Annotated in this window: 77 protein-coding genes, 1 tRNA gene and 2 pseudogenes; 55 read left to right on the top strand and 25 right to left on the bottom strand. The window is 70.2% G+C overall.

Going from position 1 to position 86,362, the window contains the following annotated elements; all coding sequences use genetic code 11:
* Nucleotides 1–1,032, bottom strand: a 1,032-nt coding sequence (locus JW592_RS28415; RefSeq protein ID WP_209268108.1) for a protein kinase domain-containing protein, incomplete at its 3' end; no start/stop codon positions are given.
* Between the two features lie 450 nt (nucleotides 1,033–1,482).
* Here JW592_RS28415 and JW592_RS28410 point away from each other — a divergent pair.
* Both JW592_RS28410 and JW592_RS28405 read left to right on the top strand, forming a co-directional pair.
* A complete protein-coding gene (locus tag JW592_RS28410) occupies nucleotides 1,483–3,117 on the top strand; it encodes a protein kinase domain-containing protein (RefSeq protein WP_209268107.1) in 1,635 nt (544 codons plus the stop codon).
* Nucleotides 3,118–3,263: 146 nt separating this feature from the next.
* Nucleotides 3,264–4,316: a phosphotransferase gene (locus JW592_RS28405; protein ID WP_307805578.1), complete on the top strand. Its 1,053-nt coding sequence runs from the start codon at nucleotides 3,264–3,266 to the stop codon at nucleotides 4,314–4,316.
* Between the two features lie 169 nt (nucleotides 4,317–4,485).
* On the opposite strand, the gene JW592_RS28400 is transcribed toward JW592_RS28405, so the two are convergent.
* Nucleotides 4,486–5,148: a response regulator gene (locus JW592_RS28400; protein WP_209268105.1), complete on the bottom strand. Its 663-nt coding sequence runs from the start codon at nucleotides 5,146–5,148 to the stop codon at nucleotides 4,486–4,488.
* 394 nt (nucleotides 5,149–5,542) lie between these two features.
* Here JW592_RS28400 and pdhA point away from each other — a divergent pair, with 394 nt between their 5' ends.
* The 5 genes from pdhA (at nucleotide 5,543) to JW592_RS28375 (ending at nucleotide 11,710) form a co-directional block, all read left to right on the top strand.
* On the top strand, nucleotides 5,543–7,066 hold the full coding sequence (gene pdhA, locus JW592_RS28395) for a pyruvate dehydrogenase (acetyl-transferring) E1 component subunit alpha (protein WP_209268104.1): 1,524 nt from the start codon (nucleotides 5,543–5,545) through the stop codon (nucleotides 7,064–7,066).
* Nucleotides 7,067–7,068: 2 nt separating this feature from the next.
* Nucleotides 7,069–8,049, top strand: a complete 981-nt coding sequence (locus JW592_RS28390) for an alpha-ketoacid dehydrogenase subunit beta (RefSeq protein ID WP_209268103.1) — start codon at nucleotides 7,069–7,071, stop codon at nucleotides 8,047–8,049.
* A gap of 15 nt (nucleotides 8,050–8,064) precedes the next feature.
* On the top strand, nucleotides 8,065–9,564 hold the full coding sequence (locus JW592_RS28385; protein WP_209268102.1) for a dihydrolipoamide acetyltransferase family protein: 1,500 nt from the start codon (nucleotides 8,065–8,067) through the stop codon (nucleotides 9,562–9,564).
* 110 nt (nucleotides 9,565–9,674) lie between these two features.
* Entirely contained in the window at nucleotides 9,675–10,382 is a 708-nt protein-coding gene (locus JW592_RS28380; RefSeq protein WP_209268101.1) for a GntR family transcriptional regulator, read from the top strand.
* Nucleotides 10,379–11,710, top strand: coding sequence for an MFS transporter (locus tag JW592_RS28375; protein WP_209268100.1), 1,332 nt, complete (start codon nucleotides 10,379–10,381; stop codon nucleotides 11,708–11,710). Before JW592_RS28380 ends, JW592_RS28375 begins: the two co-directional genes overlap by 4 nt.
* Before the next feature lie 119 nt (nucleotides 11,711–11,829).
* Here the strand turns inward: JW592_RS28375 and JW592_RS28370 are convergent, their stop codons facing one another.
* The gene (locus JW592_RS28370) at nucleotides 11,830–12,663 is read right to left on the bottom strand and encodes a maleylpyruvate isomerase family mycothiol-dependent enzyme (protein ID WP_209268099.1); all 834 of its coding nucleotides are present in this window, start codon (nucleotides 12,661–12,663) and stop codon (nucleotides 11,830–11,832) included.
* A gap of 155 nt (nucleotides 12,664–12,818) precedes the next feature.
* Here JW592_RS28370 and JW592_RS28365 point away from each other — a divergent pair, with 155 nt between their 5' ends.
* Together JW592_RS28365 and JW592_RS28360 are read left to right on the top strand one after the other, a co-directional pair.
* Complete coding sequence (locus JW592_RS28365; RefSeq protein ID WP_209268098.1) at nucleotides 12,819–13,616, top strand: carbon-nitrogen family hydrolase; 798 nt, start codon at nucleotides 12,819–12,821, stop codon at nucleotides 13,614–13,616.
* Between the two features lie 78 nt (nucleotides 13,617–13,694).
* On the top strand, nucleotides 13,695–15,557 hold the full coding sequence (locus JW592_RS28360) for an NHL domain-containing thioredoxin family protein (RefSeq protein WP_209268097.1): 1,863 nt from the start codon (nucleotides 13,695–13,697) through the stop codon (nucleotides 15,555–15,557).
* Nucleotides 15,558–15,595: 38 nt separating this feature from the next.
* Here the strand turns inward: JW592_RS28360 and JW592_RS28355 are convergent, their stop codons facing one another.
* The 3 genes from JW592_RS28355 to JW592_RS28345 form a co-directional block, all read right to left on the bottom strand.
* A complete protein-coding gene (locus JW592_RS28355; protein WP_209268096.1) occupies nucleotides 15,596–15,823 on the bottom strand; it encodes a hypothetical protein in 228 nt (75 codons plus the stop codon).
* Nucleotides 15,824–15,957: 134 nt separating this feature from the next.
* Nucleotides 15,958–17,250: a M18 family aminopeptidase gene (locus JW592_RS28350; protein WP_209268095.1), complete on the bottom strand. Its 1,293-nt coding sequence runs from the start codon at nucleotides 17,248–17,250 to the stop codon at nucleotides 15,958–15,960.
* A gap of 199 nt (nucleotides 17,251–17,449) precedes the next feature.
* The gene (locus JW592_RS28345) at nucleotides 17,450–19,276 is read right to left on the bottom strand and encodes an acyl-CoA dehydrogenase (protein ID WP_209268094.1); all 1,827 of its coding nucleotides are present in this window, start codon (nucleotides 19,274–19,276) and stop codon (nucleotides 17,450–17,452) included.
* A gap of 117 nt (nucleotides 19,277–19,393) precedes the next feature.
* On the opposite strand from JW592_RS28345, the gene JW592_RS28340 reads away from it, so the two are divergent.
* The gene (locus JW592_RS28340) at nucleotides 19,394–19,972 is read left to right on the top strand and encodes an SseB family protein (RefSeq protein WP_209268093.1); all 579 of its coding nucleotides are present in this window, start codon (nucleotides 19,394–19,396) and stop codon (nucleotides 19,970–19,972) included.
* 64 nt (nucleotides 19,973–20,036) lie between these two features.
* On the opposite strand, the gene JW592_RS28335 is transcribed toward JW592_RS28340, so the two are convergent.
* Entirely contained in the window at nucleotides 20,037–22,601 is a 2,565-nt protein-coding gene (locus JW592_RS28335) for an ATP-binding SpoIIE family protein phosphatase (protein WP_209268092.1), read from the bottom strand.
* A 118-nt stretch (nucleotides 22,602–22,719) separates the two neighbouring features.
* On the opposite strand from JW592_RS28335, the gene aspS reads away from it, so the two are divergent.
* Together aspS and JW592_RS28325 are read left to right on the top strand one after the other, a co-directional pair.
* Nucleotides 22,720–24,498 carry an aspartate--tRNA ligase gene (gene aspS / locus JW592_RS28330; protein WP_209268113.1) on the top strand — a complete coding sequence of 593 codons (1,779 nt, stop codon included), beginning with the start codon at nucleotides 22,720–22,722 and terminating at the stop codon, nucleotides 24,496–24,498.
* A gap of 126 nt (nucleotides 24,499–24,624) precedes the next feature.
* A complete protein-coding gene (locus JW592_RS28325; RefSeq protein ID WP_209268091.1) occupies nucleotides 24,625–25,212 on the top strand; it encodes a Uma2 family endonuclease in 588 nt (195 codons plus the stop codon).
* A gap of 57 nt (nucleotides 25,213–25,269) precedes the next feature.
* Here JW592_RS28325 and metG read toward each other — a convergent pair whose 3' ends face one another.
* Nucleotides 25,270–26,880, bottom strand: coding sequence for a methionine--tRNA ligase (gene metG / locus JW592_RS28320; RefSeq protein ID WP_209268090.1), 1,611 nt, complete (start codon nucleotides 26,878–26,880; stop codon nucleotides 25,270–25,272).
* Nucleotides 26,881–27,221: 341 nt separating this feature from the next.
* On the opposite strand from metG, the gene JW592_RS28315 reads away from it, so the two are divergent.
* The 8 genes from JW592_RS28315 (at nucleotide 27,222) to JW592_RS28280 (ending at nucleotide 36,916) form a co-directional block, all read left to right on the top strand.
* Nucleotides 27,222–27,443: a hypothetical protein gene (locus tag JW592_RS28315; protein ID WP_209268089.1), complete on the top strand. Its 222-nt coding sequence runs from the start codon at nucleotides 27,222–27,224 to the stop codon at nucleotides 27,441–27,443.
* 199 nt (nucleotides 27,444–27,642) lie between these two features.
* Nucleotides 27,643–29,727: a PhoX family protein gene (locus JW592_RS28310; RefSeq protein WP_209268088.1), complete on the top strand. Its 2,085-nt coding sequence runs from the start codon at nucleotides 27,643–27,645 to the stop codon at nucleotides 29,725–29,727.
* A gap of 136 nt (nucleotides 29,728–29,863) precedes the next feature.
* Nucleotides 29,864–31,204: an NAD(P)/FAD-dependent oxidoreductase gene (locus JW592_RS28305; RefSeq protein ID WP_209268087.1), complete on the top strand. Its 1,341-nt coding sequence runs from the start codon at nucleotides 29,864–29,866 to the stop codon at nucleotides 31,202–31,204.
* Nucleotides 31,205–31,302: 98 nt separating this feature from the next.
* Nucleotides 31,303–32,448, top strand: coding sequence for a magnesium and cobalt transport protein CorA (locus JW592_RS28300; RefSeq protein ID WP_209268086.1), 1,146 nt, complete (start codon nucleotides 31,303–31,305; stop codon nucleotides 32,446–32,448).
* A 259-nt stretch (nucleotides 32,449–32,707) separates the two neighbouring features.
* Nucleotides 32,708–33,499 (top strand): ABC transporter ATP-binding protein, encoded by a 792-nt coding sequence (locus tag JW592_RS28295; RefSeq protein WP_209268085.1) that lies wholly within the window; start codon nucleotides 32,708–32,710, stop codon nucleotides 33,497–33,499.
* A complete protein-coding gene (locus tag JW592_RS28290; protein ID WP_209268084.1) occupies nucleotides 33,496–34,812 on the top strand; it encodes an FtsX-like permease family protein in 1,317 nt (438 codons plus the stop codon). Before JW592_RS28295 ends, JW592_RS28290 begins: the two co-directional genes overlap by 4 nt.
* A gap of 44 nt (nucleotides 34,813–34,856) precedes the next feature.
* Nucleotides 34,857–36,215, top strand: coding sequence for a sensor histidine kinase (locus JW592_RS28285; RefSeq protein WP_209268083.1), 1,359 nt, complete (start codon nucleotides 34,857–34,859; stop codon nucleotides 36,213–36,215).
* Nucleotides 36,212–36,916, top strand: a complete 705-nt coding sequence (locus tag JW592_RS28280) for a response regulator transcription factor (protein ID WP_209268082.1) — start codon at nucleotides 36,212–36,214, stop codon at nucleotides 36,914–36,916. Before JW592_RS28285 ends, JW592_RS28280 begins: the two co-directional genes overlap by 4 nt.
* Nucleotides 36,917–36,955: 39 nt before the next feature.
* Here the strand turns inward: JW592_RS28280 and JW592_RS28275 are convergent, their stop codons facing one another.
* Together JW592_RS28275 and JW592_RS28270 are read right to left on the bottom strand one after the other, a co-directional pair.
* The gene (locus JW592_RS28275) at nucleotides 36,956–38,359 is read right to left on the bottom strand and encodes a GntT/GntP/DsdX family permease (RefSeq protein WP_209268081.1); all 1,404 of its coding nucleotides are present in this window, start codon (nucleotides 38,357–38,359) and stop codon (nucleotides 36,956–36,958) included.
* Nucleotides 38,360–38,414: 55 nt separating this feature from the next.
* Nucleotides 38,415–38,927, bottom strand: a complete 513-nt coding sequence (locus JW592_RS28270) for a gluconokinase (RefSeq protein WP_209268112.1) — start codon at nucleotides 38,925–38,927, stop codon at nucleotides 38,415–38,417.
* A gap of 232 nt (nucleotides 38,928–39,159) precedes the next feature.
* On the opposite strand from JW592_RS28270, the gene JW592_RS28265 reads away from it, so the two are divergent.
* Together JW592_RS28265 and JW592_RS28260 are read left to right on the top strand one after the other, a co-directional pair.
* Nucleotides 39,160–39,912 carry a FadR/GntR family transcriptional regulator gene (locus JW592_RS28265; RefSeq protein ID WP_229376995.1) on the top strand — a complete coding sequence of 251 codons (753 nt, stop codon included), beginning with the start codon at nucleotides 39,160–39,162 and terminating at the stop codon, nucleotides 39,910–39,912.
* 103 nt (nucleotides 39,913–40,015) lie between these two features.
* A complete protein-coding gene (locus JW592_RS28260; protein ID WP_209268080.1) occupies nucleotides 40,016–40,612 on the top strand; it encodes a potassium channel family protein in 597 nt (198 codons plus the stop codon).
* Between the two features lie 2 nt (nucleotides 40,613–40,614).
* On the opposite strand, the gene JW592_RS28255 is transcribed toward JW592_RS28260, so the two are convergent.
* Together JW592_RS28255 and JW592_RS28250 are read right to left on the bottom strand one after the other, a co-directional pair.
* Complete coding sequence (locus tag JW592_RS28255; RefSeq protein WP_209268079.1) at nucleotides 40,615–40,815, bottom strand: hypothetical protein; 201 nt, start codon at nucleotides 40,813–40,815, stop codon at nucleotides 40,615–40,617.
* Nucleotides 40,816–41,364: 549 nt separating this feature from the next.
* Entirely contained in the window at nucleotides 41,365–42,606 is a 1,242-nt protein-coding gene (locus JW592_RS28250; protein ID WP_209268078.1) for a helix-turn-helix domain-containing protein, read from the bottom strand.
* 158 nt (nucleotides 42,607–42,764) lie between these two features.
* Here JW592_RS28250 and JW592_RS28245 point away from each other — a divergent pair, with 158 nt between their 5' ends.
* The 6 genes from JW592_RS28245 to JW592_RS28220 all read left to right on the top strand — a co-directional run bounded on the left by JW592_RS28245 (nucleotide 42,765) and on the right by JW592_RS28220 (nucleotide 47,898).
* Complete coding sequence (locus JW592_RS28245) at nucleotides 42,765–43,214, top strand: hypothetical protein (RefSeq protein WP_209268077.1); 450 nt, start codon at nucleotides 42,765–42,767, stop codon at nucleotides 43,212–43,214.
* A gap of 96 nt (nucleotides 43,215–43,310) precedes the next feature.
* Complete coding sequence (locus JW592_RS28240; protein ID WP_209268076.1) at nucleotides 43,311–43,478, top strand: DUF5670 family protein; 168 nt, start codon at nucleotides 43,311–43,313, stop codon at nucleotides 43,476–43,478.
* A gap of 76 nt (nucleotides 43,479–43,554) precedes the next feature.
* The gene (locus JW592_RS28235) at nucleotides 43,555–44,064 is read left to right on the top strand and encodes a mycothiol transferase (protein WP_209268075.1); all 510 of its coding nucleotides are present in this window, start codon (nucleotides 43,555–43,557) and stop codon (nucleotides 44,062–44,064) included.
* A gap of 52 nt (nucleotides 44,065–44,116) precedes the next feature.
* The gene (locus tag JW592_RS28230; RefSeq protein ID WP_209268074.1) at nucleotides 44,117–44,713 is read left to right on the top strand and encodes a 2Fe-2S iron-sulfur cluster-binding protein; all 597 of its coding nucleotides are present in this window, start codon (nucleotides 44,117–44,119) and stop codon (nucleotides 44,711–44,713) included.
* Nucleotides 44,710–45,729: an FAD binding domain-containing protein gene (locus JW592_RS28225; protein ID WP_209268073.1), complete on the top strand. Its 1,020-nt coding sequence runs from the start codon at nucleotides 44,710–44,712 to the stop codon at nucleotides 45,727–45,729. The genes JW592_RS28230 and JW592_RS28225 overlap by 4 nt, the downstream gene beginning before the upstream one ends.
* A 60-nt stretch (nucleotides 45,730–45,789) precedes the next feature.
* On the top strand, nucleotides 45,790–47,898 hold the full coding sequence (locus tag JW592_RS28220; protein WP_209268072.1) for a xanthine dehydrogenase family protein molybdopterin-binding subunit: 2,109 nt from the start codon (nucleotides 45,790–45,792) through the stop codon (nucleotides 47,896–47,898).
* A 27-nt stretch (nucleotides 47,899–47,925) separates the two neighbouring features.
* Here JW592_RS28220 and JW592_RS28215 read toward each other — a convergent pair whose 3' ends face one another.
* From JW592_RS28215 to JW592_RS28195, 5 genes are all read right to left on the bottom strand, one after another.
* Nucleotides 47,926–50,286, bottom strand: a complete 2,361-nt coding sequence (locus JW592_RS28215; RefSeq protein WP_209268071.1) for a DUF6571 family protein — start codon at nucleotides 50,284–50,286, stop codon at nucleotides 47,926–47,928.
* Nucleotides 50,287–50,307: 21 nt separating this feature from the next.
* Nucleotides 50,308–50,793, bottom strand: coding sequence for a WXG100 family type VII secretion target (locus JW592_RS28210; protein ID WP_209268070.1), 486 nt, complete (start codon nucleotides 50,791–50,793; stop codon nucleotides 50,308–50,310).
* A 307-nt stretch (nucleotides 50,794–51,100) separates the two neighbouring features.
* A complete protein-coding gene (locus JW592_RS28205) occupies nucleotides 51,101–53,443 on the bottom strand; it encodes a PPE domain-containing protein (RefSeq protein ID WP_209268069.1) in 2,343 nt (780 codons plus the stop codon).
* Between the two features lie 11 nt (nucleotides 53,444–53,454).
* The gene (locus tag JW592_RS28200) at nucleotides 53,455–53,928 is read right to left on the bottom strand and encodes a WXG100 family type VII secretion target (protein ID WP_209268068.1); all 474 of its coding nucleotides are present in this window, start codon (nucleotides 53,926–53,928) and stop codon (nucleotides 53,455–53,457) included.
* 385 nt (nucleotides 53,929–54,313) lie between these two features.
* Complete coding sequence (locus JW592_RS28195; RefSeq protein ID WP_209268067.1) at nucleotides 54,314–55,522, bottom strand: NAD(P)-binding protein; 1,209 nt, start codon at nucleotides 55,520–55,522, stop codon at nucleotides 54,314–54,316.
* Between the two features lie 244 nt (nucleotides 55,523–55,766).
* On the opposite strand from JW592_RS28195, the gene JW592_RS28190 reads away from it, so the two are divergent.
* The 4 genes from JW592_RS28190 (at nucleotide 55,767) to JW592_RS28175 (ending at nucleotide 60,084) form a co-directional block, all read left to right on the top strand.
* Nucleotides 55,767–56,564, top strand: coding sequence for an Fpg/Nei family DNA glycosylase (locus JW592_RS28190; protein WP_209268066.1), 798 nt, complete (start codon nucleotides 55,767–55,769; stop codon nucleotides 56,562–56,564).
* Between the two features lie 245 nt (nucleotides 56,565–56,809).
* Nucleotides 56,810–57,907: a hypothetical protein gene (locus tag JW592_RS28185; protein WP_209268065.1), complete on the top strand. Its 1,098-nt coding sequence runs from the start codon at nucleotides 56,810–56,812 to the stop codon at nucleotides 57,905–57,907.
* Between the two features lie 140 nt (nucleotides 57,908–58,047).
* A complete protein-coding gene (locus JW592_RS28180; protein ID WP_209268064.1) occupies nucleotides 58,048–58,821 on the top strand; it encodes an FG-GAP repeat domain-containing protein in 774 nt (257 codons plus the stop codon).
* A gap of 186 nt (nucleotides 58,822–59,007) precedes the next feature.
* On the top strand, nucleotides 59,008–60,084 hold the full coding sequence (locus JW592_RS28175; RefSeq protein ID WP_209268063.1) for a type II toxin-antitoxin system prevent-host-death family antitoxin: 1,077 nt from the start codon (nucleotides 59,008–59,010) through the stop codon (nucleotides 60,082–60,084).
* Nucleotides 60,085–60,165: 81 nt separating this feature from the next.
* Here JW592_RS28175 and JW592_RS28170 read toward each other — a convergent pair whose 3' ends face one another.
* On the bottom strand, nucleotides 60,166–60,702 hold the full coding sequence (locus JW592_RS28170) for a DUF2231 domain-containing protein (RefSeq protein ID WP_209268062.1): 537 nt from the start codon (nucleotides 60,700–60,702) through the stop codon (nucleotides 60,166–60,168).
* A 581-nt stretch (nucleotides 60,703–61,283) separates the two neighbouring features.
* Between JW592_RS28170 and JW592_RS33010 the strand changes: the two genes are divergently transcribed.
* From JW592_RS33010 to JW592_RS28140, 5 genes are all read left to right on the top strand, one after another.
* Nucleotides 61,284–63,026, top strand: a complete 1,743-nt coding sequence (locus tag JW592_RS33010) for a xanthine dehydrogenase small subunit (protein ID WP_229376994.1) — start codon at nucleotides 61,284–61,286, stop codon at nucleotides 63,024–63,026.
* Nucleotides 63,023–65,413, top strand: coding sequence for a xanthine dehydrogenase molybdopterin binding subunit (xdhB, locus tag JW592_RS28155; protein ID WP_209268061.1), 2,391 nt, complete (start codon nucleotides 63,023–63,025; stop codon nucleotides 65,411–65,413). The genes JW592_RS33010 and xdhB overlap by 4 nt, the downstream gene beginning before the upstream one ends.
* Nucleotide 65,414: 1 nt before the next feature.
* Complete coding sequence (xdhC, locus tag JW592_RS28150; RefSeq protein ID WP_209268060.1) at nucleotides 65,415–66,224, top strand: xanthine dehydrogenase accessory protein XdhC; 810 nt, start codon at nucleotides 65,415–65,417, stop codon at nucleotides 66,222–66,224.
* 73 nt (nucleotides 66,225–66,297) lie between these two features.
* Nucleotides 66,298–66,801, top strand: a complete 504-nt coding sequence (locus JW592_RS28145) for a nucleoside deaminase (protein WP_209268059.1) — start codon at nucleotides 66,298–66,300, stop codon at nucleotides 66,799–66,801.
* Nucleotides 66,802–67,071: 270 nt separating this feature from the next.
* Nucleotides 67,072–67,557 carry an MSMEG_6728 family protein gene (locus JW592_RS28140; RefSeq protein ID WP_209268058.1) on the top strand — a complete coding sequence of 162 codons (486 nt, stop codon included), beginning with the start codon at nucleotides 67,072–67,074 and terminating at the stop codon, nucleotides 67,555–67,557.
* Nucleotides 67,558–67,709: 152 nt separating this feature from the next.
* Here the strand turns inward: JW592_RS28140 and JW592_RS28135 are convergent.
* Nucleotides 67,710–67,894 (bottom strand): annotated as a pseudogene (locus tag JW592_RS28135) (dihydrofolate reductase family protein); the annotation flags it as partial.
* Between the two features lie 440 nt (nucleotides 67,895–68,334).
* Nucleotides 68,335–69,273, bottom strand: a complete 939-nt coding sequence (locus JW592_RS28130; protein WP_209268057.1) for an AraC family transcriptional regulator — start codon at nucleotides 69,271–69,273, stop codon at nucleotides 68,335–68,337.
* An 81-nt stretch (nucleotides 69,274–69,354) separates the two neighbouring features.
* Here JW592_RS28130 and JW592_RS28125 point away from each other — a divergent pair, with 81 nt between their 5' ends.
* The 4 genes and pseudogenes from JW592_RS28125 to JW592_RS28110 all read left to right on the top strand — a co-directional run bounded on the left by JW592_RS28125 (nucleotide 69,355) and on the right by JW592_RS28110 (nucleotide 72,438).
* Nucleotides 69,355–70,194, top strand: coding sequence for an NAD(P)H-binding protein (locus JW592_RS28125; protein ID WP_307805576.1), 840 nt, complete (start codon nucleotides 69,355–69,357; stop codon nucleotides 70,192–70,194).
* A 782-nt stretch (nucleotides 70,195–70,976) separates the two neighbouring features.
* A pseudogene (locus tag JW592_RS28120) lies at nucleotides 70,977–71,344 on the top strand (type II toxin-antitoxin system RelE/ParE family toxin).
* Nucleotides 71,344–71,667, top strand: coding sequence for a helix-turn-helix domain-containing protein (locus JW592_RS28115; RefSeq protein ID WP_099882997.1), 324 nt, complete (start codon nucleotides 71,344–71,346; stop codon nucleotides 71,665–71,667). Before JW592_RS28120 ends, JW592_RS28115 begins: the two are co-directional and overlap by 1 nt.
* 417 nt (nucleotides 71,668–72,084) lie before the next feature.
* Nucleotides 72,085–72,438: a hypothetical protein gene (locus JW592_RS28110; RefSeq protein WP_209268056.1), complete on the top strand. Its 354-nt coding sequence runs from the start codon at nucleotides 72,085–72,087 to the stop codon at nucleotides 72,436–72,438.
* A 63-nt stretch (nucleotides 72,439–72,501) separates the two neighbouring features.
* Here the strand turns inward: JW592_RS28110 and JW592_RS28105 are convergent, their stop codons facing one another.
* Nucleotides 72,502–72,933: a hypothetical protein gene (locus tag JW592_RS28105; RefSeq protein WP_229376993.1), complete on the bottom strand. Its 432-nt coding sequence runs from the start codon at nucleotides 72,931–72,933 to the stop codon at nucleotides 72,502–72,504.
* A 352-nt stretch (nucleotides 72,934–73,285) separates the two neighbouring features.
* Between JW592_RS28105 and JW592_RS28100 the strand changes: the two genes are divergently transcribed.
* Nucleotides 73,286–73,789: a hypothetical protein gene (locus JW592_RS28100; RefSeq protein WP_209268054.1), complete on the top strand. Its 504-nt coding sequence runs from the start codon at nucleotides 73,286–73,288 to the stop codon at nucleotides 73,787–73,789.
* A gap of 389 nt (nucleotides 73,790–74,178) precedes the next feature.
* A complete protein-coding gene (locus JW592_RS28095; protein WP_209268053.1) occupies nucleotides 74,179–74,730 on the top strand; it encodes a hypothetical protein in 552 nt (183 codons plus the stop codon).
* Nucleotides 74,731–75,290: 560 nt separating this feature from the next.
* On the opposite strand, the gene JW592_RS28090 is transcribed toward JW592_RS28095, so the two are convergent.
* The 3 genes from JW592_RS28090 to JW592_RS28080 are packed head-to-tail and all read right to left on the bottom strand — an operon-like array spanning nucleotide 75,291 to nucleotide 76,561.
* On the bottom strand, nucleotides 75,291–75,611 hold the full coding sequence (locus tag JW592_RS28090) for a hypothetical protein (protein ID WP_209268052.1): 321 nt from the start codon (nucleotides 75,609–75,611) through the stop codon (nucleotides 75,291–75,293).
* The gene (locus JW592_RS28085) at nucleotides 75,608–76,081 is read right to left on the bottom strand and encodes an ATP-binding protein (RefSeq protein WP_209268051.1); all 474 of its coding nucleotides are present in this window, start codon (nucleotides 76,079–76,081) and stop codon (nucleotides 75,608–75,610) included. The genes JW592_RS28090 and JW592_RS28085 overlap by 4 nt, the downstream gene beginning before the upstream one ends.
* A 45-nt stretch (nucleotides 76,082–76,126) precedes the next feature.
* Complete coding sequence (locus JW592_RS28080; RefSeq protein ID WP_209268050.1) at nucleotides 76,127–76,561, bottom strand: NUDIX hydrolase; 435 nt, start codon at nucleotides 76,559–76,561, stop codon at nucleotides 76,127–76,129.
* A gap of 87 nt (nucleotides 76,562–76,648) precedes the next feature.
* Between JW592_RS28080 and JW592_RS28075 the strand changes: the two genes are divergently transcribed.
* The 10 genes from JW592_RS28075 (at nucleotide 76,649) to JW592_RS28030 (ending at nucleotide 83,612) form a co-directional block, all read left to right on the top strand.
* Nucleotides 76,649–77,437, top strand: coding sequence for a GntR family transcriptional regulator (locus JW592_RS28075; protein ID WP_209268049.1), 789 nt, complete (start codon nucleotides 76,649–76,651; stop codon nucleotides 77,435–77,437).
* Between the two features lie 204 nt (nucleotides 77,438–77,641).
* Nucleotides 77,642–77,992: an SCO3933 family regulatory protein gene (locus JW592_RS28070; protein ID WP_209268048.1), complete on the top strand. Its 351-nt coding sequence runs from the start codon at nucleotides 77,642–77,644 to the stop codon at nucleotides 77,990–77,992.
* Between the two features lie 3 nt (nucleotides 77,993–77,995).
* Entirely contained in the window at nucleotides 77,996–79,363 is a 1,368-nt protein-coding gene (locus tag JW592_RS28065) for an FtsK/SpoIIIE domain-containing protein (protein ID WP_209268047.1), read from the top strand.
* 87 nt (nucleotides 79,364–79,450) lie between these two features.
* Nucleotides 79,451–80,050: a DUF2637 domain-containing protein gene (locus JW592_RS28060; RefSeq protein WP_209268046.1), complete on the top strand. Its 600-nt coding sequence runs from the start codon at nucleotides 79,451–79,453 to the stop codon at nucleotides 80,048–80,050.
* Nucleotides 80,051–80,070: 20 nt separating this feature from the next.
* Nucleotides 80,071–80,262 carry a mobile element transfer protein gene (locus tag JW592_RS28055; RefSeq protein ID WP_209268045.1) on the top strand — a complete coding sequence of 64 codons (192 nt, stop codon included), beginning with the start codon at nucleotides 80,071–80,073 and terminating at the stop codon, nucleotides 80,260–80,262.
* A gap of 13 nt (nucleotides 80,263–80,275) precedes the next feature.
* Nucleotides 80,276–80,470, top strand: a complete 195-nt coding sequence (locus tag JW592_RS28050) for a hypothetical protein (protein ID WP_209268044.1) — start codon at nucleotides 80,276–80,278, stop codon at nucleotides 80,468–80,470.
* Nucleotides 80,471–80,484: 14 nt separating this feature from the next.
* Nucleotides 80,485–80,772, top strand: coding sequence for a hypothetical protein (locus JW592_RS28045; protein WP_209268043.1), 288 nt, complete (start codon nucleotides 80,485–80,487; stop codon nucleotides 80,770–80,772).
* Between the two features lie 157 nt (nucleotides 80,773–80,929).
* Nucleotides 80,930–82,234, top strand: a complete 1,305-nt coding sequence (locus JW592_RS28040) for a replication initiator (protein ID WP_209268109.1) — start codon at nucleotides 80,930–80,932, stop codon at nucleotides 82,232–82,234.
* Nucleotides 82,231–82,443, top strand: a complete 213-nt coding sequence (locus JW592_RS28035) for an excisionase family DNA-binding protein (protein ID WP_209268042.1) — start codon at nucleotides 82,231–82,233, stop codon at nucleotides 82,441–82,443. Before JW592_RS28040 ends, JW592_RS28035 begins: the two co-directional genes overlap by 4 nt.
* Entirely contained in the window at nucleotides 82,443–83,612 is a 1,170-nt protein-coding gene (locus JW592_RS28030) for a tyrosine-type recombinase/integrase (protein ID WP_209268041.1), read from the top strand. The genes JW592_RS28035 and JW592_RS28030 overlap by 1 nt, the downstream gene beginning before the upstream one ends.
* 51 nt (nucleotides 83,613–83,663) lie before the next feature.
* Here the strand turns inward: JW592_RS28030 and JW592_RS28025 are convergent.
* A tRNA-Gly gene (locus JW592_RS28025) sits at nucleotides 83,664–83,737 on the bottom strand.
* A gap of 492 nt (nucleotides 83,738–84,229) precedes the next feature.
* Here JW592_RS28025 and dcd point away from each other — a divergent pair.
* Together dcd and JW592_RS28015 are read left to right on the top strand one after the other, a co-directional pair.
* A complete protein-coding gene (gene dcd, locus JW592_RS28020; RefSeq protein WP_209268040.1) occupies nucleotides 84,230–84,805 on the top strand; it encodes a dCTP deaminase in 576 nt (191 codons plus the stop codon).
* A 44-nt stretch (nucleotides 84,806–84,849) separates the two neighbouring features.
* Nucleotides 84,850–85,359, top strand: a complete 510-nt coding sequence (locus JW592_RS28015) for a phosphoribosyltransferase (RefSeq protein ID WP_209268039.1) — start codon at nucleotides 84,850–84,852, stop codon at nucleotides 85,357–85,359.
* Nucleotides 85,360–86,362 lie beyond the last annotated feature (1,003 nt).

The raw sequence follows: 86,362 nt of genomic DNA, 5'->3' as shown, positions 1-86,362 counted from the left end.
CCCCTGCGGCTGGTACGGCGTCTGCACCCCGCCCTGCTGCGGCTGGGAGCCCGCGTCGACCGGCGGGAAGACGGCCTGGCCCACGCCGGCGCCGCTGTTGGCGGGCGGACCGCCGCTGATGATGATGGGCGAGGCCCCGGCCGCGACGCCGGAGCCGCCGATGCGGGTGCACTCGTCGTGCATCGCTTCGGCCGACGGGAAGCGCTCGTTGGGGTTCTTCTTCAGGGTGCGGGCGACCAGCGCGTCCACCGCCGGGGGGATGGACTGGTTGATGGAGGAGGGCGTGGGCGGCTCCTCCTGGACGTGCGCGTAGGCGATGGCCAGCGGGGAGTCGGCGTCGAACGGCAGCCGCCCGGTGAGCAGCTCGAAGAGCATGATGCCGACCGAGTACAGGTCGGAGCGGGCGTCCACGCCGCGGCCGAGGGCCTGTTCCGGCGAGAGGTACTGCGGGGTGCCGACGACCATGCCGGTCTGTGTCATGGATGTCACACCGGACTGCATGGCGCGCGCGATGCCGAAGTCCATGACCTTGACCACGCCACGCTTGGTGAGCATCACGTTTCCGGGCTTGATGTCCCGGTGCACGAGGCCCATCTCGTGGCTGACCTCGAGGGCCGCCAGCACATCGCCGGTGATCTTCAGCGCCTTGTCGGCCGGCATCGCGCCGTACTGGGCGATGTCCTCGTCCAGTACGGTGCGCAGCGGCTTGCCCTCGACGTACTCCATGACGATGTACGGCACCAGGGCGCCGTCGATCTCGTCCTCACCGGAGTCGAAGACGGAGACGATGTTGGTGTGCGTCAGCTTGGCGACGGACTGCGCCTCGCGGCGGAACCGCTCGCGGAAGGACTGTTCCCGGCCGAGTTCGGTGTGCAGCGTCTTGACCGCGACCTGCCGGTCGAGCACGGAGTCGTAGGCGAGATAGACGGAGGCCATCCCGCCGGCGCCGAGCAGTGAACGGAGCTGGAAACGCCCCCCGCCGACCATGCGGCCCAAGTAGTTGCCGGCCGCCTGTGCGCCGTCGTCGCTCATCTGACTGCTTCCCCCTCGGCGGCGCTGCCCCCGTGCAGGTACGTTGAGTGATCCTTGACCCTGATACTGGCCCAAGTTTGCCCGGGGGTTCGGTCACGTCAAGTTCGTTGCCCGTTCCGTGACCGAATGCGCATACGCCCTTCGCGAGCGGTGCCCCGGACGGTTCCACGAGCGTAGAGGGTGCCGCTCAGCGGCTGTGCTCAGGGTGCGCGCAGGGTGTGCGCGAGGGATGTCGCGGGGCTGCGGCGGAGAGGGCGCGGGGGCGGCCGTGAGGGGTTGTTGTGACGTTCTTGAGACCGACTTGCGGGGGCGCCTCTCAGCTTGTTGGATGACCACTCCTTGGCTTCGGTATTCCGTCCCACCCATTCCACCCCCCGCGTGCCTGTAGCCTCCTTGGGGGGAGTATCCACCGCGCGCAAGCCCGCGGATTCGAATCGACGGCGAGGACTGATGGCACAGACGCAAGCCGCCGGGGGCCCTTCGGACCCCGACGCGACGGGCGGCGGCTCCCTGCCCGATTCGCCGGAATTGTGGGGCAACAACGGCCTGGTAGGTGACGGCAGGTACCGCCTGACGCACCGCCTCGGCCGTGGTGGCATGGCCGAGGTGTTCGGCGCCGAGGACCTGCGCCTCGGTCGTACGGTCGCGGTCAAGCTGATGCGCTCGGACCTGGCCGAGGACCCCATCTCCAAGGCGCGCTTCACGCGCGAGGCGCAGTCCGTCGCGGGCCTCAACCACCACTCCGTCGTCGCGGTCTACGACTCCGGCGAGGAGTTCATCGGCGGCAACGTCACTCCGTACATGGTGATGGAGCTGGTCGAGGGCAGCACGATCCGCGATCTGCTGCTCAACGCCGACGCACCGCCGCCGGACCAGGCGCTGGTCATCGTCTCCGGGGTGCTGGACGCGCTGGCCTACAGCCACCAGCACGGCATCGTGCACCGCGACATCAAGCCCGCCAACGTGATCATCACGCGGGACGGCGCGGTCAAGGTGATGGACTTCGGCATCGCCCGCGCCATGCATGGCGCCTCCAACACCATGACGCAGACCGGCATGGTGATGGGCACCCCGCAGTACCTCTCCCCCGAGCAGGCGCTCGGCAAGACCGTCGACACCCGCTCCGATCTGTACGCCACCGGCTGTCTGCTGTACGAACTGCTGACCCGGCGTCCCCCGTTCACCGGAGAGACGCCGCTGTCGGTCGTCTACCAGCACGTCCAGGACGACCCGGTGCTGCCGTCCGAGGTCTCGGACGCGGTGCCGCCGGAGCTGGACGGCCTGGTGATGCGGGCGCTGGCCAAGGACCCGGACGACCGGTTCCAGTCGGCCGAGGAGATGCGCGGGCTGACGCAGTACGCGCTGCAGATGCTGCATGAGCAGGGAAGCCACACCGGCGGCCTGTGGAACACCGGTCCGGCGGCGCACACCGGGGGCTCGACACAGGTCATGGGCGTCGCGGGGGCGGGTGCGCGGCCGCACCCCTCGCACTCGGACACCTCGCAGATGGGCGCTCCGCTGCTGGCCGGCCCCCGGGACGACGACGGCGGCTTCGACGGCGGGCCCCGGCGCGGCGGCAGCGGCGGTCGCGGTCGCGGTGGCGGTGGCGGCAAGGGCGTACGGTACGCGCTGGTCGCCTTTCTCGCGGTGATCGCCATAGCGGGCGGCATCTTCTACGCGCTCAGCGCCAACAACGGCAAGGGCGACAAGCCCGACAACACCAAGCCGAGCACGTCCCAGTCGGAGAAGAACAAGCCCTCCAAGGAGCCGTCGGCCACTCCCACGGAGACCGAGCAGGAGCAACCGGGCACCTCGGACGGCACCGGCGACTGGACGCCGAGCGACCGGCCCTCGCAGTCGTATCCGAGCCAGACGCAGCCGAGCCAGACGCAGCCCTCGGAGACCGGCGACCCGAGCCAGACGGAGGGCGGCGGCAACGACGGCGGGTCGGGCGACGGCGGCGACGGCGGCAAGCCGACCAACAGCCAGTCGCCGCCTTCCGATGGCGACAACGCCGGGGGCGACAGCCAGGGCGGCAACGGCGGGTCGGGCGACACCGGCACCAACAGCGGTACCGAGGAGTAGGCCCCGCGCCCCCCCCGGAGGGCAGGCTCAGGCCCCCGCCCGGGGATCGGAGCCTGCCCCGCCGTGCGTCAGTCCGGGGTTGACGCGTTGTCCACATGGGGTTGACGAGGCGGCGCCGGGCCCTCGGAGGGCTCTACGATGCGGCCGTGCAGCCGTCTTCCCCCGCCCTCACGGAGCGCACGCTCCACTCCCTGTTGCGGCAGTACGACGGTGTCGGGGAGCCCCTCTCCTGTACGCCGGTCTCGCACGGACTGCTCAACCGCGGCTACCGCCTGACGACCACACACGGCTGCTACTTCCTCAAACACCACCTCGACGGCCCGGGCTCGCTCGGCCGCATCGAACGCCAGCACCGCGCCACAGCGCGGCTCGCAGCGCTGGGACTGCCCGTCGTGCCGGTGGTTCCGGTGGTGCGGGCGGCGGCGACGGGTGCCCGGGTCCGTACCGTCGCCGTCGCCGGCAGGCGCTGCTTCGCGCTGCACCCGTGGATCGAGGGCACGCACCGGCACGGCAGCGAGCTGACCGTGGCCCAGTCGCAGGTGCTGGGCGCGCTGCTGGGCCGGGTGCACGTCCGGCTGGCCCGCGCCCTGCCACGGGCGCCGCGCACCAGCCATGAGAGCGCCGATCCGGCGGCGACGTACGACGAGATCGGGGCGCTGCTGGAGCGGATCAGGGCCCGTGGCCGCCGGGACAGCTTCGACGAGCTGGCCGAGCACCGGCTCACCGAGCGCCGGGAGCTGCTGCGCCGCTACGCGGACCAGCGGCCCGCCGCCGTACCCGCCCGGTTCACCGGCTGGGTGCACGGGGACTTCCACCCGCTCAACCTGCTCTACGCGCCCACCGGACGCAACCCCCGGCCGGTGGCGATCCTGGACTGGGACCGGCTGGGGGTGCACCCCAGGGCCGAGGAGGCGGTGCGCGGCGCGGCGATCTTCTTCCTGCGCCCCGGCGGCACGCTCGACCTGCGCAAGGTGCGGGCCTTCGCGCGGGCCTACCGGGGCGGCGCGGGCGCTTCCCGCGAGGAGCTGGCCGCCGCCGTGCACCGGGTTTGGTGGGAGCGGCTGAACGACTTCTGGATGCTGCGCTGGCGCTACCAGTTGCGCGATGTACGCGCCGACCCGCAGTTCCCGGCGGCGGCAGCGCTGGTGGTGTGGTGGAGCGGCCACTACGAGGCGGTGCGGGCCGCGTTCTGCGACTGACGCACGGGCCGCGTTCTGCGACTGAGGTGCAGGCCGATGCCGGTTCCTCCGGGGGGCGACCCGAGTCGGCTTTCCGCGAGGCCGATCCGAGGCCGATCCGAGGCCGATCCGAGGCCGGCCCGACGCCGACCCGACGCCGACCGGACGCCGATCCGAGGCCGCGGCGGTGTCAGTGCCCGGAGGTGCGGATGCGGGCGATGTAGGCGGCGGCCTGGGAGCGGCGCTCCATACCGAGCTTGGCCAGCAGCCCTGAGACGTAGTTCTTGACGGTCTTCTCCGCGAGGTGGAGGCGCTCGCCGATGGCCCGGTTGGTCAGCCCTTCCCCGATCAGCTCCAGGATCGCGCGTTCCTGCGCGGTGAGCGCGGCCAGCCGGTCGTCCCGTCCCGCGGCGCTGCCCCCGCCGTGCAGCCGGTCCAGTACGCGCCGGGTGGCGCCCGGGTCCAGCAGCGAGGCGCCCGCTGCCACGGCGTGCACGGCTTGCACCAGCTCGCTGCCGCTCAGGCCCTTGAGCACATATCCGGAGGCGCCGGCCACCACCGAGGCCAGCAGCGCCTCGTCGTCCGCGTAGGAGGTGAGCATCAGACAGCGGATCGACTCGTCCCGGGAGCGCACCTCGCGGCAGACCTCGATGCCGCTGCCGTCCGGAAGCCGTACGTCCAGAATGGCGACATCGGGCCGTGCCTCGGCGATCCCGCTGAGCGCGTCGGCCGCCGTTCCCGCCTCGCCGGTGATCTCCACGCCGCTGTCGGCCGCGAGCATGTCGCGTACGCCCCGGCGGACGATCTCGTGATCGTCGACCAGGTATACCCGCGTTCGTCCGTTTTCGGGCACCTGTCCAGTCTCACATATTGATCCCCCCTTCACTCTTCCCGGGCTCCCGCGCCCCGGGTTACCGTGCGGATGTCCGCGGCTCGCGAGGCCGTGACCAGTGATGTCCCGACTTGGTGCACAACTGCTCGGACTTCCTCGTTCTTACTTGGATTTCCGAGCAAAGTTGCAGGTCAGGGCCGCCTCGTGCGTCTATGGAGATGCCAGCCATGGCTGGGGCGTCCCGACCGGGGTCGGGACAGCGGGCCGCGACCGGGACAGCAGTCACCACCCGGTGCCGACCGCGACGCTCCCACCCCGTGCGCCGCACGGGACCGGGCGAGCCTCCCCCCGCCAGTGGGCGGGGGAGCCCCAGGTCACCGGCAATCCCGGGGGCCGGACAGACGGAGGAGCACACGTGACCGTGGAGAGCACTGCCGCGCGGAGCGCCGCGCGCCGCAGCGGCACCGGAGGAAAGCGCGCCACCCAGGCCGCCACGGGCGGCAAGGCAGCCGAGAACGGCGGCGCCGAGACCCCCGAGGGCGCGTCCGCGCAGGGAAAGCCCCGTAAGTCCGCTGCGAAGTCCGAGGGGAAGGCCCCGGCCAAGACCCCCGCCAAGGGCGCCCGGAAGCCCGCAGCCAAAAGCGCAGCGAAGCCCGCAGCCAAGAGCACGGCGAAGGCCGCCTCGAAGGCCCCGGCGAAGAGCGGGAGCGCAGCCAAAGCCCCGGCGAAGAGCGGGAGCGCAGCCAAGGCCCCGGCCGGAACGGCGGCCAGGACCCGTACGCGGGCGGCCGGCACCGAGTCCAAGGCGTCCGCGACGGCTGGTGCCAACGGCTCAGGAAGCGCCGAGCCCGAGCTGGTCCAGCTGCTGACGCCCGAGGGCGAGCGCGTCACCCATCCGGAGTACGACGTCGACCTGAGCGCCGAGGAGATCCAGGGGCTCTACCGCGACATGGTGCTGACCCGGCGCTTCGACGCCGAGGCCACCGCGCTCCAGCGCCAGGGAGAGCTGGGTCTGTGGGCGTCGCTGCTCGGCCAGGAGGCGGCGCAGATCGGTTCGGGCCGCGCGCTGCACCCGGACGACTACGTCTTCCCCACCTACCGCGAGCACGGTGTCGCCTGGTGCCGCGATGTGGACCCCACGATGCTGCTGGGCATGTTCCGCGGGGTGAACAACGGCGGCTGGGACCCCAACAGCAACAACTTCCACCTCTACACGATCGTCATCGGCTCCCAGGTGCTGCACGCCACCGGGTACGCGATGGGCGTGGCCAAGGACGGCGCCGACTCGGCGGTGATCGCCTACTTCGGTGACGGCGCCTCCAGCCAGGGCGACGTCGCCGAGGCGTTCACGTTCTCGGCCGTCTACAACGCGCCGGTCGTCTTCTTCTGCCAGAACAACCAGTGGGCCATCTCCGAGCCCACCGAGCGCCAGTCCCGGGTGCCGATCTACCAGCGCGCCCAGGGCTTCGGCTTCCCCGGCGTCCGGGTGGACGGCAACGACGTGCTGGCCTGCCTCGCGGTGACCAAGGCCGCGGTCGAGCGGGCCCGCTCGGGCGAGGGCCCCATGCTGATCGAGGCGTTCACCTACCGGATGGGTGCCCACACCACCTCCGACGACCCCACGCGCTACCGCACCGACGAGGAGCGCGCCGCGTGGGAGGCCAAGGACCCGATCCAGCGGCTGCGCAGCTATCTGGAGAACGAGGAGCTGGCCGACGACGCGTTCTTCGCCCGCATCGAGGAGGAGAGCGAGGCGATGGGCCGGCACGTGCGCGAGGCGATCCGTACGATGCCCGACCCCGACACCATGGCGATCTTCGAGAACGCCTACGCGGACGGGCACGCGCTGGTGGACGAGGAGCGCGCCCAGTTCGCCGAGTACCAGGCGTCGTTCGCGACCGAGTCCGACAGCGGCTCCGCCGCGGTGGAGGTCAACTGATCATGGCTGTCCAGAAGCTTCCGGTCGCCAAGGCGATCAACCTCTCGCTGCGCACGGCGATGGAGAACGACCCCAAGGTCCTGGTCATGGGCGAGGACGTGGGCAAGCTCGGCGGCGTCTTCCGGGTCACCGACGGGCTGCAGAAGGACTTCGGCGAGGACCGGGTCATCGATACCCCGCTGGCCGAGTCCGGCATCGTCGGTACGGCGATCGGGCTGGCGCTGCGCGGCTACCGGCCCGTGGTCGAGATCCAGTTCGACGGCTTCGTCTTCCCCGCCTACGACCAGATCGTCACCCAGCTCGCCAAGATGCACGCGCGTGCGCTGGGCAAGATCAAGCTCCCGGTCGTCATCCGGATTCCCTACGGTGGCGGCATCGGCGCCGTCGAACACCACAGCGAGTCCCCGGAGGCGCTGTTCGCGCACGTCGCCGGGCTCAAGTGCGTCTCACCGTCGAACGCGGCCGACGCCTACTGGATGATGCAGCAGGCCATCGAGAGCGACGACCCGGTGATCTTCTTCGAGCCGAAGCGGCGCTACTGGGACAAGGGCGAGGTCGATCCTTCCGCCATCCCGGCCCCGCTGCACTCCGCGAAGATCGCCCGCCAGGGCAGCGGGCTGACGCTCGCCGCGTACGGGCCGATGGTGAAGGTCTGCCTGGAGGCGGCTGCCGCCGCCGAGGAGGAGGGCAACTCGCTGGAGGTCGTGGACGTGCGGTCGATGTCCCCGATCGACTTCGACACCCTGCAGCGCTCCGTCGAGAAGACCCGCCGCCTGGTGCTCGTCCACGAGGCCCCGGTCTTTCTCGGCACCGGAGCCGAGATCGCGGCGCGCATCACCGAGCGGTGCTTCTACCATCTGGAAGCACCGGTGCTGCGTGTCGGCGGTTTCCACGCGCCGTACCCACCGGCCCGGCTGGAGGACGAGTACCTGCCGAACCTGGACCGGGTGCTCGATGCCGTCGACCGCGCGCTGGCGTACTGAGGGAGAGCCGTGACGATGACCAACAGCGGACAGACTTCACCGACGGCCGCAGGTATCCGTGAGTTCAAGATGCCCGACGTCGGCGAGGGACTGACGGAAGCCGAGATCCTCAAGTGGTACGTACAGCCAGGTGACACCGTCACCGACGGGCAGGTCGTCTGCGAGGTGGAGACGGCCAAGGCCGCCGTCGAGCTGCCCATCCCCTTCACCGGTGTGGTGAGCGAACTGCGCTTCGACGAGGGCACGACGGTCGATGTCGGCACCCCGATCATCACCGTGGACACCGGCGGGCCTGCCTCCGGTACCGGCGCCGGTGACGCCTCGGCGGCCCAGCCCGCGATGGAGACCGGTGCCTCCGCCGCGGCCGAGGTCGCCGGGGAGGCGGCCACACAGGGAGAGGCCGAGGCCGAGGCCGAGCCGGAGGGGCGGCAGCCCGTGCTGGTCGGCTACGGCGTCGGCACCAGCTCCACCAAGCGGCGCCCGCGCAAGCCGGTGCCGGCCGCAGCCGCGGGGCCTGCCGCCACCGAGGCGCCGGCTCCCGCTCCCGCCGCGGAGCCCGTCGCTCCGGAGCCGGGCAGCAACGGCCATGGCGCGGCGCGCCCGCTGGCCAAGCCGCCGGTGCGTAAGCTCGCCAAGGACCTCGGGGTCGATCTGACCGCCGTCACCCCCACCGGTCCTGACGGGATCATCACCCGCGAGGACGTGCACGCGGCGGCGGCACCCACCTCCCGGCCGACGCCGGAGACCGCGGCCGCCGCTGCCGAACCGGCGGCCGCGCCTCAGGAACCGTCGGCACAGCCCGCCGCGCCCGGTGCCCGGGAGACCCGTGTCCCCATCAAGGGTGTCCGCAAGGCCACGGCGCAGGCGATGGTGAACAGCGCGTTCACCGCGCCGCATGTCACCGAGTTCGTGACCGTGGACGTCACCCGGACGATGAAGCTCGTCCAGGAACTCAAGCAGGACCCGGACATGGCGGGGGTGCGGGTCAACCCGCTGCTGTTCGTCGCCAAGGCGTTCCTGCTGGCCATCCGGCGCAACCCGGAGGTCAACGCCTCCTGGGACGAGGAGCGCCAGGAGATCGTGCGCAAGCACTACGTCAACCTGGGCATCGCGGCCGCCACTCCGCGCGGGCTGATCGTTCCGAACATCAAGGACGCGCAGGACAAGACCCTGCCCGAACTGGCGTCCGCTCTCGGTGAGCTGGTCGCCACGGCGCGCGAGGGGAAGACCAGTCCGGCAGCGATGGCCGGGGGCACGGTGACGATCACCAACGTCGGCGTCTTCGGTGTGGACACCGGCACGCCGCTCCTGAACCCCGGCGAGTCCGCGATTCTGGCCTTCGGGCAGATCCGTGAACAGCCCTGGGTGCACAAGGGCAAGGTCAAGCCGCGGCACGTCACCACGCTGGCGCTCTCCTTCGACCACCGCCTGGTCGACGGCGAACTCGGCTCCAAGGTGCTGGCCGACATCGCGGCCGTACTGGAGCGCCCCAAGCGCCTGATGACCTGGGGCTGAGACCCTGAGGGGTGCGGGATGTCCCCCCCGCACCCCTCACCAGCAACGCCGCCCCGTCCACATCGCGGAAGCCGTCCATCGCGCATACGTGTTGTATCTATGCTGTGCGCATGACTTCTCCCGCGTCGGCCAGGCCCGCACAAAAGGAAAGCCGGCAGCCGCCCGCCGCGGAGCGCGTGTACGCGCACGTCAAGCAGGCGGTGCTGGAGCGGCGGTACGAAGGCGGCCTGCTCCTGACCGAAGGTGAGCTCGCCGAGGCGGTGGGCGTCTCGCGCACCCCCGTGCGTGAGGGGCTGCTCCGGCTGGAGGTCGAGGGCCTGATCAGGCTGTACCCGAAGAAGGGCGCCCTGGTGCTGCCGGTCTCCGCGCAGGAGATCGAGGACGTCGTGGAGACCCGGCTGCTGGTCGAGCAGCACGCGGTCCGCCGCGCGGTCCCCGTGACGCAGGCGCTGGTCGACCGGCTGGAGGAGACGCTGGCCGAGCAGATCGCGCACGCGGAGGCGGGCGACCTGGCCGCCGTCTCGGCGGCCGACCGCTGTTTCCACGCCACCATCGTCGAGGCCACCGGGAATCAGATCCTCACCCGCCTCTACGACCAGCTGAGGGACCGCCAGCTGCGGATGGGCGTCGCCGTGATGCACGCGCACCCGGACCGGGTCGCGAAGAACATCACCGAGCACACCGACATCCTGCGCACCCTGCGCGAAGGGAACAGCGAGGCGGCGGCGCAGGCGGTGTACCAGCATGTGAGCCGCGTACGTCACCTGGTGCGCGGTGAGGAGATCCGGGACATCCACCGGCTCGGTGATCCGCGATGACCACGTCGCCGTCCACCGATGTCCGGCTGCCCGGCGACCCGCCGGGCGGCCCTCGTGCGGTGTGGGTGTGGGGAATCGGCGTCGCGGTCTACTTCGTCGCCATCACCTTCCGCACCAGTCTCGGCGTCGCGGGCATCGACGCCGCGCACCGCTTCGACATCAACGCCTCCGCGCTCTCCAGCTTCTCCATCCTCCAACTGTTGGTGTACGCGGGGATGCAGATACCCGTGGGCCTGCTGGTGGACCGGTGGGGTACGCGCCGGGTCCTGATGCTGGGCATCCTGCTGTTCACCGCCGGCCAGTTCGGCTTCGCGCTCTCCTCCTCGTACGGCACGGCGCTGGCCTTCCGCGCGCTGCTCGGCTGCGGCGACGCGATGACGTTCATCGCCGTACTGCGGCTGGGCTCGCGCTGGTTCCCCGTGCGCCGGGGGCCGGTGATCGCGCAGATCGCCGCGCTGATCGGGATGTCGGGGAACCTCGTCACCACGCTGGTGCTCGCCCGGGTCCTGGAGGCGTTCGGCTGGACCCCGACCTTCGCCGGGAGCGCGGCGGGCGGGCTGGTCATCCTGCTGCTGGTCGCCTTCTTCCTGCGCGACCACCCGGAGGGGTACGAGCCCCCGGCCGTGCCCAAGGGCGGCGACGGCGGGTCAGGCTCGGGCGGCTCCGGCTACATCCGGCGGCAGATCGGCGCCGCCTGGCGGGAGCCGGGCACCCGGGCCGGCATGTGGGTGCACTTCACCTGCCAGTTCCCCGGCATGGTCTTCCTGCTGCTGTGGGGCATGCCGTTCCTGGTCGAGGCCCAGGGCCTGGACAAGGGGACGGCGGGGGAGCTGCTCACCCTCGTGGTGGTCTCCAACATGTGCTGCGGTCTGGTGTACGGGCAGGTCATCGCCCGGCACCACACGGCACGTACCCCGCTGGTGCTCGGCACGGTGGCCGCCACCGCGCTCGCCTGGGCGGCGACTCTCGCCTGGCCGGGGCACGCGCCGATGTGGCTGCTGATACTGCTGTGCGTCGTACTCGGCGCGTGCGGGCCGGGCTCGATGATCGGTTTCGACTTCTCCCGCCCCGCCAACCCGCCCGAGCGCCACGGTACGGCCTCCGGCATCGTCAACATAGGCGGCTTCACCGCTTCGATGACGACGCTGTTCGCCGTCGGTGTGCTGCTCGATCTGACCGGCGGCAACTTCCGGATCGCCTTCGCCGTCGTCTTCGTCCTCCAGGCCCTGGGCCTGGTGCAGTTCGCACGGCTGCGGGGGCGCGCCGTGCGACGTGAGCGCGAACGGATCGTGGCCAGCAGGGTTGAGGCCGTGCACGTTCCGGTGTAGGCCGACGACGCCGGGAGGGGGCTGCCCCTGTCCCGCCGTTGCGGACCGCGGGTGGGCTTCGGTTGCGCGCGCAGTTCCCCGCGCCCCTGACGGGCGCAGCCCCCGTCACAGCGTCACCCTCAGGGCGTCGTCGAGAAGTGCCTCAAGATGGCGGCGGCCAGATCGGCGTCTCCGTCGATCTTCACGTGCTCCGCGACGGCCTCCGGCCGTACGCGGCCCGCGGCGAGCCGGGAGTAGGTCTCCCAGTCCATCGCGAGGGTGGCGGCGGGGCCCAGTGAGACGCTGCCGTCCACGGTGCCGTTGCCCGCCTGGTCCACCCGTACCGTCCGCATGAACTCGACCGGGCCGCTCACATCGAAGACCACCGCGCAGTTGGGCGGCGCCCCCGCGTCCTTGGCGACGACCTTCGGCAGGCCGGCGAGGAACACATCGCGTGCCACGAACGCGCCCGGGGAATCCAGGTTCCCCGGCTTGTCCAGGGCGCGGCGCAGATCCTGCTCGTGCACCCAGACATCGAAGGCGCGCAGCATCAGCTGCCGCTCCAGCGGCAGCTTGCGGGGGCCGAACGGCAGGACGCTGTTGACCTCGTCCTCGGGGCCCCGCTTCTCGTTCCGCAGCTGCCGCGAGCGGCGGATGAGCGTGTACTCGAACTCGCTGGTCATCTCCGGCCCGGTGTGGTGGCGCCGCACATCCACCTGCACTTCCATATGGCGGCTGACCTCGTCCCGGACGTGGTAGATGTCGCGCGGGAGGGAGTGGATGGGCCTGGGGTCCCCCAGCAGCTCACACTCCATGCCGATGATGTGGGAGACCACATCGCGGACCGACCACCCCGGGCACTCGGTCCGCCCGTTCCACTCCCCTTCCACAAGCGGAGTGACCAGCTCGGATATCGCTTCCATGGACTGCGTCCAGGCGTCAACGTAGGGCTGAAGGCTTGGGTGGTCGGTCACGGGACCCCTCGGCGTTGCGGTTCGTTCGCGGGCTGGACAGGGCAGGGTGCTGATGCTGGGTGCTCTCAAGTTACGCTGCGCCCGGGCACCCCGGCAGTGCTTTTGGGACGATGCTAGGCCCAATCGACCCCCTCGATCGCATGGACGGTGGTACGGTGCGCGCTTCTCTTCTGCAGATTCAGGTGGACCCTCACGAGTCGGTGGATTCCCGCCGGGAACGGGTCGCTTCCCTCGTCCGTGACCAAGCAGGTGCCGACCTGGTCGTGCTGCCCGAGCTGTGGACCGTCGGTGCCTTCGCGTTCGAGCGCTTCGCCACCGAGGCCGAGGAGGCGGATCCGGCCACCGGGCCGACGGCGCTGGCCATGTCGGCCGCCGCACGGGACGCGGGCGTATGGCTGCACGCGGGCTCCGTCGTCGAGAAGGGTCACGAGGCCGGGGCCCTCTACAACACCTCGCTGGTCTTCTCCCCCAGTGGCGAACTGGTCGCCACCTACCGCAAGATCCACCGCTTCGGCTTCGACCGGGGCGAGGCCACCTTGCTGGCCGCCGGCACCACCCCCGTCACCGTGCCGCACCCGCAGGCCACCCTCGGCCTGGCCACCTGCTACGACCTGCGCTTCCCCGAACTCTTCCGCGCCCTGGTGGACGCGGAGCCCGAGGGCGCCCGCGTGCTGGTCGTCCCGGCCGGCTGGCCCGCCAAGCGCGCCGGGCACTGGACGCTGTTCGCCCGGACCCGCGCCGTGGAGAACCAGTGCTTCGTGCTGGCCTGCGGTACGGCGGGCAGCCACGCCGGTGTCGCGCAGGCCGGGCGCAGCGCGATCATCGACCCCTGGGGCGAGATCCTTGCGCAGTCCGAGGACAACGCGGAGACCGTCGTCACCGCCGACCTGGACGTCTCCCAGGTGGACAAGGTCCGCGAGACCTTCCCCGTGCTCAAGGACCGGGTGCTGTAAGGACCGGGTGCTGTAAGGCCCGGGTGCTGCAAGGCCCGGGTGCGCCGAGCCGTCCGCGGGGGTGGCACCCTTGTCGGTATGACCTCTCGTGCCCGTGTCCGCGCCCCTGAGCTGCACGGACGGTCCTGGATCAACACCGGTGGCGAAGAGCTCGGCCTCGCCGCTCTCCGGGGCCGGATCGTGGTGCTCGACTTCTGGACCTTCTGCTGCATCAACTGTCTGCATGTCATCGACGAGTTGCGGGAGCTGGAGGAGCGGCACCGGGACACGGTCGTGGTGATCGGGGTGCACTCGCCGAAGTTCGTGCACGAGGCGGAGCACGCCGCCGTGGTGGACGCGGTGGAGCGGTACGGGGTGGCGCACCCGGTGCTGGACGATCCCGAGCTGACCACCTGGAAGCAGTACGCGGTGCGGGCCTGGCCGACGCTGGTGGTGATCGACCCGGAGGGGTATGTGGTCGCGCAGCACGCCGGGGAAGGGCATGTGCACGCGATCGAGAAGCTCGTCGGCCAGTTGGAGGCCGAGCACGAGGCGAAGGGGACGCTGCGGCGGGGCGAGGCGCCGTTCACCCCGCCGGAGCCTGTCGCCGGTGATCTGCGGTTCCCGGGGAAGGCGCTGGCGCTGCCTGCCGGTGGCTTCCTGGTCTCGGACACCACGCGGCACCAGCTCGTGGAGCTGGCCGCCGACGGCGAGACCGTGCTGCGGCGGATCGGCGACGGCGAGCGCGGGCTGGCCGACGGCGCGGCGGACGTGGCGCGGTTCAACGAGCCGCAGGGCCTGGCGCTGCTGCCGGACGGCGATGTGCTGGTCGCCGACACCGTCAACCACGCGCTGCGCCGCCTCGATCCGGCCACCGGCGAGGTGCGGACCGTCGCGGGAACCGGTGCACAGTGGTGGCAGGGGGCGCCCACGGAAGGCCCGGCGCGCCAGGTGGCGCTCTCCTCACCCTGGGACGTGGCGTGGTTCGCGGGACGCGTGTGGATCGCGATGGCCGGGGTGCACCAGTTGTGGACATACGACCCGGAGACGGGGACCGTCGCAGCAGCGGCGGGGACGACGAACGAGGGGCTGGTGGACGGCCCGGCCGCCGAGGCGTGGTTCGCGCAGCCGTCCGGGCTCGCCGTCGCCGCCGACGGCGGCAGGCTGTGGGTGGCCGACTCGGAGACCAGCGCCCTGCGCTGGGTGGAGCGTGCGGGGGACGGGTTCGCCGTGCGTACGGCGGTCGGCACCGGCCTGTTCGACTTCGGTCACCGGGACGGCCCGGCAGCGCAGGCCCTCTTCCAGCATCCGCTGGGCGTCACCGCGCTGCCCGACGGGTCGGTCGCGGTCTGCGACACCTACAACCACGCGCTGCGCCGCTACGACCCGGCCACCGGTGAGGTGGGCGAGGTCAGCACGCTGGCCACGGATCTGCGCGAGCCGTCGGACGCCGTGCTGGTCCCCGGCGACTCCGAGGGCACTCCCGAGATCGTCGTCGTCGAGTCGGCGCGGCACCGGCTGACCAGGCTCCGGCTGCCCGAGGACGCCGTACGGGTGGAGGCCGTCGCGCACCGTACGCAACGTGCGGCCACCGAGGTCGCGGCGGGCATGCTCCGGCTCGATGTCGTCTTCCGGCCGCCGCCCGGGCAGAAGCTCGATGAGCGCTACGGCCCCGCCACCCGGCTGGTGGTCAGCTCGACCCCGCCGGGCCTGCTCGCGGCGGGCGAGGGGACCGGTACCGACCTGCACCGCGAACTGATGCTGAGCGGTGCGGCAGGCACCGAGGGCGTGCTGCACGTCTCGGCGATGGCCGCCTCCTGTGACGAGGAGGGGGAGTACCCGGCCTGTCATATGCACCAGCAGGACTGGGGAGTTCCGGTCCGGCTGAGCCCGGACGGCACCGACCGGCTGCCGCTGGTGCTGGCTGGGCCGGCCGAGGGGGCCGAGGGCGCCGAGGGCTGAGGCCCGGGCCGGGCCCGGGGAGCGGCGGAAGCGCCGGCTCACTCGATGTGGTGCCTGTTGTACTCCTCGACCACCGGTGCGCCCGGGGACGGGGGTTCGACGCGGCGGCGCTTGAGGATGCTGATGTAGGTGCACAGCCCGATCGTGCCGACGATCAGCAGGATGACGCCCATCAGATCGATGTTGATCCCGCTGACGTCGAGGTTGACGGCCAGCGTCAGAATCGCCCCCACGGCCATCATGCCGATGCAGATGATGATGCCCATGAGTGATGCCTCCAAGCTCGGTTGAGCCGAACCGGCTCTGTGGGGCGAGCCGTTCGCTTACCGAGCGCGGGTACCCCCCTCAAAGGGCGGCAATCAGGGCGTAATCGGCAACCGGCGCGGAAGTCGCCAGTCCCTCACCCGTCCAGGAACGCGGTGAGGCAGTTGGCCAGCAGCCAGGGGTCGTCGGCGCCGCACAGCTCCCGCGCGGAGTGCATGGACAGGATCGCCACACCGATGTCGACGGTGGTGATCCCGTGCCGCGCGGCGGTGATGGGGCCGATGGTGGTGCCGCAGGGCACGTCGTTGTTGGAGACGAAGCTCTGCCAGGGCACACCGGCCCTCTCACACGCCGCGGCGAACAGCACGCGGCCGCTGCCGTCGGTGGAGTAGCGCTGGTTGACGTTGACCTTGAGGATCGGGCCGCCGTTGGGCAGCGGGTGGTGGCCCGGCTCGTGCCGCTCGGGGTAGTTGGGGTGCACGGCGTGGCCGGTGTCGGAGGAGAGGCAGACGGTGCCCGCCCAGGCCCGCGCCCGGTCCTCGTAGGAGCCGCCCCGCGCGAAGACCGAACGTTCCAGCACCGAGCCCAGCAGCGGACCCTCGGCGCCGGTGTCGGACTGGCTGCCGTTCTCCTCGTGGTCGAAGGCGGCCAGCACCGGGATGGTGCCGGGCTCGGCCTGGTCCAGTGCCACGGCGGTCAGCGCGGCGACGCCCGCGTGCACCGAGAGCAGGTTGTCCATCCGCGGCCCGGCGACGAGTTCACGGTCACGGCCGAGGTAGGAGGGGGCTTCGACGCTGTGCGCCATCAGATCCCAGCCGGTGATCTCCTCGGCGGGCAGTCCGCTCTCCTCGGCGAGGAAGCGCAGCAGATCGCCCTCGCGCGACTCGCCGAGCCCCCAGACCGGGGTCATATGGCGCTGCCTGTTCAGCTTGAGGCCCTCGTTGACCTGCCGGTCGAGGTGGATGGCGAGCTGCGGTACGCGCAGCACGGCGCGGTCCACGTTCACCAGGTGGGTGGAGCGGTCGCGGAGCGTCAGCCTGCCGCTGAGACCGAGGTCGCGGTCGAGCCAGGTGTTGAGGAGGGCACCGCCGTAGATCTCCACGGCCACCTGCCGCCAGCCGTGCGCGCCGGTGTCGGGTACGGGCTTGACGCGCAGATTGGGCGAGTCGGTGTGGGCGCCGACGATCCGGAACGGGGTGGCGGGCGTGGCGTTCTCGGGGACGTACCACGCGATGAGCGCGCCGCCGCGCAGGACGTACTTGCCGCCCGGAGCCGCGTCCCAGCTCTCCGTCTCCAGGACCTGCCGGAAGCCGGCCTTCTCCAGCCGCGCGGCCGCGTTCGCCACCGCGTGGTAGGGGGACGGGCTCGCGGCGAGGAAGGACATGAGACCGTCGGTGTGGCTGCGGTCGAACGGCGTGCCAATGCTCATGGCCTTACCTTACGGGGCACCCCGCGGTGTTTCGGCGGTACGGGCTGCCCCTTCCGCCGCCTGCGGTCTGCGGGTTGTTTGTGGCTGTGGGGGCACCTCCCGGCCGGAGGCTGGGGGAGCAGTTCCCCGCGCCCCTCGCGGGGCGCGGGGAACTGCTCTGTGCTGTGCTGGCGGGCCCCAGGCGGGGTGGCCTGCTGAATCAGAACGCGTTCTCGTCCAGCTCCATGACCGACAGATCCACCGCGTCGGCCAGCTCACGCTGGACGGCGACCTGCGGCAGCACGTTCGCCGCGAAGAACTTCGCCGCAGCGATCTTGCCCTGGTAGAAGGGCACATCCTTCGCGGAGGCCCCCGCCAGCTTCTCAGCGGCCACGGCCGCACCGCGCAGCAGCAGGTAGCCGATGACGACGTCACCGGCGGCCATCAGGAAGCGGGTGGTGTTCAGGCCCACCTTGTAGATGGACTTGACGTCCTTCTCGGTGGCGGCCAGGTCGGTGAGCATGGTGCCGACGATGGCCTCCAGCTCGCCGGCGGCCTTGGCGAGCTGGTCCCGGGAGTCGGCCAGCTCCTCGCCGCCCTGCGCGTCGGCGAGGAACTTCTTGATCTCCTCGGAGAGCGCGGTGAGGGCCTGGCCCTGGTCGCGGACGACCTTACGGAAGAAGAAGTCCTGGCCCTGGATCGCGGTGGTGCCCTCGTAGAGGGTGTCGATCTTGGCGTCCCGGATGTACTGCTCGATCGGGTACTCCTGCAGATAGCCGGAGCCGCCCAGGGTCTGCAGGGACTGCGCGAGCTGCTCGTACGACTTCTCCGAGCCGTAGCCCTTCACGATCGGCAGCAGCAGGTCGTTGAGGCGGCGCGCGGCGTCGGCGTCCTCGCCGTTGTGCTCCTTGAGCAGGATCTCGTCCTGCACCGCGGCGGTGTACAGAACGAGGGAGCGCATGCCCTCCGCGTACGCCTTCTGCGTCAGCAGGGCGCGGCGTACGTCCGGGTGGTGGGTGATGGTGACGCGCGGCGCGGTCTTGTCGGTGAACTGCGCCAGGTCGGCGCCCTGCACCCGCTCCTTGGCGTACTCCAGCGCGTTGAGGTAGCCGGTGGACAGGGTGGCGATGGCCTTGGTGCCGACCATCATCCGGGCGAACTCGATGATCTTGAACATCTGCCGGATGCCGTCGTGCTTCTCGCCCAGCAGCCAGCCCTTGGCGGGCTGGTTGGCGCCGAAGGTCATCTCGCAGGTGTTGGAGACCTTCAGGCCCATCTTGTGCTCGACGTTGGTGGCGTAGACGCCGTTGCGCTCGCCCAGCTCGCCGGTCTCCCAGTCGAAGTCGTACTTGGGCACGATGAACAGCGACAGGCCCTTGGTGCCCGGGCCGTGGCCCTCGGGGCGGGCGAGGACGAAGTGCACGATGTTCTCGGACATGTCGTGCTCACCCGAGGTGATGAAGCGCTTCACGCCCTCGATGTGCCAGCTGCCGTCGTCCTGCTGGGTGGCCTTGGTACGCCCGGCACCCACGTCCGAGCCGGCGTCCGGCTCGGTGAGCACCATGGTGGAGCCCCACTGCTTCTCGGCCATCAGCTGCGCGATCTTGCGCTGCTCCTCGGTGCCCTCCTCGTGCAGGACGCCCGCGAAGGCCGGCCCTGAGGCGTACATCCACACGGCCGGGTTGGAGCCCAGGATCGTCTCGGCGAAGCCCCACAGCAGCGAGCGCGGCGCCGTCGTGCCGCCGATCTCCTCCGGGATGCCCAGCCGCCACCACTCGGCGTCCATGTACGCCTGGTAGCTCTTCTTGAAGGAGTCCGGCACCGGTGCGGTGTTGCTCTCCGGGTCGAAGACCGGCGGGTTGCGGTCACCGTCCTCGAAGGAGGCGGCCAGCTCGTTCTCGGCCAGCCGCGCGATCTCGGACAGCACGTTCTTGGCGGTCTCGACGTCCATCTCCGCGAACGGTCCGGTGCCGTACACCGTGTCGCGCCCGAGCACCTCGAAAAGGTTGAACTCGATGTCGCGGAGATTCGACTTGTAATGCCCCATGGCGACGGCTCCGTAGTGGCTCGCTCGTACTTGTCGGTAGTTCCATAGATGATGCTACCCGCCGGTAATAAGAAGCAACCCCTCACCGCCCTTCTGTGACTCGTTACTCTCTTTGCTATGTACGGTTACGACCAGACCGGTGCTCCGCCAGGGCAGGGCCATGGACCGCAGCCAGGGCAGGGCCACGGCGCGCACGGCTATCAGCACGCCGGACATGCTTCGCACCCCGGTCAGCAAGGTCACCAGGCACCGCCCCCGCCGCCGTACGGAGCCCAGCAGGGGGCGCCGCCGTACGGCCAGCCCGGGCCGCAGCAGCAGCCGCTCTACCCCGAGCCGTCGCCGCCCTCGCTCCAGGAGTCGATCCGCGCCTTCACCACGGGCTCGATGAGCGCCGAGGACTTCCAGGGCATCTTCTCCACCTCCAAGGTGTACTGCCCGCGCGGCGACACCCCGGGCTTCCTCGCGCTGCACAACACCCAGCAGCCCGTCATCCCGATGTTCAGCACCCTCAAGGAGCTGCGCGCCTATGCGGGCAAGGAGTCGAAGTACTTCGTCATCACCGGCGCCGAGGTCCTCGACCTGCTGCCGTCCGGATACGGCTTCGTGCTCGACATGGAGGGCGAGCACCGGGTCGTCTTCGACGCCAAGGCGGTCGAGGAGATGGTCGACTTCGCGATGCGCCGCATGTACGGGTGACACTCCGCTGGGTGCGCCGCCCCTGATCAGGAGGTGCCCCCAGGGGAGCAGTTCCCCGCGCCCCTTACGGGGTGCCTCCCTCCCAGAGGGCGAGGGAGGGTTCCATCGGGGTGGTGGTTGCGGGGTCCTGTTCGTGGATGTCGAACCAGATGCACTTGCCCTCGCCCCGCGGGTCCACGCCCCACCGGTCGGCGAGCATGCCCAGCAGCATCAGACCGCGTCCCGAGGAGGCGAGTTCGCCCGGCGTGCGGCGGTGCGGCAGCTCGTCGCTGGGGTCGGAGACATTGACCCGCAGCGTGCGCCGCTCGCCCTCGCGGAGCGTGGTGATCTCCGCGACGAGCACCGCGTCCCCGTCCGTGTGGACCAGCACGTTCGTCAGCATCTCGGAGAGCATCAGCACGGCCCCGTCCACCTGGTCGGGGTCTTCCCAGTCGTGCAGCAGGTCGCGCAGCTGGTGGCGGGCGACGGCGATCCGTTCGGGCTGGGCCTGGGCGACGGTCAGCACGGTGCGCCGGGTGGCGAAGGGGACGCCGGCCGCGGGCGCGCCCGCCTCAGCGGGGCTCCGGGCGAGCAGCAGCAGTGCGATGTCGTCCTCGCGCCGGCCGGCGAGCGGGCCGGGTGCCGCGCCGACGGCGCCGGCGGCAGCCCGCCCGGTGCTGCCGCCCGCGACACCGAGGCCGCTCTGTACGGCCTGTGCGGCCTGCACCAGTGCGTCGGCCACCTGCTCCAGCAGCGCTGCTCCGCCGTTCCGTGCCCCGGTGCGGCGGGTGGCCTCCTCCACCACCGCGCGGATCCGTGCCCAGCCCGTCTCCAGGTCGTGCCCGCCGGTCTCGATCAGCCCGTCGGTGCACATCAGCAGCCGCTCTCCCGGCTCCAGCACCAGCCGGGTGACGGGATAGTCGGGGTCCGGCTCGATGCCCAGCGGGAGGCCGCCGGCCGTGGCGCGGACCAGCATCGGGCCGTCCGGAAGCTGTACGGCCAGGTCGGGGTGGCCGGCGCGGGCCACGTCCAGGACGCCGGTCTCCGGGTCGACCTCGGCGTAGAGGCAGGTGGCGAAGCGTGGCTCGGCGTGGTCGGGCTCGCTCTCGTCGCCGGTCGCGGCGGGGTGCGGCAGGCCGACGGTCTCGTCGGCGGGCGCGGTGGGCGGAGGCGCGTTGACACGTTCGCCCGCGCTCATCCCGTGCAGGAAGCGGGAGGCGCGGGCGAGCACCGCGTCCGGGTGGTGCCCCTCGGCCGCGTAGGCGCGCACCGCCACCCTCAACTGGCCCATGATGCCTGCGGCGCGTACGTCGTGGCCCTGGACGTCGCCGATGACCAGCGCGGTACGCCCCGAGGGCAGCGGGATCACGTCGTACCAGTCGCCGCCGACCTGCAGCCCGCCCCCGGTCGGCACATAGCGGGCCGCCAGGTCCATACCGGGGACGGCGGGACTCTGCGCGGGCCGCATCACCCGCTGCAGCCGGGCCGCCAGCTCGCGCTCCGACTCGTTCAGCATGGCCCGCGAGAGCGACTGCGCCAGCATCCGTGCGACCGTCGTCAGCACGGCGCGCTCGTCCGGGGTGAAGGCCACGGGCTGCGCGAAGGCCGTCATCCAGGCGCCGATGGTGCGCCCCGCGACGGTCAGCGGCAGAAAGGCCCACGCGGCGTGGCCGGGCTGGGTCTCGGCGGGGCGGGCGGCGGGGAAGCGTTCGGCGTACTCCTGCGGGGAGTGCAGATACAGCGCCCGGCCGCCCCGTACCGCCTCGGCCGCCGGGTCCTGGTCCGCCAGGTGCAGCCGGGAGCCGCTGCCGCGCGGCCCGTAGCCGCCACCGGGCACATAAGGGTGGCCGGGCCGCGCCGGGGCGCCGGGCGAGGCGCCGTAGACGGTGAGCTGTTCGCCGCTGACGACGAAGACGGCCAGCGCCTCCGGGGAGAAGCCGGGCATGGCCAGTGACGAGGCGACCCGCAGCACGTCGGCCGTGCTGTGGGCCTCGGCGAGTGCGCGCCCGGTGTCCAGCAGGAACGCCTCCCGGTTGCGCCGCCAGTCCCACTCGGCCATCGGGCCGCGGTCCGCACCGCCGGGCCCGCCGGGCCCCCCGGGAGTGGCGGGGGCCTCCGGGGCGGCGCCGGGGGCGGCCGGTGCCGTGCGGCGGCGGGCTTCCGTGGCGCTCTCCGGCTCGGGCACCTCGTAGAGCAGACCGGTGAGGGCTGCGGCGGACTCCGGCGCTCTCGGGCGCCGCGCGGCGGCGTCGGGGCTGCCGGGGCTCTCCGGTCCGCTCCGCCCGCCCGGGCCCCGGGGGCCGGCCGTGGGTACGGGGCGTACGACCACGCGGACGGTCCGCTCCACCCGCCCCTGGCCGTCCACCACCCGCAGCAGCGCCTCGGCGGGCGTGTCCTCGGCGAGGGCCAGGGTGACGATGTTCTGGAAGCCGATGTAGTCCACGGCGTGCAGGTGGGAGCGGACCGCGCTGCCGGAGAGCGTGAGGTGGGTGTCCGTGCGGGGGGTGTCGGCGTATGCACGGGCCTGAGCGGCCTCGTCAGCGACGCCGAGCAGGCGGGCGGCGCGGGAGTCGAGCGTCACCAGACCTGTGGCGTTGTCCCAGGCCCAGAGCCCGGCGCCGAGGGCCGCCAAGGCGTCAACGGTGCGCATTGCACCACTTTATGCAGAGTTGATGGGTTGCGGAAACGGGGGCGAAGCAGGGTAGCCCAGGGCGGTAGTCTGAGGGGTATTCCACTGTGACCCTTGAGCCGAACGACTTGGATGAATGATGCATCGGTACCGGTCCCACACCTGCGGCGAGCTTCGCGCCACGGACGTCGGCACTGACGTCCGGCTGAGCGGCTGGCTGCACAATCGCCGGAACCTGGGCGGCATCCTCTTCATCGATCTTCGCGACCACTACGGCATCGTCCAGCTCGTGGTCCGCGACGAGGCGAGCGAGATCAACCACCGGCTCAGCTCGCTGGCCAAGGAGAGCGTCCTCCGTATCGACGGCAAGGTCACCGCGCGTGGCGAGGAGAACATCAACCCCGAGCTGCCCACCGGTGAGATCGAGGTCGAGGTCGCCCAGGTGGAGGTGCTGGGCGGCGCAGAGCAGATCCCCTTCACCATCAACGCCGAGGACGGCGTCAACGAGGAGCGGCGCCTGGAGTACCGCTTCCTCGACCTGCGCCGCGAGCGCATGCACCGTAACGTGATGCTGCGCAGCAAGGTCATCGCCGCCATCCGCGAGAAGATGGTGGCCCAGGGCTTCAACGAGCTGGCGACCCCGATCCTGTCGGCCACCTCGCCCGAGGGCGCCCGCGACTTCCTGGTGCCCTCCCGGCTGCACCCGGGGAGGTTCTACGCGCTGCCGCAGGCGCCGCAGCAGTTCAAGCAGCTGCTGATGATCGCCGGTTTCGACCGGTACTTCCAGATCGCGCCCTGCTTCCGCGACGAGGACGCCCGCGCCGACCGCTCGCCGGGCGAGTTCTACCAGCTCGACATGGAGATGAGCTTCGTCGAGCAGGAGGACGTCTTCGGCGTCATCGAGAAGGTGATGACCGAGCTGTTCCAGGAGCTGGGCGAGGGCCGCGAGGTCACCTCGCCGTTCCCGCGCATCCCCTTCCGCGAGGCGATGGTCAAGTACGGCTCGGACAAGCCGGACCTGCGGGCGCGGCTGGAGCTGAGGGACGTCTCCGACATCTTCGCCGGCTCGGGCTTCAAGGCGTTCGCGGACAAGCACGTGCGCGCCCTCGCGGTGCCGGACACCGCCTCGCAGCCGCGCAAGTTCTTCGACTCGCTGGGCGACTTCGCCGTCGAGCAGGGCGCCAAGGGCCTGGCCTGGGTGCGGGTCGCCGAGGACGGTTCGCTCTCCGGACCCATCGCCAAGTTCCTCACGGACGACAACGTCAAGGCGCTGACCGAGGCCCTCGGCCTGGTCCCCGGCCACGCGGTCTTCTTCGGCGCGGGAGAGTTCGACGAGGTCTCCAAGATCATGGGCGCGGTCCGGGTCGAGGCCGCCAAGCGCGCCGGGCACTTCGAGGAGAACGTCTTCCGGTTCTGCTGGATCGTGGACTTCCCGATGTTCGAGAAGGACGAGGAGACCGGCAAGATCGAGTTCTCCCACAACCCCTTCTCGATGCCCCAGGGCGGCCTGGAGGCGCTGCGCACCAAGGACCCGCTGGACGTGCTGGCCTGGCAGTACGACATCGTCTGCAACGGCGTCGAGCTGTCCTCCGGCGCGATCCGGAACCACGAACCGGAGATCATGTTCGAGGCGTTCGGCATCGCGGGCTACTCCAAGGACGACGTCGAGCGCGAGTTCGGCGGCATGCTGCGCGCCTTCCGCTTCGGCGCCCCGCCGCACGGCGGCATCGCGCCCGGCATCGACCGCATCGTGATGCTGCTGGCTGACGAGCCCAACATCCGCGAGACCATCGCCTTCCCCCTCAACAACAACGCCCTCGACCTGATGATGGGCGCCCCCAGCGAGGTCGACGACGCGCGGCTGCGGGAGCTCCACCTCTCGGTGCGGAAGCCTCCGCAGGTGAAGCCGGCGCAGTAGCGCGCGGCGCACGCTTTTCGGCAACGCCATGGGCCCGGGTTCTTGAGCAGGACCCGGGCCTGTGGCATGCCCGATACTGTGAAGGCATACGCAGCCTGCCCGGCCGCCGAGTGGAGGCGAACGATCATGACGGTGCCCGCACTGAGCCCCCGTCCCGGCAACCTGCGCGAGGTCGCGGAGGAGATCGAGAGGGCGACCGGACTGCGAGTGGAGATCCTGGGAGGGAAGCTCGTGATGTCCCCGACCCCGCGTGGCAAGCACGCGGGAACGATCAAGAGACTGTCCAGGCAGCTCTCGCCACAGCTCCCGGATGGGCTCGACGCGTACGAGATGTCCTCCATCGCCCTCCCCGACGACCCGGACGACTACTGCACCCCGGATCTCGTCGTCCTGCCCACTGAGTGGGAGGAGGACGACGAATGGCTTGTCGACCCGGGCGATGTCGAGCTGGCCGTCGAGGTGATCTCCAAGTCGGAGAAGGCGAAGGACGTCACCGCCAAGAACGGCTGGTACGCGACGGCGGGCGTGCGCACGCTGCTGGTCGTTGATCCGCGGGGTGGTGACTGGGCGCTGTACACGCATCCACGCGACGGCGTCTACCAAGGCGTTCTGCACGGCAAGTACGGGGAGGAGCTGCCGCTCCCGGCGCCGTTCACCCGACCCGTGGACACCTCGTGCCTCCCGTTGTACGGGGACGGCGCCCGGCCCGCCTGACAACGCGTGAGCCCCGCCCTCGGGGGCGGGGCTCGGAGCACGACCGGGCGGGCGCTGCTACTTCGTCTCCTCCAGCCGCGGGAAGAGCGCCGCGCCCTTGGTGACGGTGGTGCCCGCCGGGAGGCGGCCCCACTCGGCGGCGTCGGCGACGCGCTGCTCGGACAGCGGGCCGAGGGCCGGCTCGGCGCCGAGGGACTCCCACAGCTTGGCGCTGGAGTCGGGCATCACCGGGTTGAGGAGCACGGCGCAGGCGCGGAGGGCCTCGGCGGCGGTGTAGAGGATGGTGGCGAGGCGGGCCTGCGCCTCGGCCGACTCGTCCTTGGCGGCCTTCCACGGCGCCTGCTCGGTGAGGTAGCCGTTGACCTGCTTGATGAAGTCGAAGATCGCGGCGATACCGCCCGCGAAGTCGAGCTGTTCGCCGATCCGCTCGTCCGCCTCGCGCGCCGCCTTGGCCAGTCCGTCCGCGATGGCCTGCTCGGCCTCGCCGGGTGCCAGGGCCTCGGGCAGTGCGCCCTCGAAGTACTTGCCGACCATGGCCGCCACCCGGGAGGCCAGGTTGCCGTAGTCGTTGGCGAGCTCACTGGTGTAGCGGGCCGAGAAGTCCTCCCAGGAGAAGGAGCCGTCCTGGCCGAAGGCGATGGCGCGCAGGAAGTACCAGCGGTAGGCGTCCACGCCGAAGTGGTCGGTGAGCTCGTGCGGCGAGATGCCCGTCAGGTTGGACTTGGACATCTTCTCGCCGCCGACCATCAGCCAGCCGTTGGCGACCACCCGCTTGGGCAGCGGCAGCCCGTTGGCCATCAGCATCGCGGGCCAGATCACCGCGTGGAAGCGGAGGATGTCCTTGCCCACCAGGTGCACATCGGCGGGGAAGGTCTCCTGGAACTTCTCCGGGTCGGAGCCGTAGCCGACGGCGGTGGCGTAGTTGAGCAGCGCGTCGACCCATACGTAGATGACGTGCTTGTCGTCCCACGGGATCTTGATGCCCCAGTCGAAGGTGGAGCGGGAGATCGACAGGTCCTCCAGGCCCTGCCGGACGAACTGCATGACCTCGTTGCGCGCCGACTCGGGCTGGATGAACTCCGGGTTCGCCTCGTAGTGCGCGAGCAGCTTCTCGCCGTAGGCGGAGAGCTTGAAGAAGTAGTTCTCCTCCTGGAGCATCTCCACCGGCTTCTTGTGGATCGGGCAGAGCTTCTGGCCCGCGTACTCTCCCTCTCCGTCGAGGAGTTCGCCGTACGTTTTGTACTCCTCGCAGGGCACGCAGTACGGACCCTCGTAGCCGCCCTGGTAGATCTCACCGCGGTCGTACAGGTCCTGGACGAACTCCTGGACGCGGTCGGTGTGCCGCTTCTCGGTGGTGCGGATGAAGTCGTCGTTCGCGATCCGCAGGTGCTTCCAGAGGGGCTTCCACGACTCCTCGACAAGCTTGTCGCACCACTCACCCGGGCTGACCCCGTTGGCCTCCGCGGTGCGCATGATCTTCTGACCGTGCTCGTCCGTGCCGGTGAGGTACCACACCTTCTCGCCGCGCTGGCGGTGCCAGCGGGTGAGCACGTCGCCTGCGACGGTCGTATAGGCGTGGCCCAGGTGGGGAGCGTCGTTCACGTAGTAAATGGGGGTCGAGACGTAGTACGTCCCAGGTCCCGTCTGCTCTGATCCAGTGGCCGCCATACCCGAATCCTATCGGCCGCGTGCCACCCCTTTCCCCGCGCCGTTTCCGGCCACGCGGCGTCAAGGCGGCGAGTGGTGGATCACCCCTGGTGGGTGGCGGTCGCAGGAGAAGAACAACAGTCATCGAACGGCTACATGCGTGCACGAAGACGGCGACGAACGCTCAATACCGCGCGTGAGACGGGCACGATACGGCGTGGGCTGAGCGTTGGCCCCTTGACGGGGACGCTGACCGCGGCACGGGCCGCTCCGCCGAGGGGGCGACGCACGGTGATGAGCTCGGCGCGTCATGTGCAATGTGGCGGTCCAGCGACGACAGTGACGGCGAAGGAGGTGGCAGCGTGCACTCCGAGGGGCCCAACCCGGGCACGTGTTGCCGCTGCGATCTGCCGGTGCGGCACCGGGCCCTGATCGCGATCATCGAGACGGGCTCCGGGCCCGGCGGCAGCGCGTACGCGTGTCTGCCCTGTGCCCGCGACTATGCGAAGACCTCGCTCGCCCCGGAGTGGATCGGTGAGACCATCGCGCACGCGGAGGCCATGCGGCTCGCGTTCGACGAGTAGCCGCGCCCCGAGCGGTCGTGCCCCCACAATCAGAAAGAAACCCGCAGCCCGCAACGGCGGGACAGCGGCCCCCCTCCCCGGCGCGGCAAGCCCGCAGGGGCAACGTATTCACCCGCGGTTCACTCCGAGGTCGCCCCTGCGCGTACCCGTGCCCATAGCGTCACGGCGGCGTACGGCGTACAAGACCGGAGGAACGACGATGCGAAAGCCGCTGCCGCTGCTCACCTCCCACCCCACGGGAAGATCAGCGATGACCTGCCGCTACCGCTGCGGCGACGCCTGCTTCCACGAGGTGCCCAACACCAGCTCGAACGAGTACGTGGGCGACGTCATCGCTCGTGCCCTCTCGCGCCGGTCGGTGCTGCGTGCCGGTGCCGTCGTCGGCGCCGCCGCTGTGGGCACCGGGCTGACCGGTCCCGGTGCCGAGTCGGCCGCGGCCGCCGTACCGGCAGGCAAGGGCCACAAGCACGGCAGGACGGGAAGGGCGGCGAAGGGCCTGCGGTTCGAGCCGGTCGCGCCGAACACCGCCGACAAGGTCACCGTCCCCGAGGGGTACGGGCAGAACATCGTCATCCGGTGGGGTGAGCCGATCCTGCGCGGGGCGCCGGACTTCGACCCGGAGCGGCAGAGCGCCAAGGCGCAGGCCGGGCAGTTCGGCTACAACAACGACTTCCTCACGCTGCTGCCGCTGGGATCCCGGCACCGTGGCCATGGCGCCGACCAGCTCCTGGTGGCAAACCACGAGTACACCGACGAGGAGCTGATGTTCTCCGGGTACGACCCGGAGAAGCCCACCCGCGAGCAGGTGGAGATCGCCTGGGCCGCGCACGGACTGTCCGTGGTCGCCGTCGCAGGCGAGCGGCGTACCGGCGCGCTGCGTGCCGTACCGCGCCACCCGCTCAACCGCCGGATCACCGCCACCACGCCGTTCGAGCTGACCGGCCCGGCGGCCGGCGGCGAGCTGCTGCGCACCGAGGCCGACCCGCGCGGGCGCCGGGTGCTGGGCACGCTCAACAACTGCTCGGGCGGCACCACCCCCTGGGGCACGGTGCTCTCCGGCGAGGAGAACTTCAACCAGTACTTCGCCAACGCCGAGAAGGTGACCGACCCCGAGCGGGCCGCCACCCTCAAGCGCTACGGCGTCACGGGCGGGGCCAGTGAGCGGCGCTGGGAACAGTTCGACGAGCGCTTCGACCTGACCAAGGAGCCCAACGAGGTGCACCGCTTCGGCTGGGTGGTCGAGCTGGACCCGTACGACCCCGACTCCACGCCGCGCAAGCACACCTCGCTCGGCCGCTTCAAGCACGAGGCGGCCCAGCCGCGGCTGTCCCGGGACGGGCACGCGGTCGTCTACATGGGCGACGACGAGCGCTTCGACTACTTCTACAAGTTCGTCTCCAAGAAGACGATGCGCCGTGGGAGGAGTGCCGAGGACCGCCGCCACAACATGTCGCTGCTGGACGAGGGCACCCTGTATGTCGCCAAGCTGACCGGCGACAGCCCGGCCGACGAGATCGACGGCAAGGGCACGCTGCCCGAGGACGGCGAGTTCGACGGCGCGGGCACATGGATTCCGCTGGCCAGCGGCGACCGCTCCTTCGTCGAGGGCATGACGGCCGAGGAGGTGTACGTCTTCACCCGGCTGGCCGCCGACAAGGCCGGCGCCACCAAGATGGACCGCCCCGAGGACATCGAGCCCAGCCCGCGCACCGGCCGGGTGTATGTGGCGCTGACCAACAACACCGACCGCGGCAAGGACGGCAAGCCGGGCCCTGACGAGGCCAACCCGCGCAACGCCAACAAGCACGGTCAGGTACTGGAGCTCACCGAGCGGCACAACGATCCCACCTCGCGGGCCTTCTCCTGGCGGCTCTTCCTGGTCTGCGGCGACCCCGAGGACCCGGGCACCTACTTCGGCGGGTTCCCCAAGGACCAGGTCAGCCCGATCTCCTGCCCGGACAATGTCACCTTCGACGACTTCGGCAACCTGTGGATCTCCACGGACGGCAACAAGCTCGGCTCCCACGACGGGCTGTTCGGCGTCGCCACGGCGGGGGCGCGGCAGGGTGAGGTGCGGCAATTCCTGACCGTGCCGACGGGTGCTGAGACCTGCGGTCCGCTGGTGCAGGACCGTCGGGTGCTGGTTGCGGTGCAGCACCCCGGGGAGGTGGACGGGGCTTCGGTGGAGAAGCCCGCGTCCACCTGGCCGGATGGGCCGGGTACGTATGTCCGTCCGGCGGTGGTGGCTGTGTGGCCGGAGGACGGGTCCCGGGTGGGGCGGTAAGGGCCGCTCCGGGAGCACCGGGGCATGTGCGGGCGCCGCACCACGCGCGGTGGCGGCGTCCGCACCCGCATGCCAGGGTTAAAGACGGCAAGGAGTGCAAAGGGGACAGAAGACTCGAACCGTTGCGGGTGCAGCCATGGAGCGAACCAGGATTCTGATCGTCGGCGGCGGCTTCGCCGGAGTCGAGTGCGCACGCGGACTGGAGCGTGGTCTGCGGCCCGAAGAGGCCGAGATCAGCCTCGTCACCCCCGCCAGCTACGAGCTCTACCTCCCCCTGCTGCCCCAGGTCGCGGCCGGAGTGCTCACCCCCCAGTCGGTCGCGCCACCGCTGCGCCGGCTGGTGCACCGGACCTCCATCATCCCGGGCATGGTCATCGGCATCGACCCGCACAACCGGATGTGTGTGATCCGGCTGATCAGCGGCGAGACCGTCAACCAGCGCTACGACCGGCTGGTCCTCACCCCCGGCAGCGTCACCCGCAGCCTCGACATCCCCGGCCTGAACGAGCAGGCGCGCGGTATGAAGACCCTGGCCGAGGCGGCGTACGTACGCGACCATGTGATCGCCCAGCTCGACCTGGCGGCGGCCAGCAGCAACGAGCAGGAGCGCAAGGAACGGCTGCAGTTCGTCGTGGTCGGCGGCGGCTACGCGGGCACCGAGACGGTCGCCTGCCTCCAGCGGCTCACCAACTCCGCCGCCAAGCGCTATCCGCGGCTCGACCCCGACCTGATCAGATGGCATCTGCTGGACATCGCACCCAAGCTGATGCCCGAGCTCGGCACCAAGCTCGGGCGGCGCGCCCAGCAGATCCTGCGCGAGCGCGGCACCGACGTCTCCCTGGGGGTCTCCGTCGCCAAGGCGGAGGAGCGCCGGATCACCCTCACCGACAACCGGGTGCTGCCCTCCCGCACCCTGATCTGGACGGCGGGCGTCGCCGCCAGCCCGCTGATCGGCACCCTGGACGCGGAGACGATCAAGGGGCGGCTGGTCGTCAACGCCGACTTCACGGTGCCGGGCCACCCGGGCGTCTACGCGCTGGGTGACGCGGCGGCCGTGCCCGACCTGACGAAGGTCGGCGGCGCGGTGTGTCCGCCCACCGCGCAGCACGCCAGCCGGCAGGGCAAGCACATGGCACGCAACCTGGTCGCCGCGCTGCGCGGCGAACCCATGTCGCCCTACCGGCACAAGGACCTCGGCCTGGTCGTGGACCTCGGCGGCATGGACGCGGTGGCCCGCCCGCTGGGGTACGAGTTCTCCGGGTTCCCCGCGCAGGTCATCGCGCGCGGCTACCACCTGATGGCCCTGCCCACGTTCACCGCCAAGGCCCGCACGGTGGCGAACTGGAACCTCAACGCGCTGACCGGCGACGACTTCCTGCGCACCGGCTTCCTCTCCCGCCGCCCCGCCACCCTCCAGGACATGGAGGCCACGGACGCCTACCTCACCCAGGAGCGCGCACGCGAGCTGACGCCGTGAGAACCTCGCGGCGGCCGGGTGTGGGATGCGCATCCGGACGCGATTTGCGGGCACAGTTGGGGATGACCGGGAAACGATCAGGAGCCTGAGGAGCCCCCATGCCCGCGGTGCCGGTGGTGCGCAGCCTGCGCAGGGTGGTGCGGCCACGTGTGCCGCGCCCCGTGGTGGATCTGTCGCATCCGGCGCGCTCGCCGCTGGGCACCTCCGTGGTGAGCTGCGCGGCCTACGACCGCGAGGGCACCCGGCTGATGGCGGAGTGCGGCATCGAGGAGGCGCTGGCCTGCGTCCGGGGGCACGGCAGCGAGGACGACCGGGGCGGCTTCGTCTGGATCGGGCTGCACGAGCCGACGGAGGCCGAGTTCGAGGGCATCACGGAGCTGTTCGGGCTGCATCCGCTCGCCGTGGAGAACGCCCTGGAGCCGCACCAGCGGCCGAAGGCCGAGTGGTTCAGCGGCGCGATGATGTTCGCCGTCTTCAAGACGGTCAGCTATGTGGAGCGCGAGAAAGTGTCCACCGCCAGCGAGGTGGTGGACACCGGCGAGATCGTCGTCTTCACCGGCGCCGACTTCGTGATCACCGTACGGCACGGCAGGCACGGTTCCCTCGGCCCGCTGCGCGAGGAGCTGGAGGCCGACCCTGAGCGGCTGGCACAGGGCCCCGCGGCGGTGCTGCACGCGATCGCCGACCGCGTCGTGGACGACTATCTGCTGGTCGCGGACGAGCTGCAGACCGACATCGACGACCTGGAGAGCGATGTGTTCGCCTCCGAGGCCCCGTTCGGAGGCAGCGGCAGCGGCGGCGGCTCCGGCACCGCGCGGGTCTACCAGCTCAAGCGCGAACTGCTCGGCCTCAAGCGGGCGACCCTGCCGTTGGCCCGGCCGCTGGAGTTGCTGTCCGACCGCCCGAACCGCCTCATCGATCCCGAGATACGCAAGTACTTCCGGGATGTGGCCGACCACCTGGCCCGCGTCACCGAGCAGCTCGCCTCCTTCGACGCGCTGCTGGACTCCATACTCCAGGCCCATCTGGCGCAGGTCTCCACAGCGCAGAACGAGGGCATGCGGAAGATCAGTGCGTGGGTGGCCATTGTCGCCGTCCCGACGATGGTGTGCGGCATCTACGGCATGAACTTCGACCACATGCCGGAGCTCCACTGGCGGTTCGGGTATCCGCTGACGCTGGTCTTGATCGCTGTCATTTGTGTAGGCATGTACCGCGCTTTCCGCCGGAACGGTTGGCTGTGAGGGCTGGCGAGGGGCTGCCCCTTGCTCGCCGCTGCAGTCTGCGGGTTGTTTGTGGCTTGTCGCGCAGTTCCCCGCGCCCCTGAAGGGGCACCCCCTGCTGTGCTTGGGCAGTCTGCGCCTTGGGGGTACCTCCCGGACGGAGTCTGGGGGAGCAGGGCTGGCAAGCGCAGCCCCCCATGCGGGGTTCGGTAATTCCGTACCGTCACCCGGGGTGCGAGCTCCCTCGTTGCGGCGGCCCGCGATTCGTAGCGTCACCAGCATGGTGAACATGGCGAGCGAACAGCATGGGGCCGCCCTGGCTCTAAGAGGGGTCACCCGGCGTTACGGGCGACGCCAGGGCACCGTCCACGCCCTGCGCGGCGTCGACGCGGAGCTCCCCAGGGGCAGCTTCACAGCGGTGATGGGCCCCTCGGGCTCCGGCAAGAGCACACTGCTCCAGTGCGCCGTCGGCCTCGACCGGCCGACGGCGGGCAGCGTACGGATCGCCGGAACGGAGCTGACCCGGATGGGCCGCCGCGCCCTGACGCGGCTGCGCCGGGAGCGGATCGGCTTCGTCTTCCAGTCCTTCAACCTCCTCCCCGCGCTGACCGCGCAGCAGAACGTGGCGCTGCCACTGCGCCTCGCGGGCGGCGCAGCCCGCGGGTCCCGCGACGCGGCCGGCGCCGCGCTGGCCCGCGTCGGCCTCGCCGACCGCGCCCACCGGCGGCCCGCCGAGCTCTCCGGCGGCCAGCAGCAGCGCGTCGCCCTCGCGCGGGCGCTGGTCACCGAGCCGGAGGTGATCTGCGCCGACGAGCCCACCGGGGCGCTCGACCCGACGACGGCCGAGGAAGTCCTGGCGCTGCTGCGGCAGTCGGTGGACGAGTTGGGTGCCACGGTGCTGATGGTCACCCACGACCCGGCGGCGGCCGCGCACGCGGACCGGGTGCTGTTCCTGGCGGACGGTCTGCTGGTGGACGAGTTCCCCGCCGGTCACGTACGGGGAACGGCCGCCGCGCACATCGCGGGCCGGATGCGGACGCTGACCCGTCCGGGAACCGGGGTGGTCGTATGACCACCGGACTCGCCCGCGCCTCCGTGCGGGCAAGGCCCAGCGCCTTCGCCGGGGTGTTCTCCGTGCTCGTACTGTCCGCGACCGTCGTCACCGCCTCGGTCGCCATGCTGCGGACGGCCTCCGGAATCCCGCCCGGCCAGGCGCGGGAGGCGGTCGGCGCGATGGGCGCCGGGTTCACCGTGGTGACCGTCTATCTGTCGGTCTTCGTCATCGCGCAGGTCATGGCGCTGACCGTGGCCGCGCGGGCGCGGGAGAACGCGGTGCTGCGCGCGGTGGGTGCGCTGCCCTGGCAGATCCGGCGCACGGTCGCCACCGAGGCGCTGTGCACGGCGCTGCCCGCGCTGCCCGTCGGGTACGCACTCGGCTTCCTGCTGGCGCACATATGGCGGGACGGGATGGCCGCGCACGGGCTGCTGCCGCCCGGCGTTCCGCTCACCGTGGGGCTGCCGCCCGCGCTGGCGGCGGGCGGCGTGCTGTTCGTGACCTCGCAGCTCGGCGGTCTGCTGGCCGCGCACCGCGCCGCGCGGGCCCGCCCGGTGGAGGCGCTCGGCGATGCGGCGGGAGCCCGGCGGGGTGTGACGGTCACCGGCGTGGTGCGCGGTCTCGGCGCCGTCCTCGCACTGGTGGGCGCAGCCGTACTGACGGCGGTCACCGCGGCTGGGCCGCGCGAGGAGGTGGGGGAGCACCTGCCGCTGGTGCTGCTCGCCCATCTGGTGGGGGTCGGCTTCGCCGGGCCCGCGATCGCGCGGGCGGCCGCCGGGGTGCTGGCCGTGCCGGTACGGCTGCTGACGGCTCCGCGCGCGCTGGGCGGCGGCGCTGCCGCCGAGCTGGCGTTCGCGCAGGCACGCGCGGCTTCCCGGCGGCTGTCCTCGGCCATCACGCCGGTCGCGCTGGTGGTGGCGTTCACGCTGGTCAAGCTGGCCGCGCTGGAGGCGGTCGCCGAACCGTCGTGGGTCGATCTGTTCGCGACGGTCCTCTACGCGGCCTTCGCCGCGTGCGCCGCCGCCAACACCCTGGTGCTGCTCAGCGTCGAACGCCGCCGCGAGGTCGCGCTGTTGCGCGCGGTCGGTGCCGGGTCCTGGCAGGTGCTGCGGATGCTGGTGGCCGAGGCCGCGACCGTCACCTGTGCGGGTTTCGGCGCGGGTGCGGGCGTCGCCCTGGCGGTGACGCTGCCGCTGGGCGAAGCCGCCGGTGCCTCGCTCTCGGCGCTGCCGTCGGCCACCTGGGCGGGCATCGGAGCGGGAGTGCTCGCCCTGGCCCTGGCCGCCACCCTGGCCCCGCTGCCGGGCCACCTGCGGCGGGCACCGGGGTGAGATCCTGTGACCTGCCCGCCGCGATTCCGACTGGACGCGCCCTCGTGACTGTGACAGCAACCCTCGATCGCCTCGGCGTTCCCGCCACCCGCGGGGCGCGAAGAGCGGTGGCGTACGCCCTCGCGGGGGTGCTCCCCGCCCTGCTCGGCGTACCGGCGCTGGCGCTGCTCGCCCTGGGCGCGGCCCTGTGTGTGACCCGCGTGGGGATGCCGGTGCTCTCCCTCGTGCTGACGGGGGTGCGCTGGCTGTCGGCCGTGCACCGGGTGCTGCTGCGCGGGCTGCTCGACGAGGACGTACCGGCGCCGCCCCGGCCGCGACCGCTGCGCGCGGCGCACGACGCCGTGGCTTGGCGGTGTGCGGCGTACGTGGTGGTCGGCGCGCCCCTCGGGGTGCTCCTCTTCGCCGTTCAGCTGCCGGTCCGGCTGTACGGGCTGGCGCTGCTGTCGTACCCGGTGTGGTTCCGTGCCGTGGGGCAGAACGGGCACCGCGGCCTCGAACTCACCGGTACGTTCCCGCTGGATTCCTGGCCCCGGGCGCTGGCCGTGGCCGGTGCCGGACTGGTGCTGCTGGTGGCGGCGGGCTGGGCGGGGCGCCGACTGACCGCGCTGGTCCGGCTGCTGGCCCGTACGCTCCTCACCCCGCAACGCCGGGAGGAGCTGGCCGAACGCGTGCACGACCTGGAGGAGACCCGCGCACTGGCCGTACGGGACTCCGCCGCCACCCTGCGCCGTATCGAACGCGATCTGCACGACGGCGCACAGGCCCGCCTCATCGCGCTGGGCATGGCGCTGACCAGGGCCAAGGACGCGCTGCGGGCACCCGAGCCGTCCCCCGCCGACGCCGCCAAGGCCCGTGAACTGGTGGAGCAGTCGCTGGGGACGGTCCGTACCGCACTGGGGGAGCTGCGCGATCTCGTACGCGGTATCCACCCGCCGGTCCTCGACAAGGGGCTGGTGCCCGCCCTCGCCTCCCTCCGCTCGGACATCGAGTCGCCGTCGCTGCGGGTGGAGTTGCGCACCGAACTGCTGTCCGGGCCGCGCCCGCCCGAGGAGGTGGAGACCCTCGCCTACTTCTGCGCGGCCGAACTGCTGACCAACGCGGCCCGGCACGCGCACGCCGACCGCGTCGTGGTCAGTGCCCGCGCCGAAGGCGGAGCCCGCGACCGTGTGCTGGTGCTGGCCGTCGAGGACGACGGCCGGGGCGGGGCGGCCCCTCCTCCACCCGCACCGGGCGGCTCGTCAGGACTGCGCGGCCTCTCGGAGCGGGTGCGTACCGTGGACGGCACGCTGGCCCTCGACAGCCCGCCGGGCGGCCCGACGACGGTGACGGTCCGGCTGCCGTTCGCCGCAGCACAGCCCGCCGGAGCACAGTCCGCCGGAGCGCACGGGAAGACGACCACATGACGACCACGACGCCCTCGACAGGGCCGGCACTCCGCCTGGTGATCGCCGAGGACGCGGCCGTCGTACGGGAAGGGATGGTCGGACTGCTCACCGACCGGGGCCTGGAGGTGGCCGCGGCGGTCGGCGACCCGGAAGCACTGCTGGAGGCGGTGGGCCGTACCCGTCCGGACGCCGTCGTCGCGGACATCAGGATGCCGCCCACGCACCGCGACGAGGGGCTGCGCGCCGCGGCCGAGCTGCGCCGCCGCCACCCCGGTCTGGGCATCCTGCTGTTCTCGCAGTACATCGAGACCAGCTACGCGCACACGCTGCTCGCGGACGGCGCTGCCGGAATCGGATATCTGCTCAAGGACCGGGTGCTGGATGTCGACGAGTTCGTGGCCGCGCTGCACCGGGTGGTGGACGGCGGCACCGCGCTGGACCCGGACGTCGTCGCCCGGCTGATGCGGGCCCGCCCCACGCCGGGGGCGCTGACCCCGCGCGAGTACGAGACCCTCGCGCACATGGCGGCGGGGCTCACCAACGCGGCCATCGCCGCGAGGATGGGCATCTCCCAGCGGGCGGTGGAGAAGCACACGGCCACCCTCTTCGACAAGCTGGAGATCCCGCGGACGACCGACACGCACCGCCGCGTCCAGGCGGTGCTCCACTATCTGGAATGCCGCGAGTATCCGGAAAGCCGCAAGGACGCCCCCCGCTGAAGGGGCGCCCTCCCGGTACGTGATCGCCTGCCGACGGCGCTACAGCACCAGCGACAGCAGCAGCAACAGCACCAGCGCCACCACGGAGATGATCGTCTCCATCACCGACCAGGACTTGACCGTCTGGCCGACGTTCATCCCGAAGTACTCCTTGACCAGCCAGAAGCCGGCGTCGTTGACGTGGCTGAAGAACAGCGACCCGGCGCCGACGGCGAGTACGACCAGTGCCGTCTCCGTCGTGGACATACCGGCGGTGAGGGGGCCGACGAGTCCGGCGGCCGAGACCGTGGCCACCGTCGCGGAGCCGGTTGCCAGCCGGATGCAGACGGCGATGAGCCAGCCGAGCAGCAGCGCGGGTATGGACCAGTCCTTGGACAGGTCCAGGATCATCTGGCCGATACCGACGTCGACCAGCGTCTGCTTGAAGCCGCCGCCCGCGCCGACGATCAGCAGGATGCCCGCGATCGGGCCGAGGGAGCCCGCCACGGTGGAGGACATCCGGTCCTTGGTGAAGCCCGCGGCCCGTCCGAGGGTGAACATCGCGACCAGCACGGCCACCAGCAGCGCGATCATCGGGTCGCCGACGACGTCCATGACGCGCTGCACGGTGTCCTCGGGGTCGTCGATGACGATGTCGGTGAGCGCCTTGGCGAGCATCAGGACGACGGGCAGCAGCACCGTCGTCAGCGTGCTGCCGAAGCCTGGGCGCCGGTCCAGTTCGGTGGTGGCGCGCTCGGGCACGACCCCTTCGGGCGGGGTGGTGTCCACCCAGCGGGCCGCCACCTTGCCGAACAGCGGCCCCGCGACGACGAGGGTGGGGATTCCGACGACGAGGCCGAGGGCCAGCGTCACGCCCAGGTTGGCGTTCATCGCGTCGATGGCGACGAGCGGTCCCGGGTGCGGCGGGACCAGGCCGTGCATCACGGAGAGCCCGGCGAGTGCGGGAATACCCACCCGCATCACCGAGTAGTTGCCCCGCTTGGCCACCAGCAGTACCACTGGAATCAGCAGCACCAGCCCGACCTCGAAGAACAGCGGCAGCCCGACGATGCCGGCGATCAGCGCCATCGCCCAGGGGATGCTGCGCTTGCTCGCCCTGGCCAGGATCGTGTCCACGATCTGGTCGGCGCCTCCGGAGTCGGCGAGCAGCTTGCCGAGGATGGCGCCCAGCGCGATGAGCACGCCGACGCCGGAGACGGTGTCCCCCAGTCCTGTGGTGAAGCTCGCGATGGCCTTGTCCAGCGGCGCTGCCGCCGTGGCGCCCAGCGCGAGGGTGCCGAGGGTCAGCGCGAGGAACGCATGCAGCTTGAACCGGGTGATGAGAACGACGATGACGGCGATGCCGACCAGGGCGGCGATCCCCAACTGGGCGTTGCCGGCGGACGTGATGGGGTCCGGTTGCTGCGACCCCGCGGCCAGCATCTCGGCACTGAGATGGCGCACGGCTCTTCCTTCTTCGCGGTGGGTGGGCTTCTTGTCGGTGGGGGGTGGGTGGGGGTCAGCAGTTGCCGACCGGCTGGACGGTATGCGGACAGGAGAGTGACACCAGCCCGTCCAGGGCCTGCTCGGTGACGCTCTCGGGGCCGGGAGCGACATCGATGACGACGCCCCGCTCGTCGGGCGCCAGCGGCTCCAAGGTCGCGAACTGGGAGTCCAGCAGCGCGACCGGCATGAAGTGGTCGGCCCGCTCCGCCATCCGGCGGCCGATCAGCGCCCGGTCGCCGGTGAGGTGCACGAAGACGATCCCGGGTGCGGCGGCCCGCAGCCGGTCGCGGTAGGCGCGCTTGAGCGCCGAGCAACTGACGACCCCGCCGCGGCCCTCGCGGCCGTGCGCCCAGGCGCCGATCGCATCGAGCCAGGGCGCCCGGTCGGTGTCGTCGAGCGGGGTGCCGGCGGACATCTTGGCGACGTTGGCGGGCGGGTGGAAGGCGTCCGCCTCGGCGTACGGCACCTCAAGGGCCTCGGCGAGCAGCCGCCCCACGGTGGTCTTGCCGGTGCCCGCCACTCCCATGACGACCACGACGCGGTGACCGGTCACTCCGGTGTTCTGCCTCCGCACCTCATCTCACCGTCCTCATCGACATCGACCTCGGCGCGGAGGACACTCAACCCCAAAGGTCACACGTATTCAATAGCTGGAAACCAATTAGTCATACTTAATTGCCGTGACGAGGAGCACGTAGGCTGAATGTCCCGGGCGTTCGCCGAGCGCACGGGGAGGGGCGGAGACGACCGGGAGACGCATGACCAGCCAGGACGAGGGCGCCGACGGCTCGGAGCAGGGCCGGGGGGCGGCGCGGACGCGCGAGCGCGGGCTGCACGGCAGAGTGCTCGCCTCGCTCGGTCCCGCCATCACGGCGGGTGAGTACCCGCCGGGCACGGTCCTGCTCACCGAGGAGCTGGCAGCCCGCTACGAGGTCTCCCGCACCGTGGCGCGCGAGGCCGTACGGGTACTGGAGTCCATGCACCTGGTTGAATCGCGGCGCAGGGTCGGAGTCACCGTGCTGCCGGCCGAGCAGTGGAACGTCTACGACCCGCAGGTCATCACCTGGCGCCTGGCCGGCGCCGACCGGGGCCGCCAGTTGCGCTCCCTCACGGTGCTGCGCTCCGCCGTCGAACCGGTCGCGGCCCGCCTCGCCGCCGAGCAGGCCACCCCCGAGGAGTGCGCCGCGCTGACCGAGCACGCGCTCGGCATGGTCGCCACCTCGCGCGGCGGACAGCTCGACAACTACCTGGTGCACGACATCGACTTCCACCGCGCCGTGCTGCGCGCCTCCCGCAACGAGATGTTCGCCCGTCTCGGCGATGTCGTCGCGGCCGTCCTCACCGGCCGTACCCAGCACGACGTCATGTTCAGCGACCCCCGCCAGGAGGCCGTCACCCTGCACGTCCAGGTGGCCGAGGCCGTCCGCGAGCGTGACGGCGCCCGCGCGGAGCGCATAATGCGCACCATCACCGAGGACGCCATGGCGGAGCTGGACGTCTTGGCGCCGTAGGTCATCTCGCCTGCTTCGCCCCGTAACCCGAAGGAGTAAGGCACCCCCCCCGGCCAGGCCCCTCCACAGCGCGCCGGGCGGCGACAGCTTGGACGATGGCCGCATGGCGCAGCCCTCCGACGAGCCGTCCGACGAGCCCTCGGGCGAGAGCGCCCATCGTCGGCCCGAGCCCTCAGGGCGGGGGTGGCCGCTGCTCGGCCCGGTGGTCGCGGCGCTGTTCGTGGCCTACTTCCTGCTGCCGGAACACCTTCTGGGGCCGGAGCGGCCGGTGCTGAGCTGGACCGTGTTCGGTGCCGCGCTGAGTGCCATCGCCCTGCTGCTGGTCAAGCACATGCGCGACGCCCTCTTCGACCGTCCCGGCACGGTCGTCGCGCTGGTCTCACTGATGTGCCTGTCCGTGCTGCTGTTCTCCTCCGCGTACTTCGTGATGTCGCATCACCCTGGCGAGTTCACCGGTCTGCGCACCCGGCTGGACGCCCTGTACTTCGCGCTGCTGACGCTGGCCACCCTCAGCTATGGGGACATCACCCCGCACGGCCAGTCCGTGCGGCTCGTCATCCTCCTCCAGATTCTCTACACCCTCGTCTTCCTCACGGCCGCCGCGACAGCGCTGACCGGCAAACTCCGCCGCTCGGCGGCGAGCCGCCCCCCGCGCGGGACGCGCCCCCCGCGCCGGACCGGAAAGCGCGGCCCCGGCTGAGGTCAGCCCGCGTCCACCGCGGCGAGGTCGTCCCGCAGCCACTGCGGGGCCAGTGGATACGCCGCGTACTCCCGCGCATGCGGCAAGCACGCCTCGACGGCCCGCCCGGGCCCCGAGTTCACATGCACGAGCGCCACCACCACGGTCCGGTCACACCACTGGCCGCACGGCAGGCAGTACCCGGCACCGACGACGCCGCTCACCGCGCCGCACCCCCGCCCGCGAGGGCCGCCCGAAGCCGCCCCGGCTCCGTCAGCCCTTCGTACGGCACCGCCCAGTACGGCCCCGGTGGCCCCGTCCGGTGCGGTGCCGGAACGGGCAGCCAGCACGCGACCGACAGCCACGCCACGCCGCCGATCGTCGCCACCTCTCCACCCCCGGAAGGGACCAGCCAGTACAACCAGGACCGGTACGGGTCCCCGATGACGCCGCCACACGCCTCTCCGAGCGCTTTGACCACCCCCCCCACCCCTGCGCGTACGGAACCCGCACGGCGTCCCACCACACCCCGACGGGCATGAGCGCGAACGGCGCGTGCGTCGGTGGGGACCAGTCGGTGTCGAGTTCGGAGTGACTGCTGCTGGTGCTGTTGGTGCTCTGCGAGGGCTGCGTCATGGTGGCCGTCCCGGGTCTGCAGGGCGCGGCACCGCGAGACGCTGGTGCCGCCGTACGAACCGCGACCGTACGGTTACGCGGTGCCCTCGCCCAGTGACGCTGTGTGCCAGTCCGGCGACGGGGTAGGACGTGGTGTCCTACCGCTCGACATGCAGCCTGTCGGCCAGCTCCGTCAGGGGGGAGGTGCGGCGGCGTTCACGGGTGTGGAGGTCGGAGACAAGGCGGCGGGTGGTGCCGTGGTAGCGCATCCATTCGGGAGCGTCCCGCTCTGCGGTGAGCAGTGCGTGGGTGGCGGCCTCGTCCTGGTCGAGGGCCGCGTGGGCGAGGGCGCGGTCCACGTGGAAGCGGGCGCGCCAGGTGGGTGGGAGGGAGGCGAGGTCGGGCACGGTGCGGGCGGTCGTGAGAGCCGGGGCGCAACGGTCCATCTCCACCTGGAAGTTGACCTTGGCGACGGCGGTGTTGGTGGGGCCGAAGGGGGTCGCGTAGTCGAGCCTGTCCCTTCCGATGCCGGCGGCCGCCGCAGTCGCCATGCGCAGCAGCTCTTCCACGCGGTCGTACTGGCGTTCACCCTGCCGCACCAGGGCCGTCGCGGCCCGCAGCAGCAGAATGCCCCACAGGGACAGGTCGAGCGGCTGGGAGCGGAACGTCGGCTCGACGCGGTCGGCATGGGCGAGCGCCACGTGCTCGGCGTCCTCCAGCCGCCCCTGTTTGGTGAAGACCCACGACAGCGTCGCTGCACCGATCGCCTCCAGGTGCGGATCGCCCGCGTGGCGGGCCGCGGCCGTGGCGCGCTCCATTGCGGTGAACGCGGCGTCCGGGTTGCCCAGCGCCGTCAGGGTGGTCGCCGCAACCTGGTACGCCTCCGCGAGGACCGCGTACGCCGCACTGCGGTCCTGCTCGCTCCCCTCGTACGCGCGCACGGCGGCGCGCGCGTCCCGGATCAGTTGCGGCAGTACAGCACCCACTTCGCCCATCCGGCCCGCGCGGCGGGTGCCCTCGGTCGCACGGAGGGAGGCGCGCAGGGCGCCGACGGTCGGCGGTTCCTCCGGGTCCTCACGGTCCGGTTCGCCAGGTGCGCCGATCAGGTCCCCGACCGGCGAAACCGCCCGCCGCAGCGCGAGCACCGAGGGCGCGCTGCCGTCCGGCCGCGCCTCGAACGTGACGGGCGAACCGACCAGCACCGACACGTCGACGTCCAGCGCCCGCGCGAGCTGGTTGAGCGTTGCCATACGCGCCGTCTGACGCCTGTTCTGTTCCAGCTTCCGGACGGTGTCGACACAGACCCCGGCCAGCTCCGCCAGTTGCTCCTGCGTCAGCCCGTGCCGCGTACGGAGCCGCCCGAGCCGGTCACCGATGCTGGTCTCGAACCCCTCGTGCATCGCACACCCCCACACGTGGACAACTCCACGCTACCGGCGTGAGCTCTCACGCGAAGGCTCTGTCAGCCCTCCGTGCGAGGATGCCAAGCGGCCTTGCGAGGGGATCGCGTACGGGGATGGCCGTCCAGAGCCACTGAGTCAGGGACAGGGGCACGACGATGCGCACCGTCACCATCACCGGAAGCCGTACGGCGGGGCACCATGAGCCCGCGCACTACGCACAGCTGTTCGCGGAGTATCTGGCGCCGTTCGCCGGGGACGCGCACTTCCACCTCGGTGGCGACCGGGGAATCGACAGCCTCGCGCTGACATGGCTGGCGGAGCGCACGAGCGCGTGGCTGACCGTCGCCGTGCCAGGGCTGCTGGACCAGCAGCCGCCCGAGGCCAGAAAGGCGGTCAACCGTGCGTGGGACCGTATCGCGGAGGTCGTCGAGCTGGGTGCCGACCCGTTGGACGACGCCGCGTATCTGGCGCGCAACCGGTGGATGGTGGACCGCTCCGGCATGGTGATCGGTTTCCCGGTCGGCACCAGCACCCAGTCGGGCACCTGGCAGACCCTGGACTACGCCTCCCAGCGGGGCAGGGCCCGGCTGATCGTGCCGATCTGATCCTGCCGATCCGCCAGGGCCGCCGCAGTGCGCTGCGAACCGCTGTGCGATTGGAGCGGAGCGGCAGGGGCACCCGGGCGGCGGAGGTGAAGAGCTATGGGTCCCTTGTTGCTCGTACTGCTGCTCGCGCTGATCCTCTTCGGCGCCGGGTTCGCCCTCAAGGCGCTGTGGTGGATCGCGGTGATCGTGCTCGTGCTGTGGCTGCTCGGCTTTCTCGTACGGCCGACGGTCGGTGGCCGGCGCGGCCGCTGGTACCGCTGGTAGGCGAGGCCCCTGCCCCCGCGAGGGGGCAGGGGCGAAGTACGCGTGGCGGGCCCTGAGGGGTCGTAAGGTCGCGAACATGGACACAACCGCCCTCCTCACGGACTCCTTCACCCGCGTGAACGGCGAGGTCCACGCCGCTCTGCGCGGCATCAGGAAGAAGCACCTCAACGAACAGCCCGAGCCGCGGAGCAACAGCGTGAGCTGGCTGATCTGGCACCTCACCCGGGTGCAGGACGACCATCTCGCCGACGCCGCGGGCACGGAGCAGGTCTGGCGCGCACAGGGGTTCGAGAAGCGGTTCGGGCTGCCGCTGCCCTCCGACGACACCGGATTCGGCCATGCGCCCGAGGACGTGGCGGCCGTCCGGGTGGACTCGCCGAAGCCGCTGCTGGAGTACCACGACGCGGTGCACGAACAGACCCTCAACTATCTGGACACCCTCAGTTCCCGGTCGCTCGACCGCATCGTCGACAACGCGTGGGACCCGCCGGTCTCGCTCGGGGTACGCCTCGTCAGCGTCATCGGCGACACCATGCAGCACGTCGGTCAGGCGTCCTTCCTGCGCGGCGTACTGGAGCGCCGCTGAGCCGGACAGACCGAAACCGATCCAGCAGCCGAGCCGAAGAGAGGCGCGCCCTGTGATCCCCCAGCGCACCGCCACCAGCTCAACAGTCACCCTGCACGTCAACGACACCGCGCACACCGTCACCGTCGACCACCGCACCACCCTGCTGGACGTGCTGCGCGAACAGCTCGACCTGACCGGCAGCAAGAAGGGCTGCGACCACGGCCAGTGCGGCGCCTGCACGGTGCTGCTGGAGGGGCGCCGCGCCAACAGCTGTCTGCTGCTGGCGGTGGCGCACGACGGCGCGCATCTCACCACCGTCGAAGGGCTGGGCGACGAGGAGCGTCCGCACCCGCTGCAGCAGGCGTTCCACGAGCGGGACGCTTTCCAGTGCGGGTACTGCACGCCGGGTCAGATCGTCTCCGGGGTCGGCATGCTGTGCGAGGCCGCCGAGGGCCACCCCTCGCACGCGACCCCCGGCTCGGTGCTGCAGCGGGCCACCGGCGCGCCCGCCGAGCTCGACCGGGACGAGATCCGGGAGCGGATGAGCGGCAACATCTGCCGGTGCGGCGCATACCCGCACATCGTCGAGGCGCTGGAGGACGTCACCGAGCAGACCCTGCGCCGTACGGACGGTGCCGCGCGCCGTACCGAGGGGGTGTCCGCGTGAGGCCCTTCACCTTCGAGCGCGCCACCACCCCGGAGGAGGCCGTCTCCGCGTACGCGGCGCAGCCCCACGCGCGGTTCCTGGCGGGCGGCACCAACCTGGTGGATCTGATGAAGCTCGGTGTCGAGACGCCCGAGCACCTCATCGACGTCTCCAAGCTGCCGCTGAACGAGATCGAACCCACCCCCGACGGCGGCCTGCGGGTGGGCGCCAACGTGCGCAACAGCGATCTGGCCGCACACCCCTCCGTCTGCCGCGGCTACCCGGCGCTCTCCCAGGCGCTGCTGTCCGGCGCCTCCGGACAGCTGCGCAATCAGGCCACCACCGGGGGCAACCTCCTCCAGCGCACCCGCTGTCCCTACTTCCAGGACCTGACCGCGCCCTGCAACAAGCGCGAGCCCGGTTCGGGCTGTTCGGCCGTGAGGGGCGTCAACCGGGACATGGCCGTGCTGGGCCACTCCGAGCACTGCGTGGCCACCCACCCCTCCGACATGGCCGTGGCACTGGCCGCCTACGACGCCGAGGTCGAAGTGCTCGGCCCGGAGGGGGTCCGTACGGTGCCCGTCGCCGCGTTCCACCGGCTGCCGGGCGACACCCCGCAGCGGGACACGGTCCTGCGGCCCGGCGAGCTGATCTCGCACCTCACCCTGCCGCCGGTGCCGGCCGGCGCCCGCGCCGCCTACCGCAAGGCCCGCGACCGTGCCTCGTACGCCTTCGCGCTCGCCTCGGCCGCCGTCGTCGTGGCGCTGGACGGCGCGGGCACCGTACGGCACGCCACGCTCGCGTTCGGCGGGCTGGCGCACCGGCCGTGGCGGGCGCGTACCGCGGAGGAGGCCCTGATCGGCTCCCGGGCCGAGCCGCAGAGCTTCGCCCGCGCCGTGGACGCCGAACTGGAGGCGGCCCGGCCGCTGTCGGACAACGCCTTCAAGGTGCCGCTGGCCCGCAGTGTGGCCGTCCACCTGCTGACCACCCTGACCGCCCGGGCCGACGACACCCCGAACAGCGCCGCAGGGATCTGAGGAGCCGAGGACACGGACGAGGACACGGACGCGGACGAGGACGAGGACGAGGACAGGACGATGGCTGTAGACGACACCACCACCCGCACCGACGCGACGGCGCAGCGCGTCCTCGGCTCCCCCGCTCTCCGCCGCGAGGGCCGCGCCAAGGTCACCGGAACGGCGCGGTACGCCGCCGAGCACACCCCGCCGCACTGCGCGTACGGCTGGCCTGTCGCAGCGGCCGTGCCGCGCGGCAGCGTCACCGGCATCGACGACGGCGAAGCCCTGGCGCTGCCCGGCGCACTGGCCGTCCTCACCCACGACAACGCGCCCCGGCTCGGCGAGCCCGACGACCCCACCCTCCGCCTGCTCCAGTCCCCGCGGGTGCCGCACCGCGGCTGGTACGTGGCGCTGGCCGTCGGCGAGACGCTGGAGACGGCGCGCGAGATGGCGCGGGCGCTGCGTGTCAGCTACGCCGAGGAGCCGCACGACAGCCTGGTGAGCGCCGACCATCCGGAGCTCTACCACCCCGAGCAGGCCAATGGCGGCTACCCCGGCGACCGGGAGACCGGCGACTTCGACGCGGAGTACGCGGCAGCCGCGCACCGCTTCGACCTCACCTACACCCTCAGCCCGCTGCACAACCACCCCATGGAGCCGCACGCCGCCACCGCCGTGTGGGAGGGCGGTCATCTGATCGCCTACGACTCCAGCCAGGGCGCCACCCTGGTCGGCCAGACGCTGGCCGCGCTCTTCGGCCTCGACCCCAAGCAGGTCACCGTCGTCTCCGAGCACGTCGGCGGCGGCTTCGGCTCCAAGGGCACCCCGCGCGCCCAGGTGGTGCTCGCCGCGATGGGCGCCCGGCACACCGGGCGCGCCGTCAAGGTCGTCCTGCCCCGTCGCGAGCTGTGCTCCGTGGTGGGTCACCGCGCGCCCACCATCCAGCGGCTGCGGCTCGGCGCCCGCGACGACGGCACGCTGGCGGCGCTCGGCCACGAGGCGATCACCCACACCTCGACCGTCGACGAGTTCGTCGAGCAGTCCGCCGTACCGTCCCGGGTGATGTACGGCGCCGACGGCATCCGCACCGGTCACCAGGTCGTCGCGCTGGACGTCCCCACCCCCTCCTGGATGCGCGCGCCCGGCGACGCCTCCGGCATGCTGGCGCTGGAGTGCGCCATGGACGAGGTGGCCACCGAACTCGGTATCGACCCCGTCGAGCTGCGGCTGCGCAACATCCCAGAGCGGGAACCGGACAGCGGCAAACCGTTCAGCAGCCACCATCTCGCCGACTGCCTGCGCGAGGGCGCCCGCCGGTTCGGCTGGGAGCGCCGCGACCCGCGCCCCGCCACCCGACGCGACGGCCACCTGCTGCTGGGCACCGGCGTCGCAGCCTCCACCTATCCGGTGCTGGTGGCGCCCTCCACGGCATCCGTCCAGGCGCTGGGCGACGGCTCGGACCCCTCGTACCACGTACGGGTCAACGCCACCGACATCGGCACCGGGGCGCGTACCGTCCTCGCCCAGATCGCCGCCGAGGAGCTGGGTGTGCCGTTGGACGCCGTCCGGATCGACGTCGGCAGCAGCGATTTGCCCACAGCGCCGCTGGCAGGCGGCTCCTCGGGCACCGCATCCTGGGGCTGGGCCGTCCACAAGGCGTGCCGGGAGCTGCGCGAGTCGGGCGGCAGCATCGTCACCGTCGACACCACGAGCGACGTCCAGTCCCTGGAGGAGTACGCACGGCACGCCTTCGGCGCCGTCTTCGCCGAGGTCGCCGTGGACACGGTCACCGGCGAGGTGCGGACGCGGCGGCTGCTGGGCGTCTTCGCCGCGGGCCGCATCCTCAACGCGCGCACGGCACGCTCGCAGTTCATCGGCGGGATGACGATGGGTCTGGGCATGGCACTGACCGAGCACAGCTCGCTGGACCCGGCGCTCGGCGGCTTCGTCGAGAAGGACCTGGCCGGCTACCACGTCCCCGCGCACGCGGATGTCCCCGACATCGACGCGCACTGGATCGAGGAGCACGACCCGCACCTCAACCCCGTGGGCGGCAAGGGCATCGGCGAGATCGGCATCGTCGGCACCCCGGCGGCCATCGCCAACGCCGTCCACCACGCCACCGGGCGCCGCTACCGGGAGCTGCCGCTGACCCCGGACCGGGTGGGAGTGCTGCTGGTGGAGTGAGCCGGCAGCGGCGCGGTGGCGGGCGGGTCAGGAGTCGGGGCGTTCCACGGGGAGGCTCTTGACCTGGTCGAGGGAGTCGAGGAAGGGCGCGGTGCGGGAGACCCTGGTCACTGCCTGGTTGTAGCCCTCCTTGGAGTAGATCTCCGCCCAGGTGTTGGACGTGTCGACGTGGTGGGTCTTCTCGATGGCTTCGAGGACGGCCTCGTTCTGCTGGATGTCGCGCTTCTGGGCGCGGTCGTACATCTGGGAGGCGATGTCGGCCTTGTCGATGCTCTCGCTCCTGGAGATCCGTGCGTCGATGTCGTAGGCGAGGGCGCTCTCCGCTCCCGTGACGATGGTGCCCAGGGCCGCGCCACCCACCGGGCTCATCCACTTGACCGTCGCGGGGATCACCGCGGCGGCGAAGCCCGTGTTGCCCCACAGCCGCGCGCTCAGCGTCGAGCTCTCGAACTGCGCGTCACGGGCGACGGCAGCTCCGACCACGGCTTCCTGGCGTCCGATGGCGAGCGTTCCTGAGGTCTCTCCGGAGGCGCGGAGGATTTCCTGCACGGTCTCCTTGGGGCTGGCGTCGTACTTCTGGCCGGCGGGCAGGTCGCCGGCCAGGTGGTGTTCCAGCGTCTCGGCTGTGTAGAGCTTCTGGGCCTGGGTCAGCGCCGCGTTGGCGTCCGGGTCCTGGCCGAGTTTGACGAGGAACCGGGTGACGTTCATGTGGTCGTTCTCGTGCGCCTCACCGTCGCCGAAGTTGGCCTGGACGCCCTCCATGGGGAAGAGCTTGGTGTCCTCGGAGCCGTCCTTCATGGCGCGGAAGAAGTCCGGCGTGTACTCGGCCGCGGCCCGGCCCAGCCCGTCGTGCATCCCCGGGGCGAGTTCGATGCCGTCCTTCTCGGCCACGCCCTTGACCAGCTCCGACATGATGTGCGCCTGGTCCTTGGTGTGGGACGGCGGGTGCGCCAGGGGAGCGTCCCAGTCGTGGCCGGTCGTCGCGGAGGCCAGCGCGTGACCGAGGGCCACCCGGGGCCCGGTGGCGCCCTTGTCCGGGCCCTCGCCCGACGGTTCACCGTCCGGCAGCCACCTGCGTTCCCGCAGCGTGTAGTCGAACTTGTCGTCGTCGTTGAAGAAGTCCGTGGACGCTTCCGCGTTGTGGCCCAGCGCCTCCATGTAGCCGGTGAACGGGTCCGCGCCGTTGTCGTTCGCGTCGCCGAAGTTGAGGAAGTCGTTGGGCGCCCGTCCGTTGCTGAGCCACTTGCGGTGTCCCTGGTCCTCCTCGCGGCCCCCGGGACCGATGAAGGACTTCTTGTCCGTCTCCACCAGCTTGTCGCCGTAGTCGTGCAGGAACTGGGTGTCCCACTTCCCCGTCCGCATCAGGTTGCTCATCACCTGGAAGCCGTAGGGCGGCTCGGACATGTAGGGGCCCGTCTCGCCCGGCAACCGTTTGTAGCCGAGGTCGATGACGTCCTGCTTCCACTGCGTCATCTCGGGCGAGGTCGAGCGGCTGGCCAGGGCGAGGGTGTTGCTGAGATTGTCCTGGAGCGCGGCGAGCTGCTTGTCCACCCCGGCCGGACGCTTCTTCGGCTCCATGAACGGGCCGTCTTCGTAGTCCGGCTTCGCCGTCCTGTACCAGAACTCGAGGATGCCCTTGGCGCCCTTGCGGGTGGCGAACTCCTCGGCGAAGTAGGGGTTGTCGGAGTTCCTCGCGAGAATGCCGTTGACCTTGGAGATCAGCTTCGGGTCCCGTTTGAAGTCCTCGTCGCCCGCCAGCTTGAACAGCGCGTCGGCGTCGTTCCTGGCCTGCTTGTCCAGGTCCGCGAGGTGGCCCGCGATGTTGTCGTTGAAGCCCTCGCCCTCCGGGTCGTACAGCAGGGCGGTCTTCAGCGCCTGGTCGGCCTCGGACGCGGTGGTCAGTGCCGTCAGGATGCGGCGGTTGAGGTCCGCGATCGTCTCGTGGTAAGCCTTCCGCAGCCCCGGGCTGTCCTCGCTCGCGGGCGGGTCGATGTAGACGACGCCGTCCTTCTCGTTCAGCAGAAGGTAGTTCTTGGCGTCCTTGTCCTTCGGCTTGGCGTTCACCTCGTCCTCGACGGCCTTCAGATCGTCCTTGGCCTGCTGGATCCTGTTGAGCGCCTCGGACATCACGATGCTCATCTTCCGGGCCTGCCCCGCGGCTTCCGTCACCTGGCCCTGCAGGCTGCGGAACGCTTTGAACGCCGCGTCCTTCGCCTCCCCGTGCCACCCGGACTGGTGTGTGGTCAGCGGTTTGGAGACCGTGCGCTCGAAGCTCGTATGGACCTCCATGAAGTCCTCGGGGAGCTTGCCCCACTCACGCACGGCTTCGCGCAGCGGCGTCAGATCGACGTGACGTACCGTCGTGTAGTCGAGAGTGTGCTCGCTCATCGCCCTGCTTCCCCGCTTTCCTCAGGAGTTCGGCGTGGTCGTCGGTGCCGACGGCGGCACCGGAGGCCCGTACACCGGCTTGTCCGTCAGGTTCGGATCCAGCAGGGGCGAGTACGTCGACAGGCCGGGCCTCTGCAGCCCGGGAGCGAGGGGGAAGGCCGGGTTCGTCGGGTTGAGCAGGTAGTTGTCGGGCAGCAGCGGGTTGTCCTTGGCGCGCTTGTCCCGCTCGATCTTCTCGACCTGCTCCTTGGTCCAGGCGTCCGTCGCCTTGAAGCTCTTCGCGCAGTCGTTGAGGGTCTTGGCCACGGCCGCGTACCTCTTCCTCACGTACGCCATCTGGCCGCGCCACATCTTCTGGAACTGCTTGAACGCCTCGTCGCTGGCGAAGCCCTTCATGGAGCCGGGAACCTGCTCCGTCTCCCGCATCGCGACGTTGTCCACCTTCTGGAAGGCGGTGCCGGCTGTCTCCACCTTCTCGGCGTAGGAGCGCAGGAGGTCATCGGTCACCTGCAGCCACTTTCCGTCTCCCTTCCCGCCGCCCCCCTGGTCTCCCGCACCGTTCAACTGCGTCGAAGTCGACTGCCTGGTACGGGCGTCGGCCACCAGCCCCGCCCACTCCTGCCGGAAAGACATGAATCCCCGCTTTCGTCGGTGAACATCTCCGACCTGCAAAGGAACTTACAAGAGAAGTACCGGTGTTGTCTTCAGATAACCGACGAAATGGGGCGTTTCTCCCGTTCCCGTAACGGGACGGTGAAGAAAGCGCGACCACGGGGAGAAGGGCGGCGAGGAAGCCGGACCGGGAACTGTCGCGCTATGAGTCGGGACGGTCCACGGGAAGGCTTTTGACCTGGTCGATGGAGTCCAGAAAGGGTGCTGTACGTCCCACCCTGGTGACGGCCTCGTTGTAGCCCTCCTTGGAGTAGATCTCCGCCCAGGTGTTGGAGGTGTCGACGTTGTAGGTCTTCTCGATGGCTTCGAGGATGGCCTCGTTCTGCTGGATGTCGCGCTTCTGGGCGCGGTCGTATATCTGGGAGGCGACGTCAGCCTTGTCGATGCTCTCGCTGCGGGAGATCATCGCGTCGATGTCGTAAGCTGCGGCCCCCTCGCCGCCCGTGACGATGGTGCCCAGGGCCGCGCCACCCACGGGGCTCATCCATTTGACCGTCGCGGGGATCACCGCGGTGGCGAAGCCGGTGTTGCTCCACAGGCGTGCGCTCAGCGTCGAGCTCTCGAACTGCGCGTCCCGCACGACCGCGGGCCCGATCAGGGCTTCCTGGCGTCCGATGGCCAGGGTTCCTGAGGTCTCTCCGGAGGCGCGGAGGATTTCCTGCACGGTCTCCTTGGGGCTGGCGTCGTACTTCTGGCCGGCGGGCAGGTCGCCGGCCAGGTGGTGTTCCAGCGTCTCGGCTGTGTAGAGCTTCTGGGCCTGGGTCAGTGCCGCGTTCGCGTCCGGGTCCTGGCCCAGCCGGAGCATGAACCGGGTCGCGTCGACGTGGTTCATATCGGCCTGCGCGCCCTGCAGGGGGAAGAGCTTGGTGTCCTCGGAGCCGTCCTTCATGGCGCGGAAGAAGTCCGGCGTGTACTCGGCCGCGGCCCGCCCCAGTGGCGAGTGCATTCCGGCCTCCAGCTTGATGTGGTCGTCCTTGGACGCCACGCCCTTGACCAGCTCCGACATGACGTGCGCCTGGTCCTTGGTGTGGTTCGGCGGGTGCGCCAGCGGGGCGTCCCACTCGTGCCCGGTCGTCGCCGCGGTCAGCGCGTGGGCGAGCGACTGGTGCCCGCCCTTGACGTCCTTGAGCTTGCCCTCGTCCGCTATCTCGCCGTCGGCCGGCCAGTCGCGTTCCCTGGTGAGGTAGTCGAAGTGGTCCTCGTCCTTGAAGAACTCGGTGGACGCGTCCGGGTTGTGGTTGAGCGCCTCCATGAGGCCGGTGACCGGGTCCTCGCCCGCGTCGTTCTTCGCGCCGAAATTGAGGAACGCGGAGTCGGAGAGGCCGCCGCTGATCCACTTGCTCGGCGGGTCGTTCTTCATGTTGTGGACGGCTTTTTCCTGGTCCTTGTCCAGGAGCTTGTCGCCGTAGCTGTTGAGGAAGTTCGAATCCCACTTCCCCGTGCGCATGAGATTGCTGAGCACCTGCGCGTTGTAGGGGCCCTGGGACGCGTACGGCTTGCCCTTCGCCTCGTCGGCGTGGATACGGTCCATGCTGATGTCCAGCATGTCCTTCTTCCACTGCGTCATCTCGGGTGAGTTGGAGTTGCTGGCCAGGCCCATCACGACCCCCAGGTTGTCCTGGAGCGCGGCGCGCCTGGCGGCCTCGCCCTTGGTCCAGTCCACCCTGACGGAGCCCGACGGGCCGCGATCCTCGGTCCTGGGCTTGGCCATGTTGTACCAGAAGTCGATCGAGCCCTTGGGGCCCATGCCGAGCGTGAACTGCTCGGCGAAGTCGGCGTTCTTGGCGTTCTTGGCCAGCAGGCCGTTGAGCCTCGACAGCTCCTTCTCGCTCATCTCGGGGCCCTTGTCCTGGGCCAGTTTCAACGCGGCGTCGACGTCTTCCTTGGTTTCCTTGTCGACGTCCTTGAGGTGTGCCGCGATGTCGTCGTTGAAGCCCTTGCCTTCCGGGTCGATCTGCAGAGCCGTCTTGAGCCGCTTGTCGGCGATGGCGGCGTTCTCCAGGATTTCCCGGATGCGGTTGTTGTAGCTGACGATCGTCTCGTGGTACGCCTTCTGCTGGCCGGGAGTCACCGGCTTGCCGTCGGGCGACTGCAGATAGACGACCCCTTCCTCGGGGTTGACCTTGAGCCAGCTCTCGCTGCCGTCCGGGAGCTTGGCGGAGACCGCCTTCTCGATCCTCTTGAGGTCTTCCTGCGCGCCCTCGAACGCCTTGAGGGCCTCCGACATCACGGTGCCGATGTTCTCGGCCTCGCCCGCGGCCTCGGTCATCTGGCTGCGGATGTGCCGGAACTTCTTGAACGCGGCCTCGGCGGCGTCACCCTTCCAGTCGGAGGACTCCAGTGGCCCTGACACGGTGCGGTTGAAACTGGTGATGGACTTCCGCAACTCCTCGGGGAGCTTTCCCCATTCGCGCACCGCCTCGCGCAGCGGGCCGAGGTTGACGTTGCGGACGTCCGAGTAGGCGAGGGACGGCGTGGGCGACATCGAATACTCCCCTAGGACTTCGGCTCAGCAGTAGGCACCGTCGGCGCGTACGGCCCGTAGACGGGCTTGTCCGTGCCCTGTGGGTTCAACAGCGACGGGCCGGGGTCCTGGGTGAGCGGGAAGTCCGTCCGGGCGCGGTCGAGCAGGTAGGGGTTGTTCGGCTTCAGCAGATCACCCGGCTTTGCCGGGACGTCCTTGTCCGGCACGGCCTTCTCCAACTCCCTGCGCCGCTCCTCGTCGGTCATCGTGAAGACCTTCTCGACGGAGGTCAGGGCCTTGGCGACACCGGAGTAGAGGCTCCCCAGATATTTCATCTGGTCGCGCCACAACTCCTGGAAGTCCTTGAACGCCTCGTCGCTGGCGAAGCCCTTCATGGAGCCGGGAACCTGCTCCGTCTCCCGCATGGCGGCGTTGTCCGCCTTGGCGAACGCCTCGCTCACTTCTTTCGCCTTGCCGGCGTGTGACTTCAGGACGTCCTTCGTCACATGGAGTATCTTGCCGTCGCCCTTGCCTCCGGGTCCGCCGGAACCTCCTGGGGAGTCCCCGGCGCCGTTCAACCGCATCGAAGTCGACTGCCTGGCGCGCGCATCGGCCACCAGTCCTGCCCATTCCTGTGCGAAAGACATGCATCCCCGCTTTCGTCGGTGAACATCGCCGACCCTCCAGGAAACTTACAAGAGAAGAGGACGTGCGTCTCCCAAGAAGCCGTTAAGAGCGGGGAGTTGGGCCTTGAGCGCGGTTGCGGAACGTTGTGGCGCGTCGCGGAATGTCATCGCCTGTCGCAGCGCGTCGCCGTACGTCGCGGAATGTCATCGCCCGTCAGGGTGTGCAGCCGTGTTTCGCTGCGTGTCGCTCATGTGTCACCGCGCGTCACCGTGCGTCGTGGAACGTCGTGGTTCGCTGTGGGCTTCCGTCGCACCGGCCCAGTGCCCGCTCCACCGCTTCGATCGCACTGTTGAACGAGACCTCGCTCAGCACGCCCGGCGCCGCCACCTGGTCGCCCACGAGATAGCGGCCCTCGCCGCGGTCGACGGCGGGGCGGTCGCGCCAGGAGGTGCCGGGGACGTCCACCGCGCCCGTCCGGCCGTCCGCCGTCGCCTCCGTACGGTGCAGGACCCGCTCCCGCCACCCGGGGAAACCGAGGTCGAGCAGGTGTTCCCCGCGGGTGAGCGCCGCGGCCCGTGGCTCGTCGGGTGCCAGCGGGAACTGGGCCTGGACCAGCGACTGTCCGGCCGGTGCCAGCGAGGCGTCAGTCGCCGTGAACCGTTCGATCCACCCCGGAGCGTCCAGATCGGAGACCACGAAGGCGTCACCCCTGCGGGCCTCCAGCGCCAGATCCAGCAGCGCCGTCCGCCCGCCGGGCCAGCTCAGCCCGGGGTCGTCCAGCAGCGCCCGGGCCGCTGCCAGCGAAGTGGCCACCACGACGGGGCCGCGCCGGGCCGCCTCCTCCAGCGCGTCGGCGTCCACCCGCGTCCCCGGTTCGATCCGTACGCCCATCTCGCGCGCCCGTGTGGCCATCCGCTCCACCAGGCCCGACCAGCCGCCGCGCGGATAGTGCGCCTCGGGCGGCAGCTTCGTGGCGCGCCGCATCCGCTCGTGTGTGAACGCCGCCGACAGCTCGCCCGGCGCGTGGTGGAAGGTGGCGACGGCCGTGAAGTTCGCCGCTGCCCGCGCCGTCTCCTCCCCCAACTGTCCGGTGGCCCACTCCAGATAGGGCACCCCGACGGGCGCTCCGCGCCTGCGCCGCAGCCGCAGCAGCCCGGCCGGCGGGGTGCGGCGCAGGGCTCCCCCGTGGTGGTAGCGCACCCGCAGCCCCTCTGCGGCCGGCACCCTGGCCATCGGCGGCAGCAGCCCCCGCTGCTTGAGCCAGCGCCAGTGCGGTCCGCCGTTGTAGAGCGCGTGCGGCCCCTCGTTCGTCCGGTACGGCCCGTCCGCGGTGCGCGCCCTCCCTCCGAGCGTTCCGCGTGCCTCGTACAGCGTGACCTCGGCACCCGACTCGGCCGCGGCAAGCGCTGCCGTCAATCCGCCGAAGCCGCCACCGACGACGGTGAGGTGAGTGAGGTGAGTGGTGCGCACCATGGGAGCCTCCAGCTTCCGCGACCTGCCCGCTTGCGTGCCTACGCCCCTGCGACGGACGAGGACCCCGGGGATGTGACATCGCCCGGGTGCGGCCCTCGCCCACATGCGGCGTGCGCTTGGCGCTCGTACGGTGGGGGAGAGGCGGGCGCGTGGCCGAAAGAGGCGCAAGAGCCGGAGGGGGAAGGACCGGGAGAGGCAAGGCAGAGCCGGAACAAGCGGAAGAGCCGGAGGAGGTGCGGTTGTCATGCCGGAACTCCCCGACGTGGAGGGCTTCCGCCGGGTCCTCGCCGACTGTGCGCAAGGCCGGACGATCCAGCACGTCGAGGTGCGCGACGCGGGCGTCCTGCACGGCATCAGCGCACGGCGGCTCAGCCACGACCTGGAAGGTCGGAAGTTCACCGAGCCCGAACGGCACGGCAAATGGCTCCTCGCACACACCGGCGGCCCGACCCTCCTGCTGCACTTCGGCATGACCGGCCGCCTCGTGTGCGCGTCCGCCGACGACGAGCCGCACCGCCACGACCGCGTGCTGTTCACCCTCGGCCCCGAGCGCCAGCTGCGCTACCGTGACCAGCGCAAACTCAAGGGCCTGTGGCTCGTCGACGACCCCGAGGCGGCCCGTCGTCTCGACGGGCAGGGCCCCGACGCGCTCACCGTCTCGCGCGCCGACTTCGACGCGGCCCTCACCGGGCACCGCGGCCGCCTCAAGGCAGCCCTCACCGACCAGTCGCTGCTCGCCGGGCTCGGCAACCTGCTGGCCGATGAGATCCTGTGGCAGTCCCGACTGCACCCCTCCCGCACCACCGGTTCCCTCACCGACGACGAGCGGGCCACCCTCCACCGCACGATGGGCCGGGTACTGCGCACCTCCGTACGCGCCGAGCACGTACCGCCCCGCGACAACTGGCTGACCGGCCACCGTGACGCTCCCGGGCGAGCCCCCTGCCCGCGCTGCGGCACCGGGCTGCGCTCGGCCCGGGTCGCGGGCCGCACCACGGTGTGGTGTCCGCACTGCCAGCAGGAGCCGTCGTCGTCCCGCTGACCTGGCCCTGGCGGCGACGGAAGGCATGAATAGCCCTCAAGGCCCAAGGCGGTACCTCTTTCGCCTTAACCAGGTGGTCCGCCGTGGTCGCCGATGGTTGTTCCGCGTGAATAGTCGTAAGAATCGGCGTTATGAGCGGCCACAGCAATGCACAGGCGGGTGACGGAGAACATGGCCCGGGGGACGGAAATCCCGAGCGAAGCCACGGAAAGAATTCCGGCCAGGAGCCCGACGAGGAACCCGGGATGGAACCCGGTCAGGAATCCGGGCAAGACAGTGCGGAGCAGTGCTCGCCGACGGAACACGGACCCTGGGAGCTCCGGCAGGTCCTCCTCGCGCGTACGAACGAACTCCACGCCCTGCTGGAGGACCGGTGGCGCGCACAAGACAGGGACCACAAGCGCAAAGACCTGCTCGACAAGGCGAAGGAAGAGCTGAGAAGCGCCCGCCGCGTACTGTCCCACGCCCACAAGAGAAGAAAGGCCGCTTCGCACATCGCGGTGGGGCAGGTACACGTCGACACCGCGCACAATCTCCTGCTGCGGCTCTCCGAACCGAAGGAGATCGTGGCGATGATGCCGGGCGTGCTCGCCTCCGTACGCGAGGTGCTGCCCGCCGACGATCCCCGGCGCGCCGTCGTCGAGAGAATCGCCAAGTCACCGTCGAAGATCACGGAAGCCGAGCGCGAGTCGATCCTCGATGCGGTGAGTGTCGCCCGGCAGGTACGTATCGAGAAGACGCTTCGGATCAGGAGTTTCGTCAATATCGTGCGGTGGGTCTCGGGGGGTCTCGCGCTCGGCGCGGTCCTGGTGGCCATTCTGGGCTGGTTCTTCGACAACACCGTGCCGCTGTGCTTTTCCCCCGACCGTGTCTCGGGCGCCGACACGTACCAGGTCGTCTGCCCCACGCGCTCGGAGCCGGAGGCCAGGGCCGAAGACGTCGACGCGAGCCTCGCGGGAACCACGTCCCCGGCGGACTACTTGACCATCGAATTCGTGGGACTCGTGGCTGCCGGGATCGCGGCGGCGGCCACCATCAGACGTATCGGGGGAACCGCCGAACCGTACAATGTGCCATTCTCCCTCGCCCTGCTGAAACTCCCCATGGGCGCGCTGACCGCCGTACTCGGTCTGCTCCTGATGCGCGGCGGATTCGTGCCGGGGCTGACCGCGCTGGACTCCTCCGCGCAAATCATCTCTTGGGCCGTCATCTTCGGCTACGCCCAACAGATCTTCACCAGACTCGTCGACACCCAGGCCCAGAACGTGCTCGCGGCGGCCAGCGGCTCCGGCGCGGCCACCGCATCGCGCCCCGCGCCCAAACCACGCCCACAGCCGGACTGACGCCAGCCACCCTTCGGCACGCTCTTTCCGGCTGTCCGAACCTGCCCGAATGTCACGGTCCCGTCACACGGCGATCCGGCGTGAACTCCCGCCCCGCTACCTGCATCACACCTCGCAGCAACGACGGAAGGGAACGCAACATGCTTCGCACACGCTCACGTTGGATCGCCGCTCCGCTGGCTGCGGCAGCCCTGACCCTGTCCTACGCCGGCTACCAGGCCGCGGCGGCCGAACCGGCCCCCGCGGGCGCCGCGGCCCGGTCCGCCCACGCGCCGGTCCCCGCCGACGCGGCCGACGCGGCCGACGCACCGGTCCCGTGCCTGGCCGACTCCACCACGCTGATCGGCGACCTGGACGGCGACGGCCACCCGGACAGGATCACCAACCCCGGGCACACCGGCACCGAGATGACCATCCAGTGGGGCACCGCCGACGGCACGTTCGGTGAGAAGACCGCCGTCAGGGACCTGCTCGGCGCGAAGAAGGGCGAGGACGCCACCGCCGCGGTCGCCGACTTCGACAACGACGGCACCCTGGACATGGTCGTCAACATCGTCGAGCCCTCCGGCGGGGACGACCCCTCCACGGCACGCCTCGCGGAATACCGCCCGGGCCCCCTGAACCGGACGGACCTGGGCTCCGCCGACGCGGTCCACTCCGACATCGGAGACCTCGGCGAGGTCCGGCAGCTCAGCATCGCCCGCTACAACGACGACGCGTACCCGGACCTCGCGGTCCTCAACAACGCCGGTGACGGCCAGATGGACCGGGACGTACGGCTGTCCCAGCCGGGCGGCGGCCTGGGCGACTTCGACCGCGAGGCCAAGCAGAAGTACGGCGAGTACGGCACCTGGGCCGAACCGCCGGCCATGCCCGCCGACGGCTGGCAGCACTTCTACAACACCTGCTCCTGACCCCACCCCACCGCGCAACGGCCCCGCGCCCCGCCAGGGGCGCGGGGAACGGCACGAGCCGCCCCCGGGGGGCACCTCCGGCCGAAGGCAGGGGGGAACCCGCAGCTTGCAACGGACAGGCGGGAGTACCGGGGGCGCTCCCTCGCCGGGACAAGACGGGCGGTGCGGCCGGTAACGTCCGGGCGCATGGAGAGGGTTGAACTGAGCGAGGTCATGGCGGAGTTCGCTCGTCTGGTCGGGCGGGTCGAGGAGACGGGTGAGCGGGTGAGCGTCACCGACGGTGGTGAGCCGGTCGGGGTGCTGCTCGCGGCGGCCGAGTTGGCCGAGCTGGAGCACTTCGGGCAGCGGATTCACGAGGGTCCGAGACCTTGGTCGGAAGCAGGGCGGAAGGGCCCGCTCGGACCGGAGCGGCAGGGCCCGTACACCCGGTACGCACATGTCGACGGGGTGCGGATGACATTCACCCGGGACCGCGCGGTCGTGGCCGAGCTGCGGTCCCTGGCCGAACTGGACTGGCTGGAGCGCAAGGCGGGTCTCGGCCGCCAGAGCTATCTCGATCCGAAGCAGGCGGCCGCGTTCGAGGAGTTCCTCGCCCGACAGCCACCGGTCGCGGACGGCATAGCCTGGATCGCCGACAGCTGGATGGAACAGGAGCCCTTCAGGGTCCTCGAATTCATCAAGGGCCCGGCCCCCGAGGAGGTGGCCCTCGGCTTCGGGGCCGATGCTCAGGACGTCGCAGACGGGCTGCTGCTGCACCAAGTATGGGAACGTGACGCGCGCGAACGTACTGACGACGCCTTCGAGGTGCTCGTGTTCGGGGAAGCAGCGGGGTGGACGTGGCTGGGGTACCACGAGTTCGTCGGCGCGTTCTCCCGCTCGCTCGACCCGCCCCCTGCGCAGCGGATCACCCTGACCGCGACCTCGGCCAAGGCCATCTACGACTTCAGCTACAGCAAGGACGGGGAGTACCAGAACCCCTTCCCGGTCGAGGACGGCGCCGAGGAACGGCGGGACATGTACGAGCTCATCTGGTACACCCCGGGTGAGACACCGTTCGCCCCGGACGCACCGTTGTCCTTCCTCAACCCGCACATCCGCCGCGCGGAAGAACACACGGACTGGACGGGCGGCATCCCGCTGTTCTTCGCCGGACTGGAACGGGCCTTCGGGCTCTCCCTGCCCCGCGACGAGATCACCTCCGGCCGCGTACGCTGCGCCCGCCCCGCCCGCCCTGCTCGCCCCGCCCGCCCTGCTCGCCGCTGACTCGATGAGGCCCTGACCGCGTCACCTGGACCGAGCAGCGGAATTCTCCGGACCGGGCAGCAGGCCGATCGTGCGTTCGGGTTACGCCGCTCGGTCGCTGCGGCTACGCGTCCGGTGCAGGCCGACCACGTCGCCGTTCTGCACGGTGAGCTCGTCGCGCTCCTGGGCCGGCGTGAGACGGATACCGATGTGGTAGTCCTGCACCAGCTGCCAGCCGAGGAAGCCCGCGCCGAGGGTGCAGGCCACCCCCGCCGAGGACAGGCCCAGCCCCAGCGCCACGCCGGTGGCGGGGCCGTTCCAGTGCGTGACGTACATCCCGAGGCTGATGGCGAAGAGGGCGAGTGCAACGACGTTGAGCCCCCCATGAGTCATGCCGACGGTCCTGGCCCCCGAATCGCGCGGGATACCGAAGGCATAGTCCACGAACCCGGGCAGAGCGGCGAGCAGCGCACTGCCGACACCGACGACGTTCAGCGCGATGGCCAGATTGAGCCAGAACTGGTCCCCGTTCGCCGCGTATACGGCGAAGCCCACCAGGGTGCCGGTGTAGCAGGTGACCGGGAAGCCGATCAGCATCGGGTGAACGGGATGACCGGCGATCGTGACTTTGCTGTACATGACACCTCCAGGCGCCCCCTCGGCCGCACGTCTCGTCTTCCAGCGTCACGCCGCTCCCGGAATCCGCAAACGGAGGCTGACGACAGGTCCGCGACGGCCTGCCTGTCGTCCGCGGCGGATGGGGGATGCCGGCGCCGACGTCGGAAAGGGCTCTGCCGCCCTGGCATTTGTAGGATGCGCCAACGCCTGTGCGGGCGCCCGATCCGTTTTCATAGCTTCCTATAGACCATTACAGGGCTCCGGTGCGCGGTCTTGACCGAGGGAACTGCGGAACTTAGCTTCAAACGCACCGGCTCGCGATCTGACGGAAGGAGGCGAAGTCGGATGTCGACCTTCTCCGACCTGCATCGCCTCGTTCGGCGGGCCGCCTGGATTCCGGGGCGTGTGGCCCACGGCTGCTGAGCAGCCCCTCTCCGGCGCACCGAGTGCGGCGCCGACGCATCCCGAATTCTTTCCGCCTGTTGCACATCGTTGCCTGCCGAATTGCGCTCCGGTTTCTCAGGCCGCGCCACCGAAAGAGAAAGTGCCGAAATGGCGACTGGAATAGTCACGACGACCGCGCACCGAAATGAGGATGTGCCATGACAGCGGCGCGGATCACGGTCAATGGGAAGGTCACCCCGATTTCCCCGACCGCACCCCACACCACGGTCCTGGATTTTCTGCGTGAGCGTGGTCTCACCGGGAGCAAGGAAGGCTGCGCCGAGGGGGAGTGCGGCGCGTGTTCGATCCTGGTGGCCCGGCCCGGGGTGAGCAAACCGACCGACTGGGTGGCGGTCAACGCCTGCCTGGCTCCGGTCGCGGCCCTCGACGGCCAGGAGATCGTCACCTCGGAGGGTCTCGCCACCGCGGGTGAACCCGGCACGCCGCCCACGCTGCACCCGGTCCAGGAGGAGATGGCCGTCCGCGGCGGCTCCCAATGCGGTTACTGCACACCGGGGTTCGTCTGCAGCATGGCCGCCGAGTACTACCGACCCGACCGCTGCGCGCACGCGGGCTCGCCGGGCGGCGCACCTGCGGCCAATGGCGCACCTGCGACCAATGGTGCCCACGCGGCCAACGGCACCCACACAGCCAACGGCACCCACACAACAGCCAACGGCTCCGACTCCGAGCCCCGCCGGAGCGGCGCCGAGCACGCCCCGGGCGCCGAGCACGGTCCCAACGGCTTCGACCTGCACGCGCTGAGCGGAAACCTGTGCCGCTGCACCGGATACCGCCCGATCCGCGATGCCGCGTTCGCCGTCGGGCAGCCGACCGAGGACGACCCGCTGGCGCAGCGTCGCGAGCAGGCGCCGCCCGAGCCGGTCGCCACCGAGTACACCCGGGACGACAGCGCCTTCCTGCGGCCGGGCACCCTGGCGGAAGCGCTGCGGCTGCTGCGCGAGCGCCCCGAAGCGGTGGTCCTCGCCGGAAGCACCGACTGGGGCGTCGAGGTCAACATCCGCGCGCGTCGGGCCGACTGCGTGGTCGCCATCGACCGGCTGCCCGAACTGCGTGAGCTGCGGGTCGGCCCCGATGCCATTGGTTCAGCCGGCACCGGCCCCACTGCCACCAGCCCCACTGCCATCGGCCCCACTGCCATCGGCCCCACTGCCATCGGCCCCACTGCCACCGGTCCGGGTGCCACCCCCAAGGCCACCGGCCCCACTGCCATCCACTCCGACGTCATCGAGATCGGCGCCGCGCTGACGCTCACCGAGATCGAACGCCGCCTCGACGGACAGGTCCCGCTCCTGGCCGAGCTCTTCCCGCAGTTCGCCTCGCGGCTCATCCGCAACAGCGCGACCCTCGGCGGCAACCTGGGCACCGGATCCCCCATCGGTGACAGCCCGCCGGTGCTGCTCGCGCTGGAGGCGTCCGTGGTGCTCGCCGACGCGGACGGCGAGCGCGAGGTCCCGCTGGCGGACTACTTCACCGGCTACCGGCAGAGCGTGCGCCGCCCCGGCGAGCTGATCCGCTCGGTTCGTATCCCGCTGCCGCTGTCGCCGGTCGTCGGCTTCCACAAGATCGCCAAGCGGCGCTTCGACGACATCTCCAGCGTGGCGGTCGCATACGCCTTCGACATCGTGGACGGGATCGTCCGCAAGGCCCGTATCGGCCTGGGCGGCGTGGCCGCCACCCCGATCCGCGCCCTCGCCGCCGAGGCGGCACTGGAGGGCGAGCCGTGGGCGGCGGAGACCGTCGAGGCCGCCGCCGAGGTGCTGAAGGCCCAGGGCACACCGATGAACGATCACCGTGCCAGCGCCGACTACCGTTCCGCGATGCTCGGCCAGAGCCTGCTGAAGCTGTACGCGCAGACCACCGAGGCGGTGCCGTCATGAGCCATCTGTCCGAGCGTCCCGAAAAGCCCGTCGTCGGCGTCTCCATGCCGCACGAGAGCGCCAACCTGCACGTCACCGGAACCGCGCTCTACACCGACGACCTGGTCCACCGCACCAAGGACGTACTGCACGCCTGTCCGGTCCAGGTCATGAAGGCCCATGGCCGGGTCACCGCGCTGCGCACCGAACCCGCGCTCACCGTGCCCGGCGTGGTCCGGGTGCTCACCGGTGCCGACGTGCCCGGCGTCAACGACGCCGGCATGAAGCACGACGAACCGCTCTTCCCCGACGAGGTCATGTTCCACGGTCACGCGGTCGCCTGGGTGCTCGGCGAGACCCTGGAGGCGGCCCGGCTCGGTGCGGCGGCCGTCGAGGTGGAGCTCGACGAGCAGCCGGCCCTGGTCACACTGCAGGACGCGATCGCGGCGGGCAGCTACCACGGCGCCCGGCCCGTGATGGAGACCGGCGACATCGACGCCGGCTTCGCCGACTCCGCGCACGTGTTCACCGGCGAGTTCCAGTTCTCCGGACAGGAGCACTTCTACCTCGAGACGCACGCCGCGCTGGCCCAGGTCGACGAGAACGGGCAGGTGTTCGTCCAGAGCAGCACCCAGCACCCGTCGGAGACGCAGGAAATCGTCGCGCACGTGCTGGGGCTGCACAGCCACGAGGTGACCGTGCAGTGCCTGCGGATGGGCGGCGGCTTCGGCGGCAAGGAGATGCAGCCGCACGGGTTCGCGGCTGTCGCGGCGCTGGGCGCCAAGCTGACCGGCCGGCCGGTGCGGATGCGGCTCAACCGGACGCAGGATCTGACCATGTCGGGCAAGCGCCACGGATTCCACGCCAAGTGGAAGATCGGCTTCGACGCCGAAGGCCGTATCCAGGCCCTGGAGGCCACCCTGACCGCGGACGGCGGCTGGAGCCTCGACCTGTCCGAGCCGGTGCTGGCCCGCGCGCTGTGCCACATCGACAACACCTACTGGATTCCCAACGCGCGCGTCGCCGGCCGTATCGCCAAGACCAACACGGTCTCCAACACTGCCTTCCGCGGCTTCGGCGGACCGCAGGGCATGCTGGTGATCGAGGACATCCTGGGCCGCTGCGCCCCTCGGCTCGGTCTGGACCCCATGGAGCTGCGCGAACGCAATTTCTACCAGCCCGGCCAAGGCCAGACGACGCCGTACGGACAGCCCGTCACCCACGCCGAACGGATCTCCACCGTCTGGCAGCAGGTACGGGACGGCGCCGGAATCGCCGACCGCAAGCGCGAGATCGCCGCCTTCAACGCCGCGCACCCGCACACCAAGCGGGCGCTCGCGCTCACCGGCGTCAAGTTCGGGATCTCGTTCAACCTCACCGCCTTCAACCAGGGTGGCGCGCTGGTGCTGATCTACAAGGACGGCTCGGTCCTGATCAACCACGGCGGTACGGAGATGGGCCAGGGCCTGCACACCAAGATGCTGCAGGTGGCCGCGACCACGCTGGGCATCCCGCTGCACAAGGTCAGGCTGGCCCCGACGCGTACCGACAAGGTGCCCAACACCTCCGCCACCGCCGCCAGTTCCGGCGCCGACCTCAACGGCGGGGCGATCAAGAACGCCTGTGAGCAGCTGCGTGAGCGGCTGCTGCAGGTGGCCGCCTCCCAGCTGGGCGCGAACGCCTCGGACGTACGCATCGTCGAGGGCGTCGCGCGCGCCCTGGGCAACGACGAGGAGCTGGCCTGGGACGACCTGGTACGTACCGCGTACTTCCAGCGGGTCCAGCTGTCGGCGGCCGGCTACTACCGGACCGAGGGCCTGCACTGGGACGCGAAGACGTTCCGCGGCTCGCCGTTCAAGTACTTCGCGCACGGCGCCGCCGCGACCGAGGTGGAGGTCGACGGCTTCACCGGCGCGTACCGCATCCGCCGGGTGGACATCGTGCACGACGTCGGCGACAGCCTCTCCCCGATGATCGACATCGGTCAGGTCGAGGGCGGCTTCGTGCAGGGCGCCGGCTGGCTGACGCTGGAGGATCTGCGCTGGGACACCGGCGACGGGCCCAACCGCGGCCGGCTGCAGACCCAGGCGGCGAGCACGTACAAGCTGCCGAGCTTTTCGGAGATGCCCGAGGAGTTCAACGTCACGCTGCTGGAGAACGCCACCGAGGAGGGTGCCGTCTACGGGTCCAAGGCCGTCGGCGAGCCTCCCCTGATGCTGGCGTTCTCCGTACGGGAGGCGCTGCGGCAGGCCGCGGCAGCGTTCGGGCCCGCCGGAGTCGGCATCGAACTCGCCTCCCCTGCGACACCGGAGGCCGTGTACTGGGCGATCGAAGCCGCCCGCGGTGGCGACACGGGGAACGGCGGCATCGAGACCCCCACCGCAGCAAGCGCCTTGAGCAATGCCTGACATGGCCTGGGTGGCCGCGGTCGCGCGGTTGCGGGCCCGCCGGGAACCCGGCGTGCTCGCGACCGTCGCGACCGTACGCGGCCACGCCCCCCGCAAGGCCGGTGCCAAACTCGTCGTGGGCCGGTCCGAGACGTGGGGTTCGATCGGCGGCGGCAACATCGAGGCCGTCGCGATCGACCGGGCCCGGGAGCTGCTCGGCACGACGGAGCCGGAGCCCGAGCTGATGGACTTCGCCCTCAACGACAAGGTCACCAGCAGGCACGGGGTGCAGTGCTGCGGCGGAGCCGTCAGCGTTCTGCTCGAACCGCTGCCGGTGGTCCCGGCGGTGGCCCTCTTCGGGGTCGGGCACGTCGGCTTCGAGCTGGCCCGCATCCTGGCCCGGCACAACCTCGATCTGCATCTGATCGACAGCCGTACCGAGATGCTCACCGACGAACGGCTCGGCGTGCTCGCGGACGCGGTGGCGCAGATCCACCTGCACCACACACCGCTGCTTCCGGAGGAAGCGCTGGCGGGGCTCGCCCCCGGCACCCATGTCCTGATCATGACCCACGATCACGCCGAGGACGCCGCGCTGTGCGACGCCGCCCTGCGCACCCCCGGTCTCGGCTCGATCGGACTGATCGGCTCCGCCGCCAAATGGGCGCGGTTCCGCAAGCGCCTGGCGACGGAGGGCGGCCACGACGACACCACCATCGACCGGATCAAGACCCCGATCGGCATGCCCGAGATCACCGGTAAGGAACCCGCCACGATCGCGGTGAGCGTCGCGGCTGACCTGCTGCGGACCTTCGAACAGACCCGCCACTGAACGGCGCGGCCCCCCTCACCGCCCGGCCCTCGCACCCTTCCCCCTCCCCCCCCCGCACCGAGAAGGAGCACCCATGACCACCAGCACCCAGGAAACCAGCCTCCACGAGTCCGAGCGCGCCTGGATGGAGCAGGCCATCACGCTGGCCACCACCAGCGCCACCAGCGGCGGCGGCCCCTTCGGCGCCCTGGTCGCCAAGGACGGTCAGGTCGTCGCCGACGCGCACAATCAGGTCACCGCGACCCTGGACCCCAGCGCCCACGCCGAGGTCAACGCGATCCGCGCCGCCTGCAAGGAACTGGGCACCTTCGCCCTCGACGGCTGCACCCTGATCACCTCCTGCGAGCCGTGCCCGATGTGCCTGGCCACCTCCCTGTGGGCGCGCATCGACCGGCTCGTCTTCGCCGCCGACCGACACGACGCCGCGGTGGCCGGGTTCGACGACCGCAAGTTCTACGACCTGTTCGAGAAGAAGCCCTCCTCGCTGTGGCCGATGCAGGTCGAACAGCTGGACCTCCCCAACCGCACAGCGCCGTTCAACGCCTGGGTCGCCAAGTCCGACCGCATCGACTACTGACCTGGCTCGATCCACCGGGTGGTGGTGCCCGCCGGGGCGGGCACCACCGGGCAGCAAGCCGAATCAGCAACGACTGCCCCACCCTCACGGACTTCGTGGACGCCGTCCGTGGGGGCGGCTTCCTCCTGTCGGTCGGCCTGGTGGTGCGGGTCTCCGTCGGGCGTGGTAGTCCTGGGAGGAGGCCGACGACTGGCTCCATTTCGCACCGGCAGGCGCTCCTTCCCTACGAGGAGATCCCTGCCTGGCAGGGGTGACGGCAGGGGTGACGGCATGCAGACTTTCCTGCCCTTCGCCGACTTCAGGTCCTCGGCCATGGTTCTGGACCGTCGACGACTCGGAAAACAGCGGGTCGAAGCCTTGCAGGTCCTGCGTGGTCTCACCGTGCCTGGCTACGGCTGGCGCCACCACCCAGCCGTGCGGATGTGGACGGGCTATGAGGAAGCGCTGGTCCGATACGGCCTGGAAGTCTGCAACTTGTGGCGTGAACAGGGCCACCAGGACCGCTGTGCGCCCACACTGGTTTCCGACCTCCGCGTCTTCCGTCCCGGTACGTCCGTGCGTCACCAGGCACAACTGGCGGCCGCCGGGGAACTGCCGCCATGGCTCGGCGACGATGCCTTCCACCGCAGTCACCGCTCAGCGCTGGTACGCAAGGACCCGGACATCTACGCGCCGCTCTTCCCCGACGTGCCGAATGACCTGCCTTATGTCTGGCCGACCTCGGACCGCTCAGGCGACCCACCTTCCGAGCCCTGAACGCATCGGCCGTAACTCTTCGCGTGCGGTCCAGGCCGGTGAGGCGATAGGCGACGAAGAGCGTCTTCATGTGGCCACCCCGGGTCGGCGCACCCGGCAGCGAAGGTGTGTGACGTCTCGATCGTCGAGCCGTCGAGCCGTCGAACGAGGTCGAGTTCGAATGTCCGACGGCCGTAGATCACCGCGCCGGTCGCCATCGCTTCGCGGAAGACCTGGCCGCTCGGACCGTCGGACTCCCGATCGTCGACCAGTTGAAAAGCCGTCCGCCGTCGCGTCCGAGCCCCTGTCCTGGCCGATCGTCCGGGCCGGCGACGTATCCGTCGAGCGACATCGACATGTACAGCCGATTTTGAGCGACAGCAGGCCGACCCGACTCCGACAGCACCTGGCTCACCGTCTCCTTCGCGATCACCAGGCGGTTTTGCGCGGCCCCGACCTCGCACGACTCGGCCACGAGCCGGTCCACCTCATCCCGCAGCGATTCCACCCGCTTCCGGGCGACGACCGGCTCCCGCTCCTCGACCAAACCCCCTCACCGACGGCACCCACCCAGTACCTCCACAGAAGAAACGACACGACGTGCCATCCCTTCGTTTCTGAAGAGCCGGCCTTACACCTGACCTGCGGAACTAGGCGATCACAACTGGGAAGACAGCGGTTTCTCAGGCTGGAGAGGTCGACAAGGTTCCTCCCGCAGGGTGTGTGAGCACGGCCTGCAGGAGGAAGCGGCGAACCGGATTCTCACCCAGCCATGGCATTCAGCCTCATCAGTGCTGGTCAGTCCCCGGTGCGGTACTGCTGCGGGCTGATGCCGTGCACGCGTTTGAACGCCGTGCTGAATGCGGAGGCGCTCCCGTAGCCCACCTGCCTGGCCACACTCTCAAGGGTGTTTCCACCCGGCTCCCGGAGGAGGCGAGCCGCAATGCTCATGCGCCAGCTGGTGAGATGCTTCATCGGCGGCTCACCCACCAGGTCGATGAACCGGCGGGCGAGCGCTGCCCGGGAGACCCCGACCTCGGCCGCCAGAGCACCGACGGTCCACGGCCGGGCCGGGTCGGAGTGCAGGAGTACAAGAGCGGGGCCGATCACCGGGTCGCTGTGGGCCCAGTACCAGACTGGGGGGTCCTCGCCCGGACGCGCGAACCATGTCCGCAGAACGTCGGCGAGAAGCAGATCCACCAGCCGGTCCAGCACCGCGTCCTGTCCGGGGCCCTGCCGGGCGACCTCGTGGGCGAGCACCTCCCCCAGTGAGGCCGAGTGCCAGGCATCAGCGTTGAGAACCAACAGCGGGGGCAGCACCCGAAGCAGCCCCCAGCCGACCTCGTCGGGCCTTTGGTACTTGCCGATCACCAGGGTCGTCGAGCCGCTCGGGCTGGTGCCCCAGGTCCGCAGCCCCAGTTCCATGTCCTGGCGCAATGCTGCCCCGCCCGGGGTGGTGCGCCGTCTGCCGGGGTGGATGACGACCTGGACCGGTGACTGGGGATGATCGGCGAACGTATAGGGCTCCGGCCCTCTCATCACCGCAACGTCGCCACGGCCGAGCCGCACCGCCTCGCCGCGGTGCGGAATCGCCCATGCCGCACCCCGCACGACCGTCACGACACACACCAGCGCCCCGTCCTGGACCCGAACCGACCACGGCGGATCGAGGATGGACCGCTGCACGAAGGCTCCCCTGGCTCTCAGACCGTCAAGGAGGCTCGCCAGCGGGTCCATGGACAGCAGCTTAGACGCACGAGCACGAACACGCGTTTCTCAACGATGGCCCACCCACGCGTCAAGTCGTTGACTGGCAGCATGAAGAAGCCAATGGAAGACCAACTCACCCTGGTCCTTGCCGGAACCGGCAAGACCGGGCGCCGGATCGTATCCCGACTCCGAGCACGCGGGTGGCCGGTGAGAATCGGTTCCCGAAAGGGTGAACCACCCTTCGATTGGCGGGACCAGGCCACATGGGCGCCCGCCCTGCGCGGAGTCCGATCCGTCTACGTGGCCTACATCCCGGACGCGGCATTCCCGGGCGCCGCAGCCGCAGTCCGTTCGTTCTCCTCCTTGGCGGCCCGCAGCGGCGTGCAGCACCTCGTACTGGTGGCGGATCGCGGCGCGGAGGAGGCCGTGCGCTGTGAGCAGGCCGTGCAGCAGTCCGGCACCGAGTGGACCGTCATCCGCACGGGCTTCATCACACAGAACTTCAGCGAGGACGTGATCGCCGGAGCGATCCGAGCAGGCTTGGTGGCGCTGCCGGTCGGAGGCGTGACGGAGCCCTTTACCGACGCCGAGGACATCGCCGACGTCGCAGTCGCGGCTCTGACGGAACCCGGTCACACCAGCCGCACCTACGACGTGACCGGTCCGCGGCTGATGACCTTCGCGGACGCGGTCGCGGAGATCGCGAACGAGACCAACCGCGAGATCGATTACATGCCCGTCACCACCGAGCGGTTCATCGCCACTCTGATCGACCAGGGCACGCCCGCCCCATTCGCCGCCCAGCTGGCAGACCTCATGGCGGAGGTCTTCGACGGCCGCAGGTCCCACCTCGCCGACGGCGTGCAGCAAGCCCTGGGCCGCGAGCCGCGGGACTTCGCCGACTACGTACGAGAAACCGCTGCCACAGGAGCCTGGAACCCCGGATAGGCGGCAACTGACGGGTATGGGCGACCTTCGTCCAGCGCAGACCGCCGCAGCGGCATGGGGAGATCACGTTGCCTCGCTCGCTCCACTCCTTTCCGGTTGCACGGGGCAACAGGGCGATGCCGACTACTTGCCCACTGCGTCGCCCAGTGAGGTTGCACGGACGTCGTTGGGGCGCCGCCAAGGTGGTTCATCGCGTGGCTGTAGACGGTGCGGTCTTCGGGGCCGGCGAAGGCGAGGGAGCCGCCGAGAAGGGCGACGGGGAGCCTTCTGACGCGGATCTGGTGCAATTCGCTTCGAAGGTCTGGACAATACAAGGGCCCAGGCTGGGGATCACGTCCCTGTCCTGGGCCTGAGTCGTCGGAGCGGGCGACGGGAATCGAACCCCCGCTCTGAGCTTGGGAAGTACCGGAGGTCAAGCGGGGAACCAGGTGCTGACCTGTTGAGACGTGGCTCCCTGGCCATTGCCGGGCAGGTCCTGGAGAGCCGCTGTTGACCGTGAATCGCCGCCCTGACGGGCACGCATCGGGCACGGCGGCCGACGGTGCTGAGCTCCGCGTTCCCACGTGCCCTGGTCGCGGTTGCAGGTATGGCTTCGGCTGACTTGGCGTCAGATGGACTGGGTGCCCCCTCCGGGGGTGGCGCAGAGCGCCCCGCCGGGCGATGTCGTGGTACGTGCCCGTGCTGCTTTAGCCGGTACTTGGCAGCAGCCAGTGGCCGCTGACCTCCCATGGCCCCTTGCGTGAGCTTGCGGTATGCAATCTAACGCATATATCGTTGAGAGCATGGATGGGCAGTATGTGATCGAGGTAGAGCCCGAGGTGCGGACTGGCTCGATTTGCTGCCCTTCCGCCTCTATCGCCGCGTGGAGGACAAGGCGGACCGTCTACTGGCCGAGCCCACGACACTCGGCGAGCCGTATTCGCGCCATCTGGGCGGCAAGCAGCGTGAGCTGCGGCTGGCGCTCGACGGGGATGCCGTCCGTATCCCCTACTGGCTCGCCCTGGGCCGTCGGATCGTGCTGCTGACCGTCTTCCGCAAGACCAGAATGCATGAGACTGCCGAGATCGAGCGGGCCCATCAGGCGCAGAAAGCCTGCGAGGCCGAGCACGGCCCGGCCCAGCACACCTTCGACCGAGTCAGGGAGGCGTGATGAACCACAACCAGTGGAAGACGCGTCGTACCAAGCAGCTTCTCGGTGAAGCTGTGGAGTACGACCAGGAGTACATCGACGCACGTCTCGCCGGTGACCTCGGACAGGCCATTTACGACCGCCGCGTCGAACTCGGCCTGTCTCAGACCGAACTGGCCGATCGTGCGGAGATGACGCAACCGCAGATCTCGCGCATCGAGGGTGGAGACACCGTCCCGACGCTTCCTCTGCTGCGTCGCCTTGCCAAGGCCCTGGACGGCTCGCTGAACGTTGCGCTCACAGCGGAGGACTCCCGGGTAACCTTCACCCCGTATGCGGCCTGAGCGGTGCATGTCGCTGCTCGACAATGAACGAACCCCCGGGCCTTCGGCCTGGGGGTTTCTCTCTGAGCGGGCGACGGGAATCGAACCCGCGCTCTGAGCTTGGGAATCACGGGGTGGTGGTGCTGGGTTGGGCGTCTGGCCTGCCTGGCTACGGTCGGCTGGCCATCACGGTTGGCGTTCGTGTTGCCGTAGTTGACCGGGGCTGACCGTCAGTTCTGGCACGCCTATGGCACGCGGACCGAGCCTTTCGTTGCGAACTGCGCGCACGCCAGCCGCTGAGGTCTCCTGGGTCGGCCAGCTCGGCGCTTGGAGCTGCAGGCATCCGGCCGGGTCGCAGTGGTTGCTGTACTTCGCTGCTGTACTGCAAAGGTTCCGGAGGGCAGCTTCCTAGAGGTTCACTGAGGGCAGAGAAAGGCTATGAAGTGGACGATCACGGCTCTGATGCTCCTGGCTGGCGCACTGCCTATCGCGGCGCTCGTGTCCCTCCGTAACAGCTTTGCCGAACGGCACTCAGCGCTGCGTGCCAAGAGAGCGCGCGAAGAAGAGATCAAGTCGGATCCAACACTGCCAAGCGAAGAGAAGGAGCGCCTCATACGGGAGGAGCTTCCGTCTGAGAGTACGGGATACGACGTTCTCTTCACCAAGGAGCGGATTGAGCTGGCCGTACTTGACCTGACGGTCCCTCGTTTTACCAGGCCCGTCGTGATGACAGCTCTTGGGATTCTGTCCGGAACGGGAGCTGGCTTGCTCTCCCTCTGGGCATCGCCCTGATGGCTAGCCACGAGTGAGTTCGTTCACCCCAGCGCTGTCCTGGCCTTTCGCTCCTGTCTCCGGTCAGTCGGGCGGTGGGTGTGCGACGGGAAGCTGTTCGCTGTGCAGCCATGTGAAGGTGCGGTCGGGTTCGAGGTGAGCCTCTCCCCAGTGGATGGCATGGATGCCGTCTTCTTGATCGGCTGTGAAGAAGACGCATACCAGCTTCGTAGAGGCCCCTAGCTCCTCAAACGCTTCCTCTAGTTGGCGGTACTCCTCTGTCGTCAGGTCGTCGTTGAGCTCGAACAAGCCGTCCTGTGGTTCCGGCCCGTGGGCGCGGAACAGCCGGCGCCGTGTGGGTGACGCGTTGGAGGGGAGCCGGGCCTGGTCGAGCGGTCTTGGCCTGTCTGCGTACTTGTAGGGGAAGAGAGCGTGGTTGTTGATCACCGCGTATTCGAATCCCCGGATCTCTCGGACGGACTCGCCGAGTTCGCGGGCAGTGTCGGCCAGGTTCACGCGTACGCACTCGGCGAGAGTGGAACCATATGGGCCTCGTTTTTTCAGCCCTGCCGTGAGGTGCACAGCGTGAGCCCGCGCGTGAGCTCGCGCCAGTTGTACCGGAACCGCCCTGGTGAGTTTGCTCGCCTGCCGTCCGAACCGTTCGATAGCCCAAGCCGATGGCTTGGCGCGACGCTCACCCTGCCCAGACATGCGCAGCCCCCTCGCCGTGTCACCCCGCCCACTAACTGTGTGCCACGTAGGTGGACGATTCACAAGGGCGCGTGCGGCTACAACCTTCGCGGTGGGACGGGCGTCTTCCCATCGCAGCGACCGCCGAGCGAAAGCGGTCCCAGGGGAGGGCGCAGAGATGGAAACGGTACTTGTTGGCGTCATCACCGCGTTGGCCGCGATCGGCGGAAACTTCTTCGCAAACCGGCAGGCCGAGCGACAGATGATCTCGGACGCGAAACTTCAGCTCCGGGAGCCCAGGAAGCGCACATACAGCGACTTCCTGCTCGCCTGTCGGGAAGCCCACGTTGCCCTCGTGGGTCTCTGGGAAGAAGAGACGCAAGAAGCCGACTCGGGGCGCATCGAGCACGCGATTGATCAGCACCGGTCTGCGTTGCAACGTGCCCTCGCGGCCGTGAGTCTGGAAGGGCCCGAGGTGGTCAGCGAGGCCGCTAACAAGACGATGAAGGCGTTCAACGATCTTCACCACACCGCGCTCGTCTGGAACATGAGCGGCGGGGACACTCACGACGACGGGCGCCCCATCGGATTCAGCGGCGACTACACAGGCGATATCAGACAGGCGCTGGATCACTACCTGAAGGAAGCGCGAAAGGCCCTGACCACGTCCGCAGACGGGTAGGAGGGCAAGCTTCTCTCCGTAGGCTTGGGGTCGACGACCTTCTGTTTACAAGCTCTACAGAGATCGGTCGGTGAGGCTCATACCGGCCGCTTCGCAGGGAGAGAGGCAGCTTCAGACCGCAACGGTTGGTGGAGTTGCTGTACTTCGCTGCTGTACCGCAACGGGACTCGCGTGGGCCTTCGCCACTGGCAGCTGCCACGACGGCGGGAGCGCCGAACGATTAGGTGCGCGTATGCCTAACCCCACGGGGCCACCGGCTCACCATGCTGTCGTCCCCTCCGCCCTGACCAGCGCGGGCAGTAGCCGCTGGCCCACCAGCGCTGCCTGGACCCTCCGCACAACACAGACACAGGAGCCCCATGCACCCGCCGCCTCGTATCATGCGGGGCATGGAGTCGCCTGATGACCACCCGGATTGGAGCCACCCGGAGGTACACACAGCCAACACGTTCGATCACGCGACCGTACAAGGCCCTGCGGTGCAGGCGCGCGACATCCAGCAACTGACGATCGCAGCGGGTTCCCTTCTTTCGGATCGCTACCAAGCGTACGCAGACTTCTGCACGGTGTGGGAAGAGCTTCAGCCGCAGATCCTGCGGGTAGCCACGTCACTCTGGATAGTTCGCAGTTTCGACCAATACGCGGCAATGGTGCATCGCTCTGAATCCCTGTTCGGTGATCTTGAGCGGCGTCATCGACGCATCGCGCTATTGGACGGTGATGACGCCCTCTCTCTGCCAGTGCTAGAGGCTGCCAAGCAAGCTGTGCGGGCGGTGGGACCTTACATGTACGCCTGGGGGAGGGGAAATGACGAAGCAATCTCGAACGCAGAAGCCCGCAACTACGAATCGTTGATGAACCTCAATGAAGCAGAGGCTGCGTTCGATCACTTTGTGCAGCAGGCGAGCGCGACGCTTCGTGACGGAAGGCGTAACGCTTAGGGGGTAGAGCTGCTTTTGTGCGAGATATCGGGGCCTCGCGCTCGCCAGCGAATCGGGCTGGCTCTTCGCCAGCACAAAGTGCCCGATCTGGGCCCCCGAATCTTCGAGTGCCGCTGCTACCTCAAGCGGAGAAAGTCAGCCACGACGGTGGGATGGATGCCGAGCACCCGCACGTGGTCACCCCAACCACCCACCGTCATCAGCCACGCTTTCCAGCCTTGATCGTTGGCCCGCAGACGCCTTCGCGAAGCCCCGGCCGGCCACTTTGTGATGGCGGGACCGGCCCGCAGCCCGCGACGAAGCCGGGCGCCGCGCCACGGGCCTCGTCGGCGTTGTGCCTCTGGTCGTGTTCGTGCCGCCGGGCGTCCGCCGATGACCGGGCATGTGACGAAGTGGTCCGAACTCGCCCAACCGAGAAACTCGGTTGCTGCGCTGGCCTGCGCGCTGAGCGGGTCGGGGTCGGCGCGGAGCGGGGCGGAGACAGGAGCGGGCGGCGGCCACGGGCCGCCAGCGCGCGCGGCCCGCGTCAGCGGGCCGCCTTGAAGTCGTAGAGAAAGTTGTTACGCACGCGCCTGGTGAGCTGGCGGGCAGGCTATTGGGCTGACTGTCCAAGTCGCTGCTGTGGTGCGTTGCTTGAGGGTGAGCGTGTGGGGCTTGCCCTGTTCGAGGTCGCGGGCTGCTGTTGGTTGGCCGTGGTCGAGCCAGGCACGGGCCTCTCGGTAGGGCTCTTCGTCCAGCGTCATGGCGATCATCATGAGGCTGATACGGACCCAGCGCAGGGCTTCGCGAGGGCTGTGGGCGTCGTAGGTGCCGAGTCGGCGTTCGTTGACGTAGCACTCGCAGTAGTAGACCCACGTTGTGGGAAGCGGCTGGGTGGTCATGGTGTCGGCCTCCGTGCGGGCAGTGCCGTGTGTCCGCCTGGCGGTGCGAGTCGGGTCGGTTGGTTCGTCTCGTCGGCCATCTCGACGGTGACGGTCCGGCCGTAGTCGTCTCCGGTGACGCGTACGCGGCTGGCCAGTGCTGTCACGAGGCTGAGGCCCCGGCCGTGGGTGTCGTCCTCGCCCGGGGTCTCGACGTGAGGCTTCGTCGTGCTGCCTCCGGTGTCCGTGACCGCCAGGACGACAGTTCCGCGCGAGCGGTGCAGGGAGACATGGAAGCTCCCGTTGGGGCTGCCGCTCGCCGAGTGCATCAGCGCGTTCGAGCCCAGCTCGCTCACGATCAGTGCGGCGTCGTCGGCGTGGGGGCTGTCGCGCAGGACGTCACGGGTCCAGCGGCGGGCTCGGCCGATCTCTTCGGGGAGTCCTGGGCAGGTGAGTTCCCAGATCCGCCAGTCACTCATATACTCGTGCATACAAGTTCCTCCATGCTGGTGGCCGCTATGGGTAGTGGAAGTGTTCTAGATGAGTCGCACGCCGTCGTGGGCCCGGATGGCCGGCGGGGATGCCCCGTCGAGCGCGTCCAGGACGCGGACCGCGTATGCCTCGTCGGCGAGCTGGGTGACCTCTTCGCGGGTGGCCCAGCGAAGGGCGTAGGTCTCCTCCCCGGTGGTCGGAGAGCCGTCGGCCGCTTCGCAGCGGAAGACCATGGAGACGATCAAGCCTGTCATGTTCTTGTAGATGCCCGTGAGGGTCGCGGGGAGTGCGATCTTGTACCCGGTCTCTTCGAGGACCTCGCGTTGAAGCGCGTCGGGGATGGTCTCCCCGGGTTCGAGGACGCCGCCGGGTGGCTCCCACTGTCCGTTGTCGCGGCGCTGGATGAGCAGCGCTCGGCCCGCGTCGTCAACGATGACCCCTGCGACGCTTACGGAGTGGGGGCGCTCTGCGCTACTCACGTTCCTCGGTCCCCTCAGATGGCTAGGCTTCTCCACCGTAGCAACGGTACTCAGCATCTCGTCTAGATATCCAAAGGAGTACACACCATGGCGGCTCTTCCCTCCGGCATTCTCGGGGCGCTGGACCCCACCAGCGACCGAGCGGTCTTCCGGCAGATTGCCGACCAGATCCGGGAAGCCATCGACAAGGGCCGCTTCAAGGAAGGCGCCAAGCTGCCCTCCGAATCGGAGCTGGTTGAGCACTTCGGCGTCTCACGGATGACGGTTCGCAACGCTCTCTCCATCCTCCAGAGCGAAGGGCTGGTCTCGTCCGAACACGGCAAGGGCGTCTTCGTCCGGCCACGGCCCCCTGTGCGGCGACTCGCCTCCGACCGGTTCGCACGTCGGCACCGTGATCAGGGAAAGTCGGCGTTCACCGTGGAGGCGGAAGCCGCGGGGAGCAAGCCCGAGGTGGACAGCTTGGAGGTCCGGGAAGAGAAGCCCACCCCGGACATCTCCGCTCGGCTCGGCTCGGCCCGCAAGGTCCTCGCCCGGCGTCGGCGCTATCTGCTGGACGGGCGGCCGGTCGAGTTCGCCGTCTCCTACCTGCCGCTGGACCTGGCACGCGGTACGCAGATCGCCGAACCCAACCCGGGGCCCGGTGGCATCTACGCCCGGCTGGAAGAGCTCGGCCACCGCTTGGACCACTTCGACGAAGAGGTCCGCGCCCGGATGCCCTCCCCGGCCGAGGTCAAGATGCTGCGGCTGTCCTCCGGCGTACCGGTCATCAGCCTGATCCGCACCGCCTACGACACCGAGGGCCGCGCGGTCGAGGTCTGCGACACCGTCATGGCCGCCGACGCCTACGTACTGGCCTACCAACTCCCCGCCAACTGACGCTCCTTGGGAGCTCTGGCAACCATGGCACAGGGTCGTCTCTCCGGACTCGTACACACCCAGAGGCATACTCGTATAGACGAGTGGGCAAGACTTGTGGCACAGTGGTCCGCATCCCAACAGCTCGCCGGGATCTATCACGAAGAGAGCTTGTCTAGATGACTAGCCCTCGGTCTCGGTGTACGTACAAAGGAGAGAAAACCCTTGCGCACTATCCGAGTTGAAACCTCTACCGCCACGATCCTGCTGACCGAAGCACCTGAGCCGAAGGTGCGGGATCGACAGACCGGTGAGATCGCCAAGGACGCCACCAGTGGCGAAACGCTGATGAAGGTCGGCGTCGTCTACATCGACGAGGGTGAGTCCTCGCTGATCCACGTGACCGTGCCCGAGAGCGGCATCACTGAAGGGCTGGCGCTGGGTGCTCCGGTCTCGCTGCCGGGTCTGGTGGCTCGGCCGTGGGAGTCGGTATTCAACGGTCAGCAGCGGCACGGCATCGCCTACCGCGCTGCCGCTGTCGCCCCGGGCGCCGTTCCGGCTGGCATGGGGGCCTGACCCGTGTCCGAGCTGATGACGCTGATGGAGGTAGGCGGCCCGGTGGCTGCACTGGGCGGCGGGGGTGCCTACCTCCGGGCCCAGCACCCGGCCGCGTACTGGTCCACGCTGGGCATGCCTGCCTCGGCTCTGCGCCTGGTGGGCTCGTACGGATCGGTCATGGACTCCTGCGGGCTGACCGTAGAGCCCTCTCGTCTGCGGGCGCTGGCTGTGCGGGCCACGATGCGGCGGGAGGTACGGCCGGTTCCTCCTCGTCGGGGGATGCTGCGGCCGACCTCGACCGGCCTGCGGCTCCGGCTGCGGCTCGCGCCGGGGCAGGAACCGGCCGACGTAGCCGCGTCCGCTGAGCGACTGCGGCATGCGTGGGGCGTGCACGCCGTCTATGTCGAGCCGGTCAAGCCCGGTGTGGTCGAGCTGCGGCTGGTCGGCTTCGATGTGCTGCGACGGGTGCGGATGCCGCGTAAGGCCGGTGGCGGGTTCCTGCGGGTGCCGGTGGCGCTGCGGGAGGACGCAACCGCGTTCCTACGCGACTTCCGCGCCATCCCGCATGAACTGGTGCTCGGCGCAACGCTGTCAGGTAAGTCGATGTACCTGCGGCACCTGATCACCGGGCTCGCCGGTCAGCCGGTCGCACTGGCCGGTATCGACTGCAAGCGCGGCGTCGAGCTGGCGCCCTTCGCTCCGCGACTGTCCGCGCTGGCCACCGACCCGGGGCAGGCTGCCGAGCTGCTTCGTGCACTGGTACAGGAGATGGAGGACCGCTACGACCTGATACGCGCCCGGCAGGGCATCGCCCCCACCACGCCGGATGAAGAGATCACCTCGGACGTGTGGGGTCTGCCGGAGGGCGAACGGCCGGTGCCGATCGTGCTGTTCGTGGATGAGGTCGCTGAACTGTTCCTCGTCGCCTCCCGAAAGGACGAGGAACGACGGGACGAGATGGTCACCCAGCTCATCCGCCTCGCCCAGCTCGGCCGTGCCGCTGGGATCTATCTGGAGGTGTGCGGGCAGCGGTTCGGTGCCGAGCTGGGCAAGGGGGCCACCATGCTCCGGGCCCAGCTCTCCGGCCGCGTCTGCCACCGCGTGAACGACGAGCCCTCGGCCAAGATGGCGCTCGGGGACATCGCCCCCGAAGCGGTCTGCGCCGCCTGCACCATGGCTCCTGAGCGGCCTGGGCTCGCGGTGGCCGGTGACACCTCTGGTGGCTGGTCGCGCATCCGCACCCCCCACCTGTCCTTGGCTGATGCCGCCGCCCGCTGTGAGCGCACCGCGCACCTGGCGCCGGACCTGCCTGCACTCAAGCCGTTCCGGCCCGCCGCCCCGGCTGTCTCGTCAACGTCGCTGACCAAGACCCGGCCCGCTACCGCCTGACCTTCCACTCTCCGACTCGGCCGGCGCGCCTGCCCTCGCGCCAACTCCCTACCCCTCCCATGCCGAAAACGAAAGGAGGTGCCACCCATGCGCGCGCACCTCGCCCGCGTAGATGCCGTGCTCGTACAGGCGGTCATCGCTGCTGCGCTGTCCTTCGCGCACCTGCACGACCTGGCCTCGGCGGCCGGGCAAGACGGCTGGAAAGCCTGGGCCTACCCGGTGTCGGTTGACCTTCTGCTTGTGGCTGCCTGGCGTCGGCTGCGCTCGGGTCGTGACCGGGCGGCGGGCTGGTGCTGGTTCCTCGTCGCCCTCACGGCCTCCCTGGGCGCCAACATCGCCACTGCCGGACTCCTCGACCTGGGCGACGTGCCCGACTGGCTCCGCATCCTCGTCGCCGGGTGGCCTGCGCTGGCCTTCCTCGGCGGAACCCTCCTCGCCCACAGCAGTACGACACCGGCCGCTGACGCTGCCCCGGAGGCGGAGCCCGCCCTGACGGTCGAACCAGTGCACCCGGACCCGGCTCCCGCGTCCTCGGCTGCCGTCCCAACCGCCCTCATCGAGCACGCACGCAAGATCGCCGACGCCCACCAGACGCGCACCGGCGCCCCCATCGATGCTGACACCCTTCGCGCCCGTCTCGGTGTCCCTGCACCGCTCGCCGACCAGATTGCCGCCCAACTCACCTGACCGAACTGGAGGACTGCGCTATGCCGCTCAACCGCCGCTTCCGCTCCGTGGCCCGCATCGGCCCCGTACAGGTCGGGACCGCCAACGACGGCCGGGGCCGTGAGAAGCACACCGCCGCCTGCACCGCCCCGCGCTGCGGCTTCTCCGCCGACTACGACTCACGCGCCGCCGCCGAACTGGCCGCACGCACCCACCGCTGCCCCATCCGCTGAAAGGAGTCCCCGCATGTCCGTGAACCTGCCTCTAGGCGTTGTCCTGGGCCTGCTCGTGTGGGGCGCCGTGAAGTTCCTCGGCGTCCGCGTCTGGCTCGTCGTCGTGATCGCCCTGTTCGGCTTCTACCTCGCCGACACCATCCTCGCCCCCGCCATCGACAACGGCACCCGCACCGGAGTCGAAACCGTCAACGGCACCCACGACTGACAGGAGGACAACTGATGTTCCTGCGCCCCCAACTCCCCGAGACTCCCAACCCGAACCTGCCGACGACGACCCAACACACGCACGTCCCGGCCTGCGGCTGCCAGCACTCCGCACCCGTCGCCACGCCGCCGCAGCGGTCGCTGCCCTCGGTCAGCTCGGGAGTCGTCGCTGCCGTGATCGTCGGCGGTGTGGTCGTCATCGCGCTCCTGGCCGCCGTCGCCGTGACGGCCGTGTCCGTCGCCGTGGCCGCGCTCGTCCTGCGCTCGCTCCTCAGCTCCCGCAGCGGCATCCACCACCGCTGAACGGCCACCGGGGCGGCCTCGATACCGCCAAGCATCCGCCGCCCCGGCAGCCCGGCCCCTTCCCGTACTCGTAAGTCAGAGAAGGAGAAGCACCATCATCGCGCGCACGAACCCCGCCCCGCTCGCAGAGCTGGCAAACCTCGCCGCGACCGGCTCCCTGCCCGGTATCCTCCGCCAGCTCTCCGGCCTGGGCGGCTGCACCCACCCCATCCGCCTGGCCGGCCACCGCACCGAACACAACCTCGACACCACCACCGGCGAGATCGGCCCGGCCCTGCGCCGACTCGATTCCGCCGAGCTTCCGGCCGGTGACCTCTTGGTCCGCTGCGGCAACCGCCGCACCACCCGCTGTGCCGCCTGCGCCGAGACCTACCGCCGCGACACCTTCCACCTCATCACCGCCGGACTACGCGGCGGCAAGGGCACCCCGGAAGAGGTCACCGCTCACCCACGCGTCTTCGCGACGTTCACCGCGCCGAGCTTCGGCCCGGTCCATAACCGGCCTGGCACTCGTCCCTGCCGCTGCGGCCGTCGCCACGCTGCCGACGATCCGGCGCTCGGGTCGCCGCTGGACCCGGAACGGTACGACTACGAATCCGCGGTGCTCTGGAACGCCCACGCAGGCATGCTCTGGCGCCGCTTCACCATCCACCTCCGCCGCGAAATCGCACGCCGCGCCGGACTCACCCAACGAGAGCTCCCCGAGAGGGCCCGGGTGTCCTTCGCGAAGGTCGCCGAGTACCAGAAGCGCGGCGCCGTCCACTTCCACGCCGTCATCCGCCTCGACGGCCCGGCAGGTGGCGAGTCCCGGCCCCCGCACTGGGCTACGGCCGAGCTGCTGGGCGACGCCATCCGCGCCGCCGCTACACGGGCCGTCGTTCCTGGCCCGGTCCTCGACGGCCGCACCCACACCTTCGCCTTCGGCCGCCAGCTCGACATCCGCACGATCCACGGTCCCGACCTCGACGGCGGCCAAGCCCTGACCGACCGCGCGGTCGCCGCCTACATCGCCAAGTACGCCACCAAGGGAGCCGAAACAGCCACGGGCACCCTCGACCGCCGCCTGCGCTTCGTCGCCGAGCTGGCCACCCTCAACCTCCCGCAGCATGCTGAACGGCTCATCCGCACCGCCTGGGCCCTCGGTGCTCGCAAAGACCTCGAACACCTTCGCCTACGCGCCTGGGCCCACATGCTCGGCTTCCGGGGCCACTTCTCCACCAAGACCCGCCGCTACTCCACCACCCTCGGAGCCCTCCGCACCGCCCGCGCCGAATGGCGCCGTCTCCAAGCCGCCATCGCACGCGGCGACGATCCACAGCCGATGGACAGCGAGCAAACGACGCTCGTGCTCGCCCACTGGGCCTACGCCGGAACCGGCCTCACCCCAACCGAGCAATGGCTATCCGCCTCCCTCGCGGACACCCCCAACACCCACACCCCGGAAGGAGACGACGCCCGATGACGGACCGGCACCTCAGCGTCGACCAGGTCGCCGAAGTCCTCGGCACCACACCCCGCTTCCCGCGCCGACTCATCGCCGAGCGCCGCATCACCTTCGTCAAGGTCGGCCGGCACGTCCGGATCCCGGAGAGTGCGTTGGCCGCGTACATCGAGGCGCGCACAGTCCAGCCGCGTCGCCCCCATCGTTCTCGCTACCGGAGGGCTGCCTGATGGCGAACAGCAGAGGCAGGCGGCGCCGCTTCGGGGCGATCCGGCGGCTTCCCTCCGGGCGGTACCAGGCGCGCTATCCCGGGCCTGACGGAGTGATGAGGCCAGCGCCATTCACCTTCGAGACGACAGGCGACGCTGACGACTGGCTTGCCGAGAAGCGGACGGAGATCCGCCGGGGGGAGTGGCAGGACCCTGATGCCGGGGCCGTGAACTTCCGGGACTACGCGCTCACCTGGGTGGATGAGAGGGGCCTGTCGGCGACTACGGAAGAGCTTTACCTGCGTCTCCTCCGTCTGCATCTGCTGCCCACTTTTGAGGAGTACGACCTAGAGGAGATCACCGCGCCTCGCGTGCGCACGTGGCGCATGGAACGGCTCAAGGCGACTGGGGCCAAGACCACGGTGGCCAAGTCCTACCAGCTGCTGAAAGCCATCATGGAAACGGCTGTCGAGGATGAGCTGATCCGCCGCAATCCCTGCCGGATCAAGGGAGCGGGGAAGGAGTCGGCAGCCGAACGGCGCGTCGCGACCGTCGCCCAGGTGGACGCCATCGCCGACGCCATGGGGCCGCGCTGGCGCCTCATGGTCTACATCGCCGCGTACGGTCCGGCCCGCCCCGAGGAACAGGCGGGCTTGCGCCGCTCGGATGTCGACCTGGAGCGTGTTGGCGTCTGGATTCGTCGGGCGGAGCCGGAGCTGTGTACCGGTGAACGGGCGCCGGGTGAGACGAAGTCCGAAGCGGGGAAGCGGTTCCTCACCCTCCCGGCCTTCATGAAGAAGGACCTCGAACGGCACGTCGCGTGGTTCGCGGAGAAAGAACCGGACGGGTTGCTGTTCGTCGGTGAGCGAGGTGCCCCGTTCCGCCGTTCCACCTTCGGGCGGAAGTGGAGCCGGGCTCGGCGTAAGGCGGGGCTGCCGGACGACTTCCGGTTCTATGACCTACGCCATACCGGCCACACCCTCTCGACGCGTTCCGGCGCCACGCTCAAGGACACGATGGTCCGCGCTGGCCAGTCGTCCGAGCGGGCCGCGCTGATCTATCAGCACTCCGACGACGAACGGCAGAAGGAGGTAGCCGCCGGACTGGATGCCCTCGTGCGGGCCGAGCGCAAGAAGGGCACCCGCGACGACGACGGGCGTTCTGGCACGGATCTGGCACGGGACGCCTGAACTGGTCCAGACAACAACGAAGACCCAGATCGCTGACCTGGGTCTTCGTCGTGGAGCGGGCGACGGGAATCGAACCCGCGCTCTGAGCTTGGGAAGCTCATGTTCTACCATTAAACTACGCCCGCGAGGAGCCGGATGGTGGGGTGGCTCGTCGTCGGACACTGTACCTCATGGGAGACCCTGGCCGCATATGGCCTGGGTCTTTCTGCTGTTCCGGGGTGTGGGGGCGGTGAGTTGGGGGGCGTACGGTGGGGGCGGAGTGCCGGGCGGTAGGGCGTCGGGCTCATCCCCTAACGTGGCTTTTGTCGTCCACGCATCCACGTAACTGGGGAGAGGGAAGCGATGGAATCCACCGTTGTCCGGTGTGCCGAGGGGCACGTGTTCAGCACCTCGACGTTCCCGATGCAGCAGTTGGGGTCCTCCCGGATCGGGCCAGGGCGGCTGTTGCGCTGTCCCCAGTGCGGGCGGCTGCGGCAGGCGGTGCCCGTGGGGCGGCAGCGGAAGGGGTGAGAGCTGAGAGGGGACGCGGCCTTCTCGGGGGCCCGAGAGCGCGTCCCTCGCTGTGGCGGGGCCGGTCCGATTGGGCCGGCCCCGCTTCATGCGCGTAGTCTCGGCCCGTGCTTCTCTCAGACAAGGACATCCGGGCCGAGATCGACGCCGGCCGGGTGCGGATCGATCCATACGATCCGGCGATGGTGCAGCCCTCCAGCATCGACGTCCGGCTGGACCGTTTCTTCCGGGTGTTCGAGAACCACCGCTACCCGCACATCGACCCCGCCGTGGAGCAGCCCGACCTGACGCGGCTGATCGAGGCCGAGGGCGACGAGCCGTTCATCCTGCATCCCGGGGAGTTCGTGCTGGCGTCCACGTACGAGGTGATCTCGCTGCCGGAGGATGTCGCCTCGCGGCTGGAGGGGAAGAGTTCGCTGGGGCGGCTGGGGCTGCTGACGCACTCGACGGCGGGCTTCATCGACCCGGGCTTCTCCGGTCATGTGACGCTGGAGCTGTCGAACGTGGCGACGCTGCCCATGAAGCTGTGGCCCGGTATGAAGATCGGCCAGCTGTGCATGTTCCGGCTGACGTCACCCGCGGAGCATCCGTACGGGTCGGCGCAGTACGGCTCCCGCTACCAGAATCAGCGCGGGCCCACTCCCTCCCGCTCGTACCTGAACTTTCACCGCACCCACGTGTGAGCCGCTGAGAAGAAGTCGAGACGCGAGAGTGGAAAGAGCCGCCTGTGAGTGACGAGCGCGAGAACCTGACGTACACAGTCTTCGGGCAGGCCATCCGGGAGCTGGCGCAGCGGGTGGCCGACGACGGGTACGAGCCGGACATCATCCTCTCGATTGCCCGGGGCGGCCTCTTCGTGGCGGGCGGGCTCGGCTACGCGCTCGACGTGAAGAACCTCCATGTGATGAACGTGGAGTTCTATACCGGTGTGGGTGAGACGCTCGCCATGCCGGTGATGTTGCCGCCCGTGCCGAATGTCGTGGACCTCAGCCGCAAGAAGGTCCTCATCGCCGACGATGTCGCCGACACCGGTAAGACGCTCAAGCTGGTGCAGGACTTCTGCGCCGCGCACGTGGCGGAGGCGCGGAGCGCGGTTGTCTATGAGAAGTCGCACTCCTTGGTGAAGTGCGACTACGTCTGGAAGCGGACCGACCAGTGGATCAACTTCCCTTGGAGTGTCTTGCCTCCAGTACATAGGTCGGGAGAGGCGCCCAAGGAGAACAAGGAAGCGCTCTGACCTGCACCTTTCAGACCGTCTTCGCCCACCACTCCCCTTGGGCTTCCCTCCCGTCTGCCGTCGACCCACACGTGAGTGGAGTGGGCGTGGTTCAGGGCGTCAAGGTGGAGCGCGCTACTGTACGAACGACCTTGACGCCCTGGGCCGCGTCCGCTCGGCTTTGCCTGGGTCGTCGGCAGGCGGGAGGGAAGCCCTCCCCACCTCAGCCACGATGCGCCTGCAGTCGCACGCGCTGCCCCCTTCCCTCTCGGAGCCTGAGCGCCCCCGCCGGAGGCATGCTCTTTCCCCTGCGGGCCACGGTCTCCGGCTGTCTCGTCCACCTTCCCCCCTCTCCTGCCCCTTCACTTCCCGCGCGCTGCGGCGGTTCGCCCGCGGGCGCTGCGTCCCCTTCGAGCCCTGCCGCCGGCGTCCTGGTACCTCGTCGGGTTGGGGGCTGGTCGTGGGCCTGTCCGCTCGTGCTGGGGTGTCGGTGCTGCGGTAAGAGGGTGGGTCTCAGCGCTCGGTCCGGCGCGATGTTCTCAAGGCGTGCCAAAGCGTGAAGCGGGCTACCCCGTGGCATCTTCGGTGGCGCGGGGCCGGGGCCGGGGCGGCGCGGGCCGAAGGCAGGAGCAGAGCCCCGAGCCCCGAGCCCGCGCCGGCCCGTTGTACGGGCCGGTGGGGTGTAGCCCGTAGCGGCGGCTGGAAAGCCGATTGGTCGCCGGCGCCGGATGCCCGACAGGGCAAGAGCCCCCGCCCCTGGCCGCGAACCGGGAAGCTCCACCGCCCGGGAAGGGCGAAGCCCTCCCGCGCCCGCCCGTGCCACCGATCAGGGCCTCATGGGTCGAAGCGTGCTCGGTTCGTCCTGGCCGGCTACCGCTCTCGTCGGCGTCCTACCGCCGCCAGACTCCCGCCCCGGGAAGAACCTGAAGGGACCTCCCCCCTCCCCACCCACCCGCGAGCGCAGCGAGCCTTGATGAAGTAGGGAAAGTTCTAACAGGTCCTACTGGCGTCCCAGTTGTCCTAG

This window comes from Streptomyces spirodelae (genome assembly GCF_017676385.1).
Classification (GTDB): Bacteria; Actinomycetota; Actinomycetes; order Streptomycetales; family Streptomycetaceae; genus Streptomyces; species Streptomyces spirodelae.
This window is presented reverse-complemented; position numbering and strand designations above follow the sequence as displayed.

What these genes read in the sequence shown, in the direction of transcription:
- JW592_RS28380 (WP_209268101.1), top strand. Translation starts at nt 9,675, where the DNA reads ATGACTTCTCCCGCGTCGGCCAGGCCCGCACAAAAGGAAAGCCGGCAG.
- JW592_RS28300 (WP_209268086.1), top strand. Translation starts at nt 31,303, where the DNA reads ATGCCCGCGGTGCCGGTGGTGCGCAGCCTGCGCAGGGTGGTGCGGCCA.
- JW592_RS28050 (WP_209268044.1), top strand. Translation starts at nt 80,276, where the DNA reads ATGTCCGTGAACCTGCCTCTAGGCGTTGTCCTGGGCCTGCTCGTGTGG.
- metG (WP_209268090.1), bottom strand. Translation starts at nt 26,880, where the DNA reads ATGGCGGCCACTGGATCAGAGCAGACGGGACCTGGGACGTACTACGTC.
- aspS (WP_209268113.1), top strand. Translation starts at nt 22,720, where the DNA reads ATGCATCGGTACCGGTCCCACACCTGCGGCGAGCTTCGCGCCACGGAC.
- JW592_RS28385 (WP_209268102.1), top strand. Translation starts at nt 8,065, where the DNA reads ATGACCAACAGCGGACAGACTTCACCGACGGCCGCAGGTATCCGTGAG.
- JW592_RS28100 (WP_209268054.1), top strand. Translation starts at nt 73,286, where the DNA reads ATGGAAACGGTACTTGTTGGCGTCATCACCGCGTTGGCCGCGATCGGC.
- xdhB (WP_209268061.1), top strand. Translation starts at nt 63,023, where the DNA reads ATGAGCCATCTGTCCGAGCGTCCCGAAAAGCCCGTCGTCGGCGTCTCC.
- JW592_RS28145 (WP_209268059.1), top strand. Translation starts at nt 66,298, where the DNA reads ATGACCACCAGCACCCAGGAAACCAGCCTCCACGAGTCCGAGCGCGCC.
- JW592_RS28350 (WP_209268095.1), bottom strand. Translation starts at nt 17,250, where the DNA reads ATGAGCATTGGCACGCCGTTCGACCGCAGCCACACCGACGGTCTCATG.
- JW592_RS28250 (WP_209268078.1), bottom strand. Translation starts at nt 42,606, where the DNA reads ATGCACGAGGGGTTCGAGACCAGCATCGGTGACCGGCTCGGGCGGCTC.
- JW592_RS28305 (WP_209268087.1), top strand. Translation starts at nt 29,864, where the DNA reads ATGGAGCGAACCAGGATTCTGATCGTCGGCGGCGGCTTCGCCGGAGTC.
- JW592_RS28030 (WP_209268041.1), top strand. Translation starts at nt 82,443, where the DNA reads ATGGCGAACAGCAGAGGCAGGCGGCGCCGCTTCGGGGCGATCCGGCGG.
- JW592_RS28360 (WP_209268097.1), top strand. Translation starts at nt 13,695, where the DNA reads ATGACCTCTCGTGCCCGTGTCCGCGCCCCTGAGCTGCACGGACGGTCC.
- JW592_RS28345 (WP_209268094.1), bottom strand. Translation starts at nt 19,276, where the DNA reads ATGGGGCATTACAAGTCGAATCTCCGCGACATCGAGTTCAACCTTTTC.
- JW592_RS28245 (WP_209268077.1), top strand. Translation starts at nt 42,765, where the DNA reads ATGCGCACCGTCACCATCACCGGAAGCCGTACGGCGGGGCACCATGAG.
- JW592_RS28110 (WP_209268056.1), top strand. Translation starts at nt 72,085, where the DNA reads ATGAAGTGGACGATCACGGCTCTGATGCTCCTGGCTGGCGCACTGCCT.
- JW592_RS28220 (WP_209268072.1), top strand. Translation starts at nt 45,790, where the DNA reads ATGGCTGTAGACGACACCACCACCCGCACCGACGCGACGGCGCAGCGC.
- JW592_RS28325 (WP_209268091.1), top strand. Translation starts at nt 24,625, where the DNA reads ATGACGGTGCCCGCACTGAGCCCCCGTCCCGGCAACCTGCGCGAGGTC.
- JW592_RS28035 (WP_209268042.1), top strand. Translation starts at nt 82,231, where the DNA reads ATGACGGACCGGCACCTCAGCGTCGACCAGGTCGCCGAAGTCCTCGGC.
- JW592_RS28290 (WP_209268084.1), top strand. Translation starts at nt 33,496, where the DNA reads ATGACCACCGGACTCGCCCGCGCCTCCGTGCGGGCAAGGCCCAGCGCC.
- JW592_RS28355 (WP_209268096.1), bottom strand. Translation starts at nt 15,823, where the DNA reads ATGGGCATCATCATCTGCATCGGCATGATGGCCGTGGGGGCGATTCTG.
- JW592_RS28170 (WP_209268062.1), bottom strand. Translation starts at nt 60,702, where the DNA reads ATGTACAGCAAAGTCACGATCGCCGGTCATCCCGTTCACCCGATGCTG.
- JW592_RS28130 (WP_209268057.1), bottom strand. Translation starts at nt 69,273, where the DNA reads ATGGACCCGCTGGCGAGCCTCCTTGACGGTCTGAGAGCCAGGGGAGCC.
- JW592_RS28260 (WP_209268080.1), top strand. Translation starts at nt 40,016, where the DNA reads ATGGCGCAGCCCTCCGACGAGCCGTCCGACGAGCCCTCGGGCGAGAGC.
- JW592_RS28055 (WP_209268045.1), top strand. Translation starts at nt 80,071, where the DNA reads ATGCCGCTCAACCGCCGCTTCCGCTCCGTGGCCCGCATCGGCCCCGTA.
- JW592_RS28085 (WP_209268051.1), bottom strand. Translation starts at nt 76,081, where the DNA reads ATGCACGAGTATATGAGTGACTGGCGGATCTGGGAACTCACCTGCCCA.
- JW592_RS28215 (WP_209268071.1), bottom strand. Translation starts at nt 50,286, where the DNA reads ATGAGCGAGCACACTCTCGACTACACGACGGTACGTCACGTCGATCTG.
- JW592_RS28045 (WP_209268043.1), top strand. Translation starts at nt 80,485, where the DNA reads ATGTTCCTGCGCCCCCAACTCCCCGAGACTCCCAACCCGAACCTGCCG.
- JW592_RS28240 (WP_209268076.1), top strand. Translation starts at nt 43,311, where the DNA reads ATGGGTCCCTTGTTGCTCGTACTGCTGCTCGCGCTGATCCTCTTCGGC.
- JW592_RS28410 (WP_209268107.1), top strand. Translation starts at nt 1,483, where the DNA reads ATGGCACAGACGCAAGCCGCCGGGGGCCCTTCGGACCCCGACGCGACG.
- JW592_RS28235 (WP_209268075.1), top strand. Translation starts at nt 43,555, where the DNA reads ATGGACACAACCGCCCTCCTCACGGACTCCTTCACCCGCGTGAACGGC.
- JW592_RS28295 (WP_209268085.1), top strand. Translation starts at nt 32,708, where the DNA reads ATGGTGAACATGGCGAGCGAACAGCATGGGGCCGCCCTGGCTCTAAGA.
- JW592_RS28375 (WP_209268100.1), top strand. Translation starts at nt 10,379, where the DNA reads ATGACCACGTCGCCGTCCACCGATGTCCGGCTGCCCGGCGACCCGCCG.
- JW592_RS28060 (WP_209268046.1), top strand. Translation starts at nt 79,451, where the DNA reads ATGCGCGCGCACCTCGCCCGCGTAGATGCCGTGCTCGTACAGGCGGTC.
- JW592_RS28335 (WP_209268092.1), bottom strand. Translation starts at nt 22,601, where the DNA reads ATGCGCACCGTTGACGCCTTGGCGGCCCTCGGCGCCGGGCTCTGGGCC.
- JW592_RS28195 (WP_209268067.1), bottom strand. Translation starts at nt 55,522, where the DNA reads ATGGTGCGCACCACTCACCTCACTCACCTCACCGTCGTCGGTGGCGGC.
- JW592_RS28075 (WP_209268049.1), top strand. Translation starts at nt 76,649, where the DNA reads ATGGCGGCTCTTCCCTCCGGCATTCTCGGGGCGCTGGACCCCACCAGC.
- JW592_RS28125 (WP_307805576.1), top strand. Translation starts at nt 69,355, where the DNA reads ATGAAGAAGCCAATGGAAGACCAACTCACCCTGGTCCTTGCCGGAACC.
- JW592_RS28175 (WP_209268063.1), top strand. Translation starts at nt 59,008, where the DNA reads ATGGAGAGGGTTGAACTGAGCGAGGTCATGGCGGAGTTCGCTCGTCTG.
- JW592_RS28185 (WP_209268065.1), top strand. Translation starts at nt 56,810, where the DNA reads ATGGAACCCGGTCAGGAATCCGGGCAAGACAGTGCGGAGCAGTGCTCG.
- JW592_RS28090 (WP_209268052.1), bottom strand. Translation starts at nt 75,611, where the DNA reads ATGACCACCCAGCCGCTTCCCACAACGTGGGTCTACTACTGCGAGTGC.
- JW592_RS28205 (WP_209268069.1), bottom strand. Translation starts at nt 53,443, where the DNA reads ATGTCGCCCACGCCGTCCCTCGCCTACTCGGACGTCCGCAACGTCAAC.
- JW592_RS28270 (WP_209268112.1), bottom strand. Translation starts at nt 38,927, where the DNA reads ATGGGAGTGGCGGGCACCGGCAAGACCACCGTGGGGCGGCTGCTCGCC.
- JW592_RS28280 (WP_209268082.1), top strand. Translation starts at nt 36,212, where the DNA reads ATGACGACCACGACGCCCTCGACAGGGCCGGCACTCCGCCTGGTGATC.
- JW592_RS28390 (WP_209268103.1), top strand. Translation starts at nt 7,069, where the DNA reads ATGGCTGTCCAGAAGCTTCCGGTCGCCAAGGCGATCAACCTCTCGCTG.
- JW592_RS28115 (WP_099882997.1), top strand. Translation starts at nt 71,344, where the DNA reads ATGAACCACAACCAGTGGAAGACGCGTCGTACCAAGCAGCTTCTCGGT.
- JW592_RS33010 (WP_229376994.1), top strand. Translation starts at nt 61,284, where the DNA reads ATGACAGCGGCGCGGATCACGGTCAATGGGAAGGTCACCCCGATTTCC.
- JW592_RS28340 (WP_209268093.1), top strand. Translation starts at nt 19,394, where the DNA reads ATGTACGGTTACGACCAGACCGGTGCTCCGCCAGGGCAGGGCCATGGA.
- JW592_RS28265 (WP_229376995.1), top strand. Translation starts at nt 39,160, where the DNA reads ATGACCAGCCAGGACGAGGGCGCCGACGGCTCGGAGCAGGGCCGGGGG.
- JW592_RS28310 (WP_209268088.1), top strand. Translation starts at nt 27,643, where the DNA reads ATGCGAAAGCCGCTGCCGCTGCTCACCTCCCACCCCACGGGAAGATCA.
- JW592_RS28190 (WP_209268066.1), top strand. Translation starts at nt 55,767, where the DNA reads ATGCCGGAACTCCCCGACGTGGAGGGCTTCCGCCGGGTCCTCGCCGAC.
- JW592_RS28180 (WP_209268064.1), top strand. Translation starts at nt 58,048, where the DNA reads ATGCTTCGCACACGCTCACGTTGGATCGCCGCTCCGCTGGCTGCGGCA.
- xdhC (WP_209268060.1), top strand. Translation starts at nt 65,415, where the DNA reads ATGGCCTGGGTGGCCGCGGTCGCGCGGTTGCGGGCCCGCCGGGAACCC.
- JW592_RS28140 (WP_209268058.1), top strand. Translation starts at nt 67,072, where the DNA reads ATGCAGACTTTCCTGCCCTTCGCCGACTTCAGGTCCTCGGCCATGGTT.
- JW592_RS28095 (WP_209268053.1), top strand. Translation starts at nt 74,179, where the DNA reads ATGGAGTCGCCTGATGACCACCCGGATTGGAGCCACCCGGAGGTACAC.